Annotated in this window: 69 protein-coding genes, 1 tRNA gene and 1 pseudogene (1 of these 71 running past the window's edge); 18 read left to right on the top strand and 53 right to left on the bottom strand. The window is 39.2% G+C overall.

All coding sequences use genetic code 11. The annotated features are described in order from the left end of the window. The 6 genes from AN34_RS12405 to AN34_RS12380 form a co-directional block, all read right to left on the bottom strand. Positions 1-347, bottom strand: the 5' end (the start) of a protein-coding gene (locus tag AN34_RS12405) for a hypothetical protein (protein ID WP_029285868.1). Its footprint begins 1582 nt before the window's first position; 347 of the gene's 1929 nt are visible here — the first part of the coding sequence; the start codon lies at positions 345-347; its stop codon lies beyond the left edge, outside the window. Between the two features lie 191 nt (positions 348-538). Beyond that, positions 539-949: a hypothetical protein gene (locus AN34_RS12400; protein ID WP_029285866.1), complete on the bottom strand. Its 411-nt coding sequence runs from the start codon at positions 947-949 to the stop codon at positions 539-541. Positions 950-965: 16 nt separating this feature from the next. Further along, positions 966-1343, bottom strand: a complete 378-nt coding sequence (locus AN34_RS12395) for a hypothetical protein (protein WP_029285864.1) — start codon at positions 1341-1343, stop codon at positions 966-968. Further along, positions 1340-4519 carry a fibronectin type III domain-containing protein gene (locus AN34_RS12390; protein ID WP_157263297.1) on the bottom strand — a complete coding sequence of 1060 codons (3180 nt, stop codon included), beginning with the start codon at positions 4517-4519 and terminating at the stop codon, positions 1340-1342. Before AN34_RS12390 ends, AN34_RS12395 begins: the two co-directional genes overlap by 4 nt. A gap of 12 nt (positions 4520-4531) precedes the next feature. After that, positions 4532-9058: a hypothetical protein gene (locus AN34_RS12385; protein WP_051666501.1), complete on the bottom strand. Its 4527-nt coding sequence runs from the start codon at positions 9056-9058 to the stop codon at positions 4532-4534. Positions 9059-9604: 546 nt separating this feature from the next. Beyond that, positions 9605-10039 (bottom strand): RidA family protein, encoded by a 435-nt coding sequence (locus tag AN34_RS12380; RefSeq protein ID WP_029285858.1) that lies wholly within the window; start codon positions 10037-10039, stop codon positions 9605-9607. Between the two features lie 254 nt (positions 10040-10293). Between AN34_RS12380 and AN34_RS12370 the strand changes: the two genes are divergently transcribed. Then, positions 10294-10782 (top strand): hypothetical protein, encoded by a 489-nt coding sequence (locus AN34_RS12370; RefSeq protein WP_051666499.1) that lies wholly within the window; start codon positions 10294-10296, stop codon positions 10780-10782. Between the two features lie 128 nt (positions 10783-10910). Beyond that, positions 10911-11480, top strand: coding sequence for a hypothetical protein (locus AN34_RS12365; RefSeq protein ID WP_029285851.1), 570 nt, complete (start codon positions 10911-10913; stop codon positions 11478-11480). A 1030-nt stretch (positions 11481-12510) separates the two neighbouring features. On the opposite strand, the gene AN34_RS12360 is transcribed toward AN34_RS12365, so the two are convergent. Both AN34_RS12360 and AN34_RS12355 read right to left on the bottom strand, forming a co-directional pair. Continuing rightward, on the bottom strand, positions 12511-14136 hold the full coding sequence (locus AN34_RS12360; protein WP_029285849.1) for a RagB/SusD family nutrient uptake outer membrane protein: 1626 nt from the start codon (positions 14134-14136) through the stop codon (positions 12511-12513). A gap of 10 nt (positions 14137-14146) precedes the next feature. Then, positions 14147-17173: a TonB-dependent receptor gene (locus AN34_RS12355; protein ID WP_082468390.1), complete on the bottom strand. Its 3027-nt coding sequence runs from the start codon at positions 17171-17173 to the stop codon at positions 14147-14149. Positions 17174-17598: 425 nt separating this feature from the next. On the opposite strand from AN34_RS12355, the gene AN34_RS12350 reads away from it, so the two are divergent. From AN34_RS12350 to araA, 4 genes are all read left to right on the top strand, one after another. Further along, entirely contained in the window at positions 17599-17823 is a 225-nt protein-coding gene (locus AN34_RS12350; RefSeq protein WP_029285844.1) for a CDGSH iron-sulfur domain-containing protein, read from the top strand. Between the two features lie 437 nt (positions 17824-18260). Further along, entirely contained in the window at positions 18261-19961 is a 1701-nt protein-coding gene (locus AN34_RS12345; protein ID WP_029285842.1) for a ribulokinase, read from the top strand. Beyond that, positions 19958-20659 (top strand): L-ribulose-5-phosphate 4-epimerase, encoded by a 702-nt coding sequence (locus AN34_RS12340; protein WP_029285840.1) that lies wholly within the window; start codon positions 19958-19960, stop codon positions 20657-20659. The genes AN34_RS12345 and AN34_RS12340 overlap by 4 nt, the downstream gene beginning before the upstream one ends. Positions 20660-20973: 314 nt before the next feature. Next, entirely contained in the window at positions 20974-22464 is a 1491-nt protein-coding gene (gene araA / locus AN34_RS12335; RefSeq protein ID WP_029285838.1) for an L-arabinose isomerase, read from the top strand. 431 nt (positions 22465-22895) lie between these two features. Here the strand turns inward: araA and AN34_RS12330 are convergent, their stop codons facing one another. From AN34_RS12330 to AN34_RS12255, 16 genes are all read right to left on the bottom strand, one after another. Further along, positions 22896-23915, bottom strand: coding sequence for a zinc-binding alcohol dehydrogenase family protein (locus AN34_RS12330; RefSeq protein WP_029285836.1), 1020 nt, complete (start codon positions 23913-23915; stop codon positions 22896-22898). Between the two features lie 126 nt (positions 23916-24041). Then, positions 24042-24830, bottom strand: a complete 789-nt coding sequence (locus tag AN34_RS12325; RefSeq protein ID WP_029285834.1) for an SDR family oxidoreductase — start codon at positions 24828-24830, stop codon at positions 24042-24044. A 124-nt stretch (positions 24831-24954) separates the two neighbouring features. Further along, positions 24955-27189, bottom strand: a complete 2235-nt coding sequence (locus AN34_RS12320; RefSeq protein WP_231625546.1) for a DUF5703 domain-containing protein — start codon at positions 27187-27189, stop codon at positions 24955-24957. A 170-nt stretch (positions 27190-27359) separates the two neighbouring features. Then, on the bottom strand, positions 27360-28787 hold the full coding sequence (locus AN34_RS12315; protein WP_029285829.1) for a sialate O-acetylesterase: 1428 nt from the start codon (positions 28785-28787) through the stop codon (positions 27360-27362). 220 nt (positions 28788-29007) lie between these two features. Continuing rightward, positions 29008-29598 carry a hypothetical protein gene (locus AN34_RS12310; RefSeq protein WP_029285827.1) on the bottom strand — a complete coding sequence of 197 codons (591 nt, stop codon included), beginning with the start codon at positions 29596-29598 and terminating at the stop codon, positions 29008-29010. 24 nt (positions 29599-29622) lie between these two features. Next, positions 29623-33039, bottom strand: coding sequence for a glycosyl hydrolase (locus AN34_RS12305; RefSeq protein ID WP_029285824.1), 3417 nt, complete (start codon positions 33037-33039; stop codon positions 29623-29625). 71 nt (positions 33040-33110) lie between these two features. After that, on the bottom strand, positions 33111-34403 hold the full coding sequence (fucP, locus tag AN34_RS12300) for an L-fucose:H+ symporter permease (protein ID WP_029285822.1): 1293 nt from the start codon (positions 34401-34403) through the stop codon (positions 33111-33113). 350 nt (positions 34404-34753) lie between these two features. After that, the gene (locus AN34_RS12295; RefSeq protein WP_029285820.1) at positions 34754-35200 is read right to left on the bottom strand and encodes a MaoC/PaaZ C-terminal domain-containing protein; all 447 of its coding nucleotides are present in this window, start codon (positions 35198-35200) and stop codon (positions 34754-34756) included. Between the two features lie 102 nt (positions 35201-35302). Beyond that, on the bottom strand, positions 35303-36376 hold the full coding sequence (locus tag AN34_RS12290) for a Gfo/Idh/MocA family protein (RefSeq protein WP_036677127.1): 1074 nt from the start codon (positions 36374-36376) through the stop codon (positions 35303-35305). Beyond that, positions 36377-37612, bottom strand: coding sequence for an extracellular solute-binding protein (locus AN34_RS12285; protein WP_029285815.1), 1236 nt, complete (start codon positions 37610-37612; stop codon positions 36377-36379). It lies immediately after the preceding gene. Next, complete coding sequence (locus tag AN34_RS12280; RefSeq protein ID WP_029285813.1) at positions 37605-38768, bottom strand: CaiB/BaiF CoA-transferase family protein; 1164 nt, start codon at positions 38766-38768, stop codon at positions 37605-37607. The genes AN34_RS12285 and AN34_RS12280 overlap by 8 nt, the downstream gene beginning before the upstream one ends. Before the next feature lie 112 nt (positions 38769-38880). Continuing rightward, complete coding sequence (locus tag AN34_RS12275) at positions 38881-40032, bottom strand: CaiB/BaiF CoA-transferase family protein (RefSeq protein ID WP_029285811.1); 1152 nt, start codon at positions 40030-40032, stop codon at positions 38881-38883. Beyond that, complete coding sequence (locus AN34_RS12270) at positions 40029-41189, bottom strand: ABC transporter substrate-binding protein (protein WP_029285808.1); 1161 nt, start codon at positions 41187-41189, stop codon at positions 40029-40031. Before AN34_RS12270 ends, AN34_RS12275 begins: the two co-directional genes overlap by 4 nt. Positions 41190-41479: 290 nt before the next feature. Further along, a complete protein-coding gene (locus AN34_RS12265; protein ID WP_231625545.1) occupies positions 41480-43936 on the bottom strand; it encodes a sugar-binding domain-containing protein in 2457 nt (818 codons plus the stop codon). A 50-nt stretch (positions 43937-43986) separates the two neighbouring features. After that, complete coding sequence (locus AN34_RS12260) at positions 43987-45102, bottom strand: glycosylase (RefSeq protein WP_029285804.1); 1116 nt, start codon at positions 45100-45102, stop codon at positions 43987-43989. Position 45103: 1 nt separating this feature from the next. Further along, on the bottom strand, positions 45104-47857 hold the full coding sequence (locus tag AN34_RS12255; RefSeq protein ID WP_029285802.1) for a family 78 glycoside hydrolase catalytic domain: 2754 nt from the start codon (positions 47855-47857) through the stop codon (positions 45104-45106). A gap of 261 nt (positions 47858-48118) precedes the next feature. On the opposite strand from AN34_RS12255, the gene AN34_RS12250 reads away from it, so the two are divergent. After that, positions 48119-48892, top strand: a complete 774-nt coding sequence (locus tag AN34_RS12250; RefSeq protein WP_029285800.1) for an IclR family transcriptional regulator — start codon at positions 48119-48121, stop codon at positions 48890-48892. A gap of 339 nt (positions 48893-49231) precedes the next feature. On the opposite strand, the gene AN34_RS12245 is transcribed toward AN34_RS12250, so the two are convergent. The 25 genes from AN34_RS12245 to AN34_RS12120 form a co-directional block, all read right to left on the bottom strand. Further along, positions 49232-51406 carry an amylo-alpha-1,6-glucosidase gene (locus AN34_RS12245; RefSeq protein WP_029285797.1) on the bottom strand — a complete coding sequence of 725 codons (2175 nt, stop codon included), beginning with the start codon at positions 51404-51406 and terminating at the stop codon, positions 49232-49234. Between the two features lie 62 nt (positions 51407-51468). After that, positions 51469-53058, bottom strand: a complete 1590-nt coding sequence (locus AN34_RS12240; RefSeq protein ID WP_029285795.1) for an SLC5 family protein — start codon at positions 53056-53058, stop codon at positions 51469-51471. Positions 53059-53419: 361 nt separating this feature from the next. Continuing rightward, positions 53420-54505, bottom strand: a complete 1086-nt coding sequence (locus AN34_RS12235; RefSeq protein WP_029285793.1) for a Gfo/Idh/MocA family protein — start codon at positions 54503-54505, stop codon at positions 53420-53422. Between the two features lie 106 nt (positions 54506-54611). Then, entirely contained in the window at positions 54612-57122 is a 2511-nt protein-coding gene (locus AN34_RS12230; RefSeq protein ID WP_029285791.1) for an L-rhamnose mutarotase, read from the bottom strand. Between the two features lie 3 nt (positions 57123-57125). Next, positions 57126-58022 carry a sugar phosphate isomerase/epimerase gene (locus tag AN34_RS12225; protein WP_029285789.1) on the bottom strand — a complete coding sequence of 299 codons (897 nt, stop codon included), beginning with the start codon at positions 58020-58022 and terminating at the stop codon, positions 57126-57128. Between the two features lie 6 nt (positions 58023-58028). Continuing rightward, positions 58029-59441 carry a hypothetical protein gene (locus AN34_RS12220; RefSeq protein ID WP_036677124.1) on the bottom strand — a complete coding sequence of 471 codons (1413 nt, stop codon included), beginning with the start codon at positions 59439-59441 and terminating at the stop codon, positions 58029-58031. Positions 59442-59820: 379 nt separating this feature from the next. Continuing rightward, a complete protein-coding gene (locus AN34_RS12210; protein WP_029285783.1) occupies positions 59821-60114 on the bottom strand; it encodes a GIY-YIG nuclease family protein in 294 nt (97 codons plus the stop codon). A 104-nt stretch (positions 60115-60218) separates the two neighbouring features. Next, positions 60219-61355: an exo-alpha-sialidase gene (locus AN34_RS12205; RefSeq protein WP_029285781.1), complete on the bottom strand. Its 1137-nt coding sequence runs from the start codon at positions 61353-61355 to the stop codon at positions 60219-60221. A gap of 93 nt (positions 61356-61448) precedes the next feature. Beyond that, entirely contained in the window at positions 61449-62114 is a 666-nt protein-coding gene (locus AN34_RS12200) for a DUF3826 domain-containing protein (RefSeq protein ID WP_029285779.1), read from the bottom strand. A gap of 104 nt (positions 62115-62218) precedes the next feature. Continuing rightward, positions 62219-64864 carry an alpha-L-rhamnosidase gene (locus AN34_RS12195; protein WP_231625544.1) on the bottom strand — a complete coding sequence of 882 codons (2646 nt, stop codon included), beginning with the start codon at positions 64862-64864 and terminating at the stop codon, positions 62219-62221. 254 nt (positions 64865-65118) lie between these two features. Beyond that, the gene (locus AN34_RS12190) at positions 65119-67920 is read right to left on the bottom strand and encodes a glycoside hydrolase family 2 (RefSeq protein WP_051666493.1); all 2802 of its coding nucleotides are present in this window, start codon (positions 67918-67920) and stop codon (positions 65119-65121) included. Then, complete coding sequence (locus AN34_RS12185) at positions 67920-69323, bottom strand: sialate O-acetylesterase (RefSeq protein WP_029285773.1); 1404 nt, start codon at positions 69321-69323, stop codon at positions 67920-67922. Before AN34_RS12185 ends, AN34_RS12190 begins: the two co-directional genes overlap by 1 nt. A 118-nt stretch (positions 69324-69441) precedes the next feature. Next, positions 69442-71274: a hypothetical protein gene (locus AN34_RS12180; RefSeq protein ID WP_029285771.1), complete on the bottom strand. Its 1833-nt coding sequence runs from the start codon at positions 71272-71274 to the stop codon at positions 69442-69444. 155 nt (positions 71275-71429) lie between these two features. Then, positions 71430-72371 carry a glycoside hydrolase family 43 protein gene (locus AN34_RS12175; protein ID WP_036677121.1) on the bottom strand — a complete coding sequence of 314 codons (942 nt, stop codon included), beginning with the start codon at positions 72369-72371 and terminating at the stop codon, positions 71430-71432. Between the two features lie 160 nt (positions 72372-72531). Next, positions 72532-73932, bottom strand: a complete 1401-nt coding sequence (locus AN34_RS12170) for a glycoside hydrolase family 140 protein (protein WP_029285767.1) — start codon at positions 73930-73932, stop codon at positions 72532-72534. 3 nt (positions 73933-73935) lie between these two features. Continuing rightward, the gene (locus tag AN34_RS12165; RefSeq protein WP_231625543.1) at positions 73936-77115 is read right to left on the bottom strand and encodes a DUF6298 domain-containing protein; all 3180 of its coding nucleotides are present in this window, start codon (positions 77113-77115) and stop codon (positions 73936-73938) included. Between the two features lie 319 nt (positions 77116-77434). Continuing rightward, positions 77435-79090 (bottom strand): polysaccharide lyase family 1 protein, encoded by a 1656-nt coding sequence (locus tag AN34_RS12160; RefSeq protein ID WP_029285762.1) that lies wholly within the window; start codon positions 79088-79090, stop codon positions 77435-77437. 378 nt (positions 79091-79468) lie between these two features. Beyond that, positions 79469-81481 carry a RagB/SusD family nutrient uptake outer membrane protein gene (locus AN34_RS12155; protein ID WP_029285760.1) on the bottom strand — a complete coding sequence of 671 codons (2013 nt, stop codon included), beginning with the start codon at positions 81479-81481 and terminating at the stop codon, positions 79469-79471. A 39-nt stretch (positions 81482-81520) separates the two neighbouring features. Beyond that, on the bottom strand, positions 81521-84718 hold the full coding sequence (locus tag AN34_RS12150; RefSeq protein WP_029285758.1) for a SusC/RagA family TonB-linked outer membrane protein: 3198 nt from the start codon (positions 84716-84718) through the stop codon (positions 81521-81523). Between the two features lie 427 nt (positions 84719-85145). Further along, the gene (locus AN34_RS12145; protein WP_029285756.1) at positions 85146-85817 is read right to left on the bottom strand and encodes a DUF3826 domain-containing protein; all 672 of its coding nucleotides are present in this window, start codon (positions 85815-85817) and stop codon (positions 85146-85148) included. Between the two features lie 166 nt (positions 85818-85983). After that, positions 85984-89649: a malectin domain-containing carbohydrate-binding protein gene (locus tag AN34_RS12140; protein WP_231625542.1), complete on the bottom strand. Its 3666-nt coding sequence runs from the start codon at positions 89647-89649 to the stop codon at positions 85984-85986. Further along, positions 89646-92396, bottom strand: a complete 2751-nt coding sequence (locus AN34_RS12135) for a glycoside hydrolase N-terminal domain-containing protein (protein ID WP_231625541.1) — start codon at positions 92394-92396, stop codon at positions 89646-89648. Before AN34_RS12135 ends, AN34_RS12140 begins: the two co-directional genes overlap by 4 nt. A 66-nt stretch (positions 92397-92462) precedes the next feature. Continuing rightward, positions 92463-94040, bottom strand: coding sequence for a glycoside hydrolase family 28 protein (locus AN34_RS12130; RefSeq protein ID WP_036677118.1), 1578 nt, complete (start codon positions 94038-94040; stop codon positions 92463-92465). Between the two features lie 254 nt (positions 94041-94294). After that, the gene (locus AN34_RS12125; protein ID WP_029285747.1) at positions 94295-95842 is read right to left on the bottom strand and encodes a glycosyl hydrolase family 65 protein; all 1548 of its coding nucleotides are present in this window, start codon (positions 95840-95842) and stop codon (positions 94295-94297) included. Then, positions 95839-98571 (bottom strand): hypothetical protein, encoded by a 2733-nt coding sequence (locus AN34_RS12120; protein WP_029285745.1) that lies wholly within the window; start codon positions 98569-98571, stop codon positions 95839-95841. Before AN34_RS12120 ends, AN34_RS12125 begins: the two co-directional genes overlap by 4 nt. Before the next feature lie 365 nt (positions 98572-98936). Here AN34_RS12120 and AN34_RS12115 point away from each other — a divergent pair, with 365 nt between their 5' ends. The 5 genes from AN34_RS12115 to AN34_RS12095 all read left to right on the top strand — a co-directional run bounded on the left by AN34_RS12115 (position 98937) and on the right by AN34_RS12095 (position 103229). Next, a complete protein-coding gene (locus tag AN34_RS12115; RefSeq protein WP_029285743.1) occupies positions 98937-99701 on the top strand; it encodes an SDR family NAD(P)-dependent oxidoreductase in 765 nt (254 codons plus the stop codon). Positions 99702-99808: 107 nt separating this feature from the next. Next, positions 99809-100657, top strand: coding sequence for a fumarylacetoacetate hydrolase family protein (locus tag AN34_RS12110; RefSeq protein ID WP_029285741.1), 849 nt, complete (start codon positions 99809-99811; stop codon positions 100655-100657). 7 nt (positions 100658-100664) lie between these two features. Beyond that, positions 100665-100994 carry an L-rhamnose mutarotase gene (locus AN34_RS12105; RefSeq protein WP_029285739.1) on the top strand — a complete coding sequence of 110 codons (330 nt, stop codon included), beginning with the start codon at positions 100665-100667 and terminating at the stop codon, positions 100992-100994. Between the two features lie 10 nt (positions 100995-101004). Further along, positions 101005-101826 carry an amidohydrolase gene (locus tag AN34_RS12100; protein WP_029285737.1) on the top strand — a complete coding sequence of 274 codons (822 nt, stop codon included), beginning with the start codon at positions 101005-101007 and terminating at the stop codon, positions 101824-101826. A 233-nt stretch (positions 101827-102059) separates the two neighbouring features. Next, the gene (locus AN34_RS12095) at positions 102060-103229 is read left to right on the top strand and encodes an alpha-hydroxy acid oxidase (protein WP_029285735.1); all 1170 of its coding nucleotides are present in this window, start codon (positions 102060-102062) and stop codon (positions 103227-103229) included. Between the two features lie 318 nt (positions 103230-103547). Here the strand turns inward: AN34_RS12095 and AN34_RS12090 are convergent, their stop codons facing one another. Then, positions 103548-104699 carry an aldose epimerase family protein gene (locus tag AN34_RS12090; protein ID WP_029285733.1) on the bottom strand — a complete coding sequence of 384 codons (1152 nt, stop codon included), beginning with the start codon at positions 104697-104699 and terminating at the stop codon, positions 103548-103550. Positions 104700-104831: 132 nt separating this feature from the next. Between AN34_RS12090 and AN34_RS12085 the strand changes: the two genes are divergently transcribed. The 3 genes from AN34_RS12085 (at position 104832) to AN34_RS12075 (ending at position 106428) form a co-directional block, all read left to right on the top strand. Then, positions 104832-105503, top strand: a complete 672-nt coding sequence (locus AN34_RS12085; protein WP_029285731.1) for an HAD family phosphatase — start codon at positions 104832-104834, stop codon at positions 105501-105503. Between the two features lies 1 nt (position 105504). Then, entirely contained in the window at positions 105505-106203 is a 699-nt protein-coding gene (locus AN34_RS12080; RefSeq protein WP_029285729.1) for an NUDIX domain-containing protein, read from the top strand. Between the two features lie 152 nt (positions 106204-106355). Beyond that, positions 106356-106428 (top strand) — tRNA-Lys (locus AN34_RS12075). A 523-nt stretch (positions 106429-106951) separates the two neighbouring features. Here the strand turns inward: AN34_RS12075 and AN34_RS22115 are convergent. Genes AN34_RS22115 through AN34_RS12065 form a run of 3 tightly spaced genes read right to left on the bottom strand, consistent with a single transcriptional unit; the run spans position 106952 to position 110932 of the window. Next, positions 106952-107062 (bottom strand): AbiH family protein, encoded by a 111-nt coding sequence (locus tag AN34_RS22115; protein ID WP_082468387.1) that lies wholly within the window; start codon positions 107060-107062, stop codon positions 106952-106954. A gap of 37 nt (positions 107063-107099) precedes the next feature. Then, entirely contained in the window at positions 107100-108848 is a 1749-nt protein-coding gene (locus tag AN34_RS12070) for a UvrD-helicase domain-containing protein (protein WP_029285727.1), read from the bottom strand. Continuing rightward, positions 108839-110932 (bottom strand): ATP-dependent endonuclease, encoded by a 2094-nt coding sequence (locus AN34_RS12065; RefSeq protein WP_029285725.1) that lies wholly within the window; start codon positions 110930-110932, stop codon positions 108839-108841. The genes AN34_RS12070 and AN34_RS12065 overlap by 10 nt, the downstream gene beginning before the upstream one ends. Positions 110933-111174: 242 nt before the next feature. Between AN34_RS12065 and AN34_RS12060 the strand changes: the two genes are divergently transcribed. The 3 genes and pseudogenes from AN34_RS12060 to AN34_RS21655 form a co-directional block, all read left to right on the top strand. Further along, positions 111175-113094, top strand: a complete 1920-nt coding sequence (locus AN34_RS12060) for a hypothetical protein (RefSeq protein WP_029285723.1) — start codon at positions 111175-111177, stop codon at positions 113092-113094. After that, positions 113075-114769: a hypothetical protein gene (locus tag AN34_RS12055; protein WP_029285721.1), complete on the top strand. Its 1695-nt coding sequence runs from the start codon at positions 113075-113077 to the stop codon at positions 114767-114769. The genes AN34_RS12060 and AN34_RS12055 overlap by 20 nt, the downstream gene beginning before the upstream one ends. 445 nt (positions 114770-115214) lie before the next feature. Next, positions 115215-115343, top strand: a pseudogene (locus tag AN34_RS21655) (IS3 family transposase); the annotation flags it as partial.

Genomic DNA, 115343 nt, shown 5'->3' with positions numbered 1-115343 from the left:
CTTGTAGTGTATGATTTATCTATTGGAATTAGGGTTACTATGCCTAAACTAGAGGTAGAGGAAATGGATTCCTTGCTTATAAAATTGGTATAATCATAAGCCGCAACTTTTCCTTTGTTATCAATTAACCATTTAACCAGCTTATCGTAGTCTACTGCTTCAGCAAGTTTTTTACTCTCTGTTTCCCTTTCCTTGGCCTTATCTGCGTATTCCTTGATTTTTGTAGCCTTGGCCAGTATTTCCTTACATTTCGAATAATCATCAAAATTCAGAAAATCCCCCTCTGGTTTAAGTGTTCCAAAGGACCACTTAAATCCCTCTTGAAAACCCAGGTCTCCAGACCACAATAGCTTTCTGCATTAAATATATTTCAAAGAACGACCACTCGTTAGTGGTTCTATTTTATGGCTTTGTCAATGCTTTATTCACAGACATATTCCTCGGTTTCAATCTGGGTTTAAGTGACCGCTGAAAGAGCGAACACTTAAACCACTTGGGGTAATCATCTAATATATTTTTCTCTGTTTTCATTTCTGAATTATCCAATTTGGTTACAAATGATTTGACAATCAGATTTTATAATTTGATAAATTTCACCAAGATAAAAACTGAAATCAGTAGTATTAGTATAGGATATTTTTTTCCTGCTAATTGAAATTAGCATCATAATTTCTTGCTTTGATGGCATAAAATGGAATAAACATCCTTCACCTCCTTTTTTATTAAAAATGATAATACCAGTTATATTATTTGTTTCAAATCTAATTTTCAACATCTTTTTTATCGCATTAAGATTATTGCTTTCACAAATTTCCCATTCAAAATCATCATTGATTAGAAATGAAATTTTCCCAGAATCATCTATATATTGCCAACCCAACTTTTCTAAAACACTTAATACATCTAAATCTTCATTAAAAGAAATTTCGATACTTGCTTGGACACTCATATTTTTATACTAATTCTTATAAGAAGTGGTTGTTTTTCACGAATCTAATTGCTTCATCTAAATCAATTTCACTAGGTAATCGATTATTACTATTTATATTTTCTATAAAATCTTCTGATATTTCAATATCAAAAAACTCTAAGTAATAGCTTAGATAATTTGGCCATATCCATACTCCATCTGTGTAATATACTAAACCACCAATTGTTGTGTCATTATTTAATTCTAAAGATTTGATTATTTGCATAGTTGTTGCAAAAGCTATCCCTCTGTGTTTTAGATATTCTAATATCATTGGCTTTGAATCATTTAGAATGTTTTTTTTATAATCTTTATAGGCGATTGAAAAATTATTCTCGTTATTATACTCCCTTATTAATCCTATTATTTTCATAGTCCTGGTTTAAAAATTGTCCAACCTGCATTATTTGTTATCTCATAGCTACCATCCTTAAAAACTGTAATTAATCCTTTTGGTGCTTTCACATTTAAACCAAGTTTATTTGCTAGATTTTTACCAATAGCATCAGGAAAAATACCAGTATTGCAAGAAATTAACCTAATTGGAATCTTACCGTTATATCCTTTAGACATCAAGTACTTCAATAAATCTCTATGAGTTATGCTTACCCACTTATCCCCCGCATATACCATAAAATTATCAGCAGTGCCATGCACAACTACGTCGTACCAACCTATTTCAGGTTTTATCCATTTTGCCGCGGCTAATGTTGCATCATCCATACCTAATTTTGTAGCATCAAGTACAACTTTAGTTATTGTTTCCTTACCCTCATTTATTAACCGATCTCCGATATCATCATAAATTCCCCTATTTCTTGTTCCCCAATACTCTAATATTTCTGCACTACTCGTTGCTGCTTTTCCTTCGCCAGTACCAATTAATAATGTTGCTAAGTTAGATACTAACTTACCATGTTCGTAGCGTTGGGTATTACTCGTGCCATTTAATTTTACAATATATTTAACAAGTTGTTTAGTTATAGAATTAAAAGCTTTTTCAATCTTATCTTGATTACTAATAATATCGTAAAGGTTGTTTATGGTTTTCGCTGTTTCATTTCTAATCTCTTCGTAGCCCTGACATTCTTTTATAGTGGCTAATTTATTTGGTATTCTAATTTCATCTAACCAAGCACTAAAGCCACTGTCATTTTTTGCTTTTTTTAGTTGAGCATTTAATTTCTCTACTGTTTTTTTGTCTATCTTAATTCCTTTACAATCTGCATATCCAAATGTAAAGGCATATCTTATTTCATCTATTTTTTCTCTTAAATCGTAGATGCTTTTGCCTTGTCCATAAATGCCATCAAAAACACCGGCAGAGTATGGCTTATCTAAAAACGTATAATATTCTATATATTCTGTTTGACTGTTTTTCCAAAAGCAGTAAGGAATAATGCCTTCATTATTATATGGCTTCCAGTTCTCATCTGAACATTTATTATAAAATTTATAAATTTGATATAATCTGTAAGAGAGTTCATTGTACCCAACAACATTATATAATTTCATGAAAGAATCGAACTGTTTTTCTTCCATTGCAACAGCATCTGCTTTCAAAGCCTCTGATGTTTTTGAGAGCGCATCTTTGAGTGGTGTATTATCCTTAACACTTGCACCACCAGCTGAATTTAAATAGGTAGGCAAGCTTTCATTCAACTTAGTTACCATTTCAGCAGATGTTGTAAGACTATCTTTCTGTAATGTTAGCGCCGTCAATTCTTGTTGTAGGTATTTAAATTCTGATGCTGATACTGCATCTTTTGCTAAGAGTTTATCTATTTTATCACTCGCATTTATTAGTTTCTTCAATACATCAGCTAGTGCTTTAACTGTTTCTTCAATCTCTTTAGCATCCACTATCTGTTTCTCATTCGGATCATAAGTCGTCTCAATCACCCCGCCAAATAGCTGTCTTTCGGTGTTTACCTGTATGCCGCTAAAACGAACTTTCACATTCACCTGCCCCAGCATGGGGATGGTTACATAACCTTCACCACTGAAACTTCCACCACCAATCACTTTGGTCAGCTTTACTGGAAAACCACCAGCCATAATTAAATCACCCTGGTTTAACGCCTGTATGGGTGTTCGATTGGTAATTGAAATCTCCGGACTGATCATCCCACAGTTTACCGTAGCTGTATCTTTCGGGTTGCCGTTGATTTCAAGTGTAAGCATATCTGAATATGTTGCCTGATCTATTCCGATGCCGATGTTACCCGCTACGCAACTACTGCCCACGCGGTATTCGTAAGTGCTTCCCGGCTTAAGATCGTAGAGCATGGCCCTGTTTTCAAGCGTATTTACGCTGTACCATTTCGAGCCGCTTAAACTGCGTTCACGGTATTGCAGGGTATAACCGCCTGCAGGAATGCCTCCGTTTGATGGATCGGCTGTCCAATTAATAGTCGCCCGGCCACTGCTTACACTTGAGTTGATGGCCAATGGTGGCTTACAATCGCTTTGGTAGGTAAACCAGTAGATTTCGCTGAAACCATTGTTTCTATAACTGTCGGCCTGCTCGCCCGTTGGCGAAGTGCTTACCGCCCTTACCCGCCAGGCATAACGCTTGCCCGGAATCAGCTGTGGTTCGGCTGGTCCCATCAATAAGGTGGTTGGTCTAACCGTAACCTGGTAAAGCGGTTGTGTACTCTCAAAGGCGGCTTCGGGTGCAATGCCTGTATCCCAAAGCTCTTTTAATGTAAATTCATATTCGGTGTTAAAAGCGCCGTTCGGGCTACCCAAATTCCTTGGCGTCCACTGGAAAACGATATTTTGGACTGCTCTGCTGGCTATGCTTTCACCTTTTAAAGGCAGGTTTAACAGTGGCGGGTCTGATAGTGTAATGTAGGCCATGCTACAGCTTTTACGGCTTAACACCTTACCTGTATTAACCTCTATCACCTCGAAACAGAAGGAATAGAACCCCTCCGGCAGCTTGCCATTCTGGGCGTACATGGCCCGGGTTATGCCTGAGAAGTTGAGGTTATCGATATTGAAATAGGGAGCCAAATCACCGAGGCTGATGCGCTGTGGAATTCCCGCATCCAGTGTGATGGTTGGATAATAAACTCCGTCTCTGCTCTGCAGTTTGGTATTTTGCCCTTCTATGTACATCCGCAGTCGCACATTTAATACGGGTTTCTGCAAATCGGTATTGGTGAGCACAACAGCCAGGCGTTCCGAAGTACCGTTATAGTAATCGCTGGTATTTAAAGAGTATGGTGGCACCAGCACGGGCATCACCTGTACCGGATAAATTTGGGCTTTTGAGCTGAAAGCGAAAAGCAGAAAGAATAAAGCAAGATGTAGCGCTTTTAGGCGGAAGGTAGAGGGTGTAAGGTTTAAGGTAAATAGAAGATTCTCCCACCAAGACAGATTGATTTTCCGGTTTAAAACCGGCACAAGCTGGCTCGCTTTTGCCAAGGCTTCGCATCCAATACCTGTCAGATAAAGATTTATTGACTGGTTTCGGCGTTCCGGACTAAAGACTTCTGAGTCCCGACCTCCTACCCCTGATTTATTTAATTTTTTTCTAATCATTTCCAATTCCACTTATTTAATCGGATTATTATAAATTACCGTTGCGCTTGTTCCCACGCTTCCATCTGGCAGGATAAACCTATACTGTACCTTATAGTTCCCCTCCCGCATGAAAGGGAAATGCCCATTGATTAACCATTCATACTGCTTTTGTACTGGTGTACCCAAGAAACGATTCACTACCTGGCTTTGCAGTTCTTGAAAATCTGATTTATAAATGCGGGGTAAATCATAGATATAAGGCATCCGCTGGTTTACAAACTGAGTATTGAAATTGCCCTGTTCAACATTGGTTTGGTAGCTGAGTAGTATAGGCAATGCCTTTGTGGGTGCCAGCCCTAGTTCTGTCGTATCCCTACTTAATGTGATATCACCTGCGACAGGATATTTCTCATAGTTAAGTGGATGGATATCCTGTATATAATAAGCGTTATCTAACAGGGCTACTGGTTGTAATAAAGGCTTGCTATTCGTATAAGCCGTTCCAGAAATCTCAGCTAAATCAAACGCCTCATATTGTGCAACCGTTTTTCTAAGATCAATTACATCAGATGAAACTTTGCCGAAAAGATCCTGCACGCCATTTATGCCATCTACCTTTTCTTTAAAGGTGCCAAATGCACTGCTATGGAAATTATAGCCGAGTAATACCTTGCCCCCGTCTGCACGGATGATGTCTTGTGCCTGCCTGTTGGTGATTTCGGTTACATCTCCCTCTGCAGTAGTCTTTGTTTGTGTATTTGATGTGGTACCGCTAGTTGTACCCTGAGATTTGCTAACCAGCTCAAAGCTATAGTTACTGTTTCCGTCTACCTGCGGAATATCAAATTTAAGTTGCTGGTTCTCTGAAATATATTGATAGGTTACAGGCACCGTAGTACCATTTTCCTTTTTGAAGGTCATATCCTGTTTAAAACCAGGCACGTTAAACAAATACGTCTGTCCACGTTTCAATTGCACATAGCCTGTATTGCTCTCTGATTTATAAAAATTCCGTTGGTCTACCACAGGCCAGCTGTAATTTATGTTGGTAAGCGGAATACTTTCTGGTGCGGCACCGGTTTTAAAATCAATACTTTTTTCTTCCTCTGCTTTTTTGCCATCCATATAAACGGTTTGCCAGCTGCCGCCCACCAATTGTACAAAACTTACTTTGGAATAAGCTTTTATGGCGGTGTTTGGTGGCAATATTTCTGTAGATAGAAAAGATACCGCATCCTTCCCTGCATTCCATTCGAGTTTACCAGAAATTGGTTTTCCATTTTCGGTCAGTTCAAATTTTTCGAGTTTAATACGGAAAGTTTTACTCCCGCTTTCATCTGTAATAGGTATATCACGTTCAACAGGAAAATTGAGCGCAACTTGTGGTGCGGCAAAAACATCTACACCATCTGGTGTTTTTGGAGACATATCGGCAATTACGTTTATGCCAACAGGATTTTCCTGCCCCCCATTTACAATTTTACATTCATCGCCAAGCTGTACCTTGAAGTTTGCTCTTCCTTTAATTAAACCACCCAGTACATTATACTGCACGCCAATGTACCCTCTAAACCATGATGGATTAGGAAGTTTTGCCTGCAATAAGGCTGCTACCCCCGCTTTGATGATTGGAATCCGGGTTTTAAGAAACCAGAGGTTTACCTTAACCCCTAACTCTCCCTGCAAATAAGCATAGGCCTGCGCATTGGCATACCAGCCATGTATACCGATCGGTTCAGAATTGCCTTCACAATGTGCATCGGGATATTCTTTTAGCATTAAATCAAAACCTACACCTGCCTTGAAATTGGCATATAAAATAAGGAAGGAAATATCGCCAGTACTTATTGATAGTCTGGAGCCAAGGGCAAACCCCTTTCCATCTCCCAGTGCATTAACATCTCTCATATAATCGAGCTGTCGCATATCCACTCCTAAAATATCCGCTACCTCGTGTGGAGGTGCCGGCGAGCCTGGTATCTTGGTGCCAATCATAAAATAACTTTCAGTTTTCAGGCTAAAACTGCCAAGTCCAAACTGGATTCCTACGGGATCGGTTGGTGTACCCATATAGATATACCAATCTTTTGGAGCAAAATGCATCACTGCATAGCCCGCACGATTATTCGCTCCAACTCCCCTTAAAAGTCCTTTTGCGGCGTTAATATAAATGTCAAAATTGGCATGGAAAGTTCTGGCTTGAAAATCATAGCTTATCCCCAGGTAGGCTGCAAATCCTTCAGAAAAATCTACTTTATTTGTTACAGCCCGTGCTGCCTGCTGTGGATCGCTAATTTTTAAGGTTTGTAAATTGGCTAACTTTTCAATTTTTAAATCATCCGATAGTCCTTCCAACTGCGCAACAATATCATCCTGAACACCTTTTAATACCCCTGCAGCCTTGTTCAGGGCATCATCAACCACAGGTATTTTACCCATAAATTTTGCGCTTCCAAACAACCCGATATAATTTAACCCTCCATTACGGTTGAAGGCCATTTCAAATTCAACCATACCATCCACAACCATATCATTAGCCACGTTGAATAATAAACCTGCTTTCACACCCAATCCCATTGCTTTATCAGGTTTATATTCGGGCATTAAGCTTTTTGAATCTGAACTGGCGTTCTGGCTAATTTTACTCATGCGGTAATAAATCCCGCCAACAAATCCTTTAATATTAAATGGAACTGGTGGAAGTACAGGAACACCAGTTCCAAAACTCGCTTTTCCATCCACAAACCAATATCTGAAATCCTTTCTTCCAAAAATAGCCCTAACCTGAACCTCAAGTGCTAATGACTCAAATTTTGCTCTTATCCCTCCCCCAAAACCGTCTCCATAAACCGGATCATTATCTAGTAGATTAAGTTCTCCATCTAAACTGGCCCCACCAATGTTTACGTGGTTGAGCTTAATAGCGCTCAATCCAAGTTTTTTGAACTTCCATTTCTGCAATCCATCCTGCTGCTCAAATGATGAGGTAAAGTTTAATCGGGTGTCTGCTTTAAAGCCCGCATCCATCAAAGTAACCTTAAGCCCAAATGAAAGGCTGGTTTCCATCTGGGTAGAAGTAAGCGCAATACTATCAACAGAAACTGGAAAATTGGCTACACTCAATTCCCCATCATATCCAAAATATTCTACCGTTAAATAAGGAGAAACTGTTTTTAAGCGCAGGCCCTTAAATTCAATTCCCTTAAAGTTGGCAAGAGGCTTGGTGGTTGAATCCCCAGGCTTGGTTCTCGCCATGATATCTAATCTTCCATAAAGATTTGCTTCTGGTAAGAATTTATCATCTTCTACCAATAGCTTTACATATGAATTTTTCTCCAGCGTAACCTTTGCCTGCCATAGGTTAAAATCCAATTTATCTTTTGGCGCAACCGTAAGCCAGTATTTATTATCTCCTGTTATTACGGCTTCATATCTCAAGGCATCGGTATCCTTTTCACCTACGGGTAAGCCAATATTTCCTTTAAAGCCTGCACCAACCAATTTATTGGCTTCCAGATCGATATTGAATTCATCTACCGAAAACTTCCATCCAGAGGCAGAACCTTCATTATAGGGCAGTATATTTTTGCCATAAAAACTTCCGCTTACCCCATTGTTATCTATAATCAGGTTGTTTGAGCCAAAGCTGATGCGTTCTTTGCTGTTCTTTTTGGCAAAAGCCTTCGGCAGCATCACATCCAGATTCTGGATATAGATTCCCCGCCACATTCCAGGGCTTGGATAACTCATGTATTGCGCTTCATAGCCAGCTGGAAACAAAACATTCGGGCTGTTTCGCTTATCGCTAAAATCAAAAGTGGCGTTTGCAACGGTGAAAACCACATCCTTTAATTTGGCAATCTGGAATTTAGGCAGGTTGATGTTGACCAATATATCGTTCCAATCGGAAACAACGGTTTTGAACGAACCAGTAACCTTTTTATTTATATCTGTTAGCTGGTCGCCATTTTCAGCACAGGGAATAAGCAGACTTCTTGGGAACACCACATCTGCGGCAAGCCCCATTTCCTTAAAGCCCTTACAGTCCATGGTCATATAGGTGAGTCCATCTAAAGCCTGCCCATTGGTCAGATCAAGGCCACCTTTCAATATAACCTTGCCGTTACCTCCATTAAAATCTATGGGAATATCACCTATTAAAGTTAATTTTGCATCTCCAACTATTCCTCCTTCGTATGAAAGTTTCAGTCCACTGATACCAAAAAACAGCACACCAGGGCTTTGTGGAATTTCTACTTTCGCAAAAACAGTTAATTCTGCATAGGTTGGATGAAACACGGCACTGCTGATGGCGATTTTATAAGTGATGTTGTTAATTGTATGCTTTAAACCAACTGGTAATTCATTTAAATCATTTGGTGTTAGAAAATCCGTATAGTGATTATTTTTATCAAGTGCTGCTACCGCATTGATTGCAAAGTTCCTGACGGCTGCACTATCAGTATTATTGGCGGCCTGTGCATAAGACGATGAAACATATAAAAAAGATATAATGAAAGATAATAATCTTACACAATGTGTAGAATTTGAAAGCATAGGTGTAGTTAATTTAAATTAAGCTTATATCAATTATTCGTTTTCCGCTTTTGACCGCTTCCTCAAGCTTAAATCCGAAACGGTTTAATATTTATTCAATCATGCGCTTATCAAATTGGATACTCATGTGCATTTTTATTGAGCACATAAAAAATAAACTTCCTTCTGCTCCCAAACGAGGGGCAAAAAAAAGATTATAGCCATACTATAGCCGTAACCAACAATAAAAAATTCGGGATGAGTAAGGGATTTATCCGTAGTGGGATTGTAACGGATTTGTTGCCACGAATGTAGGAATATATATGATTAATATGAAATAAAATATTCTTTATAAGAGTAAAAATTATCTACAAAAGCAAACATGTTTGTAAGAAGACTAATAAGACATACATATTTATTAATTAATGTATATTACCTTCTAGAAACTTTAAAATATTAGGAATATTTGAAGCTCCTCAGCGGAATCATTCATATAAGCAGCTAAAAGTCTGCTGAACAGCAATGTAAGCATACGATATAAACTCAGCCTATTATCCATTTACTAACTTATTTTGGCAAGTGTGCAATCAACTCAATTTCTAATTTTGCTTGCGGCATATACAATCGCTGTATCTGCACCCAGGTAGCCGCGGGAAAGTCATTTTTGTAATACCCTTTCCTAACATAGTTGAACTTTTTCATCGCTTCAATATCCGTTGTATATAAATTTTCTTTAACCACATTTTCAAATGTGGCACCATAACTGGCTAGTGAAGCTTTTAAATTATTGTAAACAGATGTAATTCCTTCTGGGGTGATATCGTTTGTTACCACACCTGAAATGTAAAGAATGTTATCAACCTTTAAAACCTGAGCGTAGCCAGCAGCTGTATCTTGTTTTGATGCTTTGTTCCAATGCCATTTTTCTTTTTTGATTTTGGTTTCTTGCGAAAAAGCCTTACTGAAAACGAAAAGGAAAGAAAGTAGGATGAGATATCGCATTGTTATTTAATTTAAATAAGTTGTTTGTTATCGGGTTCAACTAAAGCCTAAATTTATGTAAATTGTCGATTATTAATTTAAAAACAATGCAATGGATTAAAAATAAATGTTTTTCGTTTTTAAAAAAATATTTATTCATACGTATTGACTTTGATTGAGATTTTCTTTCTTTTTTATACCCAGTGAAGAAAATAAGCTGATCAATCCTGGCCTTTACCCTAATTATTGAAAAAAGAAACATACAAAATCCAATCATGAACCGCATTAAAAAACACAGAGGCCTTCGGCGATATTATAAAAATCTGGAGCTAAAGAATGAAGACTGGAGTGAATTAAAGTTTACAGATTCAAATGATGCATGGTTTGATCGTTGGCATAAACATTTCGATTGGTATGGTTATGGAAATGATAGCTTTAAACGCCGTAAGCCTCACCTTGATAAATTGTTCAGGCATTTTGATCATTTGAGTGATCGAGCTAAATCTTTAACAGTTGATTATCAAATCTGGATTACCATTTTAGATAACGACAGCGCTAGTGATGCCTTATTTTTACACACGCCCAACCCAAATCAAAATAACTTTCCATGGAAGATATCAGGATTAACTGAAACCTCTACCCTTACTAATCAGCGGTTAATAGAATACATTAATAACTTAGTTGGTTACGAGAAACGATATGGTAACGCGGACGAAGCATTTTGTGTGCTTTATAAAAAGGGTATTGGGATAACGGTTGCATAGCCTTTATTAAATCCAAAAAATAGCGCTGCAATTATTTAAAATTAATTTTGCTTTCAAGTATTAAATTTGCATTTTATTACCAGCAGTTCAGGAAAAATCAGTTATTAAAAATTTCAAAAAATTAGAAGATGACCACACGAAACGCATTTTACGATTTCTTTAACCGGATAGGTTTATCAATGATGATCATTTGTATGCTGGCCATGAGTTGCAACAATACAAAGAAAAAGACCTTAAAAACCAGGCTTCCTGATTCAAGTAAAACTGACAGCATTACCAAAACACAACCGACTAAGCGCATCATTACCACGAAAGTAGATAAGCCTGATACCATTAGAAATATCGAAGCTACGCAGATGAGTGAAGATGCTTTTCAAAAGGCAATCATTAGCCTTCAGGATAGTTCATTAGTAGTATATGGAAATATCAGGGAAGATTACCGGATTTTCGGATATGAAAAACCAGATACGAACTCCAGAAAATTAATCTTTTTCTCCGTATTTACCACAGATGTTAAAGGGAATCCATACCGTTGTCCTTATGGTGCTTATTATGCTTCTACGGATATGATTAATTCAGAAATCAAATATCTTTCAAATGCTGGAAATTTTATAAAAGCTAATTTCATTAAAGATAAAACGGTATTATCTCCCATTTACATCCTGAAAGATTGGGTTAAATTTGAAGAGAAAAATTAATTTAGAAGAAAATAGATTTTCCTGATTCGATTGTTGTTAGTTAGTCAGTAGCTAAGGTTGGTATCAGTGTCAATAGGTTGGGGATTCTTCGCTTCGCTCTGAATGACAGTGCGTTTAGGGTGCTGATTACATTAAGAGGATTTATCTAGTCCTAGCCGGACGGGCTTATTTTCTTTTGACAGCAAAAGAAACAAAACTGCCGGCTCGCAATTTTTCTGTTTAAGTCAGTAGGCAGACTTGGTCTGTGCAATCCCGAAAAATTGACCATGCCGGTCTAAGCGCAGAACGGAGAAACAGTGGTTTGGCTTTATAGGGTGGCTATAGCGATTGCTACTTGCTTTTTTATATCAAACGATAATCTAGACATCTCATCATTGAGGAACGAAGCCCCATTTACTTCCTGAAAGATTGGGTTAAATTTGAAGAGAAAAATTAATTTAGAAGAAAATAGATTTTTCTGATTCGATTGTTGTTAGTTAGTCAGTAGCTAAGGTTGGTATCAGTGTCAATAGGTTGGGGATTCTTCGCTTCGCTCTGAATGACAGTGCGTTTAGGGTGCTGATTACATTAAGAGGATTTATCTAGTCCTAGCCGGACGGGCTTATTTTCTTTTGACAGCAAAAGAAACAAAACTGCCGGCTCGCAATTTTTCTGTTTAAGTCAGTAGGCAGACTTGGTCTGTGCAATCCCGAAAAATTGACCATGCCGGTCTAAGCGCAGAACGGAGAAACAGTGGTTTGGCTTTATAGGGTGGCTATAGCGATCGCTACTCGCTTTTTTATATCAAACGATAATCTAGACATCTCATCATGTAGGTGCAAGGCAATCTTAATTCAATGCTATACAAGATGAGTCATAGCGAGACACTTCAACCAGATTTTTAAAAGATACATTCGAAACATCTTGATTTCCAGAAATGGTTTTTCTCCATTTCCTGGTTACCTCATTCGTGATATAAAGAGATTGTATTTAAGGGAATTAATAATCGGGCCATCCGAAGACGACCCGAAAAACTAACCAACTTTTCTTTTTAATAACCAGGATTTTGTGTTAAAACAGCGTCCTTGTTCAACTGAATTTCGTTTAAAGGAATTGGTAACAATAGTGCTTTTGTAGTTAAACCAGTAATCGGTTTAGAAGCATCGTTTGAATTAAGGCGAAGTGCCCGTTCTACCAATGTCCCTGTTCTCATCAAAGTCATTCTTCTGTTTTCTTCACCAATCAGTTCTCTTGCCCGTTCATCCAGGATAAAATCTTTAGTCATCTCAGCTGCCGTTACCTGGGCGGCATTTGCCCTTGTTCTCAAAACATTAATACTGGTAGCAGCTTCTGCAGTTTTGCCCTGAGCAACCTGTGCTTCAGCCAGTAACAGGTATGTTTCGCCCAGGCGCATTAAAATAAAATCTTTAACCATGGCGTAACCAAAAGTATCATTAGGATCAAAAGCGCCCCATTTGGTGGTGCTCGGACAAATATTAATTAAAGTATCAGGGCCGCTAAAAGGAACCTGTTTGCCATATCTTGAAGCGTAAATAGGATTAGGATCATTATAATAATATTTCCGGCGGATGTTGTACTGTGAATTGCGGATATCATTTCCTTTATATAAACGGTACAGCACCCAGTTACTTAAACGCAAACGGCCAATAGAACGGCCACCCAATGAATCGGCCACTGTCATCCCTGCGATGTTGTAATACGCAGCGCCCCAAACTCTTCTTTGCTGCGGGCTATCAGTAATACCACCAACTACAGTATTCGGATTTTCTTGTTCCAAAACCCAGATGGCTTCGGTATTGCCTTGCGATCTTCTCTCATTGCCATACTGGAACATATCAGAATAATAATCGCCTGGCTGACTGGTTTTTACGCCATAACGGTTTTTAATCAGGCTAAACCTGCCACTATTGATAATTGCTTGTGCCTGTTGCTCAGCCAAGTCTGGCTTACCTATCCTTAAATAAACCTCAGCTAAAAGCTGCATGGCCATAAACTTATTGGCCCTGCCATACATTTTGCCCTTGGTATTGGTTTTTACCGATTCAATATCCGGAAGATTTGCCGCGGCGAACACTAAATCTGCCACAATAAAATTATTAACATCTGCAATAGGTGCACGAACGAAATCAATTTTCGGACCAGATAAGGCATGCGTAATTAATGGCACGCCTCCAAATAGTGTAGCCAGGTTGTTATAGGCATATGCTCTGAAGAATTTAGCTTCGGCACTGATCTGGTTTTTGCCTTTCGCACTGATGGTGGTCGTAGCAGGATTTTCAATTCCATCTACAATGATGTTGGTTAAATTCACCATAATGTAGTTCCTGTTCCAGGTACGGGCCGCTCCATTATCCGTAGGCGTTAACGTTTCATAATTGTAATATGGTATTTCTACCCCCTGCTGGTTATTGGTGGCATTGGCCACATCGGTTCCAACCTGCCAAACACTTGGCCATCCTTGTTGATCGCTCCATGAAAATATGGTACTGGTATGGTTATATAATCCAATTAACGAAGCTTCAAAACCCAATGAATCCGTAAGCGTTAAGGGCGTATAGGCCGAAAACGGTTTCTCATCCAGGAAAGCTTTTTTGCAAGAGGAAAAGGCAAAAAACAATATGGATAAGGAAGTAAGTATGATAATATTTTTTTTCATGATGATAAGATTAACGTAATGACACATTTAAACCCAAAACAAATGTTCTTGTAACCGGATAGTTATTGGTCCAATCGGCTGAAAATGCCTGTTGGTTTGCACCTGAATTGCCTGATCCTCTCGTGTAAAAGGTTTGCTCAGGGTCCCAACCTACCCATTTGGTAAAGGTATGCAGGTTACGGCCACTGGCATAAACGGTTAAACCTCCCAAATGTAGCTTATCCAGCAGGTTTTGAGGGAAAACATAGCTCAAGGTAACATCCTTAATTCTGGTGTAACTCGCATCAGAAGCATAGCCATAACCTAAAGTATTGTTATAGGATAATGCCGGACGGGTTTGACTTTGATTTTCGGGTGTCCAGTAGCCAATTTCAGCCGGCGTATTTCTGCGGCCTGTTTCATCGCCATAGGTTAAATCAGGATTGTTCTTTGTCATACCCTGTGCCGTTTGGATAAACACACTTAAATTGATGTTTTTATAGTGAAAAGTATTGGTAATACCACCTGTCCATTTTGGAGCTGTTTGCCCTAAAATCGTTCTGTCATCAGCGGTAATTTTACCATCGCCATTTAAATCAGCAAATTTTAGGCTACCTGGTTTTGCCGTTGGATCTTGCTTGGAAACATCTTCCCCAGTTTGCCAGACACCCGTCATTTTATAATCGTAAACTACATTAATAGGTTTACCAATGAACCACCTGTTGCCTAAATCATCTTTTCCATCGCCATATAAATCGGTAATTTTATTTTTATTGGTGGCAAAAACAACCATGGTTTCCCAACGGAAGTTTTTTCCGGTAAAGTTTTGTGTAGTTAATGTTAGCTCTAAACCATTATTGGTGGTTTTTCCGATATTTTCTAATACTCTTGAATAACCTGTAATGATAGGAAGGCTTCTGTTTAATAATAAACCACTTGTTTTATTCTGATAAGCTTCTATACTACCCGTGATCCTGTTTTTGAATAAACCAAAATCTAAACCAAGGTTGGCTGTTTTAGTCGTTTCCCATTGCAATAAAATATTACCCAGGTTACTTGGAACCACACCAATGGTGCTGATTCCATTAAATGGAGAACGCACAGATGTTTCTGTAGTAATGGTGTTATAAACCCCAACGGCTTCATTACCTGTTTTACCATATGAAAGCCTTAACTTTAAATTGCTGATGGCTTTAATGTCTTTCATGAAGCTTTCATTGGTAACATTCCAGCCAATAGCTGCTGATGGGAAAACACCATATTTGGTAGTATTGGCTCCAAATACAGAAGAACCATCTCTACGTGCCGTTAAGGTTAATAAATAGCGGCTATCATATGAATAAAATAAACGCCCCATCTGAGAGTTTAATCCATATCTATCACGGTATGAGCTACTGGTTTGTGTTGCTCCTGCACCAATGTTATCTAAGCCTAATTCATCATTGATAAAACCTACGGCACCTGCTGTAGTTGAATTGTATTTACGTTCCTGCGCACTGTATAGTGCTGTAAAATCAAAATGGTGTTTTTTGCTATCCTTTGAATACGTTAAGATATTTTCAATAGTATAACTGTTGGTTGAAGCGTTGAAACTGCTGGCGGTACCATTATTATCATTAGCTAAACGCCCAACATAACTTCCTCTTCTTTCGGGGAAATACGTGTAGCCTGCATTTAACCTGAATTTTAATCCGGTTAAGGCTCCTGGAAATTTAATCTCCGCATATCCATTACCATTTACATTGGTTGTTCTACTGATTTGGGTGGTTTTTAAGCCCAACAATGGATTTGTGTACAGCAATTCGGGTTCCATCGGGAAAATCTTGTAAGTGCCGTTTGCGTTATACTCCTGCCCATATGGACTCATAGCGGTGGCTAATAATAAATTAGCCCTACCACCATCAAAATTATTGCTGGTTAAAAATAGAGAAGTACCAACTGTTAGGAAACTGGTAACGTTTACATCCAAATTGGAACGCAAACCAATCCGGTTAAACTGGTAACCTTTAATCACACCTTTTTGATCTAGATAATCTCCTGAAATGAAATACCTTACATCAGGTGTTCCGCCAGAAACACTAACGTTATGGTCTTGAATAACACCTTGTTGTGTCGCTTCATCAACCCAATCAGTTGTTGTACCTGCATTATAGGCTGCTAATTCACCAACATTTGGAACAGGTCTGGTTTGCGTTTGATTGGTTTGTTTTAGGAAATCGGCATATTTTTGGGCATACTCGGCGCCACTGCGAGGCTCTAAAATATGTGCAATGTTATCAATACCTGCATACCCATTATAACGAATAACCGGTTTACCTGTTGTACCTCTTTTAGTCGTAATTAAAATTACCCCATTTGAACCATTCGTACCATAAATAGCCGTAGCACTGGCATCTTTTAGGATCTCTACTGATGCAATATCATTCGGATTGATGTCATTTAATGAGCCGCCTGTTTTGGTTAAAGGTACCCCATCCACCACCACATAAGGACCAGCGCTGGCAGAGATGGAATTTTGCCCCCTGATAAGCGCGTTTGGCTGGCTACCTGGAACAGATGAAGAAGAGGTAATGTTTACGCCGGCTACAGCACCCTGGATCGATTGAAGGATATTGGTTACGGGAAGTTGCGATAACCTGGACTTTGGCACAGACACCACCGAACCCGTAACGTCAGATCTTTTCTGTGTACCGTAACCCACCACAACCACTTCATTAAGTGTCTTATCAGAAGCTTCGGTTAAAGTAACATTTAATGAATTCTGATTATCCAATACAATGGTTTTAGATGCATAACCTATAAATGTATAGGTTAGTGTTTCCCCTTTGGTGGCTGCAATTTTGTACCGTCCGTTTCCATCAGAGATGGCCACTTTAGCCGTTTTTTCATTTTTAATGGTTGCTCCCGGAATGGGTTGTCCTTTTACATCAAGGATAACTCCAGAGATTTCTGCGCCAGGCGTTTGCGCATACAAATGATTACCGCCTACATTCAGAAATAGAATTACAGTAAATAGCAGCGGTATACACCTTAAAGAGAATAGTAGTTTTTTTAGCATAATTAATTTGGTTAGTATATTTATTAGAAGAATACAATCTTTTAAAGATCGGATTGTGCTTGATTCATTAGGAAAAAAGCGTTTTTTCGGGCACCTGGGATACGGCGCTTAAGCGTGGTTTTTTCAGATCATAAACATTTATATTTGATTATGTCAAAGTAACTACAAATATTGCGGATAACGTGAGGGGTAATACGATAATTAATAGGGGGTAAATTAATATTTTTAGCTTAAATGAGCTTCCTGACTATATACAATAGCTTTAATTATACACGCTCAATATATTCAGGAATCCCGCATTTTTTGGAGTTAATATATGTAACTTTTGATACCTTCAGGTATTAAAACGGAATGTTTCTAAACTACAGTATCTCCAGCCAAATCATTAAAATTATTTTAGTTTTGCCTTACACAAACAAAACATCATGTCTAAAACAAAACTTACAATTAATAACAATGGATCAGTTAAAATTGAAGGCGACTTCGAAATTGTTGATAAAAATGGAAATGCCTATGGTTTACAAGGCAGAGAAGTTTTATCCATTTGCCGTTGCGGTCTTTCTCAAAACAAACCTTTTTGCGATGGTGCACATAAAGGCCATTTCGAACACGATGCAATAGCTTTTGATTTGCCTCCAAAAAAAGTATAAATAATTATTTTTTACAGGAAGCCTTACAGAAATGTAGGGCTTTTCTTTTGAACCATTGGTTGGTGACTTTTAACCACAGAGGCCAAAGAGAAAAAATCACAGATAAGGCGAAGATTGGGTAATTACTTCCACCAACCAGTCTAAGTTTATTCCCTTAATCTGTTCATACCATTGAAGTAATAGATAAGATTGAAGGTTACTAATTCTGATGATTATTCTACCCGCAGAGTTAGTAACTTATTGGAGAAAAGATTCTCAATCTGCTAAACCATCAATTTATAGGCATAAGCTTTTCGGTTGGTGAGACACCATCAGATAGATGGAAATGAATTCTGCTTAATTTAAATTACTCGCCTATCGAAAATTTCTTTTAACAAATTTTCATAAAATTTTATAATCCGAATAAATAAACGTTAATTAGACGATTATTTATTGTTATGAGCGCAGCAAACTATGTAATTGGTGTAGATTACGGGACGGACTCTGTACGTTCGGTTCTGGTCGATACCTCAAACGGAAAAGAAATTTCAGCCTCTGTTTTTCTTTATCCCCGATGGCAAAAAGGTTTATATTGTAAACCATCAGCCAATCAATTCAGACAGCATCCATTAGATTATATTGAGGGTTTATCACACACCATTAAAGCTTGTATTGAAAAAGCTGGTGGTGCAGAAATTGCTCAGTTGGTTAAAGGAATCTCTATTGATACCACAGGCTCCAGCCCGGTTGCTGTTGATGCCACAGGCACTCCCCTAGCACTTACCCCAGGTTATGAGGAAAATCCAAATGCCATGTTTGTGCTTTGGAAAGACCATACTGCCGTAAAAGAAGCTGCTGAAATTAATGAGCATGCCACAAAATTCCCTGTGAACTACCTTAAATACGTAGGTGGGATCTATTCTTCTGAATGGTTTTGGGCAAAATTATTGCGCACTTTAAGGGTTGATTCGTCTATAGTAAAAGGTGCTGCATCATGGGTTGAACATTGCGATTGGATTCCATTCCTATTAAGTGGTGGAACAGATGTAACCACCATGAAACGCAGTCGTTGTGCGGCCGGACATAAAGCATTGTGGGCCGAAGAATTTAATGGCTTACCACCTGAAGATTTCTTTAGCAACCTTGATCCGCTTTTAGCCGGATTAAGAGATAAATTATTTACAGATACTTATACTTCAGATGTTTCTGCAGGAACATTAAGTGAGGAATGGGCGAATAAGTTAGGTTTAAATGCTGATGTAGTGATTGGTGTTGGTGCTTTTGATGCGCACATGGGCGCCGTTGGCGGTCAGATTGAGCCTTATTATTTAAGTAAAGTAATGGGAACCAGTACCTGTGATATATTGGTTGCTCCTAATCAGGATTTAGACGGTAAATTAATCGGTGGTATTTGCGGACAAGTGAATGGTTCTGTCATTCCAGGTATGGCTGGTTTAGAAGCCGGTCAATCTGCCTTTGGCGATGTTTATGCCTGGTTTAAAAACTTAATCAGCTGGCCTTTAAACCACTTATTGACTGAATCAGATTTAATAGACGAAGCTACGGCAATTGCTTTAAAAGATGAATTGGAAGGAAAAATCATTGCCAATTTAAGCAAACAAGCTGAAGCACTTGATGATGATGATTATGCTGAATTAGCCATTGACTGGTTAAATGGTAGAAGAACGCCAGATGCCAATCAGGAACTTAAGGGTGCCATTACTGGTTTAGGTTTAGGTACAGATGCCCCAAGATTTTTCCGTGCACTAGCTGCCGCAACCTGCTTTGGTGCTAAAGCTATTGTAGATCGTTTTAAAGAACAAGGTGTTCCGGTAAAGGGAATTATCGGTATTGGTGGTGTAGCAAAAAAATCTTCATACATTATGCAAATGATGGCTGATGTGTTGGAAATGCCCATCAGAATTCACCGCTTTGAGCATACCTGTGCTTTAGGTGCAGCCATGTTTGCAGCAGTTGCTGCTGGTATTTATCCAGATGTTGAGGCAGCGATGGCAGCTATGGGAACTGGTTTCGAAAAAGAATACACTCCAAATATTAAAAAACAAAAACTGTATCGCCAACATTACCAAACCTATTTAGGTTTAGGCAGATACCTGGAAAAATATAACAAGAAAGAAGCTAAACCTTATTTATCATGAGCAATTACCAGGATATAAAAGAACAGGCTTATCAGGCCAATATGCAGTTGCCAAAACTGGGTCTGGTCCTTTTTACTTTCGGAAACGTAAGTGCAGCCGATCGCGCCAAAGGTGTTTTTGCCATTAAACCTAGTGGGGTGCCTTATGAGGATTTATCTCCAGATAAAATGGTAATCGTAGATTTTGATGGAAATACGGTTGAAGGAAGTTTGCGCCCATCTTCAGATACTAAAACTCACGCTGTTTTATATAAACACTGGGAAGATATTGGCGGAGTAGTGCATACCCACTCTACCTATGGAACAGCCTGGGCACAGGCTCAAAAAGCCATTCCGATTTTTGGGACTACTCATGCGGATCATTTAACAGTTGATATTCCTTGTGCACCGCCAATGGATGATAATATGATTAAAGGTAACTACGAGTATGAAACCGGCTTTCAGATTATGAATCACTTTCAAAGTCTGGAATTAAGCTACAAGGAAGTGGAAATGATCCTGGTAGGTAACCATGCGCCTTTTACCTGGGGGAAAACCGCTGAAAAAGCAGTTTATAATAGTGCTGTTTTAGAAGCTGTAGCGCAAATGGCCTTGCTAACTCAGCAGATTAATCCGCAGGCACCGAAACTTAAAAACTCTCTGATTCAAAAGCATTATAAGCGTAAGCATGGCGCAGGTGCTTATTACGGACAGGTTTAGGGAGTCTTTAGTCTGGAGTCTTAAGTCATTAGTCCTCGGTGCATAAGAAAGTTGGGAGTTGAGAGTAATGAGTTTGGAGTCTCAACCCATCATTGCGAGGATGAACGACGAAGCAACCTCATTTAGTAAATGCTATTTGAAGAGCAATGATGGAGTTGGGAGTTAAAAGTCTCCACCCATCGTCATTGCGAGGAGGAACGACGAAGCAATCTCTTTCGATCAAATAATCTTTCAAATGAGATTGCTTCAACCGATGAAAAATCGATTTCGCAATGACGGAAAATAAAAATATTAGCATTTAAATAAAGTAAATAATGATTGATTTAAAGAAATTACAAGTTTGGTTTATCACAGGTACACAACATTTGTACGGTGAGGAAACCTTAAAACAAGTGGCAGATCATGCACAGGAAGTAGCAGATTCGCTAAACCAAAATGGAAACATCTCCGTTTCGGTGGTTTACAAACCTATTGTAAAAACGACTGAAGAGATTTTTGAAACACTACAACAAGCCAACATTGATGAAAATTGTATTGGCGTAATTACCTGGATGCATACTTTCTCTCCTGCTAAAATGTGGATCAGGGGTTTAAATGTTCTGCAGAAACCGTTGCTTCATTTACACACGCAATTTAACCGCGATATTCCCTGGAATACCATTGATATGGATTTCATGAACTTAAACCAAAGTGCCCACGGTGACCGTGAATTTGGTTTCATGGTGACCCGCATGCGCAAAGATCGTAAGGTAGTAGTTGGACACTGGCAAGATGAAGAAGTAGCAAAACAAATCGATACCTGGTGCAGAGCTGCTGCCGGATGGAACGATTGGCAAGGTGCTAAATTTGCTCGTTTTGGTGATAATATGCGTTATGTTGCTGTAACCGATGGTGATAAAGTGGAGGCGGAAATGAAATTTGGCTTTGCTGTAAATACTTATGGAATAGGTGATTTAGTGGCTATAATTAATGCGATAGATGAAGATGCGATTCAGGGTTTATTAAAAGAATACAAAGAAACTTACCACATGGCCGATGATTTGAAAGCTGGTGGTGCCAGACATCAATCTGTTTATGATGCTGCAAAAATCGAACTGGGTTTAAGAAAATTCCTGGTAGATGGTGGTTTCAAAGGCTTCTCTGATACTTTTGAGGATTTACACGGCATGATTCAGTTACCGGGGATTGCTGCACAACGTTTAATGGCAGATGGTTATGGTTTCGCCGGCGAAGGTGACTGGAAAACAGCTGCCTTGGTTCGCGCTTGTAAAGTAATGGGTGCTGGTTTACCTGGTGGAAATGCTTTTATGGAAGATTATACTTATCATTTCGATCCATCAAATTCAATGGTGTTAGGTTCGCATATGCTTGAAGTGGATGCAAGTTTAGCATCAGGCAAGCCAAGTTTAGAGGTTCATCCATTAGGAATTGGTGGCAAAGCTGATCCTGCACGCTTGGTTTTTAATGTAGGTGGTGGTAATGCTTTAAATGCATCTTTAATTGACATGGGCAATCGTTTCCGTTTGTTAGTGAACGAAGTAACTGCTGTTGAAGCGAAACATGACTTACCAAACTTACCTGTTGCACGTGTACTTTGGAAACCGCTTCCTGATATGAAAACTGGTTGTGCGGCATGGATTTATGCTGGTGGTGCACACCATACGGCTTATAGTCAGAATTTAACAACAGAACATTTATCAGACTTCGCTAATATTGCTGGTTTGGAATACATCAACATTGGTGCTGATACTAAAATTAATCAATTTAGAAGTGAATTGCATTGGAATGAGGTTGCGTATAAATAATTCAAAATAAGTTCTAGAATTGAAAGCCGATAGTTTTATAAATTATCGGCTTTTATTTTTTAAAAAGTGGCCGCAGATTCGCAGATTATAATTTGGTTGGTGAGACACCAACCAATAGAGAATTGATTTAAGTTGCGAAGTTTCAAAGGCTGAGCGCAGAAAGAACTTCAAAAGTTTTCAAAATGATCTTCAGACTGACGAAGTTTTGCCATCTTACTAAACCACCTAAACTTCGTAAGTCTTTATGATTTGGTTGGTGAGACACCAACCAATAGAGAATTGATTTAAGTTGCGAAGTTTCAAAGGCTGAGCGCAGGAAGAACTTCAAAAGTTTTATGATTTGGTTGGTGAGACACCAACCAATAGAGAAGTGTTTAATAGATGCTGAAATGAATTCAGCATGACGCCAACGGTAAAAGTATGGCTAAAGTTTAATTTCCCATCCTGACCATCGCTTTAATCACACCATTTTTTGGATCCAGCCAGCTTTCAAATTCATCCTTTACCTCATCAAACGTAACCTGGTGCGTGATGTAAGTAGTGGGTTTCACTAAACCTGCTCTCATCGATTTAATCACATGTTCAAAATCTTCCATGTTTGCATTTCTACTGCTCATTAAGGTAGCTTCTCTTTTATGGAATTCCGGATGATTAAAAATCAGATCACCTTTTTGCAAGCCAATCAATACAAACCTGGCCCCATGCGCCATGTAATTGATGGCATTGTTAATTGCTTTTTGATTCCCCGTAGCATCGATGACGACGGTAGGCATATCGCCATTGGTGATCTGACTTAACTGCTCGGTTACATCTGTTGATCTCGCATTAACGGCATGAATAACACCAAGTTTATCTTTGCAAAAAGCCAAACGATCATCATTAATATCCAGCGCAATTACTTTTCCTCCTGCAATTCTTGCAAACTCCATTGTCCCCAAACCAATCGGACCAGCGCCAATGACTAAAACAAATTCGCCAGGTTGAACATCCGCCCTTCTGACGCCATGAGCGCCAATAGCTAATGGTTCAACTAAAGCCAATTCATCATAACTCAATCCTTCGCCATGTAAAAGTGTAGGCGATGGAACTTGTAAGTATTCACGCATTCCACCATCTACATGCACACCACAAACCTGCATTTTTACGCAACAATTGGGTTTGCTCATTCTGCAGGCAATGCATTCGCCACAGTTGAAGTAAGGAATGAATGTTACGGCCTCTCCTATCTGGAAACCTTCTGCGCCATCAACTTCAACCAATTCTCCGGAAAGCTCGTGACCTAAAACCCGTGGATAATTGAAGAAAGGCTGAGTACCTTCAAAGGCATGTAAATCGGTTCCGCAGATCCCGATTCGTTTAATTTTTATAATGGCGTGATCCTTTTTAAGTTCAGGTTTTTCAGTTTCTGAATATTGGAAGGTTCCGGGTGTGGTGCAGGTAAGGGTTTTCATTTGTTTTGAATGAGAGAATTTTGAATGAAAGAATGATTGAGTTTTGAATGATAGGATGAATGAATGTTTAATAGCGATTGGTAAATCTATTCTATCAGTCTCTCATTCTATAATTCTATAATTTATTTATGCGTTTGCCAAAGCCCTGTCTAAATGTACATAACCACCATCAACATGAATAATTTGTCCGGTAGTATGGCTTGATTTATCTGATAATAAAAAAGCCGTCATGTTGGCGATCTCTTCTGCTGTAGTCATTCGGTTTTCTAATGGAATTTTAGCTGTTATTTCATCGAGTTTCGCTTGAGCATCTGGTAAGGTTTCGATCCAGGTTTCATACGCTGGTGTCCAGCATTCTGCTACAACCACTGCATTTACACGGATGCCATATTTTAATAATTCAACTGCCCATTCGCGGGTTAAGGCATTTCTTCCACCATTTGCAGCCGCATAAGCCGACGTGTTGCCTTGTCCGGTTTCGGCAGTTTTAGAAGTGATGTTTACGATTGCACCCTTGCTTTTAATTAATTCTGGCAAAGCATGATGTGCCATCAAATAGTAGTGAACCACATTTTTGTGCAACGATGCCATGAAATCTTCATAATTACCTTTTTCTAATCCTACGCCGTCGTTCACACCAGCATTATTAACTAATCCATCAATTCGACCAAACTTTTCAATGATGGCCGCGATTACATTTTTACAATCTTCAGGGTTTGATAATTCAGCAACAAACTGAGCTGCTTGTCCGCCATTTTCTTTAATCGCTGCAACAACCTTGTCATTGTCTTCAGCTTTTCGACCCACAATAACCGCAATTGCATGTTCCTTCGCAAATACCTCTGCAATACTCCGGCCAATGCCTTTTGCAGCGCCGGTAATTACAATAACTTTTTCTTTTAAATTTAAATCCATGTCTTTTTTTTTTAGTGAGTGAATTTTAAATGAATGAATTTTGAATTAATGAATGAGTGAACGTTCTATCAAATCTCTATTCTATCAATGTCCCATTCTATCATTCAACCAATCTCTCATTCCATTAATCTATCATTACTTTTACATCTACTTTTCTCGCTTCTGGCAATACTTTCAAATCAATTAATTTCCCATCTTTTAATGTTCCTTCAACTGTGGTTTGGTATGGTGCATAAAGTTTGAAATGGACATCCCAATCTTTCGGCCATGCAGGGAATAGATAAATCTTTTTCCCATCTACCTGCATTAACATTTCCTGCAAACCAATCATTCCTGAGCCACCCCAGTTGTGATCAGGCGTCCAGTCGAATCCAGGTCCCCAGAATGCCGGAAATCTTCTTCCCGAATCCTTAAGTTTTAAGGTGGTGAGCCTGGCAGCTTCTTCGGTTAAACCTAACCTGGCTGCGAAAATATTATCTTGTTTCCACCCTACATAACTTCTGAATTTAAGCACATCGGCATCATATTTAAATGTATTGATAGCCGTATCTAGTCCGGGTTTGCCGATGCCGTAAATCCCCCAGGGATAAACCGGGTATAACTGCGGACTTTCGGTATTGTTAATCCGTTCCCAAACTTTTGCAGGAGATATGGCGACATGTCCGTCGAATTGCCTAAAGCTAATCGGAGGAATGGTCTCAAGCATTTCAGTCCATTCCTTCCATTTATCTTTGGTCAAAGCTGGATATTCGATCAACCGCTCTAACACTGTTTTTAAAGCCGCAATGGTGGAAGTAGAATTATATGCCATTTTATAGGTTTCTGCGCCAGAGCCAGGATATAAAACCAAATGACCGTTTTCATCAAGCGCTTTTGCTCCTCTTTGCTTGGCTAAATGGGTATAATGTTCCTTAAAAAAAGTAAGCGAGCTTTCAATTAATGGAAGATATTGATCAATGTTTCGATGATCATATCGCTCGGTTTCCAGGATCATCATACAAAACTCTAAAACGGTATCCCATTCGTATTCCAGCCAGGCATTGTATTCCATGCCTTTATTATAGTCTGCCGGACGTTTCCATCCATATTCTGCAGGATTTGGCAGGCCAAAATTCTCTAACTGTTCGGTAAAACTAGCGCCTTTATGCCCCCAGGCTGCTTCTGTTCTAATTTCTGCATTTTTGAGCAGGTTAAGGTAAAAATCGAACTGTGGTTTCATCAGTTCAAAATCGCCACTTTTTAACATTGGCCAATATACCAAACGCTGGTTTTGAGCAGTGTGCGTCCCTCCGCCCCAGTTTCTGAAATCGGGTGTATATTTTAATGTAGAATCTGTAAGTTGAGGATCGTAAGTAAATAATCCACCGTTAAACTTGGTTGGATATTTACCAAAAGTATTGCAGCCCAGCATATACCTGAAAAGCTGGTAATTTTTTGATGATTGATTAGCTGTTTCATCTTTCGAAGTAATATAAATGAAACTTTTTTTCCAGTAATCGTTCCACCATTTAATACTCGCCTTTTGACTTGAAGGTTTAATCGAATTAATTTCCTTTTCCCAGGCCTGAACAGATGTCGCTTTACTGGTATTTAAACGAATGGTAATTTGCTCAAACTTGGTTGGCGATTTACTCTTTAACGTCCAGCCTTGAAATGGCGTTTTCAAATAGGTTCCCTTATAATTTCCTTCCGGAATCATGTTATTGCCCTGTAACGAACCACCAAAAATTAAGTTTTTTAAGGGATTAAATAATTCTGCTTTTCTATCTTCTAATCCCTGCTGTTTTACGGCAACATCAAATACGGATTCCCGTTTATTTTGATGATAGAATTGAATCGTATTTCCTTTGAAGCCAATTTCATCTTTAAAAGTTTTTACTACACCTTGTGGTGCCCATTTGTAGGAGTTTTGATTGTTCTCTTTCCCTTTTGTAATCCGATCTTCAAAACGCCAGCTTTCATAACTTACTTCAGTTGCTATCTTTTCTGTTGATTTAATATCAAGATGAATAATTGGATTAAAAACATCCGCCCAAATCTTAATTTGAGTGTTTAGTTTGCCATTTGAACCTGAAATTTGCGCATAACCGTTGTTTAAAATCAGTTCCTGTTTAAAGGTTTTACCTTTAAAGGGGTTTGGACTTAACTTTAGTTTTACACGACCAAGTTTAAGCAAGGTATTATTTTCATCAAAGGTGCCACTTCTCGATAAATACAGGTAAACCTCGCCTTTTTCCACCCAAAGGTTAAGGCCAATATCACCACCACCCACTGGCATTGATTCTGATGAGTTACTGCTTTGTTTAGTCCAGATGACATTACTTTGCGCACATGTTTTTTGGATAAGGCAAAAAGACATGAAGCATAACGGGATTAAATTTAACCACCTTAGACAACTTAGTGAAACTAAGAATGAATTTAAAAATTTTGAGCATATAGGACATATAAGAACATATAGATTCTTAGCAAAATTGCCAGGTGTTTCATGTGCCTTTGTGGCCATGTATGTCTTTCTGGTTACATTCATTATCAATTATCCCAATTATCGGTGCGGAAGGAAGAAACTGGCAAACCATCGTTTCCAAATAAATCACCATTTACAAAATCTTTAAAAGCATAGCGAACAGCCACCGGAACTTTTACTTCTACAGCTGATACCCTTACACTACTTCCTTTTATAACTGCTTTTGCAGGATAAAATTTCTGATCTGCGCCAGCGACTTCAAATAACGAAAGCGTTTTGCCGTAAGAGGTAATGCCATTCGGAACGTCCTGAAATTTGACAATAGCTTCATTCTTATCGATCGTAACCGATTCATAAGCTGGACTTATGCCGCCAAATCCTTTTATTCCATAGGTTTTTGCCAGTGCCAAATAGGCTAACCGTTCACCGCCCTGTTTCTTATTGGCCGGGTGGATGGAGTTTTCTTCGCCAATATCCAGTAGCACTGCCATACCAGTATTAGGGATTTTTGATAAAGACTTTCGTTGTGCATCTCTGATGAAAGCAGAATTATTAATTTTTGTTCCTTTACCAACAGTTGAATAATTGTAACTAAAAGGTGCAATCTGCGCATAGTAGAAAGGAAATTCTCCAATAGCCCAATGTTGCCTCCAGCTGGAAACCATTGCCGGGAAAAATTCTTCGTATTGGTCTGGTCTTTCAAAATTGGATTCGCCCTGGTACCAGATAACTCCCTTTATGCCATAACCCATTACCGGATAAAGCATACCATTGTATAAAGTGGTTGGCGTACGACTCACTTCTTTAATTGAATCTCCTTTTGAAGGGATTTTGATCTCAGGAAAAGGTTTTAAGTCTTCAGGTGACATCCAGGCTTCGATTGTTGAGCCACCATAACTATCATTGATGATCCCGATAGGAACGGTTAATACTTCGCTGAGCAGCTTACCGAAAAAATAACCTGTCGCGCTGAAATTTGACACGGCTTCGGGTTCAGCTAATTTCCACTGAGAAGCTTTGCTATTATCTTGTTTTTCTGTGATAGATGAACGTGGAACAGTATAAAGTCTGATGTTTTCGTTTGTAGATTTCAAAATCGCTTCAGCCGAACCTATAACTGGTTGACTCTTAAAACCTTTCATTGGCATTTCCATGTTGGATTGCCCACCACAAAACCAAACTTCACCGATCAGAATATCTTTTAAAACCAACTCTTCGCCATCATTAAATTCCATCTCATAAGGGCCGCCTGCTTTCGGAGTAGGTATTTTAACCCGCCACTTTCCATCCTGATTGCTTGTAACCTTATACGTTTTTCTATTCCATGAAGTTTCTATTCTTACAGTGGAAGAAGGTTTTGCCCAACCCCAAACAGCCACTTCCGTTTGCTGCTGCAGCACCATATGGTCGGTAAAAATAGATGCGGGTTTAACCGTTGCCGATGCAATAATGCAGCAGATAAGGTTTAAAAATAGGAATAAGTTTAATTTCATTTTTTTTGTTTAATTAACCACCTTAGAAACCTAAGGACAGTCTCATTTTTTATTCTTTTTACGTCCTGTTAATCGCAATGATGATTATCTATTTACCTAATGATCAGGAGCGCATGCCTCACACCGTAAAGCCTGAGGGATAAAATCTACTGTAGAATGAGGTTAGTTTATTTATCATTACTTTAGGTTTTAATTCGGAAATGTTTTTTTATTCATGCTACTAATCTAATTTATCGCCAAAAGATCTTAAATTCTGAAGTGTGGGTAATGGCCTGATCATCATTTTCTTTACATTTTTCTTTAGAATTTTTTCTGAATCTAATGATTTTAAAATTTCAGTTCTCACTCCTGTTAAAAGATCAAACACAGTTTCTGTTGTTGAATTTTTTCCATCATAAACTACACTAGAGATTTTAACTAATTGGAAAATTCCATTTTTATAGATGAATTTGTGTTCATACCGAATATCATTTTTTTCAGAACTCATTAATAAAAATCCGTTTTCAATAAAAAAATAAGGGATTTGATTTTTGGTATGAATACCGTTTACATATTGCGGTTCAATTACATTTGTTGAAGAGAAAACCATTTTAAATTTCTTATTGGGTTGTAAAAAAAATATCTGCAACCTTAGTGGAACGGATGCATCAACTGTATCCATCGTAATTACGGTTTTGTCTGGTAAGCCATCTTTATTCAAATCGCCCTTTTCTAACCTGATCGGAACAGTAAAATTATCCCTCACTTTCTTTTGTTGAGCGTAGACCATAGTTTGAACTAAAGCCAGTATTAATACAATTATCTTTTTCATTTATTTGAAATAATAAATTCTGATTTACTCTTCAACCTGTATCACTATGGGTCCCAATAATCCGGCAGGATTTAAAGGTTTACCTTCCAAACGAAACGGCGCTGTAGTTTTGGTAAGTCTTTTATTTTCTGGCAATTTACTATCTCCAATTAAACGATTAGCCCAGGTATTGGTCACTTCTATTATAATTTCATTTTCACCTTTTTTAATGGCTTTACTAATTTCAAGGCGATGCGGAGGTGTCCATAAGGTACCGCACATTACACCATTGATTTTCACTTCTGCAATACTGGAAAATTCGCCTAAATCAATCCAAATTTTATCACTTGTATTTCCTTTGAAAACAAATTTCCTGTTGTAAACTGCTGTCCCAGAATAGTATTTTACTAAGGTATCTGCATTTTTTGTCCAATCGGTTAATTCTTTAAAAATTATCGGCTTTGACGGGCCGGCATAAGCCGTATCGAATTTAGCCTGCCAATTTTTAGAAATATCCAAAACATGCTTAAATGCAGTTGAATTTGAGCCTTGGTTTAATTGAGTTGAATTTGTCTTTTCTTTAAATATCACGAATATTGAACCGTTTGATGGTAATATTAAATTAAAATTGGTTCTGCCATCTTGAATAGACCAACTTTTAAGCGCTAAAGTATCGTTGGTTATTGCATTATAGATTTGAGGAATTCTACCACTAATTCTAAAGGAAAAATTAAATTCCCGATTCTGGTTCGCTTGATTTGATATAAAGTAGATATCCGAAGCCATATCCTTTCTATGTGCGAAAGTTATTTGCTTAGCCGATAATATGGTAGAACTTTGCTCTGATTGGATTTCAACAATATCTAAATCCTTTTCCAAACCTAAACTGGTAAAATCATTTCCTTCAAATGGCGCCTTGAATACCTGCCCTAAACCCAGTTTCTTGAGATAAATAGGTTTACCGCCATTTTTAAATGATTCGAAGTATCCACCCCAAATCTCTTCCACCAATTTAATAAATACGGTTTGATCAACCTGTTTTAAACCAGACTGATACAAAGGCTTATCTGCTATGATTACTTTAGCTCCGGATTTAATTAAATCAGCAAGTTTTTTCAGTGTCGCATAGCTAATGTATTGATGGTTTGGATTTAACTTTAATGCACCAGTAAAAACCAAAATCTTATAAGTGGCACCGCTTTCAAAAACCACATCACCATCTTTTACAATGGCTGTGCTCAACACATCCGGATTGAAACTGTCATAAGCATATCCCCGAAGTGGATTCACCCAATTTTCCGGATCAGCCATGTTTGCCGAGTGCGTTACACCGGTTGGAATCTGCATTAATGGCTCACCAACATTTGCCAAACGTTTCCGTTCAGATTCGACTACGTCTTGTCCAAAAATACCTGGCAAGGTTTCTACCAAACGATCAGGCAGCACCGAACGACGAGGTAATTCTTCGCCCGTGAAAACGGCAATATCGATTACTGGTTTTCCTCGTTGCAAGAGATTTTGGGTGCGTGTTGCATAGTCTATCCAAGCCTTCCCTTGTTTCCACCAGGTTTGATCACGCTGAAAATACAAGCCTACGCCATCTAATGTCATCCCAGGCTTTTGATCAATCCATGGATTATGTGTAAAAACATGATAAACCAGTTTATTAATGCCAAGTGCATAATTCCGATCCTGTAAGGTTTTCATATTCCCCGGACTTTCATTCCAATCCATCCGAACCGTGGTAAAAGCCTCTGCCTGAATGATATTTTTACCGTAGATGTGTGCACCAGATATGGCATCGAGCATATCATTTGGTTTATCATGTGTTGGGCTATTTAACCAGAATTCGCCCATTGGTACATCAACGGTTTTGTAATGCATCAAACCGTCGCTCATCATTGTTGGGGCAATGCTTTCCGCAGTGAAGATTACCCCCTTTGCTTTCGCCAGTTTAGCAACTGTTTTGTAAAACTGATCAACCACCAATTCGGAGATCGTTTTTCTTATATCATATAAAAAATCTTCAGATACCTTTACGCTCTCCAAAGGCAAGCCTGTCATGATGGGCAAATACGGTGTTGGGTCATATCCCCTCCGTTTTAAAAACTCGGACTTAAATACTGGCGACCAATTCTGGCTGCCACATTCCCAGCTATCAACATGAAAAACACTTAATACTTTCTGAGCAATTTCTGGCCCACCATGCTTCAATGCTTCGCCGTACCAGCTATCAAACTGCAATTTTACCGCTTCAGGATTAAATTTATCACATTCTAAACCCATTCCACCACCAGCTGTTGTATTGGTATGCCCGGTGGAAGTATGTCCGATCCTTAAAATCGTCCAGTTTCCTTTTGGTGCTTTCCAATTTACTGTTCCGTCAGAATTTAATTTATCTGTTAGGTTAATGACTTTATTCAGCGGCACACATAATTCCTTAGCGATTTGCTGTTCGGTGCTTCTTTTGCTTACCCGCCAAACAGAGCCATTTTTGCCTTCAAATTGATTGATTTTTACTTCGGAGGACAGTTCCAGATTTACTAATTTTAAAGAGGGTTTCCACTTTGCTGCGTCTAAATCTTCTGCACCAGGCTCGGAGCCTTTTTTATCATAAATAAACCTGAAGAATCTGGCACTTGTTGGCTCGATGGAATGTGTGACATCTTCATCCGTATCTTGCCAGCCGTGGCGTGGCACTTCCAAACGTCCAATTGAGCGATAAGTTTTTCCATCATTACTTACCTCGATGGCTAAACGTTGGGCCTGATAATTATTTCCGCTAACCTTTATCGTTACTGTTCTGCAAGTAAAGGGCTTTTCAAATTCGTATTGAACGTAACATGGCTCACTCGAACCAAAGTTTTTCTTGTTTCCTGTTTGTATCAAACCAGTTGCATCAACACCATTGCTTGCCGTGATTTTTGGAATTACGGTACGCGTAGTGATGCTTTCGCCTGTTGGCGACGGAAAGGCATAAACGGCGATATCCTGATAATAACTCTCCTTACTTTCTGGTTGAGGTAGAATAATTTTAGATGTTTTATTAGTGACACTTATCCTTGACCAAACTACCTTTTGCATAGACAGCTCTGGCGTAATCCAGGGCCCGCCAGCAAGCGCAAAACCATCGCTTACATGCATGCCGAGTTTCAGATTTAAGCGCTTGGCTTCATTCATCGCAAACTCCACCATTTGCCACCATTCAGGTGTAAGCTGAATTGCGGGAGGTGTGAAAACCGGTGTTTGATCAGGTCCTTGAATACTCATCAAATATGCTCCGCCAATTCCGTTGGTTTTCATTGCTTCTAAATCTGCTGTAATGCCCGCTTTAGAAACCGCACCCTTTACCCAATACCAGAATACCCAAGGTTTTGCATTTTCATTTAGTTGCGCATTAAGCTTAAAGCTAAAAGCGCAAAGCAGAAAGATTAAGAAGATTTTACTAAACGTTGGTTTCATTCTGATTTTTTTTCATTGCAAGAATTAATTTTATCCTCCGAAAAATGGGAACTGGCTCTCGCTATGATTGTTTATTTATGAGTAACTTTGTATCCTCTTAATGCGAAGTAAAGCACGATGACGAAACATACCAAAGGGATGCTATATCCGATCTGAATATTATCGCCATAATGATCAATCATTGTTCCCATGCCAAATGGTAAAATAGCCCCGCCAACAATCGACATGATTAACCAGGAGGAACCAGGTTTGGTATCATCGCCAATTCCTTCAATTCCTAATGCAAAAATGGTTGGAAACATAATGGACATGAAGAAACCGATAGCTCCTAAAGCATAAACCACGTAAGAACCCTGCCCCAGAATTGCCACCAAGCAAAGCAGAACAGAAATAACTGCATAAATGGCTAGCAGCTTATTTGAAGCTATAAACTGAAGTAAGGCCGTTCCTGCGAAACGTCCGGCGGTGAATAAAAATCCATAGATGGCGAGATAGGATGCCGCCGTTTTTTCATCAAATCCGCCACCTTGCTGCGCCATTCTGATAAAAAAGCTCGTTACACAAACCTGTGCACCAACGTAGAAAAACTGTGCAACTACCGCCCATCTTAAATGTTTATGGTGTAAGGCACCAAAAAAACTACCTTTTGCCTCGCCATCTACGCTCTTCGTTTTAATCTCTGGAAGGTGAATAAAGTAAAAGATCACTGCAATAACCAATAAAATAATGCCCAAGGTGATGTAAGGCGTTTTTACTGATGCGGCTTCTTCCAGGAAATAACTGTTTCTGCTCGATGCTGTCATTGCGGCCAGTTCTTCTTTAGTATGCGACTTGCCAGAAAGAATGAATAAGCCACCAATTAAAGGCGCAACCATTGCGGCCAATCCATTAAATGAGGCAGCTAAATTTAACCTGCTTGTAGCTTTCGCCGGATCACCAAGGATTGCAGCATAGGGGTTTGCAGAAGTTTCGAGCATGGTTAAACCACAACCAATAATAAAAAGCGCAACTAAAAATGTAGCATACGATAGGTTATTTGCAGCAGGAACGAATAGAAATGCGCCAAAAGCGAAGGCCAATAAACCTGCAATCATTGTGGCTTTGTAGCCCCATTTCTTTAATATAATTCCAGCTGGAATCGCCATGATGAAGTAGGCGAAGAACACGGAGGTATCAATCAACGTAGATTGTTGGTTGTTTAAATTACAGGCTTTCTTTAAATGCGGAATTAAAATCGAATCGAGGTTGTGCGCCATTCCCCAAAGAAAAAACAAACTCACTACGAGAATAAATGGGATTAAATACTTTTTTCCGGATGAGGGATCGCCCTCTGTTATGATTTCTGGCTGTGTGTTGTGGTTCATTATATTTGGTTTTTATTAGTTCATTTGTCAGTGGTTCATTTCTCATTAGTCCAGTCCAATTGCGTAGACGTTCATTAGTCATTGGTTCACTGGTCATTAGTTCGGTCCAATTGCGTACCGTTCATTAGTCATTGGATCACATGCTATTAGTTCAGTTCAATTGCATACCGTTCATTAGTCATTGGTTCATTGGTCATTAGTTAGTAATCATTGGTCCTATTCCATTGGTTAGTTGTATGTTAAGTATAACAATTATTTTATTAAAACTATTATTACAGTCTCCCAACCAATGAAATTATTAAACCTGCACCTGCTATAGCCATCCAGACCAATCAACTATTGACAAATGACTAATGAACCTTCTTCTTCACTACCAGGAGATGGTCGCAGACTAATACAACTTCTCCATGCTGGTTAATCATTTCTACATGTTCAGTTACAGTTCCGTATTCTGGTCTTTTGCTCTCTCCTTTTTCTGATATTGTAATTTCCGAATGAATGGTATCGCCTATAAAAACAGGTTTTACAAAACGCAATTTATCATAACCTTTAGACATCGCTTCAGGATTAATTTCTGATGCGGTTAGTCCAATGCCGATGCTGAAAATCATCGTTCCATGAGCAATCCGCTGTTTGAAAGGTTGGGTAGTACACCATTCTGCATCCATATGGTGCGGAAAGAAATCACCGGTATGACCAGCATGAACCACAAAATCGGTTTCTGTAATCGTGCGACCTAAGGTTACCCGTTTTTCTTCCAATTGATAATCTTCAAAAAATATTGATTTGAAATACATTTTAATGTTTTTAAATTATAAATCCGTCATTGCGAGTTTTCGATTCTTCATCGAAACGAAGCAATCTCTCTTATAAACAGATTGCTTAGTAATGACGATTTTCTATATAGAATTAACCTTAACTCCCCCAATATTACTCGATTGATAAGCACTCTCTACAACTGCCATCGTTTGAATTACATCATCTACACTGGTATACAAAATATCAGTCGAGCCTTCATTATATCGCATTAAATTTGCCATTGTGCCAATAAAAGCTTCCGGGAACCATGAACCCTCTAATTTTACCGTTTGCCATTCCGGTAATTTTCCCTCCTCCAAAATACAATATTCGAAAACATCAGGCACGCCGTGAGGATATTCCATTAATAAGCCAATTTTAGCTACGATTGCACCTTTTGTTCCCTCCCATTTGATATAACTTTCCTGGTGATCAGGACCAAAATCATGATCGTGATTGGTGTTGATCATAGCATGCATCGTGTCGCCATAATCCATCAAAATGGTAGACCGGGATGAAGATAGCGCCTTTGCAGGATGCTTCAAGGTTTTTGCCAATACGGTTTGCGGATTGCCTAAAAATGAACGAATCAAATCAACATAATGGATGCTATGGTATTGAATTTCCAAACGCGGATGAATCATCACATGCGGAAAAATTTCCCAGGGTGTTTTAATGGTGACCCGAACTTCCAGATCATATAACTCTCCTATCGAGCCACGTTCGATCAGAAATCTTGCAGCACTTACAAAGGGTGCAAATCGCAATTGAAAGTTAATTGCAGCTTTTAAATTCTTTATTCTGCATAGCTCCAGAATTTCATTTGCCTGCGCAAAATCATCGCCCATTGGCTTTTGAATCAACACAGCGCTTCCATCGGGCAACTGTTTTAAGGTTTCCAGGTATTGCTCTGGCATGATGGTCAAATCATATACCGTATTTTCTGGTGCTGCTGCTACGGCTTCTGCAACAGTATTAAACACATTTGGAATGCCAAAAGCATCGGCCAGTTTTTGTGCCCGCTCTTTGGTTCTGTTTACAATTCCAAAAACTTCAAAACCAGCGATTTTATAAGCCGGAAGATGGGCATCAGCTACGATTCCACCTGCCCCAATGATGATGATAGGCTGTTTGGTTTCGGGTAATGCTGGTTGATATTTAATTTCAATACTCATTTAATTCAATTTATTAATCTGGTTTTGCGTCTGTTCAATTAAGACCGAAGATTTCTCGTCGGTATTGATCGCTTTTAAAACCATTTCATCAATTACTTTAGCAATTAAAGTCCAGTTTTTATGTTGAGGAAGCATATTAGCTACCTCGTGTAATTGTTCTAACTTGTGGTAATAAGGAATAATTTCATTCACTTCAGCATCCTTCCAGGTGGAGATCCGGCACCCGATTCCGCCTTCGAGGGTAAGCTGTTTATCTTGTTCCACATCGGTAACGAACCTCAAAAAATCGTAAGCCAGGTTTTTATTTCTACTGCCTTTGGCAATGGTATAAAGCCAATAAACATTTAAAGATGCTGATGCTTTTCCAATAGCTGCAGGCAATAATTCTACACCGATATTACCTTTAACTTTAGAATTTGCATCCACCTCACACATTGCAGCAAAACCAAACCAGTTAATCATCATGGCGGCTTCTCCGTTTGAAAACGCAATTCCTGCTGCAACAGATTCAAATTCTGCAGATTTTGGGTGAACAGCAGTTTCATCATTTACCATTTTCCGGTAAAAATCTAATCCATCTACAGCGGCTTGCGAATGAATCTGAATATTCCCTGATTGATCAACCAGGGTCGCTCCTCGGGTCCAAAGTTGCAGACAAAAATCAAAAACAGCATTATGTCCATCTGGATAACAGGCAAAAATACTTCCGTACAACTGATCTGCGGGCCGATTAAAAAAACGCGCCACCTGATGGAAATCTTCCCATGTTTTGGGTACTTCCAGGGCTTTTCCAAATTGCTTTAAATAATTGGCTTGTTCAGTTTCGCTTTCGAACAAATCTGTTCTATAGATCAAACATTCTGGTCCATCATGAAATGGCAAGCCCACTACTTCCCAGCCGAATCGCTGTAGCGACAAAAGGGATTTACTCCATCCGTTCGGAAAATCTACAGGTTTTTTAGTATTGATATAGGGATTGAGTAATTCGAAAGCATTGTTCAAATATCCTTCGTAAACCCAATCGGTATTGATATGAGCAATGTCAAAATCGCCATTGGCTAAACCTTTTTGAATAATGGTGCTCTCGTAAAGCTCATGCAAATCCAAAATGACCATTTCTAATTTCAAATCACAACCGGAAATTGCACAGTATTGATCCCAGAATTTCTGCATAGCCGTTTCAAAAGGACCGAATTTACGTACAGCTATTCTAAAAGTATCGGCTTGGTTAGACATTTGCAATGGTTTTCTGTGTAATAAATTCTTTTACAATGCGATCGTTATCCTGACCTAATTTTGGAGAACCTTTTGTCGAAGTTAATAATTCTCCATCAATCCGGATAGGACATCTGGTGGTTTTATATCGATAACCATCAACCATCTCCACTTCCTGAATCATATTTAATACCTTGAAGCCATCATGATCCAATAATGCATTCCAGTTTAACACATCTGCACACCAGATATCTGCAGGTTCTAGCTTTGAAAGCCATGTTTCTGTTGTTTCTGTACTTAAGTGACTCGCTAAAATGGCTTTAATTTCATCACGTTTATCAAATGCTTCTTCAACCGCTTCATAAGCTAAAAGTTTATCACATCCCAGTAAATCACCGAGTTGTGGGATAGAGCCCATTGCTAATGCCAGGTAGCCATTTTCGGTTTGATAAATCCCATAAGGTGCACCCAGATAAGCATTTGCATTATTCTTTTCAGACCGTTGCGGCAATTCTCCCCCATCATTCATAAAGGTTGTGATCGTTTCAAACTGGAAATCGTAAGCAGATTCCATCATGCTGACCTGTATAAAACCACCTTCGTTTTTGATTGCTTTGCGGTAAAGACAGGCCAATAAACCTTGCGCTAAATGCGCACCGGCTAGCATATCTACAATTGATAATCCCATGGCCACCGGTCCGCTGTTGGCATTTCCAGTGAGTGAAGTTAAACCAGTAACCGATTGCAAAAGCAAATCCTGACCAGGTTTGTTCCGCCATTCGCCTTCCGTTCCATAGCCTGATATTTCGCCATAAATTATGGTTGGATTTAGTGCCGTTACGGATTGATAATCAAAACCTAAGCGCTCCATCACACCCGGACGAAAATTATGGATCATTATATCTGCCTTTTTAAGCAACTCGCGAACCATTTCGCAATCTACCTCGTTCTTTAAATCGACTTCAAAGCTTTCTTTATTTCTATTAATGGCATGAAAAACCGACGATTCGCCATTCATGATCAGGTTGGAGGTGTAAAGTGTTCGACAAATATCGCCAACACCTGAACGCTCAATTTTAATTACACGCGCACCCATATCAGCTAAACGCAAGCTCGCAGACGGTCCGGAAAGGAACTGACTGAAATCGATAACTAAATAATCTTCAAGCGGTTTCATAATTTTATTTTTTTAGTTGGTCAGGAAATATTTTCCTGACCTTATTAACTGAGGATTTAAAATGCTCAGAACGAAAAGTCCGGATTATAGATCCCGACTAACAAGAAACGGGTTAGTCTAGTTTAAATTCCTTATTGATATCTGCGGTATTCAAACCTAATTTTGGCGCACCTTTCGATGCAGTTAACTTTTGATGATCTAAACGAATCGGACTTACCGTCGTCTTCATTTTTTTGCCATCACCTAAATTCAACTCCTGCTCTATTTCTAATTTTTTATAGGTACTTAGGTTTGTTGCGGTTTGATAATTTAATACTTCAGCACACCAAATCCCATGACTTTCTAAAAGATCAACCCATTTTTTTGTGTTTTGCTTCTTAAAGGTCTCTGCTAAACGCACGATTAATTTATCACGATTTTCGAATGCTGAACCTGCTTCCACATACAAATCGGAAATATTACAATTGATGATCGCGCAAATGTTGGGCAGATTTCCCATCGCCATTGCTATATAACCATCTTTAGTTTCGTACATGCCATAAGGTGCACTTAAGTACGCATGCGCACTGCCTTTTGCACTGCTCCGATCGGGTAGTTTCCCACCATCATTTAAGTAAGTGGTAAGCACTTCAAATTGCACATCGAGGATAGATTCGAGTAAACTGACTTCTACCAAAACACCTTTACCCATTTTCGCTCTTTTGATTAAAGCAGCCATAATGCCTTGTACCAAATGGTTCCCACACATGATATCAGAAACGGACAGACCAAAAGGAACAGGTCCATCTGTATCCACTCCGGATAAGAATGTTAAACCAGAAACAGCTTGTACCAATAAATCCTGGCCGGGTTTATTTTTCCAAGGGCCTTCCTTACCGTAACCCGTAACCATTCCATAGATAATTTTTGGGTTGATATTTTGAACGCTTGCATAATCAAGGCCGATTTTTTCCATTACACCAGGGCGGAAATTATGTGTCATCACATCTGCCTTGCCAATGAGCTTCTTTAACTTTTCTAAATCTTCCGGATTTTTTAAATCTGCAGCATAACTTTCTTTGTTTCGGTTAATGGTATGGAAAAGCAAGCTATCCTCATCCACAAAAAGGTTTTTGATGGATAATTGTCGACAAGCATCTCCTGTATTTGGACGTTCAATTTTGATTACACGTGCGCCTAAATCGGCCAGTTTTAAGCCAGCGGATGGCCCTGCCAGAAACTGGCAAAACTCTAAAACTAAAAGTCCTTCTAATGGCCTGTTCATGATAACACTAAACTTTTAGATTTCTGATATAATTCGTTCAGGTCAGATAAAACCTGTTTCTCCTCGCCACCGTTCATTAAATAATTCCTTACCACATCGCCGGCATGGTCTTGAAAATACATGGAACCATGGTACCGCGGGCGGAGGAATGCCCGCTGTAAAGCTGGCAAAGTATTTAAGAAATAGTTCTTGCTCTGGCGGTTTACCTCATCGTTTTTCCAGGCGGCTAAATGCCCTGGCTGACCGCCACTTTCAAAAAACAAAGTAGATTGACACACCGGAGAACCAACGAACTCCACATATTTAGCTGCAATATCTATTTCTTCACATTTTGAAGAAATGGCTAACCCAGTTCCACCTAGCGTACTTCTCAAATTGGTTTGCCAATCGAGTGAAATCATATCATGGAAATGCAGCACCTTACGTGCATAGCCGGTTCTTGAATAATTTGAATAGCCGTAAGCAAAGGGACAATAAGCAATTTCATCAGTTAATGTCATGGCTTCATAAACCTGAATCGGATTTCTATTGAAATTTGCAGGGTCTATTTTTGAAGCCAGTTCGCGATACATTTTTAATGCTTCGACACCAGTTTTTGTTGAAATCACTTCGTGATCATTTTGGCAAGGATCTTCGCCTAATGAGCAGCAGAGCGTGTAGAAGTTCATTAAGACATCAATCGGAATACCAGCGAAAGCAACCAAACCGCTGTCTGCAAGTACTAACAGTTCTTCAAAAGATTGGGGTAATTGTAAGTCTTTTTCAGTGAATAAATCTGGTCTTGATGCTGCCACAGGCGTTGCGGCATCAATTGGCAAGGCCCACAAATGTTCATCATAAAAATAACTCTCATAAGATTGACCGACCGAATTTCGTTCCTGGTCTTTCAAATAATCATCAGAAAGATAGAAATCCAAGGGCACTATCGAGTTTGTTTTGGCTGCAAAACCTGCCCAGGGATGGTCGATTACTAATAAATCAAATCGTTCTGCCAGTTCCTGAATGGAAAAATCTGCGAATTGCTGCAAACTTCTTTTCTCCCAGGTGATTTGAACATTGGGGTAAAGTTCAGAAAATCGCTGCGCTGTTGCCACCATCGGTAAAAGTCCGCGACTGTGGTTCCAGGTTATTCCTCTTAAATTAATTATCTTCTCCACTTTATTATTTTTTCTAATGGTTGGTGTTTCCACCGGCCATGTTTTTATTTCGGTTGGTGAGACACCAACCGATAAACTATCCTAATGGTTGGTGTCTCACCAACCATATTGCTCATCCGATTTACCGAATGAGATTGCTTCCCCGAAAGGTCGGGGCAGGCTGTTGTTCCTTCTCGCAAGGACGAAAACTTAACCAATCCTAATGTCGGTGTCTCTTCCGACTATGCTTTATTTCGGTTGGTGAGACACCAACCGATAGACGCAAGGTGTAAGTCGCATGTATGACATCATCATTTAAAAGTATTAATAGTAATTGATGAGGAAGCCAAACCAGCTGAACTTGCTGTTAGCTTAATCATACCTACTTTTTCTGTTGACTGCAATATGGCAAGGCATAAACCGTGGAATGCCTTTCGGTAATTGGCTTTAAAGGGTTCCAAACTTGCCTGAAAGCCATTATCTACACCGGCTATAAATCCATTTCCTTCCACTTTAAAATCGACTAAATTATCTGCATTTGGTACTACATTTCCTGCTGCATCTAAAACCCTAACGGTAATAAAGGATAAATCTTTGCCATCAGCTTTGATCTTGCTTCTATCTGCTACCAGCTCAATTTTTGCAGGTGCTCCGGCAGTTTTTACTTCCGTCGTCAAAACATCTTTTCCCTTTTTACGGGATATAGCCTTCAATGTTCCTGACTCGAAATTTACCTTCCAAAGCACATGTAAATCATCATTTTGCTTCGATTTTTTACCGAGAGACTTTCCATTTAAGTAAAGTTCCACTTCATCGGCATTGTTATAATAGGCCCAAACCTCAACTGATTTTCCCTGTTCCCAATTCCAATGTGGTAAAATATGAAGCACTGGCTGATCTGTCCATTCGCTTTGGTACATGTAATAAGCGTCTTTCGGAAAACCCGCTAGATCAACGATTCCGAAATAAGAACTTCTTGCCGGCCATGGATAAGGCAATGGTTCGCCAAGGTAATCAAATCCTGTCCAGACAAATAAACCTGAAACATGATCATATTTCTTCGCTTCCTTCCAGGTTTCCTCATGTGTAGAACCCCAATAAGCAGAAACATTATCATAAGCAGATGCTGACCACTCCTTATTTCCTTCGGTAAACTTTGTTTTACCATCTCTGGGCCAGCGCCGAATCGTATCAGCGGTATCATAAAAACCTCTGGTTTGCAATGCTGATGTGGTTTCGGTAGCTAAAAACTTAACACCTGGATAATTTTTAGGAAAATCTTTATACTTTTTATGATTGTAATTTAAACCATAAATATCAAGTACTTTTGCCTGATAGATGAAGTTTTTAGTTGAATCAGTTTCGGTTAATGCTGAAATTACCGGGCGGGTTTTATCCAAAATTTTAACCATAGAAACGAGTTCTTTTGTAATGGCGATCCCACTGCTGTCAAACTGTTCGCGGATTTCATTGCCAATGCTCCAGAGGATGATGGATGGATGATTCCGATCTCGAACAACCATATCTTCCAAATCTCTTTTATGACATTCTGCAAAGTTTAAATGGTAATCATTTTTGTTTTTCTTTTTCGCCCACATGTCAAAAGCTTCGTCCATTACCAGGAAACCCATTTGATCACAAAGATCCAGAAACTCGGTTGCGGGCGGATTGTGTGCCGTACGAATCGCGTTTACGCCCATCGCCTTCATGATTTCCAACTGTCGCTCCATGGCACGAACGTTTACCGCAGCACCAAGTGCACCCAAATCATGATGCAGGCAAACACCTAATATTTTCATTGATTTACCGTTTATTGAGAAACCTTTTTCTGCATCAAACCGGAAAGAACGAACGCCAAATTTAGTTTCGTAAGCGTCTATAAGTTTATTGTTTTGAAAAATTTGAGTAACCAGCTTGTATTGCTTCGGATTGGCAACCGACCAAAGTGTAGGATTTTTAATCTGATCTTCACTGGTGATCAAGTTGCCTGAAGTATCTATTTTAACAGGTGTAGGCCTAGTTTTTAAAACCAATTTTCCACTGGCATCATAAATGGCATGAATTAAAGCAACTGACTGAGGTTTTAATGTTTTATTCTGGATCTGCGTTTCAATCTGAACTTGGCCAGATTGATCAGCCGTTACAAATGTACCCCATCTTGCAACAGAAACTTTTGCAGACGAGGTTAACCACACATTCCGGTAAATGCCGGAGCCAGAATACCAACGTGAATCTGGCTGGGCAGCATTATCAACCTTTACGGCAATGAGGTTTTTTCCGGGTTTTAAATATTTACTGATCTCGTAAGCGAATGAACTATACCCATATGGGCGTTTACCTAAATATTTTCCATTGATCCAAACTTCACTGTTTTTATAAACACCATCAAATTCTATCGTAATTAATTTGTTAGCAAAGTTTGTAGGTGCATTAAATTCTTTTCTGTACCAGCCGATGCCAGTAGGTAAACCACCACCCTCGGGTTTTGCAGGATTTTTCTCATTAAATTTCCCTTCAATGCTCCAATCGTGTGGCAAAGTTAATTTCCGCCATTTTGAATCGGTATATGCAGGAGATTTGGCGCCTGGTTCATCGCCTAAAAAGAATTTCCATTCTTTGTTGAAGCTGGTTCTGGTATGGGGTTCTTTAGAGGTAGATTGCTTCCCCGAAAGGTCGGGGCAAGCTGTCGTTCCTCCTCGCAATGACGATAAAGGGGAGAACGTCGTTGCGATACCTGATGCCTTGCAATAACTTAATGCAATAAACACTAAGAATATTAACCCAAAAATCCTATATGTAAACTGAGGCCTCTTCATTTCTAATTCTGATTTTCACTTACAAAATTCACTTTACTTTTCCCAAGATCTTTCGAGGTTGCCACTGCAATTCCATGTTGATTTTGCTTGTTCACTGCACAATAAAAGTGATAAACAATACCTTTATGTTTCAATACAAAAGATTTATGTGCATATAATTCATCGTATTTTTCTGAGGATTGTATCAGGTTGTCACCCGTCCAATCGGTCCAGTTGATTAAATCTTTGGAGACTGCAAAACGATTGAAAGATCCTTTTCTGTCTTGCCAGAAAGCACCGAAATAAAACATGACGTAATTACTTCCAATCTGCTGAATCACAGCATCGCCCGTAATCCCAACAGGATGATGAACTACGGGATTCTTCTGGAAACGCTTCCAATGGATCATATTGTCAGAAACGGCCATACCAATTCTCTCATACCACCGCGTTTTTTTATTATTCGCTAAAGAATCGCCAACGGCATTGTAATACATCACAAAACGATGACCTGTTAACCTCTTTTTATCTTCAATAACCGTGCTTTTAAAAAGCTTATTGCGGTTTTCCCACCAGCGCACATCAGCATCCAATGAACTTAGAACTGGCTGATCCAATCGCCTCCACTCCTGAACAACTGACGGATGTTTAGTCGTGTAAGCCATCCCGATGGATAATGGTTCTACTTCGTAGCCTTTTTCTTTGCCACCGAAATACGACATCCAGTATTTGCCATCAAACTGATTGACTTCATAATTTCCGCCCCATTTTATATTTAACAAGGCATTGTACCCGGCCTTTTGGTTATCATCCCATTTGCCTGCATTGCCAAAAGACATGATTTTTCCGAGGTTCTCCCAATGCAATAAATCATTACTTTTTGATAACCAGGTCTCATAACCACGACCACTAAAAATTAAATAGGTCATGTACCAATCTTTTCCTTTTTTAAAGATGGTCGGACAATCCATTTTATGTTCTTTATCTTCAGGAACCATCACCAAACCATACTTGTAAGGCGTTTTTACTTCATTATAAATTTTTTGCATCTCTGCAGCCGAAACTGCGCCTGAAGTTTTCTGTGCAGCAACCGAAAGTGCGGATAAGACAAAAATGATATAGATCCAGATTGCTTTCATCCTACTTCACTTTAAATTTATAATTCCCCGAGCCAATGGCTACTATTGCTTTTCCATTTTTATAACCAAGTGATTTGAAAACTGAATTATTCACTTCGGATACAGTCTGATTATTAGAAGCGGGAAGGTAAACTACAGCTGTGGTGTTGACCGGAATATTAACGTCCAGTTCAAATCCATTAGCCGATTTTTTCCAATCGGTTGTAATTTTACCATAAGCAGAATCGTATTCCGTTTTAGCAAAAGTTAAATCGCCCACTACCTCGGGTTCAATCCTTATCTTATTAAATGCCATCGAATTTTCATCCTGACGGATCCCGCCCACACCGCTATAAAACCATTCCATTAAATGCCCAAGCATAAAATGATTGTTTGAAACAGTTGGCAATGCCGCCCAACTCTCTGTTAATGCAGTTGCACCTTTGGCGATTTGCATGCCATAGCCGGGTACATCAGAACGGCTGTTCATATCATAAATTACATCCGATCTTCCTGCCTCTTCCAGTACGCGTAAAACATACCGATAGCCTATATCACCAGCTGTTAATCCGTTATTTTTAGCCCTAATATCTTTTACCAGATTTTCAATCACAGCATATTTATCTAGATCTTCAACCAATTTCATATAAATGGCCATTGCATTTGCAGCCTGACTGCCAGAGCCATATTGTTTGGTTTTATTATCGAAGAATTTATGATTAAATGCCTTTTTTACCACTGTAGCCAGATTAGCATATTGACGAGCATCGGTTGATTTTCCTAATAACTCAGCGATTTTTTTCATGATTTGCAAATCATAATAATAGATCGCGGTAGCCGTGATGCCCATAGGTGTGAGCTGGGAAACGCCTAGTGGCTTTGGCCCAAGATCGTACCAATCTCCTAATCCCTGAGATAAAATATGTTGATTAGCTTTTGTGCCTAAATATTTAAGGTAACGCTGCATTACGGGATAATTATCAATTAATACTTGCCGATCGCCATAATATTGATATAAATCCCATGGCACTAAAATACAGCTGCTTCCCCACTCTGGCGAATCGCGAAACATGTCTCCACCCCATTCAAATTTTACATATTCGGGTGCGATTTCAGGTACGAGTCCGTTAGCAAGCTGTGAATTTTGAATATCAACAATTGCCTTTTTAAATAAGGGTGCCGCGGCATAATTATAATTTACCGATTTACCCATTAAATGCAATTGCTCCAGCCAACCCAGCTTTTCGCGGTGCGGACAATCGGTAAACACACTAACCATGTTGCTTTTAATCGACCAATCGATTAAGGTGAAAGTCTTATTAAACAATTCGTTTGATGATGAAAATTTCCCCACTATTTCTGCTGCATTGCGAATATGAAGCGCTGTTAAATCCTCTATTACAGCTTGTTTTGAAGGATTTTTCTTTCCAACAGGAATGCCACCTTTAACCTGCAAATAACGGAAACCCGTGTAGAAAAATTTAGGCCGCCAGGTTTCTAAGCCATCGCCTTTTAAAATATAAGTGAAATATGATGGTCCGCCGATGTTTTTTTGAGTAATCGTACCGTCTTCCTTCAATAACTCTGCAGGTGCAACGCGAATGGTATCTCCCTTACCGCCCCGAACTTTCAATTCGATAATGGCAGAGGAATTCTGACCTAAATCGTAAACCCATTCCTGATTGCCAGTCTGTGTAATGCTTTTAGCGCTAAAGTGATCAAACACTTTTACAGGCGCTTCTTTCTGTGCATTTAACTTCGGACCATCAACCAGCAACGCTGATTTCCAGTGAGCATCCTTAAATCCGGCAGTATTCCAACCCTTTTGTTCCAGATTTGCATCATAATCTTCGCCACCATAAATACTAGAAAAAATGATGGGTGATGGAGCCGTCTTCCAATCTTCGTTACTCACTATATTGGTTGATGTTCCATCAGTATATTCAATTTGCAGGCAGCAGATCATTTTTGGATAACCAAAAGCTGACTTCAATTTCCTGTATCTTCCTTTAACCGGAGGGACATAATAAAAGCCATTACCAAGCATCACGCCCACAGCATTGGAACCTTTTTTGAGCTGTTTGGTAATATCATAGGTGATGTAAAGGGCTTCTTTATCGTATTTCGTCCATCCGGGAGCAAGAAAATCATCTCCTACTTTGGTTCCGTTTAAGCTCAATTCAAAATGCCCCAAACCAGAAATAAAGGCGGTTGCACTTTTTATTGATTTTGTCAGAACAAAATCTCTGCGAAACATGGGCAACACATTGTTTGCATTAAATTTATCTTTTTTGCCGTCAGTTGGCAGCACATTTACATTTGAATCGGCCAACTTTTCGTAAGCGATCCATTTCGCAGCTTTCCAGTCAGCTATATCTAGTAAACCCATTTGAAAAAAAGCAGGTTTACTCCAATCAGAAACCTTTCCCTTATTATCCCAGACTTTGACTTTCCAATAATATTTTTTTGTGGAGAGTAGTTTCGAACCTTTATACTGCACCTGGATAGATTGATCGGAACTTACTTTCTTCGTATCCCAAACATCGCCAATGTTTTTACCAAGATTACTAATGCTGCTTGCAACTAGAATCTGATAAGCGGTTTGGATGATGTTATGTTGAGAAGATTGCAGTTTCCAACTTAAATTCGGGGTAACAAGGTCAATCCCAATTGGATTATTTAAGTAAGCACAGGATAATTGAGCAACCTGAAGATCTTGCGCAGACAGCGAAATGCTGATCGAAAATAGCCAGGAAAAAAACAAAATTCTGCTCATTATTTTATATTTAACTCTGCGTTACCAATTTTACGCAGAGCAATAATTATTTGGGTTTATAAATGGTTATTAATACCTTGAAGCAAAAAAGAAATCGATCTGTAACGCTACACTGCATCAATTCAAATATAAATGTTTTTTTTAAATATGAAAACATATCTTCGTATTTAAATTAATACAAAATGTTGTAAGCGATAAATATGAATGCATTTTGTATGTTTGGGATTGTAAAAAAATTGCTACAGCCAAATTTAGACCCGTATGAACGAAAAAGAATCGAAATATCAGGCACCAGCTTTAGATAAGGGGCTAGATATATTGGAATATTTATCAGCGCAATCTATTCCGCTTTCTCAAACAGAAATTGCGGTAGGCATTGAGAAAACACCGAACGAAATTTATCGGATGTTGATGAGTTTAGAGAGTCGTGGTTATATTCTGCGTGATGAAGTTTCTGGAAAATACCGTTTATCGCTTAAGCTGTTTTATCTTTCTCATCGCCACTCACCTATTGATGAGTTGCGTAAAGCGGCGCAGTTTCCGTTGGAAGAGTTGGCAAACAGCATTCGCCAATCTTGCCATCTGAGTATTTTATACATGAACCAGGTAATGGTGATTATTCATGCGAAAAGTCCGGGGCCAATTGCGCTTTCTATTGAAGAAGGAAATCTGTTTCCTTTACCACTTACCGCATCAGGAAAGGTTTTACTTGCCTATATGCCTGAAGATGAGCGATCGGCAACTTTAAAAAGTAATGCGATCTATAAAAAATATGCAAAACCTCAACAGGAAGATTTTTTAATCTCCCTGAAAGATATTCAGCAAAATGGTTCTTATCTAAAAAATAGTGATTCAGTTTCTGGCGTAACCGATATTTCAGTTCCGGTGGGTTTGACAAGCAACAATGGCATCATTGCCTGTTTAACCATCTCTATGTTAAATGCATTAAATACAGATAAAGCAATTGAAAATGAAGTGATCCTTGCTGAGGCTTATAAATGTGTTAAAAAGATAGAGCAAAGGATTGGGGTTTAGACCCCTCCGCCCCTAAAGGGGAACTTGGTTTCACGATGTTTTCTCTGCATCCGCCAGGTATTTTCACCATGCTTTTCACTCCCCCTTTAAGAGCTATGGAACTTATGCCCGATCGCCCCAAAAAAGAGAACTTGGTTTTATGCTATCCTTTCTGCATCCGCCCTAAATTTCCATCCTCTATTTCCACCATGCTTTTCGCTCCTCATTTAAGGTTGTGGAACTTATGTATGATCGCCCACTAAAGGGGGACTTGGTTTCACGATGTTTTCTCTGCATCCGCCCGGTATTTCTGCTTTACATTTCCACTATGCTTTTCACAACATGCTTTTCACTCCCCCTTTAGGGGGCTGGGGGGTTATATCCGATCGCATAATTCATATTCTTTTCAATTCTCACTTCATAAACACCTTTCGAAACTTTTTTAACTTCTGCTCCTTTTGCTATCGGTTTTGATTTACTTTTAACAATTAGCTTTCCTGTACCTACAGCAGCATTCACCCTGATTTCTTTTTTGTTCATGTAAACATAAATATTGCCATTAGCAGTTGGTACTTTGCCTTCCATCCATTCCAGCCCACCTAAATTTGGCTGAATGGTATAGGTTTCATATCCTGGAAGATCAGGACTAACGCCCAAATAGTATTTCCCTAATAAGTATATCGGACTGGCGCCCCAGGCATGGCAAAGGCTTTTTCCGAATGGTCTGCCGTACATTTCCAAGTGCTCCACTCCTTTTTTATCCGGATTATACTCTTCCCAGAAAGAGGTAGCGCCCAATTTGAGCATCCCGCCCCAATAGCTTTTCATTTCTTTTAACACATAAGGTTGCTCTCCCATTGCACACAAGGCTTCCAGTTCGTAAAAGCGCATATATGGCGTGGTGATTTTGGCAATTTTATCATTCAGAAGCACGTTTTCTTTTACGGCCAACTTTTGTTCTGGTGTGAAATAATTGAAGAATATGCCGAACATATTGGCATAACGCGTAACGTTATCCGTTGGTTGATCTGCAATTCTGCTATGCACCAAAGCATGCTTACTTTGGTTCCAGTATAGTTCGAAGATTTTTGTTTTTAATGCTTTTGCTGCGCTATCGTATTTTGATGCATTTTCGGTATCATTGGCTAGTTTAGCGCATAATGCCATGGTTTCTAAACTTCTGGCATAGAGTAATTGCTCAAAACTTACTTCTCCATCTTTACTCAATTTATCTGCCCAATCGATAAAGATCCAGTCGCCAGGCATCCATTCCAATAAACCATTTTTGTTCTTTCTTCCATCAATATAAGTCATTAATGATTGCATTCTTGGATAAATATCCTGCACAAACTTTTTATCGCCAGTAAATTGATAATAATCGTAAACCCCTATAAACCAGTAAAAAGAATAATCCATAATGGTATTAATGTGTGCCGTAACCGGATCTTTTCCACGCTGTGCCAAAAGTGTTCTTTTAACTGTTTGTGCATCAAAGAATGAATAATAATTCATCAGATAACTCTGGTAAGCATCACCACTCCACACCCATCGATCGCGTTTAATCCCATCGATAAAAAACTCTCTGGTGTTCAAATGAAAGGTATATTTTGCCACATCATAAATTTTATTCAACTCTGCATCAGACGACTTAAAACTCCCCCGTTCCGTTACTGGTGCATATTCGTAAAGCATCGAAATGGAATCGGCAGTCACTCCATTTTCAGCCTGAAAATTCACATACCTGAACGCTTTTGAAAGTGGCATCACTGAATCTTTCTTACTGGCTAGATGGAGATCCAGGTGATCCAGCGTTTCGCATTGATCAGTTGATAAAGCCTCTTCTTTGGATTCTCCATAATAAATATCCAGTTTTCCATTTCCTTTTAAACCATGGATTTTGATGAAGCCAAATGTTTCCTTCCCGAAATCTGCTACATAACCATTGCCTGCTTTTTCTTTGTTTACAGCATAGTGTTCAATTACAGGCAACTTAAATTTCGAGGGCAGCATGTTTGGATCTGTTAAATTCCAGGAGCCCGCGGAAACAAATGTAGTTCCCGATTTATCCGAAACCTTTCCACTTTGATCAATCCATTCTTTGTCTTCGAAAGTGGTTAACCAGGTTTCATCAGAAACGATGGTTTTACCCTGCACAAAAATAGCGGGAACCGTACCCTGGCTATATACCTTTAAACTCAACTTATGCTTTCCTACCGGGATTTGAATGCTTTTTGGAAAACCAGTGATGGCTTGCCCATCGATTTTAACATTGTAGGTTCCTTCCACAAAAAGTTTAACTTCTTCCGGTTGGCTTAAAGTAAATTCTTTGTGAAAATCTACTAAAACATAATGGCTATCCATTTTCCAGAATACCGGAAAAAACGAGCCGCGTTCTGTTCTCCGGTTCTGCATCACATTGCTCATGTAAATATCGAAATCGCCAGGGTACCAGATCCAGGATGCTTTTTGGGCAAAAGTTGGAATGACCAGGAAGCTAAGAAAAAAGAGTAATAGTATTTTTTTAAGGTTTTTCATGATTGTATAAGTAATGAATTTTGAAAAAATGAGATTGCTTCGTACCTCGCAATGACGTAAATTTAATGTCCATTAAAGAAGATATAAAGTACAACCATCACTACCGCAAGTGCTGTCCACGAAATCCAGACTATCTGACTAGGCTTTTCGATGTTCGCCTGATGTTCATCATTAATTTTGTAAATACTCGGGCTTCGGTCTAAAAGTGAAATAAGGATAGCTATAATAAGTAACCCTGCGAAAATATAGAACGAGAGCATCAGATAGTGTGGCCAAAAAGTGTATTTATCGGGTGGTAAAATCCAGAGGTATGTAATTCCTGTACCCAAACTCAAAACAGAGCCCATGGATAGAGTAAAATTCACCGCTTTTCTTGTGGTTTTTTTCCAGAACACCGTTAACAGGAACACCACTGAAAGCGGCGGCGCGATGAAGCCTAAAACTGATTGGAAAACATCAAACAGATTTAAGCCTTTAATATTGTCAATGGCCAGAACCACAATTACCGCAAAAATACAGCCTGCAACTACTGTTAAGCGACCGATGTTTATGATTTGCTTATTAGTAGCCTGCGGATTAATTTTCTTGACATACACATCCATTGTAAAAACGGTACTCAAAGAGTTTAAGGAAGAACCAATCGTCCCCACTAAAACTGCAATTAAAACCACAATTACCAAACCATTCATCCCTGCAGGAAAAAGGTTGGTCACCATCGTCATGTAAGCTTCATTAGGATCTTTAAGATTTGGAAATAAAACATAGCACAAAATTCCTGTGATAATAAACAGTGGTAAAGACAGCAATTTTAACCATCCAATAAAGCTCACGCCCAATTGCCCTTGCTTCAAATTCTTTGCGCCTAAAACGGATTGCACCATCGACTGGTCGGTACAAAAGAAGGCAATAGCTGCTACCGGATAACCCAACAGAATGGCATACCATGGGTATTTTGGGTCGCTGGCAGGTTGAATGAGGTTCCAGAAATGACCAGGGGTTTTAGCATACAAAGCAGAAATTCCACCCACTTTATGCAAGCCTAAAAGCGTAAGAGATAATGACACGGCAATCAATAAAATCATTTGAAAAACATTCACTTTTGCAATGGCTTTTAATCCCCCGAAAAAGGTAAATAATCCTGCAAAAGCCACTAAAACCGTAACCGATTGCCACATGGGGATGCCCAGAATTTGTCGGACTAAAAATCCTCCGGCAAATAAGCCTAATGATAACCAGGAGATTAAAATCTTTACTAAGGCATACCAGGCCAATATATTTTGGGTAGAATCGCCATAACGGTTCCCCATAAATTCTGGCATGGTGCTTACTTTTGCTGACAGGTATTTCGGAGCGAAAACAATGGCCAGTAAAAACAAAAAGATAAAGGCATACCAATCGAAGTTTACCGCAACGATGCCTGTGGTGTAACCTATACTGGCAAAGGCCAGCAACATTGATGGACCGACATTTGTGCCCCACATATTAAAGCCAATACTTGCCCAGCCTAAAGATTTATTGGCCAGGAATAGCGTTTCATCTTTGTTCTTATCTTTTGAAAAGCTTGCCCGGTACCCGATGATGACCAAAATAATAAGGTAGGCGATGACGATGAGGTAATCTAAGCTGGTTAAACGTTCTACAATGTTTCCCATTGGTTTATTTGGTTAGGTTTGGTTGCTATTTATTATACGCTCTGCATTGTGAGAGACGAAGTAATCTTAATGCGTTCGCTATTTTAACCCATAGTTGTAGGATTGCTTCGTGCCTCGCAATGACGATTCTACTCGAAGAATCGTCTTCCTGAACTTGATTCAGGATCTTTCTTAAATAGGTGCTGAACTAAATTTACTACGTAGCTTTCCGCTGCGCTACAGGTCAGCATGACGATTAGGTTGATGATCCTTATAAAATCCGTCTTTGCGAAACAAATCCTTCATCTGCTGAAACAATCCTCCTTAAGAGTCTACAAAATAGATTGCTTCGTCGTCCCTCCTCGCAATGACGACCTATCTTTTACAAGCCTATCGATTCCCTTGTAATATGATTTGCTTTCAAGATCTCATCAATTTTTACTGGCAAACCCGTTTCAATTGATTGATCCATCGCTTGTAAAAGTGCCACCGTTCCGATTCCCTCTTTCAAATCAGGATAGGCAGTAAATTTATTGTTGATGCTATCTGCAAAGTAATCCAGGTAGTTTTGGTATTCACCTGCATGGTGACTTTGCCCTTCGAAGCGGAAATAGTGTTTTAAGGTAGAGTCGCCCCAGGTAATAATCTTTTCTTCGCCAGTTTTTGTGGTTACTGAATAACGTAGTTCATGATAATCGGCCTGACTAGCACCTTCCGTGCCACGTAAAATGCAACTCATTCCACTATCACGACTTGCTGGCTGGGTTGGCCCGGTATAAGCACCACTCACTCGTGCAATCCTGCCATCTTTTGCCTTAAAAATGAAGTGCATCGTATCCTGATTTTTCAATCCGGCTTTTAATCCATTGCTACTCAACATGCCGTAGCCCATTACCTCTTCAATGTCTGGCATATACCAACGGATAAAATCAACCGGATGACTTAAACCGCCGTACAACCATTTAAATGATTGTTTGAGTGACCAGCCTTTCTCTAAAAACCAGCGGTGATCTGCATGATAATAACTTTCTATTGTAATTAATTCGCCGATTAAACCTTTATCGAAATCTTTTTTCTGGCGCATAGCAGGCTCAAAAAAGCGTGAACTCTGACCTACAAAAATCTTCTTCCGTGATTTTTTACTCAATTCTAAAAGTTCATTAGCCTGCGATAAATCATCAATAAAAGGCTTGGTACAAACCACATGCTTACCATGCTGCAGCGCCAGTTTAATATGTTCAACATGCAAGTGGTCTGGCGTGTAAATCGCAATCATATCAATTTTATCACTGGTTAACATATCTTCGTAACTGGTTGTCCAGTTGTGGAAATCGAATTCTAAAGCACGTTCTTCGCAAAGTTTCCTGTTGACATCGCATATTTGAATGAGCTTAAATTTCTTGCTCGCCAATGAAGCAGAAATGGTACTTCTGCCCTCTCCTAATCCTAAAATCCCTAATCTTAACATGATCTTATTTTTTGTTTATTCATAAGTCGTCATTGCGAGGAGGAACGACGTGGCAATCTTCTCCTAATAAGATTGCTTCGTGTCTCGCAATGACGAGTATTTTAATTTAATCTATTGGTTTAAAGAAAACCCAAACCTCACCAGGTTTTGCACCCTCAATTCCTTCCTGGTATTTTTTCATTATTGCATTCCATTCTTCTACTCTTGGATTGTTTTCCGTGGTTTTAGGATTTAAATCATCCAATTTTTTTCCTTTCGGAATACTGATGATAAGCATGAGTTGTCTTTCATTTTTAAAAATCGCTAACCGCTGAAATTCAGCATTACAGAATCCTTTTGAAATCTCCGGCCATTTTTCAAACTGTGTTTGATGATAGGCCAGGTATTCTTTTTGCATTTTTTCATCCTTTACCAAATTGGCCGATAAAATAATATGATCCCATTCTTTTACAGGTTGATCACCACAGTTCTTTTCTCTGTTGAAATCATAAAAAAGATTATCATAAAGTTTAATTTCAGATGCGTTTAGGCGCTTTAAAGTCTGCTGTAAACTTTCCACTTTTAGGCTTGAAGTATAAATCACCAGGCGATTATTCCACTTGTAAAATGATGAAGGCAAAAGGTTGTTTTCTTTAGCAAATTCATTTAGAGTATTATTTCCTGGTAAGTCATTTAGTTTAAATATTAACTCAAACACGACAGATTTATCTTCTGCGGTGTTGATTCCCCTATTTGAATAGACAGATTTTTCTTTTAATAAATATTGAAACGGTTCCTCTAATCCAGCATTTTGCTTGATGTGATCTGCAACTTTAGGTCCGTTGTTTTCCCAAAGATTATCTGGTCCGTTGGCATTTTGCAAATACTTTTCAGTTGGTGTCCAATTGTCTTTTATGGTAAAGTGTGATGAACCCTCATCAGTATATAAGTAAAACCAATGGTCAGGAAGATGGGCATAAGGCGCCTTATAAATGCTATCTATAACATTCTCATTAATAACAGACTCTGGCTGTGCAGATAAAGTATATATTCCTGCAACATCATATAGATGTTTGCCATAATGATGGATGCTGTTTGCGCTGATGATGTTGTTCTTCATCGCATTTTGCGACTTCGTCCATCCCCAACCCATACTAACGCCAGAGTAGGAAACATCACAGATTTCATTATGAATAATTTTGATTCCACGAACGTAACCCGCACCAATTCCAACCGCTCCCCAATCTTCATTGGTTACATCGATAATCAGGTTATTTTCTATTCTGTCATCCATAGAAATTTCTCTTTTGTCGAAAGGATTATATGGCAAATGCACCTCAGTTGCCTCATCAGAAAAGGTTCCGATTAAAATGGCAGCGCCACCAATATCTTTAAATAAATTACCTGCTATTTTATTATCTGATGTCCCGTTTTTGAAGTCTAAGCCTGTAGATGCAAGATGTTCAAACCGACATGACTCAAACGAAGTATTGTTCACGTAATTCACTTTAACCGCTGCTGCTGGCCGGCCAACCCAGGCTTGATTTTCCAAAGCAGCTTTATCTGGCGTTCCTGGAATTTTTAGTTTATAAGCATCGAGCATGTACATCCCTGCCTGGTGCGGCACGTGGCCTTGTTGTGATGGTCTTAACCAGGTTGAATGTTCGAAAGAGATATTTTTGAAGCTCACATAGGAAATCGGGTGATCAATTGTTCCCTCAATTTTAACCAGATTTTCAAGCATTGGTGCCACTACATCTGCTTTAAGCATATTTTCTGATGCACGCGGCCAGTAATAAAGCTTGTGATGTTGAAGATCTTCAAACCATTCGCCAGGCTCATCTAAAAACTGAATGGCGTTTGAAAGGTAAAAAGCAGAATTTCCGGTTTTTTCAGAAATCCATGGTGCGGGCCAGGGATGTTCTGACTGAATTCTGCTTTCAGGCTGCATAAAAGAAAGTTCTGCAGTATCTCCAGCTACTTTGATCGATTTTACACGAAGATTTGCAATTGCCCACCATTGGTGAATCAGCATTTCCATACCTTTAATATTCTCTAAATTAATATTTTTTGAAATGGGAATTTTACAAGTCTGATTCTTTTTATCCCAGGATAAAATCCTGCCCATCTCTTCACCGTTATAGTTTTTTGCCCTGATGGCTTTATGTTCATTCACCCACAACTGTCTGAATTGTAAATCAAGCCCACCGAAATTAGGCAAATCTGCCACCCAGACTTTCCCTAAAGATGCTTTTGGTAATCCAGGAACAATTTTATTCAGTTTACTCCATCCATTAATTTTTACACCACCACTTAAAATGGCTTTTTCTCCTTGCAAAGCGATGATTTCTGTAGGACTATCTGGCGTACCTGAATCTTCTGGTCGCAGCACGATGGATTCATCCAACTGATATATACCTTTCCCCATGATAATTTTGATTCCATCTTTAATTGATGGATCTTTCAAACGGCGCAATTCTCTTGCTTTTCTAATTGCAGCATGCAGTGTTGCCAGCGGTTTTTCTTTGGTACCCAAGTTAGTATCGAAGCCATTTATGGAAACATAAATATCTACAGCTGCTGCGTTGAAGTGCAATAAACTGAATATCAATAAAAAGGTTATACTAATCTGTTTCATAAATTATTCAGCTTGAAAAACAGACTTTAAATAGCTTGTATTGGCACTAAAATTATATTTCACGTTTGTGGGTTGCGCAGCATCTCTACTTCTTTCTACCACTAACCAACCGCTCCAGCCCAAGTCATCGAGCGTTTCTTTCACTTTATAAAGGTTTATTTTAGGATCATTTTGCAACCAAACACCATCTTCATTGGTTGCATGAATTTGAATGATATTTTTTCTGCCCAAAATTCTTAGCTCATCATGCAAGTTTCTGCCATTTTTGATCGCATTAGAAAAATTGAAATAGCTTTTTACATTTATGGAACCAACCTCTTTCAGCAATTTCAATTCACCAGTTGCATCCAGGGCCGATTCTATTCCGATAACAATGCCTGCTTTTGAAGCCATTTTCCCGGCAACTTTTAATCTATCGATGATGGGTTGACGCAATTCAGGATTTTTAACCAGATCACTTTGTACGCCTAGAGGCAAAAACACCACTTTAATCCCCATGGATTTTGCGGTGTCCAGGCAATCTTGAATCATCTTTTGATAAGTTGGACGTGTAGCAAAAGACTGTGCATAAAAACCCGTCATTGCCAAAGAACAAATCTCCAAATTCAAATCTTTGGCTTTATCCAAATATTCTTGCCTTACTTTAGGGTCGGCCAATTTATTATCAAAAGTTTCTCTGTTGCCCAAACCACCCATATCAATCTCTAAACCATCAGCACCAATCTCTTTAGTTAGTGGTAATGCGCTCAATTTCTGGCGTTTTAAAATCATCAAATCGATTACAGCAACTTTATATCTTAATTTCTTTTCATTAGCCATAAGCCATTGATTTGAAATCATTAAAGATCCGGTAAGCAAAGAAATACTACCGATAAAAGCTCTTCTATTTTGATTCTCCATCTCTATCTATTTCGTTCCGTAAAAGGGAAACAGTTTTTCTAAATTTTCAAATCCTATTATTGCATTTTTCGGCAACTTTTCGCCTTTGTCTCCAAAAACATAAAGCGCATTTTCTTTTTCGATAGTCACCTTGCTTTCATCATATTTACCTGTTTTATCTTTCACAGCAGCACCATTCAGCTTAAAGTTTTTGATCAGGAAATCATAAAGTGCAATGCGTTTATTGATACCGAAATCATGCTTCTCAGTGGGCAAGTGAACATTTTCTACCTTATCTTCTGCAACATAATAACTGTATATTTTTTGCAGGTAAGGAAAATCGTGTTCGGGTGTATGCGCAGTCCAATCGCCTCCATCTGACACTAATAATTGCGGTCGCGGGGCGGCCATTGCAGCCAATTCTACATTATCTGTTCCTCCGCCACACTGGTGAATGGGCATCCCGCTTTCGCAGGGGCAACCACCATAAAAATAGGATGACATCGCCACCACCGGCGCACTCAATTTAATTCTGGCATCTATTGCGGTCATTAAAATGGAATGACTTCCAGCGCCTGAACCGCCGCTGATCCCTACTCTGTTGGTATCAATTTCTTTTAAGGAGCTGAAATAATCCAGGATTCTGATTCCACCTAAAGTTTGTACAGTTTGCGCTAAACTTCGGCGATGGTCTTCATATTTGAATTGAAGCATCGATTCACCCCAGGCAAACAGATCATAACTGAAAGCCATGGCACCCATCCTTGCAATTGTTGCACAACGAATCTGGCAATCTGCACGATAGCGTTGTTTCTCCCAATGCCCATCAGGACTTAACACAAGCGGTATTTTTCCTTTGATATTCAATGGTTTATAGAGTGACCCATTGATCCAAACACCCGGTAAAATCTCTAAAGCAATATTCTCCACAGCATAACCATCGAAGACTCTTTTTGAAGTAATAATAGCTTTTGAATTGGGTTTTTCCGGGAGCGGAGATAATTGTAATGCCTGATAAAGTTGAGGTTTTATGGAATCCTTTCTTTTTTCCCAACTCGTTTTATCATGGTATTTTGATGCTAAATTATCCAGGTAGGCCCATCCATCCCGCACTTCCCAACGATAATATTCATATTCTTTGAGCTTATAAACACCGGGCTTTTCTTTGTTTACTTTCATATCCAAAGGTGTAAGTACATTTACCAGGGTCTGATCCACATCTGCACGAAAACGCCAGTCGGCATAGTTTACCCACTTGTCTTTTACTTGTGGCGCTGAATATTTTATCTGGACTTTGAAGCGAGTTTGAATATCTTGTAAAACATCAATCAGTGGTTTTTTGTAAAGGTTATCGGTGTTTTGCGTTTGGGCTGAGAGGTTGCTTACATATAATAAAGAGGCAATTAAAAATATAACTAAATATTTAAAGCACCTGCTCATTATTGCAAAGTTTGGTGTAAGCGGGAAGAAGAAATCTGACTGCACTGAATGAGATTGCTTTCCCGATATCTCGGGGCAGGCTGTTGTGCCTTCTCGCAATGACGATGAGGTGATAGATTGCCTCGATAACCCCAAACAAGTTGTCGTCATCGCGAGGCTTGATTTTTCATCAACCGAAGCAATCTCCCTCGAAAGATTAGATTGCTTCCCTGAAAAGTCGGGGCAAGCTGTTGTGCCTCCTCGCAATGAAGATAAGCTGAGAGAGTGCATTGATAAATCCAAACAAGTTGTCGTCATTGCGAAGCCTGGCCTGTGCGAGCTGAAGCAATCCGACTTTGTTGAATGAGATTGCTTCGTGCCTCGCAATGACGAAAACATACTACTCCAATGTTTCAAATAAGTCATTCCAATTCGGATTAAATTCATTTATTAATTTAAGCTTGGCAAGTCTGTTACCGCCCTTGATTCTTTTTTCTTCGTTAATTGCTTCTTCAATATCCCAGAAGAAATTGTAGTAAACCAATTTATAACATTTGTATTTCGAGGTAAAGCTTTTAGGATATTGATTATTTATATGCTCATATACCCTATTCCTCAAATCAGAGGTAACACCTGTATATAAAACCATATGATTTTTATTAGTCATGATGTAAACAAATCCACCTCTTTCCATTATTTCTTATTTATTTTAAAAAAAAAGAGATTGCTTCCCCGAAAAGTCTGGGCAGGCTGTTGTGCTTCCCAGCAAGGACAAATTCTGTAAATGACGTGCTAATCTCATGACTCCTCGCTTTTAGTTTCCGTGATTACTGGGGCAGTATAACCTTTCAATTTAGGCCAGATCCCATTTTTTATCTTCCTTAATTTCATCTTGGATGGATCTACCACTACATGTTTAATCTTCTGTCTCCGCCAGGTATAAATAAAATGCAGCATGCCATCTGCGGTTTGAATCACTGCCGGATAAGAATACTGACTAATTGGTGAATCTTCTAAAATTAAAGCAGCCGACCATTCTTTACCATCTTTTGAAATGGACACATTTAATGGTGTTCTGGCACCTTTAGCTAAATCGCCAGGAGGCAAAACATGATTATAAACCAAAACATGTCGACCATCTTTCATCGTCATAGCATCTGTTCCTGAATTGTTGTTTGGCAAAGTCGTTTTAGTCATCGGCGTCCAGGTTTCGCCATTATCTTCCGACGATGACTCTGCAATAGCCCTGTTTGCTGTTCGGGCTAAAATTTGTAGTTTACCATTGCCATGTTGCAAAATACTCGGCTGGATTGCTTTAAGTCCGTTTTCTGCTAGTGGGCCAATGGTTCGCCAGGTTTTTCCATGATCTGAGGTGACCTCAAAATGAATCTTCCAGCCATCCCCTTCGCGGCTGGAGGGTGCAAAAAGATTTCCATTGCTTAATAGTACAGGCTTATTTTTAACCGGACCGATATAGCCATCGGGCAATTTGGTAGCATCAGACCATGTAATACCGCCATCTTTAGAAGTTTTCATCAACCCCCACCATTCAGATGGCTTTGGTCCAATTTTATAGAACAAAATCAAATCACCCCCAGGCACCTGATAAAGCACAGGGTTCCAGGTCGGTAATCGTTTCCCATCAGGCAGAATGCCATTCGCCACCGAAACTGGCGCTAACCATTTCCCATCAATAAAGCGGCTGATATAAATTTCCACATCAGGATTTCTTTCTTTAGTTCCGCCAAAAAACGAAGCAACCAAACCAGTTGGTGTTTCGGCAATAGTAGCAGAATGACACGATGGAAATGGTGCTCGATCGTATAAAAACTCTTGTTTTATAATACCTGCTTGCCACTTTTCTACTTGTGCGTTGGCGGTAATTGATAATGCGAAAACAAGTCCTATTGTGGTGTATATTTTTCTTAGTTTCATAATTCTTTCGCTTCGCGGATGATTACACTGATTAATTGATTTCACAGATTTGTTTTATACATTCAAAACTGCGAACTCCAAACTGAAAACTTTTTACTGCTTTGCCTTACTCGCTTTCTCTTCCTTTATTTTCTTAGTATAAGCACTGTAAAGCGCCCTCCAACTTCTGCCATTGTTATTTAACATTTGTTCTGATTTCGTTTTATAGATTTCGAAAATTGCCGAGATCTGTTTCATATTTTTATAGTCCACGGCCTGTTCTCGGGCTTGTTTGAGAAAGGATAAAATCTTCGCTTCTTCATCTACAGTTAAATCCGGAACGATCGCTTTGTAACCCTTCATAGTGAACTCCACTTTCCCAATGGTGTATTTATCCAAGATAGTTTCCACTTGTTCTGGAGATAAGTTTTTATTGAGGCTTTCCATTAATGCCTGATGTACGGTTGATGGAATGGCCGAATCAGCAATAATTTGTTTATCCAGATCACTTAATTTAGTTCCGGTAACAGGATTTATTCCATCTGGAACAGTAGATGAGGGGTGTTCGTTATGCCAGTTTCTTATGGTGGTTAAATGAACTGCTATTGCATTTTCGGCAGCCTGTTTTTTAGTGGCATCGGTTAAATTTAATGCTGAAATCCATTCTTTTGCTTTGGAAAGCATTTCTTCAGGTATAATCAAGTCTTTGGTCTGACTGAATGCATTTACCGTGGTTAGCAGTAAAATCAATAATATGAATGGCTTTAAAAACTTTCTCATAATTGTATTTTTTTTCTTGTCATTGCGAGACTGATTTTTCATCAGTCGAAGCAATCTCTAATAGGAAAGATTGCTTCGTGCCTCGCAATGACGATTTATTAATATTATTTCCGTTGCACCACTACAAAAGCATAATCGCCGGAGCCTACCTCGTAAATCGCTCTACCATTTTCCATTTTTATATATTTTAAATCCTTTGCGGATGCCAATTGCTCCGAAACTTCATTTTTATTCCTTGCAGGAATATAAATCATTGCCGTCGTGTTTGGTGGAATGGTAACATTCCATTTCAACTGAGTTGCCGTTTTAGTGTAGTTGCTTTTAATCAAACCATAGATGGAATGATAGCTGGCATTTACAGAGTTGAGTCCGTTAATCATTTCTGGCTTCATGGTGATGGTTTTAAAAGCGCCGCTTGCTGATTTAATTCCTGCCAGGTTTTCATAATACCAGATCAGTAAATCGCCGAGCATCATCACGTGATTTTGAGAATTCATTTTCGGATCGGCAGTATTGCCATTCCATAGTTCCCAAATCGTTGTTGCCCCATTTTCAACCATGTAACCCCAGCCAGGATAGGTTTTTTGTGTGGCAACGGTGTAAGCTAAATCCGGCCTGCCATAATCGTTCAAACAACGCATCAACCATTGAATCCCGACTAAACCATTACTAAGGTGGCCTTTGTTGGTCACTTCAACTGTGTAAGTGATATTTTTGAAAACCTGCTCAACCTTATCTTTTGGCACCATCCCGAAGTAAAGTGGAATAACATTATCTGTTAGGGCGTTAGTTACATAATATCCCTTATCGTTATAATATTTTTGATTAAAGGCATCCTTAATTTTATCGCCCAAAAGCTGATAAATTGCAACATCTTCATCCTTACCGATTGCTTTTGCAAATTGTATCATCAGCTGTGTGAAATGATAATAATAGGCCGTAGAAATCAGTTCTGATGGGTATTTTTTATCTGCGCTTTTGCCTCTTCCAAACTCAATGGTAATCGGCGGCATACACCAGTCACCATAACTATCTTTGGTTAAAACATAGTCTTTCATGTAGCGATCCTGCATGTAAGCCAACCACTTTTTCATTGCCGGATAATTATCCCGAACTGCAGAAACATCGCCGGTTTGCTTATAGAGCATTTCCGTAACTAAAAGCATGGCACCAGGCCAAGTCATGTTGTCGCTGTAGTATCTCCAAAAAGCAGGTGCAACATCTGGAATGGCACCATCTTCTTTTTGCGAATTTCTAATATCCTGGAGCCATTTTGCGTAGAATCTTCCGTTATCAAAAACGAAACTTTCACCATAAGCAACTGCACCTCTATCTCCCAACCAAGGCATTCGTTCGTTTCGTTGTGGACAGTCAATCGGAATTCCTTTGTAATTTCCGGCGATTCCCCACCAGGCATTTTTAAAAATTTGATTGGTTAATGCATCCGAAGTTTCAAATGTTCCAACGGTTTTGATATTGTCATAGATCATTTTTCCGATAAAATCGTTAGTTGAGGGTTGGTAAGCATATCCCGAAAGTTCTACATACCTGAAACCACGATAAACAAATGTCGGCTCCCAGGTTTCTATTTCCCCACCTTTCGCCGTATATAAATCGGTACACTTCGCATTGCGAAGATTGGTGGTGAACAATTCGCCATTCGGCTGTAAGGATTCAGCAAAACGCAATTTAATCTGTTTTCCTTTTTGGGACTTCACTTTGATTTGCAACCAGCCTACCATGTTTTGCCCCATGTCTAAAATATACCGCTCGCCAGGAAGTTTTTTTATTGATATTGGCTTCAAGGTGTTCATTACCTTGATATTTTCGTTCATTTGTGCCTCAATCGTACCATTTGGTTCTTGTACAAACTCGGCTTTTAACCATTTGCTATCATCGAAACCAACTTTGTTCCATCCGGCAGCTTCTTTCGTAGCATCGTATTCTTCACCATCATATTCATTATTTGCTCTGATTGGTCCATCTGCAGTTCCTTTCCAGCTGCCATCTGTATCTATATTTGCTGTGCTTCCGTCGCTATAAACAATGTTGAGGTTCATCAGCAGTTTCGGGAAACCGAATGTTTTGATTTTATATGGCTTTTCATTCTGACGCATAGCGAAGAAACGGCCATTGCCTAAAATAGCACCAACAGCATTTTTACCATTTTGAAGATAGCTCGTAACATCGTATGTGTTATACTTTACGTTTTTAGTGTAATCTGTTGGAGAGGGCGCCATAACATCTTCTCCTACTTTTTTCCCGTTGATATACAGTTCATATAAACCCAGGCCAATGATAGATGCCGTTGCATATTTAACCGTTTTTGTGCTTTGAAATTCCTTTCTGAAATACCTGGCGGATAAACGGGAATCGGTTTTAATATTATCCCAGGAAAAAGCCCTATCGAAGCCAATCCAACCTTTTGGCCAGTCTTTATAGTAAAGTAAACCCATTGTCCACGATTGAGTTGCAGACCATTTGCTTTCTCCGGCGGTTGTCCAGATTTTAACTTTCCAGAAACAGCGAATTCTACTGTTAAGTTTACTGCCGCTATATTTAACATGCACGGATGCTGAAGAATTTACTTTCTCAGAGTCCCACAGATCGCCATTGTTTTGGGCGAGTTTTTCTGCGGAAGATGCCACTAAAATTTGATAGGCTTTTTGTCCTACATTTCGATTTTTTGATACCATCTCCCAACTTAAGCGCGGTTGCGTGACATCAATACCTAGGGGATTGATTAACATTTCGCATTTTAGATTTTGCACACCGACTTGTGCAACCACTCTCGAAAACGGAAGCAACCAAATGCTGAAAATTGTTATGTAAAATTTAATATTCATTTCATCTTATATATTGACCATATAGTCATAGAGATCATATAGTATTTATTTTAATTGATATTTGATCTCTCCAAAAGTGTTCATCTTTTGCAAAGCCAGGTTTGAATGAGCTGAAGCAATCTTTTACGTTACATATATCATTTACTATCATAATTCCTCTAATTAGATTGCTTCGTCGTGCCTCCTCGCAATGACGAAGTATCGATAGAAAAATCAAAATACAATGTCATGTCTAGCGCCCTACTAGGTTCTTTATCAAAATCATAAAATACATGCTTCATTCCCATTGGCCCTGTGGTTTCTGGCTTTTGCGTTTTCGTACCAATCGCCGAGATGCCATTCATAAAAGAAATATCGCCAGTTGGGAAAGTCGGGCTCATGTTATCATATTCCGTATCTTTCGACTTTTTGGGTGTAAATAACCGCAGGAAAACATCTTCTCTATCGGTAACCACTTTAAAGTCTTGGGTTTTCCCGATAAATTCGCACCAGTACATATTCGAGTAATAGCCTTTAAATTCAGGGTATTGCCAGGCCGGTTCTCCGGTTGCCGAGTCGTTATAATCCTTTTCCCAGATCCCAAATTCTGTCCCTTTCATCCGATTTTTCCAAACGCGATAAGGGCCATTCCCTTTATATCTTACTGATTTGATTTCCGTTTCGGGATAAGAGAAATTTAATCCCACGAAAGTAGTGAAGTACGCAGATGGAAAATATTTAACCTGCATTTTCAACCAACCCGATGGATAGATCGTCCACTCTAAAGTATTATAGCTTTCTTTTTTATCAAATTTGGATGAAATAACCAGGTTATCGCCATCTACCTTAGTGGTGAAATTTTTGAAATTATTCACACCCTCTTGCAAAACCGGGCCATTTGAAAATGGAATTATTCCTTTAACATTTTTAGCCTGTTGAAGTAATCCGGTTGTTTTATCAAAAGTTAAATCGATACCATTTGCCGAAACCTGATAAGTGGCAGCAGACTCTTTTAAGCTTACTTTTGAAGAACCAGTTTTAACCACAATTTTATCCGCATCAGCTGCAGGCAAAGCAATCGGGAAACTCCAGGTAAACAATTCCTTGTCATAAAAATCTTTAGCAGTTAGATAAAAAGCGTCGAAAGTCCGCCAATCTGTAGGTAGGTTAACTAGTAATTTTCCTTTTTCTAAAGGTTTAATGTTTGGTGCATCTGCCTTCCCTGCTATGAATGCCGCACTTGCATGTAATTTTTTTAGTTTCCATTCGAAAGTACATTGATTGAGGTTAGTGAAAGCATATCTGTTTTCCACCAAAAATGAGCCATTAAAGCCAGTGGTCATCTCTTGCTTCTCTACAAAAACTGGACTCCAAACTTCTTTAATAGTGTAGAAACTGCCTTCTTTTTCATGGTAAGGACCTACAATTCCATCGGGACCATGATTTCCATCTGTATCCAGTTCCCCATTTCTATCCGTTCTAACTACAGCCTGATCGGCAAAGTCCCACAGGAAACCACCTGCTGAAAGCGGGTTGTTCCACATGGCATTCCAATAATCTTCTATGCCCGCACCATGACCTCCATCCCACATGCCATGAAGAAATTCGGTTGGCATCAGAATGTTATGCCCATGGTCATAATTTCCAATTCCATAATTAAATTCACGGTAATGGGTGGTTTCAAATCCGTTAAAAACTTCCCATGGATGGATTAAAGGGCGCTTCTGAAGATCGTTATCAGTGAAAAGATGGTCGAGTTCGCGGTTGTGACCGCCTTCATTTCCATTGGCCCAAAATACAATCGATGGATGATTTTCATCATTGACCATCATTTCCTGATACAATTTTGTTCCGGTTGGCGTATCGTAAGTTCCATGCCAGCCCGCCAACTCATCCATCACAAATAAACCTAGGGAATCGCAAACATCCAGGAAATGTCCATCTGGCGGATAATGCGACATCCGAACAGCATTCATGTTCATTTCTTTCATCAACGTAACATCAGTAATGCTAATTTTTTTACTGGTTGTTCTACCGGATGAAGGATAAAAAGAATGGCGATTAACCCCTTTGAATTTCATTTTAACCCCATTTACGTAAACGCCGTCACGTTCTTTCACTTCAACTGTTCTAAATCCAATTTTCTTGGTGAGTTGATGAATGGCTTTTCCATTTTTAATCAGCGTAAAAGTTGCCGTATAGAGATTTGGAAATTCAGATGACCACAAGGCCGGGGTTTTAAATTCCCGATTAACCTGCGTTAAATTCGACGCGATTTTAGTCGAAAATTCATTTCCAAGTTTTTTTCCTTTTGCATCAGTTAGCTGAATATTAATTTTATCAGCCCAGCCAGATGTAAAAACGTTTGCGGTAAAAACACCATTTGCTTTAGCATCAATCTGAACCCGATCTATATGAGTTTTCGGCAATACCTCCAGGTAAACCGGCCGAAAAATACCGCCGAAAATCCAGAAATCGGCCTTACGTTCTGCCTCATTAACTGATTGATTGGCTGAGTGTTTAGAAACTTTTACTTCAAGTAAATTATCACTTTCTAGTTTGATCAGGTTTGTAATATCATATTTAAAGACATAAAATGAACCCTGGTGTGTTTCTCCTGCAGATTTCCCGTTAATCTTAACCTCCGTATCAGTCATCGAACCTTCAAAAACGATGTTTATTTTCTTGTCTTTCCAGGCTGTTGGTATCTGGAAATTGTACTTATAAAGTCCTTGTTCTTTCCCCTTATTTATTTCTTTATTAAAACCGTAATTGTATTTTCCAAACCCTTGCAATTCCCAGTTAGCAGGCACTGGTATAGTTGTCCATTTCCCTGAATTCATTCCTTCTGTACAGAAAAAATCCCACTTTACAGTGTCATCGTTTCCAGTTCCGGATAGATATAGTTTCTCCTTTTGCTGTGCCCGGAGGGAGAAAAACATCATTACTAAACAAAAGAAAGGTAAAATGCTGTACTTCATTAATTGGTCTTAAATTGGTTCACTAATGGATTATCCGTTCTAAAAGGCAATGCAGGTAATTCATTACTATAAAAATTTCCAGTTGGATTTTCTGTCCAGTTATAACGCACGGCAACAGGTTGAGCAACTTCATTTGAAGAGACCACCACTTTACCAGTTTCAACTAAAGCATCGGCCTTTACAAATTTGCCATCTTTACCAGCAATGATAAATCCGGTGATTTGATTTGCAGAAGTCAGATGTTTAAAGCTCAGCACAGCTTTTCTACCCTTAAAGGCAACAGATTTATAAACCGGCCCGGAATAGTCGATTTTTTTATCGTAAGTTTTAGCCAAAGCCAGAAGCGCTAACCTTCTGCCTACCTCCCATTTATATGTTGGATGTAGATCTTCATTCGAATCAGTTAAGTCATTTGTAGATATCATTCCCGTGTACGGAAGCCTCAAAACCTGCATTTGTGCTTCCCAAAATCCAGGTTCAGTATCAGCATCTAAAGCGATTTTACCTTTGGTTTTTGAGTAATTGAATGGGGCAATCTGAACATAATAAAAAGGAAGATCTTTCTCGCCCCAGGCTTTGCGCCATAAATTGATCAGGGTTTTCATTTTATAAGCATAGCTGATCTTTTCATTTAAAAAACAATTGGTTTCCCCCTGATACCATAAAAAACCACGGATTTTAAATGGCGAAAGTGGTTCTATCATTGGCGTATAAAATTTACCAGGATCATTGCCTACTTTTTGATTTTTAAAATAGGATTCCTGAGCGAAAGCCGCTGATGAAATCCATGGTTCGATGGCACTTCCTGAAACTGCAGAAGATATTATTCCTACCGGGATGCCCAATTTCGCCTGAACTTCTTTAGCAAAGAAATATCCAACTGCAGAAAAAGCCCTTAAAGCTGAATCCTGCGCTACAGCCCAACTTTTATGTAATGAATCTGGTTTATTTAACTGTTTACGATTGACCAGAAAAATTCTGATTTGTGTATTTTTTGCTTTTGCCACTTCATCTGAAGGAAAGCCTAATTTTTCATTTTTTGGTTTAGGAATCTTCGCCAGCTTACGCATTTGGTATTCCATATTTGATTGACCGGAGCAAACCCAAACTTCACCGACGAGGATATTGGTTAGTTCAATCTGGTTGGAACCAGAAATGATCATGGTTTGAGGAGTGGATGAAGTTTTTAAAGGCGATAAAATCACCTTCCAATTCCCATTTTTATCGGTTATAGTTTGCTTATGCTGTCCGGAGAAGGCGACTTCTACTTTTTCATTTGGCGAAGCAAAGCCCCAGATGTTAATGGGTTTATTGCGTTGCAAAACCATATCGTTAGATAGGATTTGAGGTAAAAGGATTTTGGCTTTGGCAGAGATGGAAAATATCAAAAAGAGTAGTAGCATAAGAGATTGCTTCGTACCTCGCAATGACGAGTTAATGAAACGCAGCGAAGATTTGCTCAAACGCAATGAGGGGGAAACTCCAAACTCCAAGCCCTTAACTCCAAACTTAACCCTCATCCTAAAATCCCTCCGTTTTTAAATACTTAATCAAATAAACAGCTTCGTTTTTTTCTGATTCGCCTGCATTTTTTAAGTCGTAAGTTTGATCTGCTGGTGTATCGACATCAGGAAAGCGACGAACAGAACCAGTGCGAAAAATAATCCTCGATACTTCGGCAACTGGCTGAAAAGCCAGACTTGTTAATACATCTTTTCCATTAACTGTTACCGTGTAAAACCGGGTATGCGCATCCAATTTCAATTTGATATCGTAATTTTTACCTGCTTCGTACTTCATGAAGTTCTTGTAACGCGCTCCTGCCTTTGCACTCAATACACCAACAGTATCGAAAGTCAACCGAACAGTCGCTAAGCCTTTTGCATCTTGTAACTCAATTTCCAATAAGCCAAAGTCATTCTGTTTCGGCGTTACAGCAAACGAGGTAATGATTTTTGCTGATGCTGGAAACGCCCTTTCTACCTTTGCATAATCAAAGGGGTCTTTATCTTTTAGCACAAGGGCACCATTTTCTACTTTCACTGGTGCCCATAAAGGACTATAAATATTCCATTTTTCCAGTGCTTTGTTTCCTGGTAATTTTGAAAAATCCTCATTCACCTGTTCATCTACTCGATCGGTAATGGGCAAGGGAACCGAAGAAACCCAAATATCTTCTTTATTCATGCTGTATGTAACCCACAGCTTACCATCGGCAGGTTTTCCATTGCCTTCAATAATTCCACGAACATATTGTGGACCGTAAGATTTATAATTACCACCATAACGCATGGGTGATATTTCTCCGGTTACCAAAAGCAGATTGGTATAATCTAAACCATTTTTGCTGGTCGAAATGGCGAGTGGCCATCTGTATTCTGAGGGATTGTAAACAGTCGCATAACTTCCATCAGCGGTTCTTTGCCCCCAGATTTTGGCATTGCTGTTTACAAAACCCGGTGCCCGGGAAGCGTTTTCCGGCCAGCTTTTACCATTATTAGAGCTGATTGCCGTTAACGCATTTTTCCATAAGCCAACTACTCTTCCATCTGATAAGTGATAATAACTGAAGGCTTTATATTGTTTCTGTAAAGTAATTAAAGGGTCTTTTCGATCCGCTTCTTCATTCCATTGTTGTGTCATTAATTTATTTACCAGCAACTCTTTACATGCCGCAACGAACGCTTTATTTTTACTTTTTTCGAAGTAAGGATATTTCGTGTTTTTTTCTGAATAGCCTGGGTTGTAGTGAATGAAATAAATTGGTCCGTATTTTCCATCTTCCTGAATTTCTCTTACGGCTCTACCTATCCCATGCCCATCATTCGGGTCGTCTTTTGCACCAAAACTGATGGCATAAAAGCCTAAAACCAGGAATACATTTTTGGTGGATACAAAAAAACCCATTCGCTGGTGCATTACTGCATCTAGATCTTTTGATACATCTGTTCTTCCTTCTTTGGTGGTGCCATCGGGAATTCTGTAAATGGGAAAGATCACATCTGGTTTGCTCCATTTATAGCCATCTGACGAAGATTGAAGCAGTGTTTGCCCTGGCGGGATGCTTTCTCCCACCTTGTCGCTTAAATATTCTACATAAAACTTATTATTCCAATAGGCCAACATTGGGGCGTGGTTGTAGGTCCAGCCAAAGTTTTCTGCCAATTCCGGGTGTTCTCTATTCGCCCTGAACGTTTGAATGCTATGCACACCAACCACAGGAGTTAATTGCCCGTGATGATAGTCAGCATTTACGAGGGTTTTACCTATATAACGCACGGTATCCTGTGCTTGCGAAGTTAATAACGCGAGTACAAATGATAAGGTTAAACCAAGTGCTTTAAATATTTTCATGTTATAATTTTAACCGCTGTCATTCTGACGAAGGAAGGATCTGTAACCTATTAACGCTGCCTGAATTTACCCCACGACTTCTGATTAAGTTGGTTTATCAGGCGGCAGTTTTCAATCGCCTGGAGATCCTTCGTACCTCAGGATGACAGCAAATGTTAATGTCTCTTTTCTATATCCTTCAATCCCTCAATTACTTTCCTTTTAACTTTTATAATCGTTCCGTGTTTATGTCCTTCGGGGATGGAAATCTCTGTAGTTACATCCTTAAAAGACTTAAAATCTGCTGTTTTATAAGCAGAATAAATCTTTTGTCCATATGCATCGAAATAAATCAGCCAGTCGTTTTTTACTTTTACTACCGTTGGGCCTTCCGTTAACTTCGGACTAAAAGTTTCTGACACATGCTCATAAGGACCTAAAGCATTTTCAGCAAAAGCCACTTTTAAATTTCTATTTGGACGTGTGTTGTCTTTTAAAACCAATACATAATCTTTCACAGCTCTTTTCACAATCACGGCATCAATCACACTGAAACCCGGGTCTAAAAACAATTTAGGTTTTGAAAAATTCACAAAATCTTTTGTTGTAATGGCGTACATCCGGTGGTTATTATCTTCATCCTCTATACCTTTGGCAAACCGAAAAGGAATGGTTGAGGCCCAAATGATGATGTATTCTTTTTGCTCATCATCATAGAAAATTTCTGGTGCCCATACATTAACGGTTTCCGGCTCACTTTCCATCACGGGAAGAAATTTTTGTTCCGACCAGCTGATTAAATCTTTAGAACTGGCGTAACCGAATCCTTTATCACCTTTCCAGCTGCAGGTCCAAACTAAATGGAAGGTGCCATCGGGTCCCTGAACAATGGATGGGTCACGCATTACTTTCTGCGTACCGATTTTCGGCTTTAGGAAGGTTTTGTTCAAGTCCGTCCAATGGTAAGCGTCGTAGCTATATAAAAGTCTTAAACCTGCTGTGGCAGGCTCGTGGAATGAGGTAAAAAGATAAGCTTGTTTTGAGCAAGATGTTAATCCACACAAAGCCAAACCAATAATGGTTAAGCGGAATGATGATATGAACTTTGCTTTAAACATTTTTTATTTTTCTTATTCCAATTCAGAGATTGCTTCATCGTAGCTCCCCGCAATGACGTTTATGGCGGTCGTCATTGCGAAGCCGGGCTGGTGTGAGCTGAAGCAATCTCACTCGATGAATGAGATTACTTCAGTTTGCCTCTTCGCAACGACGACTTGACTATATTTTCTCCAACACCAACACCCAATCATTACCGCTTTTAGGTTCTCCTGGTGGATTAAATTCCTTAATTCCCTTATTTTCAAATGTGGCAATAGCGCTCGTTTTTCCTGTTCTCGGGTCGAACCATGAAGCCTTAACTTCATCGCCATCTATCTTACCCATTTGAACATTGAAATTCTTTCCCGTATAAGTGTACAACATGGCGAATTCTTCACCCCTGGTTCCAATCACACGCTCATATTGATCTCCGTTTTTACCAGCGATTAAGGTTTGATCTGGCACACGGTCAAAATAAGAGCGTGACAACATCAAATCTTTTAAATGTTTCATTTGGGTTGCGCCTGCAGCATTTATCTCCGTAGTCCATGGCGCTTTCGGACCATAAGCTGGTTTTTTATCTGTCAATTTGTACATCTGCATCACGGCATTATTTCCATAGGTGTAACCAAAAGCACCAGCAAAAACCGACCAATATCCATATCTCCTCACATCGGCATCAGTCCAGCGGGGTTCGATGGTATCATGTAAGCCTTGCGGAATTCCTTCATACGAAGGCTCACCATCAATAGTTGGTTTGGTCGGCTTCAGCTTATAATCTGTTTCAATGTATTTCCAGTTGTCTTCACCGTAATGCAACGTTTCTTTTGCAGAAGTGTCCTGATCATAACGTCGATGCCCTGATTGAATCATATCAAAATCATTCCAGCTGGCCTTGTGAAACCAGGTAGACGACCCTGTTCTGCCTCTTGGATGGAAAGTAATTAGGTGGTTAGGATCATTCGCCCGTAAAGTCTGACCAATTGTATTCCATACTTCCAGGCCATCACTTCCTTTAATATCTCCTCCGTTTAACCAGATGATGTTACTTTTATCGCGGTATCTTTTGGCTAGGAATTCAGCATAAATTTTTGCCTGCGGTACGTTGACTTTTTTCTCTTTTACGTTCGTTCCCCAAACTGGAACGAGTGCCATATAAATTCCTTTTTTTTCGGCAAGATCAATGATGTAATCTACATGATCCCAAAAATCATAAGCTTTGCTGTCTTTAAAATCATTCCCTTTGGTAATGGCAGGTTTTGACACATCTTTGTTAATGATCAATGAGTCGCCATAAATATTCACAGATGGCACTTCATGCAAAACCATTACCTGGATCACATTAAAACCTTTCTGCTTGCGATCTTCCAGATAGGTATTGGCCTCTTCGCGGTTAAGCTTGCTAAACAACAACCAACCCGTATCGCCCAACCAAAAAAAAGGTTCGCCATTGCCTGTTGTCAAATACCTTCCATTTTCAGAAATGAGCAAACTCTTATCTCCAAAATGTGGCTTCTCCTTGCAAGCAAATGTCATTAAACAAGCCATCGAAAGAAAAAATATTTTAGCCTTAATGGTCATATCTTAAATTTTATTGATGAGGATTATTTCATCTCCATTTCCAACTTTATCAATTTTAGAAATGGCATTTCCACTTATTTTTGCTTCTTTCAAAACTTTTCCATCTTTACCCTCTATTATTTTCACACTAAATTTCCCGCTGAACTTCGTTAAATCTATAGTGCTGGCTATTGAAGCAGCGTTGTATAAAACGTACGCTTTACCTGGATTTTCTAAGCCATATTGTTTGGTGTTTTTATCTACCAGAAGAAAAGGTTTCATTTGTGAAATTGCTGTCAGCGTTGATTGATCTACATGATTGGCATTAGACATTGAACCGCCAGCCATTAAAATCGCCCAGCCGAAACTATCGAAGTTGTCGCCAGAATACATCACAGCTTTGCCAGGGAATCTATTTCGATACTCCGAAACGGCATGGTAAACTTCTTCGAATGAGGTTTTCTTAGGTTTAAGCAGACGTGCATGCTGGCGGGGAGCTAAATTTTGTCCACCTTGTGGCGCATAAGGCGTTCCATCAGCCTGGTAATGCCAATATCTAATGTCGATTAAATCTACTACATCCGCTCTTTGTTTATCCGCTAAAATAGCATCCTGAACATCTTTCGTAACACTTAAACCAATGATTGGGTGCTTGCCCGTTTCCTGCTCCCATTCTTTAATGGTATCAAGCCAGAATTGCACAAAGTGTAGCGGACCCGTAAATTCTGCACCGATTAACTGAATTACACCTGTATTTCCATCAAAATTTTCAAGACATTTACGAATATAGGCTTTGTGGATAGCCTTGCGGTTCTCATTGCTGAGATCGTAAAACTGCTCGGCCATAAAAATACGTTTATCGCCGGCATAAGGAACAGGTTCTGGAAAGCCAGTATTGTTGATGTTATTGGTCGTGCGCCATGGAAAATCTGCATAATGCGCACCAGCCTCGATAATATTATGTTGAAAATAGTCCTCATGAATCAAGACCAAACCTTTCTGATCAGCAAGGTTAGCGAAGGTTTTCAGCCTGTCCCAATACCAGAGGTTGTATTTAGTGATGTCGTATTTACTCAAACCATCCCATGCTTTTTCCTGCCCACTCCGGGCGAAGGGCAATTCATAAAAAGGTGCCCAAACTTCACCATCCATCCGGCGGATGCGTTCGTGATCATCTCTTCTTCTATCGTACCAAAGGCCGTAATTGTGATCTAGTATTTTAACTGAACCATTTTTCATAGCATCGGTAATGGCATCTAAATCATCGGTTAAGCCGTTACCGGAACGGCCAGGCACAAATCGGGTAATATGAAATTTAGTGTTTTTTAATCCATGTGGACGGGCACTTCCATTCCACCAGGGCACATCCTGACGGTTGCCTAAAATGATTTCATTTCCACGAACCAGCCAACCGTTTTTAATCGTCATTGCATCGGCTTTAGCTGGTTGAGCAATTTTATCTAAACCAATTTGATCAATGCTTTTTGCCTGTTTGGCATCAAGTAAAATTTTATTTCGATCTGGAGCCGCATCAATATACGCTGATACGGTTAAGGCAGGTTTATCAGCAAGTTTAGTAAGCTTTTGCGCAATATCAACTGGCGGAGAACTTGAAGCTTCAGTTTCAACAGGGAGTACGAAAGCCCGGTCATCAATAGCGTTTCCTAATCTATCTTTTAGCTGAGCATAATATAAACTTCTTGGCTGGATTTGCTCATTAGACATATCCCAATAGCCATTGCCTGAAAATTGTGCCCAGGTTCCAAAAGCCCAGTTTTGAGCAGTTGGTGGCTGATAATTATCTACCCTTGCAGCACTGCATTGCCAAAAAACACTGTTTGCTGCACTCCAGCCTGCACCTTGTCCATCCTGACCACGGTTTAAATAACTTAATGCCTGTCCGTCTATGTTTACGATATCAAATAAAACACCGGATGCCCAGCTATCAATAGTACCACTAAAACTGAAAGGCAAATAAGACTGGCATTGAACAAAAACATTAGGTCCGGGGGCACAGAAACCTACCGCAAAATCATGGTAACCATATTCTGAATACAACCTTTGGAAAAGGGTTTGTTGCCCGGTGGTTAAAAAAGTATAGCGACGTTCGCCACCAATTTCTGAGATGGGCGCAAGCGATTTACAATCTTCTACCGTGATTCTCTTTGCAGTTTCGAGCACATTAACTGCAGAACCTGCGAAATGCTCAAATACAACCTGCCTAACCCAGGCATCTTCCGCATTTTCTAAAGAAATAGCATTCCAGCGGTGGTATTCATCCTTAATATTTTCTTTGTGATAATCTGATTCGAGCTTTAAATTCTCTACACCAGCATTTGAAATCCGACCATCCCATTTATATTTCGTTACGGTCGCACCACCAAATTTCGAATCCAAAGCTGTTGTTATTGGCACATCTAAACTGAGGATTGAACCATTGATTGCCGTAATTTCCCGATCAAAATGCAGATCTCTGGTGCCGGGTTTCCAGCCCAAAGCACTTTCACCTCCACCAAATTCAACCATTTTAAGGGTTTCAATCCATTCTTTGGTTGATGGACGATGAATAATTATTTTATCGCCCACTTTAAAGCCAGTGGCATTTGCTAGTGTAATTTTTTGTGCATTTACCGGAACATAACCATCTGTAATGGCTATCGGCGATTCTTCTATCTTATCTTTTTTACCTAAAATTCTGATCACACCAATCCGATCCAAACCTTTTGCAAAAATTTTAGTTCCATCATCGCCCATTCCACTGCCCCGAAGCACCACGCCTGAAGCTGAGATTTTTAACGTTCCGGCGACTTCGTATGTGCCTTTTTCTAGTAGAACTGCACCACGCAAACCGTCTTTTCCAATAGGTAATTTAGCTACAGCATTTAAGGCCGATTGAATTCTTAAAGTAGCATCACCAGCTTTCATAGGCACCACAACTTTTACCATCGCTGATGGAATGGCCTTTTCGCCTGCCATATAACCCGCATAAGAAAAATCAGGTATCCTATTTCCCTGCTCATCAGGCGTGTAAGCCATTTTACCATCCTTACCTTTGAAAATTGGTTTTGGTGGCTCGATGGGTTTTGGTTTTTGCGCAAATGAAAAGTTCATCACCAAAAGTGCCACGACTAATAGCGGTAAGGCTTTTAATGGTATTACTTTTAATATGTGGTTAGTTTTTGGCATTTTTTTTATTGTTGTCATGCTGAAGCATGAAGCATCTGCAACCTATTATTTACTGTCTTTGCCCAAGCGCTTACATTGGAGCCAGTGGGTGATGTTAATACTTTACTTTCATCGCCTACAGATTCTTCACTGCGCTCTGAATGACAAACCCTTGATCCCATTCACACTGTTTATTATCTTCATCTGTTCAGTTCCATATTTGCGCAGTAGGGTATTAAAGTCTTGCTTCTATCGCCTGGAGATGCTTCGTACCTCAGCATGACAATAAGCGTAACAAACTTTCCGCCTTAGCCTTTCCGCTTTAATCTTTTAGCTTTAGCCTTTCAGCTCTCCACCCTTAATTCGGTTTTACCGTTGAAACAGGAACCACGCTATTTAAATAAACTTCGATATTCGAATAACCGCTTTTTGAAATTTTAGCGGCATCACTTGCATCTTTAGGGTTTAAACCGTTTTTCAATTCATAAGCATCAGGCATACCATCATCATCGGAGTCTTTGTAAGGTGTGCCTTTATACTCCGGATAACCTCCAACCTGACTAATATCGGTAATGATTCCCTGTTTGTATGAATCTTTTGGTAAACGACGGTGTTCAAAATCCTTTTCAGGTAATTTTACGCCTTCAATGAAATCGATTTTCCCAGTTTTTACTTGTTTAATTACTCGGGTATCAACCGGATCTCTCTTTGGAAGGTTTGCCCCCACATGAGTTAATACGTACTCTTTAGCTGCTAAAGTAGGCAGAATAGTGATCTTTGGCATTGGAAATGGCTTTTTCACCCGCATGGCTGCAAAATATGGAGAGGCCTGTTCGAAAGTCATTAATTCACCTTTCTTATTCTCCAGCTGCACGCCACCATCCCAGTTATTTTTAGTTACTTTCTCATTTCCTTCGATAATATTTCCTTCCACATAAGCACGACCGAAAACCACATAAGGCAATTTACTCCGGCCAGATTCTGGCTTTAATATCCTGTAGCTGATTGGCTCTTTTAAATTCGTAACCGGACCTGGTTTATAATAGTTATTTACGATATTAAATAATGCAGTATAATCTCCACCATCCGTAGACCTGTTGTTCCAGTTGAATACTACGTTGTTGGCGAAGTTGAAAATACCATTCCAGCCAATAGATGGGTTCCGGGCACCATTATCTGCCCACAGGTTCCGCATAAAAGTACAGTTTTCACCGCCCAATGTGCTACCAAAAGCATGGTTCCAGGTATCTAACGCTTCAGAAAAAATAGAGTTTTGAATAGTGATATTTACCGTTGCCAGTTTATCTTCAATTTTACCGGTGCTATCGTTATACATGTGGCGATACATCGACATATTTTCATCTAGTCCCCAGCTTGCCGAAACGTGATCGATCATGATATTTCCTACCGGATTACCGCCAATCGCATCATCGCGACGTCCTACAAAGGTTTCGCCTCTTCTGAAACGCATGAAACGAACAATCACATCATGTGTGTTTAACCAAACCGATTCGCCAGCCACACAAACACCATCACCTGGTGCCGTTTGACCTTCAATGGTAATATATGGTGCCCGAATAATTAGCGGTGTTTTGATTCTGATGATCCCGGAAACATTAAAAACCACTATTCTTGCCCCACCCTGTTCACAGGCATCACGCAAAGAACCCGGACCACTGTCATTTAAATTTTTTACGACAATGACTCTTCCGCCGCGACCACCGAAACTATAAGCTCCACCACCTTCCGCACCTGGAAAAGCCAATAGTTCTGATTGTGGCAAATCTGTTGGCCGGCCAGCCCATGGAATATAAGGCTTGCCTTCTTTCTCTTCTTTCAGCACGATGGGTTTTGCTTTTTCCCAGGCAATATCTGATTGATGATAAGCTTCCTTCATCATTGAATCTGATGATTTCTTCACATCTTCGGGAATTGTAGGATATTGGGCAAAAGCTGAACCAGCTGAGAGTATTAATGCTGCTGAAAACAGCAGATTTAAAAAGTTCTTTTTCATTTGTGTTTTGCTCGTTGGAAAAACAAAAAGCTAAGTCGATAATGCTTCGCTAAAATAGCACAATATTAAGGTTTATTTTTCGACTCAATCTTTGGTCAATCCTGGTTTATTAATTTTGGTTAGAAAATACATTATCCTTTAAATTAGCACTTAATCTAAAGATTTTAGCTTAACTTCTTACGAATATCAATCCGTTTTTCGGGTCTGAAAATGCCTAAAACATCGGCTGCTAAGCTGAGTTACAAGATAGATATAATATTCATATATAAATGTAACATTCTTGAATAAAAAAAGAGGATCGCACTCGCTGCTCCCCTCTTCCAAACCAAATATATAAATCGAGATGGCGCTAACTTATCTCAATGTTGTAAATCAATCTTATTTCAACGGATCAAATGTACCTGCTCCCTTTAAACTATTCCATCCTGTAGTTTGCTCCAAGTATGGTGACGAACTTAAAATATTTTCGTTCAAGCCAAAGAAATAATATTCGGGGTACCATTTAAATTTCCAGTCGGCGGGATTGGTCTTATCCAAATCATCCTTCACGGTAATTACAAATATGTTATCATATAAATAATCTAAATATGCATTGTAATTTGCACTTCCATTTGGTGTTGGATAAGTAGCCGGATCACGGTCTATGATTGGTGCATTTCCGGTAGTAGGCTTAATTAATGGATCATTTGTACCAACGTATTTAGCACCAGCAGCTGATTTTACCGTGATGAAATACCCTGTTCTGCGGGTTCCGTTTAATGGTTTAATGCCTAATCTGGCAGCTGTAGGAGAGTTTTCATCAAATAACATCCAGCGCCTTAGATCGAAAAACCTTTTTCCCTCGTAAGCAAATTCGATATTCCGTTCTTTTAATACAGCGCCAAAAAGCTGATCTCTGCTGGTTGCACCAGCCAATCCATAAGCTCCATCTAAATTCTCTACCCCGGCACGTTCTCTAATTGCCTTTATTCCATCTAAACCTTCACCTAATTTATTGGCGCCAATGGCAGATTCGGCCAAATTTAATACGACTTCGGCGAAACGCATTTCCATAAAATCCATACCGTTTTGCTGAAAATTTCCATTGGTGTTTGATGCTCCCGGATCTGTGGCTTTGCTGATGTAAATGGCACTGGAATTGGCACCTTTCGCTTCCGTTGTTAAACTGGGTACTGTTTCAGCAGCGGTTTTGTACCATTTATAAGTCCATTGTTTAAAGGTTGTATTACCTGCATATGGCCAGATGGCACCATTATAAACAAAAGTTTTGTAAAAACGCGGATCTCTGTTTTTATAGAATTTCTTCGCATCATAAGCATAAGTGGTTGAGGCACCCGGCATTTTACCATCTTTCATTGGGAAAGCATCAACAATTTCTTTTGTTGGGGAAAGCGAGCCTGCGCCATTAAGTTCTTTTGACCTTGCGGCCTGCTCCCAGCCATTATTTTTTGTAGTTGTTCCGCCGATGGCGAGGTTATTAAAACCATAAACAATAACGGCTTCCGGATTATTCACTTCAGAGAACCACATGTTACCCCAAGCCACACCATTTGCAGTGCCGCCGGTTTTAAATAAACCACCACCATTTGCTTCCAGTAGTGTTTTTGCAGCCAGGTTTGCCTGATAAGCTGATTCCCAACGGGTAATATCATCCGTCCGGTTAAATAATGGACTCGCCCAGGTTAACAGCACTTTGCCTTTCATCGCGGCACAAGCGCCACTGGTAATGCGACCCCAATCTGAATTTCCCCATTTACCTGGTAATAACGATTGGGCCATATCAAGATCTGCGATGATTTGTTTAATACATTCAGAGCTTGAACTTCTAGGGATTTGCAACGATGTTCCATCTTCTGAAATGGGATCTTGTGGTACCAACGCCAATGGCACGCCACCGTATAATCTTACCAAATCGAAGTATTGCCAAGCTCTCCAGAAATACATCTGACCTTTCAGTCGTTTTCTTACATCTTCTGGCAGACCATATTTATCGATCTCGGCAATAAAAATGTTAATCTGTTTTAATCTCGTATACGGATTATTAACAATACTGGTGGTTAATCTCGCCCCAAAATAATTTAAGGCATGGCTGTTGGTATAACTGATCGTTGCCCATACTTTGTTAAAATCTGTTTCACCAGCAAATTCATCTGTCGTCCTGGCGAAATTATCATTACCGGTAGCTAAATTCCAGGATAGCGATTGTGCATTGTTTGCAGGCAAAAACAAGCCGTAAACATAATCTACGTAACCCTGGGCCAATGCTGCATCTTTAAAAACTTCTTCATTATATCCGGCCAAGTCACGCTTTTCTTCAAGAAAAGAATCTTTGCAACTGGCGGAAAGCAAAACCGCAACTGCGATTAAACTTAATATCTTATTTCTTTTCATCTCTATTATTAGATTATTGAATTTATAAATCATCGCCTTTTACAAGGTTAAGTTAAGTCCGAAGGAAAGTGTTCTTAAATTTGGATAAGCATCCCAGGCGCCATCCGGACCTTTATAAGTATAGGGATTGTAAAGGTTTGCCGGGTTTAAGGCTGAAACAAAAACCCTAGCATTGTTTATTTTTAATTTCTCTACAAATGTTTTAGGTAAGGTATAATTGACGTTGAAACTCGGAATGCGAAGCCTAAAAGCACTTACCTTATAGAAATTAGAGGTTGGTGTTAGGTTGATATCCGGAAAATTTGGATTGGGCATGGTACCTTCAGGATTAATAACCGGATCGTAAATATTACCCCAGATATTAGGCAGGCTGGTGAAATTTCTGGCGATTGAAACATTCAATGCTTTTCTTTCGTCGATTTCTGACCATCCCCCAAATGAACCTGCAAGTACAGCATCAACACTAAATCCTTTATAACCAGCCTTTAAGGTAATACCGAAACCGTAGTGATTATTGGCTTTTCTGGAAAGCTGAACCTGGTCATTTTCATCAATAATTCCATCTGGTCCTGCAAAGGTACCGTCAGACTGCAACTGCCCTCTCACATCCCTGTAGTAAAGTGTTCCTGGTCTTAATTGCGCTACTGGCGTGCCAAATACCTGGGTGATTTTATATTGATTAATGTAGTTGGTCACTTCATCCTGTGTTTTAAACATTCCTAAATAATCATATCCCCACTTACCATTATCTGATGATGCGTTTGGTTTGGCTAACCAGGGTTTTAAATTGTCATTTGCGTTAAAATTGCTCACTTTAACCTTATCATCACTCCATCCAAAACGGGCACTTACACCATAATTGAAATCAGAACCGATTTTATCATCCCATGAAATTCCCAATTCATAACCAAAATAATCTGCTGAACCAAAGTTTACCGATGCTACTGTACCACCAATGGTTACCGGAAGGCTCGCTGTCGGCTCAATTAAAATATTTCTGGCCATGTTATAATAGCCTTCTACATTTACGCTTAAACGATTTTTAAGGAATTTAGCGTCAATACCCACGTTGTTTTTGTATTCAGTACTCCAGGTTGCATCTCGGTTTGGCGCTGCTTCCATTTTGAAACCGGTTGTAGCAGCAGTATTTCCTCCAAAAACAGCTCCTTTGCCATCCTGGAAAGTATAGCGCTGACGCCACAGCCAGGGCTTAGTCTGGTCGTTACCTAAAACTCCAAATGCATATCTTAATTTTAAATAGTTAACGGCTGGCACTTTGAAAAAACTTTCTTCAGAGATTACCCATCCAACAGATCCTGAATAGAATTTACCCCAGTAGTTTTCGGGAGCAAATTTGGTAGAGGCATCTGTTCTGAATAAGAATTCTGCCAGGTATTTGTTGGCATAAGCATAGTTGGCTCTTCCAACATAAGATAAGGTTCCGGCTTCATTGGCAGATGTAGACCCATCAATGGCACCCGTGGCCGAATTAAATTGTCCGTTGGTTGCAGCAATAGGCCCAGCTTTATAAACTACCTGCTGGCTGTTTTCTGATTCTGATTTTTCTACCGTAAATAATCCACTTACGGAATGCTTGCCAAAATCTCTGGCATAGTTTAATACGAAATTGGTTTGTTCACTTTTTTGATTGCTATTGGCGTAATATAAGCGGTCTCCGTTGGTTACCTTTAAAGAACTGAGCACAGTTGCACCTTCATAAATATGTTTGTTTTCACCTAAACGGTTAAATTCATACAAGGTATAAAACGTACCAACCTGATCGCCAACCGAATTTCCGGTATTCCGTGCATAAGCCATTCTGGCTTTCAAACCTTTTACAAAAGGAAGTTCATATTCAGCATAGCCATTTACGGTAAATAAATTTGTTTTGGTAGTGGCTAAATTATTTAAGCGATCTATTTCTCCAAAATGATACCTGGATAAATCATTGGTTGTTCCCGGAAGTTTGACTGGTAAACCATCAATATAATCAGGCACATATCTTGGTGCTAGCAAGAGGTTTTTGTAATCGTCCTCTACCCCTTCGCCTGATACCTTGTTGAATGTTTTAACCAAATCGCCGTTATTACCTGAAACCTGGATACCTACCTTAAAATTTGAGGTAACGGCCACATCTGTTCCGGCCCTGAAATTCCAGCGGTTATAATCTAATGTAGCGAGGTTACCTGTTTGTTTATTATAAGAAACATTGGCAAAATAAGTTGCCCTATCAGCGCCTCCGCTTACACTTAAGGTATGGCGTAAATCGTAAGCCGATTTCCAGGCATCTTCCAGTCGGTCGTAATTGATATTTTTGAAGTGTGCCAATTCATCGGGTGTAAAAAAATTATCTACCCCAGGTTGTTTGTTACCTCCATTCGGACCATTCATAATGTTGAAGTATTGGCCAAACTCGTAGGCGCTCATCATTTTGGTTCGGTAGGCCTCATCATTTACGGCATAAGATCCGCTGTAACTGATGCGTGGTTTCCCTACTTTTCCACGTTTTGTGGTGACTAAAACTACGCCGTTACCACCACGTGTTCCGTAAATAGCTGCTGATGCATCTTTAAGAAAAGACATGCTTTCTATTTCTGAAGCATCCAGGTTGCCAAAGTTGGTGGCGTCGGGTTTACCCTGACCATCAATCTGGATTACACCATCAATAACATATAAGGGATCTGTGCTTCCGCCATCCTTTGAAAAGATATTATTGGGATTTCTGATGGTGATTTTTGCAGGCACACCCGGACGGGCAATACCACCACTCACACCAACGCCTAACAAACGACCACTTAAAGCGGCAGCCACATTGGTACCCGGTAAATCTTCAATTTCTGAAGCCTTAATATCCACAACAGATCCTGTTAAAGAGCTCCGCTTCTGACTTCCATAACCCACCACTACTACATCTTCCAAATTTTTATTATCAGATATCAGTTTTACATTAATGCTGGCTTGTGTACCTACAATGATTTGTTGCCGGGCGTATCCGATAAAAGAGAATACCAGTACATCTGTATTGTTCTTAACCTGGATGGTATATACGCCATCGCTGTTGGTGCTTACATTGCTCGGGAAACCTTTGAGACTTACATTAACGCCCGGAATTCCCTGCCCATCTGCCTGATCTATAACCTTACCGGTTATTCTTCGCTCCTGGGCAAAGAGGACAGCATTTGCCGACATCAACAGCAGCAAAACCATCGAAAATTTAAGTAAAAATTTTAAGTTCATTATATTTTGGTTAGTTTTTATTCACGTGATCATTCACTTCAGCAATCATTACGGAGGCTTATTCCAAATAAATTCTGTTGCTTATGAAAGGGTATTGTTTAGGCTTCTTTTGAAAAAGGGATGGTTATTAATCAGATTAAAAAATCTAATTATAGCATAGGTTTTCTCGGCTCATCTTGATTTTTGTTGGTTATTTTTTGGCTAGCATGTATTTTACAATTTTGTTCCTCAATAAGATTTAAATAGCAATGCAATCATGTAAACCCTCTAATACATTATCTCACCTTAATGTATATGTTACCGAAAGAAACCAGTTTGTAAATTGAGATACAAGGTATAAAAAATTATTCATATATAAATGTAACATTCTTAAATAAAAAAAATTAAAAATTTCGATTTAAGATATTAAATTATAATCATCACGAGATTAGTTGCCCTGAGCCTTTGCTTTTCGTCTTTTTTCCCATTCTATACCTTCTTTTTTAAGGTCGTAGCCTGCAGCAGACAGGTAGTTATTAATCCTTCCCTTATACTTTCCAAACCAGGCATGTTTTTTATCGGATGATTCTGCATCCATGGCATGTTCACGAGCTTCAGTTAACCAAACCATAATTTGCTTTTTTTGATCGGCTGTTAAAGTGAGAATTTCTTCCTGATAAGCTTTATAAGTGATGGGAAGTACATTATACGTCATGCCGTTTTTCACCTGATCTACCTGCTCATTAGTTAAATGGCGGGTTAATTTGGCTATGTATTTTTGATGGAGTTTATTCAAGGCGGCATCTGTACGCCTGTTTTCTTTGGCGAGTGCAGAATCTCTTTCTACCTTGTTATCTTGAAGCTGATCCTTTATCTGTTTTACTTTCTGGTCACGACTGGTGTGAATATCATTCAAATTGCTGTATTGATCTTTGATGAGATCTCTTACCTGATCTGATTTATGTTGATCGCTTATTTCCAAACCCGTAACAATTTTAGCTGCCCGCTCGGTAATGGCCTTTTCATATTTTGCTTTTTCTTCTGCACTCATTTGCTGTGCAAAGGTGTTCGCCACATTTGTAATGCATAACAATAAAGCTAAAATTGATAATCTCATCATCTGATTTTTATTTTTTTGGTTAGATTCTGAATACTAATTTGAATAGAAATTCATCCTTAAGTTTTCAATTGTTTAAGGTCACAATAAATTCATTAATAAACAAATAATTCATATAAAAATAAATACGAATTTATAGTTTAATCATTTAATGGCATAAATTAGTCGTTTATTGCACATCTAAAGCGTCCACTGTCAGGCTTTTGGCATCAGTAGCCACCAGGCGAAGCTGATAACTTCCTGCATTAATCATACTGCCGGTATTCGTATTTAAATAATTCCATTTACCTGCTTTAGTTGGCAAAAACTCCAGTTCTTCCGTTTTCATTAAGGTGCCATCGGCAGATAAAAATTCCATCCTGGCCTGTAAATTTTTCTCCAGTGGATTATGGTATTTAATGGTGAGGGAATAGGTGTCTGCCACTCCCACTGCAATATTCCATGTTAAAACTCCACCCTCTGCAGCAGTGAAAGTTATCCTTTGTTTTCCCATCAACTCTGCCTTTATCATACCAGCGCCCTTTAAGCTGGCAGCTCTTGCAGGGTAACTGGTTACCGTTTTCAAATCATAGGCGGGCGCTAAATCACTTGGCGGAATAACTGCCACCGTAGCCACATCGGCACCCAGCAGTACTTCCTGCCCTTTTTGAAATCTTTTGCGGTAAACAGTGAATTGCTCCTGGTCACTATTTTCTATTGATGTTTTGGTAGCTTCATAACCATCGGGCATTTTTGAATTTTGGTTCATCGCTACAAATACATCAGCTGTTTCATTGACTTTAAATTTTAGTGGCACTGTTCCATTGCCATTTCTTTTCTGAATCCACTCTGCACCATACCAATTTGGCGGGAGTTGGGTGAACAAGGTTTGAGCCGTTGAAAATTGTTGATCACCAATATCCAACCAGCTTTTGGCAACAAAAAGATGTTCGTCGCTTAGTGTTAAGATAGTATTAAGCTGTTTACCAACCTTTAATTTTTGATCTGCCGTGGCAATAGCAATGGCAGAAATAACAGCCTGACCAACCTTAATCTGAGGAAAGGAAATGACGAGCTGACCTGCCTTTACCTTTACTTTAACCGTTTTTTTTAAAACATGATTTGTTCCTACCTGTTTCCAGATATCAACATCTTTCAAAACAGTCTGATCGTTAACGGCAACATCGAATAGCCTCATTTTTGCTGCTTGCATTCCACCACCAACACCCAGCCATGGTTCGATAAAATAAAGTTCTACCAGGTATTCACCATTAGCAGGAACCGGAAAACTAAATTTCAACTGATCCCGACCGTATCTAAATGATTGAAAAAGTTTCCAGTCTGCTGCTCCTTTTATGGGTGAAAAAGTTCTTCGCTGACTGGCAAAAAACGAAGGAACGCCTGGAAAGGAAGCAGTCCATGAGGTTGATCCATAATTTTGGCTGTTGGCAGATAACTGTTGATCGGCCGACCATTTGTTACCTAAATGATCTTGATAGGATGGTCCGCCACAATTTAAGCGGTATAAATAATTATAATTTTCTTGAGGATTCAAGATGTTTGTATTGCTCACCAAACGATCAAAATTTGGAGATTTCGGAAGACTATTCAATACAATTTGATCTTTTGCAACAGCCTTTCCATTCACATAGCCTACTGCATAGAGTAAATTGTATTTAATGTTTGGCTTGTTCCACTGGAAATGCGTTCCGATAACACCGCGTTTCTGTTTCCCTAGTGATTCACCATCAATATCGTTAAAAAGTTCTACTTCATCGCAGTTTGAATACACAATGATGCTATCCTTCACGCCGGGCTTACTCCATCGGTTTGGCCAGGTATGCGATACGATATAAACCATTGGCTGCGTCTGCTTAGGCGCATAATTGGCCCTGAACATGTAAAAAACATCAGTCGGTTCTTCCCATGGAGTGAACATGCCTTTGTAATTCACCGGACCAATTCGATCCAGATCCCGCAAGCCTTCGCCGCCCTGCACCCGACCCGGATTATCGTGCGAGCTATACAACCAAAAGAAATGTCCAGCCGTTTTATCCTTCACCGTTTCTGCCAAACGCACTTTCGTTTCCATCAAATCGGTCATTTTGTTTTCCGTATATCCATTTCCGTTTGCATACACTTCATGCAAATCGAGCGTTCTCCAGGCACCATATTCGCCAACTAAAACCTGCCTTTTTAAATCCTCGCCATAAGTTAGGGGATTACCCCCATAAGTTCCTGTCCAGTTTTGTGGCACATCCCAATCGGTGCCTTTACCACCATTACAGGTTGTCACCTTCCTTTGCGAGGAGGCCGTTGGATCAAGTTTACGAATCAGTTCGGTACACTCTTTCGCAAAATCTTCTGGCAAGGTACTTTCATTTTCCAATCCCCATAAAACCACTGCCGGACTATTCCTCCGTTCCTTTACCCAATCGGTTAAAAGCTTTTTGAAGTTTGATCTGAATGCCGGCGTATCATACCAGATATGTGCCGCCAGCTGCGTCCAGCATAAAATCCCTTCCTTATCCCAATAATCGGAATACAATAAATTATGTGGCTGGTGTGCATCCCGAAAAGCATTAAAACCGGCTGCTTTGATCTGCCTTACCCTTGAGGAAATCTGTTCATTTGTAAAGGCATGGCTGTTACCAATCAGGTGTTCGTATTCGGCAATACCGTTAATAAAAACAGGCTTTCCGTTTAGTAGAAACACTTTCTGATTGGCCTGTTCGGCAATCGGCCAACTAATCCAGCGGATGCCATATGGTGTTTCTAATTCATCCACCAGTTTTCCATTTTCTACTATGGAAGTTTTTAAAGTGTATAAATATGGATTTTCTAACGACCAAAGTTTCGGATTAATGATTTCGTTAGTCTTTTGAGCCAATTCAATTTCCTTACCGGATTGAATGTTAATATTTTTCTTTAATTCCTTAATTACTTTCCCACTCACATCGATCAATTGATTCAAAACAGTAACGGTCTTGCTTTTCGCTGAATAATTTTTAACCGTTGTAGTAAAATTTAAAACAGCTGATTTTTCTGAAATCTTATTGTCATTCCAGATGTGAACGCCGAAGGGCTCAATTCTGATTTCATTGGTTAAGAGGAGATGAACAGGTCTGAAAATCCCCATAGGCTGCGAACCTTCAGAAAATCCACGTTCGGTTGAGCAACCCCCATCTACCCAGGGTAAATCCTGAATATTGGCCGGATGGTCTGCCCTAACGGCTAAAATGTTTTCCTGATTATTTAACCTGATCGCTGAAGTAATGTCAAGTGTAAAGGTTGTTCTGCCACCGGCATGATAGCCCACTTGTTTGCCATTTAGCCACACGGTAGCATATGAACCAACACCTTCAAAGTATAAGAAAAACCGTTTGCCTGTTTTAAGTTCACTGCTTTTAAAGCTTTTACGGTACCAGGCATAGCCATGTTTGTTGCCATGAAGCTTACGCTGATAGCCTTCATATTGGTCCCAGTTATGTGGAACGTTTACTTTTTTCCAGTTTGATAGTGGGTATATACCCGATTCAAAACCATTATAAGCACTTTTGTTTTTTTCATCAGCAATGGTTTTCCAATTGGTGTTAAGGGAAATGTCTTTTCTGATTTGTGCTAATACGTTTGATGAAAAAAGAGAAATTAATATCATAAATAAGGTGAAAACTGGCGAAATTTTACCCCTCTCTCCTCTTTGAAATTTCGCAAGTTGATCGTTTTGACTTACGGAGTTTCTAATGCCTGTATGATACCAAACTTTGTCAGTCGTAGCGTTATTTGCCATAGAAACTGACGAAATTCTTCTGCCCGCTGCCCATTGAAATTTCGTAAGTTGAATTAATATCTTCATTTCAATTCTCCATTCAGTTTATAGCTTTCTCCAGCTTTCGTATCCATTTCAATTTCCTTATTCAGATATTTCACTTTGCACTTGCCTCCAACATTTGATTTGATTACCAACGAAGTCAGCAGCCCCCTATCCCAGCTTAAATCCATTTCAAAACCACCACGGGCGCGTAAACCGCTAATCTTCCCATATGGTATTTCTTTTGGCAAGGCAGGCAAAACATCCAGGTAACCTTGGTGACTTTGCACAATCATTTCGGCAATTCCGGCAGCTCCACCAAAATTTCCATCAATTTGAAATGGTGGGTGTGCATCAAATAAGTTGACGTACGAACCTGCACCATTCACAGCGGGTTTCATTAACATTTTAACCAGCTTCATGGCATGATTTCCATCTTTAAACCTGGCCCAAAAATTAATTTTCCAGGCTAAACTCCATCCTGTAGCTTCATCCCCACGGTACATCAGCGATTGCCTGGCAGCGTTCATCATTTTTTCATTGCCTGTCCAGGTAATATCATTGCTCGGATAAACACCCCATAAGTGTGAAACATGCCGATGCTTACTGCTTGTATCATCTTTATCTTCCAGCCATTCCTGTAATTGCCCGTATTTTCCAATCTGGTTTGGCGCAATCTGTCTTATTTTTTCCTCAAGCGATTTTCTAAAATCCTGATCTACGTTTAAAACCTGAGCGGCTTCCACACAATTTTTAAACAGCGAACGGATGATTTGATGATCCATTGTTGGTCCGGCTACCAGACCACCATTTTCTGGCGAATTGGATGGTGTGCTAATCAACCACCCTGTTTTAGGATCTTTAATCAGGAAATCCTCAAAAAATAAGGCAGCCTGTTTCATTAAGGGATAAGCTTCCTTTCGTAAAAAATCACGATCCTGATTAAACTGATAATGTTCCCATAAATGCAGACTCAACCATGCACCTCCAGTTACCCAAATTCCGTGATTTGAGGCATTAATTGGTGCCGTTCCATTCCATAAATCGGTATTGTGATGTAATACCCAGCCGTTTGCATGGTAATATTCTTTCGCAGTTAATGTTCCGGCTTTTGCCAAACCCTTGATTTTTTGAAACAAAGGATCATTTAATGCAGAAAGATTAAGAATCTCAGCTGGCCAGTAATTCATCTCCAGGTTGATATTGGTGGTATACTTACTTCCCCAGGGTGGCGTTAACAAATCATTCCATATACCTTGTAGATTAGCAGGTTGTGTGCCCGGACGTGAGCTGGAAATTAATAAATATCGCCCGTACTGCATGTATAATGCAGCAAAAGCAGGATCATTGGAAGTAGAAAACTTTTCTAAACGCTGGTTGGTAGGTAAATTCTCATTAGCCGACGATCCAAAATCTACTTTAAAGGTATTATAGTAACCCTGATACTCTTTAATGTGCGTTTTCTTGATTAAACTGTAGGTTTTACCTTTCAATGAATTTAAGGCCTTTGTATTTGCTGATGCCGGATTCCCCGAAACATCATTAGCATTGATAAAGTTGGTTCCGGCAGTTAAATACAAGGTTACTTCATCAGCTCGGTTAATGCTGATCTTCTGATTAATAACCTGAATAGAGCCACTTTTTATGATTGCGGTTAATCGACTTTCGCCCTTTAAGATGCCATCTTTTACTTGTACAGAGAGCGAAATCGTATTATTTCCCAAGACTTTTATGCTCGATTTTTGATGCAAACTTGATAATGCTGCATTGAAACTGATTGATCCTTTTTTATCGGCAGTTAAATGAACCACAATGGCTTGATTGGGTTGACTGGCAAAATATTCGCGGGTATAATTTGTTCCATTCACCCTATAGCTGGTTGTTGCAATGGCGGTATTTAAATCTAAAGAACGCTTGTAATTGGAAACAGGGGCATTACCATAATGGAAGTTTAAATTGAAATCGCCAAAGGGCTGATAGCTCGCCTGATATTGCGCTATAGCTGGCGGGTTTTGATCCTGGACTTTATATTTCCATGCTTTAACCAGAGAAATACCTTTTTCTACATTTGTTCCTGCAGGATAAATGCCGATATGTTTTGAGGTATCCTTATATCCTCCAATGCCTCCACGATCGTAGTAATTAAGAACCTGAATAGCAATCGTGTTTTTACCTGGCTTAACCAATTTTGCAGGCACGGTATATTTCCGGGCTTCGGCACCTTCTGTATTTCCGACCAATACACCGTTAACATAGGTAAAATCCTGATTAAAGATTTTGTTAAGATCAAGTACTAAATCTTTTCCAGACCAATGCGCTGGTGCTTCAAAAGTAGTTCTAAACCAAACTGCACCATCAACATTGGCCAAACCAACTGTTTCCCAACCTTCATAAGATGGCACTTGCAGGCTTTTCCAAAGATGATCGTCATAAGTGGTCAGGGCAGGATTACCCAAAATTCCATTGCCTGCTTTAATGGCTTTTAACCAGGCATTTCGATTGCCAGTTTCGCTTTCTACTCCCATAAATTGAGCCTGAGCCAAGGCTTCGGCTTCTTTTTGCTTGCCCTCAAAAAGCAGCTTTCTAATTTCCGGGAGATACTGATACGCCCCCTCACGGTTATAATTTCTAGGTTTCCCCGTCCATAGGGTTTCTTCATTAAATTGAATATGATCGTTTAAAACGCCGGCATAAATCATAGCACCCAATCGTCCATTCCCAATCGGTAAAGCATCTGTCCATTTTTCTGCAGGCTTATTGTACCAAAGTTGCTGATGGTTTTGCTGAGCCAAAAGCGAAAGGGAATTAAAAAATATCAGAAGAGTGACTATGCAATATTTCGTTTTAGATCTCATTACCTATAATCCTTTATCTCCAGAAATCACATCAACATTTTCCAAAACATCTTTTTCTTTTTTAATTCCGTTTCTGGCATTTTTGAAATTATTGTTTCCGATTGAAATATTCTTGGTTCCGCTGCCACTTAATTTTAAATAATTAACCGTACCGATCACAGGAAAGGAATTATAAAGAAATAAATCGCTTACATTTTTTAAATCGATCACCGCGGCATTGTTATGAGGTGTATACGTTTTCAGTCCATCGATTATCAAATGATTTACGTTTGAAGCTTTTAATGATGGTCCCATCTGGGTATTTACCTGAACGTTATGGAATTCTATTTTATTAGCAAAACTGATATCAAAGCCTGTTTGAGCATCCATATTGATGTCATTGAAGGTGATGTTTTCAACTGGCATTTCTTCCAGGCCATTTAAATAACCAGCCTGGTTCACTTGCCCGGTAATGTTGCTAAAATGAATATTCCTAAACCTGGGCGTTCTTTGAGTAACGGGCTCTACACTGGTTTTTGCATATTGCATATCCAATACAATGGCCTGTTGTTTAATATTTTTCATGATGATGTTGCTTACACGAATTTCTTCTACCACTCCACCCCTTCCTCTGGCAGTTTTAATCCTGATGCCTCTATCCGTGCCGTCAAATACACAATTAGAAATCGTGATTTTGCGTACATCGCCACTCATTTCGCTGCCAATTACTACCCCTCCATGACCAGATAACATGGTGCAATTGGTAATCACATAATTTTCAGCGGGTGCGGCCATTTTCCTTCCGGGTTCATCCTTACCTGATTTAATGGTAATGCAATCATCACCAACACTAATGTGGCAATCTGAAATATGGACATTCTTACAAGATTCCGGGTTAATGCCATCAGTATTGGGCGAATGAGGGTTATTGATGGTAACTGCATGGATTTTTACATTTTCACAAAATTCCGGATTAACGGTCCAGAATGGAGAATTTCGGATGGTGATCCCATCAATTAGTACGTTTTTGCAAAACATGGTTTGAATAAATGGTGGACGGAGAAAGCCACGTTTCATTTGTTTGGGATCATCCGGCAATACAATATCCTTGTTCAATGCCTCAAATGTGTTTTGCCATTTTGATCGGGCTTGTCCTTCTTTGTATCCTTCTACAAAATCCCACCATTTTTTTCCATGCCCGTCTATCAAACCACGCCCAATGATTGAAATATTTTCAGCTTTATAAGCATAGAATAAAGGCGAAAAAGAAGTAACATCAACACCTTCATAGCGACTTTTTACCATAGGCAGAAAGTCATCAAAATTATCGCTAAAATGCAGTTCTGCTCCGGCATCAATAAAAATGGTGATGTTACTTTTTAATTGGATGGCGCCAGTTAAATATTTTCCTGCAGGGAAATAAACAGTTCCACCACCTGCCTTTGAAGCCGCATCAATCGCTTTCTTAATAGCGATGGTAGCCAGCTTACTGCTGTCATTTTTCGCACCGTATTTGGTTACGTTATAAAAAGATTGTGATTTTGCAGATAAGCAAATTACTGTTGCAAATAGGAAAATAATCGATTTCAAAATATTTTTCATTTGTTCTTTTTATACCCTGATCGGTGACACACCGAACAGTAAGTTTTAATTCAATTTGTTGGTGAGTCACTAACCATAGGTGCGTTAAAACGGTTGACTAGCCATCAACCATTGGGAATTGCTTAGATAAATCTCCAAAGGTCCTCATCATTGCGAAGCCGGACCTGAGCGAGCTGAAGCAATCTAATTCATCAAACTAATATTGCTGCTTTTTGCTTCCTCGTAATAAGGCATCCAATAATGAATAGTACAGTTTAATCAATTTTTACTTTCAACGCCTTCAGATCCTTTCCTTTGTAGATCTCTTTTCCATCTGCAAAAACCATCAAACCCTTTCCTCTATTATATTTTTTACCTGTTTTATCCCATAATACCGTAATGTTTTTTTCGTGATAAGATAAATTATCCAGTTTAAACCAGTCCCATTTGTTCTTGGGAATTAATGGAAAAACCTCCAACACTTTATCCTGGCGAGGTTTGATTCCAATCAAATCATTAATAATTAAATCGCAAAAAGTGGAGTGGTTATAGAAACTACTTCTTGGGTTATCCCCTTTCAACCACTCACCTGTTTTTTCATCCTGATATTCGCCAATATATGGTTTACCATTTTTTACATGAGATGCTGCATATTGATGGAGTTCATTATAAAATACATTTGCATTCATTTTCCCATGATTTTTATAGTTGCTGAGCAGATTAGCCAGGCCTTTTAGAGTTTGTGAAGTGGCAAAAGGCCAAATTGCACCATCCCATTCACAGCTGTGCCCCGAGCCTCTTGTTCTAAATGTTGGTTCTCTACGTTCAGCAGTGGTTAAACCCCAGGGCGCTTTGAAGCCAGCCGTGTCCAGGAGCTGAACCCAGGCTTTGGCATACTGAGGCTTATCATCCGGCAGATTAAAATCCCAGGGAATAAAACCAATGGCTTCTCTAACATCAGCCATACCACCTTTTGCTTTCCTCGTTTCAAAAAATATGTCTTTAGTGTTCCACAAGCTATCCTGAACAAGCTTTTTCAAAGTATTTGCTTTTAACTGATATTTTGCCGCCAGTTGCTGGTTACCAAGCAAAAGCGCAATTTTATTTAAGGCTACTGCATTCCCATACATATAACTGTTAATGGTTGGACGCTGATGCTGATCTTTTCTTGAACCACTAACAGATTCTTCCATCCCATCTTTTACATCGTTTTGCCAGAACAAACCATCCTTTCTTTGTCGCTGAGTTTCCCATTTAGTGTAATCTTCATCCAGGGCAGGTAAAATTTCAGTTAAAAACTGTTGGTCGGGATTTACCAGAAAATTTTGGTAAACGGCATCATCGATCCAACTGCTAAACTGATGAAAACGTTGTTTGCTCTGACCCACATCAGCTTTGTAAAGCCAGAATTTAATGTAATCCTTTAAATAGCCATTGTCTTTAAACCAGCGACCTTCGTAAATATGGTGCCCCAAAGCACAGCTGATGGAGTTGTATTTGCCTGCGTGTTTTACAGGCTCTATAAATTCGGTAAAAATAAATCCCTCCGGACTCTTAACCATGTGTTTCCGGAAAGTCCATAAACGGTAGTAATAATTCTGCTCTAAAACAGAATCCGGACATTCAAATAAGGGTGCCTGCTCTGCCAGAAACTCGAAAGCCTGTGCATTTGGAATATAATTTTTAACCGCTTCTGAATCGATTGAATTAAAATATTCTACATATTTCTTCAACGGATTGGTATTGGCCTTTTGTTGAGCAAAACCAGTTATGGCTATCAGCGATAAGCCTATTGCTGCAATTAAATTTCTCTTTTTTATCATTCAAATAACCAATCTATATCTTTTCCTTTACCATCCAAACCAGCGTTAAATATTCTTAATTCCTGTCGATCATCAATGAAACCTAGTACCAGGCATTCTCCTTTTCCCAAATTTAAAGTATGTGAGCCAGCAGGAAAGGCATAAGCATGAACATTGGCCGGTGGAAAGCCATCCAGTACCAAAGCATTGGAAATTTTAATTTCCGATTGGCCGTAGTTATTTGCACTGGCATCAGTTTCCAATTGTGGCGGAGCCAGGTATTTAGGGTTTTTCTGATTGAAAAACCCAATTAATAGTTTTACAGGCACTTTGGTGGTAAATTTAATTTCAGTACCCACTTTAATTTGTTTTTCTTTAGCTAATTTAATTCCCTTCAATCCGATTAACTGCTCAGCAACTTCTTTGATCCGAACGCTTGTATCCGCAAATACTTCCACATTCTGGTTGATGCTATAAGTTGCAGATTCATTTAAAACGTTAACATCGGCTGATTGGTAAGGGATAATTTTAGCGATAACTGCTCCATTTAAGGATTTTAAAGAATCGATACTTTTTTTGAAGTGATGGAGTTCTTTTGTAAAAACCGGCAACATTTCCTTCCAGTGGATAAAAGTCTTGTCAACGCCACGCATCGGGATTTTACGCTGCTTTGTTTGCATGCTGTTGGCATATAAATAGCTTCTTTCAGTTAACTTAACCAGCTTAGCATAGTGCTCTACACTTTTTTGCAAAAGCGGAAGTGCCTTTTCCAAATCAGTAACATCGTTAGAATATTTATACCTTAAAACCCAAAGGGCAGACTTTACCTTTTCTGCATAAAAATTTGCCATTTCATCATAACAGTACATATCATTTTTAAGGCGATTGAATTCTGCTATATCTTTAGTTGCCTTTACTTCATTGATTGATGCTACGGCTGTTTCCCCATGTTGAACTACTTCTTTAGCAACCTGAACGGGCGTTTCGCCAATATGCCCTTGTCTCTTCCATTCTTTTTCAGCGTACTCGATAATCATCTCGCCTTCAGGCGCTTCAGACTCATACATTAAAGTAAACAAACCGTAGCGAAAAGGATTGATAAGCTGTGTCATTAACATACCTAATGTAAGCGTCTGCCTGTTCCCATCGGTAATGCCATACCTGCGCAACAGTTTTGGCGAAATTTCTCCCGATGCTTCATATGCATTTAAGATTGATTTCCCTCCCGCTAAATTAGTACCATATCGATTAGCCAGTTGCTCAGCCCAATAGTTAATTTCCTGGATACGGTTTCTTTCTGATTTCCAGGCGTATCGCCCCCATTCTTTATACCAGATCCAATCACGATCTACCTCCAAGATCCTACCCTTTACTTTATCTGCCGCATAAGGCCAATCCCAATAACTGTGTTGAGGATACAAATGCAAGCCTTTGGCATGATAGATTTTATTCATGGCCTGAACCGATTTTTGAATAAAATCTGCCGACCCATACCGGAAAGGCTCCAGGTTGGCTAAAATATGTACGTTAGAAATATTTACCGTTCCAATATCAGCTAGCTTCCTGTTCAACTCGGCCCAGGCGCCACGGGGTTCGTATGTGGTTAAAGCCTCACCATTAAATTTATTTTCGGTATAGAGATTTTTGTAAAATGGCAAAGCTGCTTTCATTACAGCCGGTGCATCGGTATCATGGGCACGCAAAACGATGGGTGGTTCAGCTTTAATTCCTGCACTTTTTAAACCATCTTTCACGCCGGGAATAATTGTTTTGGTAAACCAATCGATATCATCCTGACCAACGCCTTCCATGGCCTCACCCAATGCCACCATTAAACCCACATTCGGATATTTGGCCACAAATGCTGCGATAGATTTACGGGTATAATCAGCAATCAACGGCACAATTGGGCGGTTGCGGTCTTGGGTTTTTAAGCCATGCTGATCTGCAAAGGGCTTGGGGATAATAATGTTGTAGAACATCTGAATTACCCAGATTCCACGTTTATCCGCTTCATGTGTTAAGAATTGAAAGATCTCCTCATTTTTTTTCAACGTTGCCTCATCCACTTCCACAGCATAAGGATAATCTTTTAACCGGATCAAAGATGAAAAAGGATGACCATTCCATAAATAAAGGGAATTGTAACGATTATCGACCATCATATCCAGGTATTTAATCCATAGGGCTTTATCATATAGCCATGAGAAAGTTTCTGGTGTGTATGGATACTCATAAACATCATGCCCGGGCAAGTAATCAGGTTTCTGTAAGCCAATACAAGTGCCGCGCAACACCATTTCTGGCTGATCGGCGATCATTATTTGTGCTGGGATTTTATGCTTTGATTTGATTTGATCTGCGAGTTCGAGGCAACCATATAAAGCACCTGATGCATCGGCGCCTAAAATGTATAAAACATTATCTTCACCATAAGCAATTGAAAAACCTTCTTTACCAGCATTAATTGCTTTGTTTTTGAAGGATAGCGGTAACTTTGAAAAAACCTGATCATTTCCAAGTCCGATCACAATGGCATCTTTAACAGCTGCGAACTTTTTTTGATTGACCAGACTGACCTGATAACCCACATTTTTTAAGGCAGAAGAAAGTCGTTCGGCTCCAAACCTGATCCTGGCGTAATCAGAGGAAATAATAATAATAGACTGTTTTTTTTGAGCATAAACCGAATTGGCAGCATTGATCAAAAAATATAGTATACAAAAAAACGGGAATAGGAATTTTCTCATTTTATGGAAGCTGTATTAAATCTCCTTGCTATAGAAATTTAATAGATATTTGGTTAAATATTATTTAAATATAAAAATATTATTCAAATATAAGTATTATAACCTTTTCGTTATGTAAAATTTCCGCAAGGTAAAAGGCCTTTATCCACCTTATAGGCATGGTAAAAACTTTTAAAGAAATTTAGATCTGCTGATAAATTATTTAATCAACATTATTTATTTTATTTGTATTCCTATTCTAATCAATCATAAATAAATGGAGTATTCAAATACCCTTAATCTTATTGAAATTGAACTTAATATTAACCGTACAATTAATTTTAATCCATATATTTCGATTATCAATTTTTATATAAACAATAAAGATGTTTTCATTAACGAATAAAAAAGCTGTAGTTACAGGTGGTGGAAGTGGCATTGGAAAAGCCATTGCTACTATTTTAGCCAAACAAGGTGCTGAGGTTCATATTTTAGAGCTGGGCACCGAGCAAGCGGAAGCTACATTGGCAGAAATCAGCAACCAGGGCGGTAAAGCTTTCAGTTATGCCTGTGATGTGGCTGATCATCAAAATGTTCAAAATATTTTCGATCAGATCGGAAAGATCAATATTCTGGTAAACAATGCAGGTATTGCACATATTGGTAAGGCAGATACCACAGAAGAATCTGATTTTGACCGGGTAATGCGGGTAAATGTGAAGGGTGTTTACAATTGTTTGTATGCGGCAATTCCTCAGTTGCGTGCTGCTGGTGGCGGGGTCATTATCAATATGGCCTCTATTGCTTCTTTAGTGGGTTTGCCTGATCGTTTTGCTTATAGCACGGCAAAAGGCGCTGTAAAAGCCATGACAATGAGTGTAGCAAAAGATTATATTGATGAAAACATCAGGTGCAATTCCATTTCGCCTGCCCGTGTACATACGCCATTTGTGGATGGATTTCTAAAAAATAACTATCCGGATCGCATTGAGGAGATGTTTGAGAAATTATCAAAAACACAACCCATTGGCAGAATGGCCAAACCGGAAGAAGTTGGTGCCCTTGCGCTTTATTTATGTAGCGATGAAGCTTCGTTTATTACGGGCTGTGACTACCCTATTGATGGCGGTTTTACTACTTTGAATAATTAGGCGGAAGCGAAAAGCCTAAAGCGGAATGAGGAATGCGGAATGCGAAAAGTTTTTGATAATTAATAATCTACATCTTTTATTTGACATTTAATACTAAATAAAACAACATGAAATTAATACGTTTTGGAGCTGCAGGCGCAGAAAAACCCGGAGTTATTATAGATGACAAATACTATGATGTTTCTGGTTTGGTACAGGATTACAATGAAGCGTTCTTTGGCGGCAATGGCCTCGAAAAATTAAAGCAAGATCTTAAAACAGCAAGCTTAACTGAAATAGATAAAGGTGTACGCCTTGGACCAGCATTGGCCCGCCCGTCTAAAATAGTTTGCGTGGGTTTAAATTATAGAGATCACGCTGCAGAAACCAATGCGCCCATCCCTGCAGAACCAATTTTATTTTTTAAAGCTACTTCGGCAATGGTTGGTCCTAATGATGACCTGATCATCCCTAAAAATAGTAAGAAAACAGATTGGGAGGTTGAATTGGCGATCGTTATTGGCAAAAAAGCCAGTTATGTTTCGGAAGAGGATGCCTTAAACCACGTAGCGGGTTATGCATTGCATAATGATTACAGTGAACGTGAATTTCAAATTGAGCGTAACGGACAATGGGTAAAGGGAAAAAGCTGTGATACCTTTGCACCAATAGGACCCTTCATTGCTACGCCAGATGAAATTGAAGATGTGCACCAACTTCGCTTATGGTTAACCGTAAATGGAAAAACATTGCAGGATGGCAATACATCTAACTTTATATTTAATGTTCCTTTTATGGTTTCCTACATCAGTCAATTTATGACACTCCTACCTGGAGATGTAATCTCAACAGGTACGCCTGCGGGTGTTGGATTGGGACAAAAGCCAGAGCCCTGGTATTTAAAGCCTGGTGATGTTGTAGAACTGGGAATTGATGGCTTAGGCACCAGTAAACAAGAAGTTAAAGCTTATAGCTAACAATAAGATGAAAAGATACTGTTTAACACTCGATTTAATAAATGATGAAAAGCTGATTAACGAATATAAGCAGTATCATCTTGCTGTATGGCCAGAAATTAAGGATAGCATTCGCCATGCTGGTGTGGATGACCTTGAGATCTATCTGCTCGGCAATCGACTGTTTATGATTATGGAGGTCGATGAAAGTTTTTCTTTTGACAAAAAGAATCAATCAGACTTAGCAGACCCTAAAGTACAGGAATGGGAAACCTTAATGTGGAATTATCAGCAAGCCTTGCCACAGGCTAAACCTGGTGAAAAATGGATTTTAATGGATCAGATTTTTAAATTGTAAATAGAGGATTATGATTGATACCCATGTTCATTTTTGGAATTTTGATCCGGTTAGAGATGAGTGGATAACAGCAGATATGGCCGTCATTCAAAATGATTTTACACCTAAAAATCTGATCCGTACTTTAAATGATCTAAAAATCTCTGGTTGCATTGCCGTTCAGGCCAATCAATCGGAACATGAAAATGAATTCCTACTAAATCTGGCTGATCAGCATGACCTCATCAAAGGTATTGTAGGATGGATAGATCTTAAAAATCCGGATTTAGATAACCGACTCGAATATTATAAAAACTTTAAAAAAATTAAGGGCTGGCGGCATGTTCTTCAGGCGGAAACAGCAGAATTTATGCTCGATCCTGCTTTCATCAATGGGATTAAACAACTGAAAAAAAATAGTTACACATACGATTTGTTGTGTTATCATAACCAGCTGAAAAGCATCATAAAAATGGTTGATCAAATTCCTGATCAGCCATTTGTACTTGATCATTGTGGTAAACCTGATGTCAAAAGTCAGGATTTAAAGACCTGGCGTGAAGACATTAAAACACTGGCTGAAAATTCAAATGTATCATGTAAAGTATCAGGTTTATTAACAGAAGCAGATTGGAAAAACTGGAAGGAAAAAGAACTTTTCAACTGTTTCGACGCAGTATTTGAAAATTTTGGCGTGGAGCGGGTGATGTTTGGCAGCGACTGGCCCGTGGTTTTGGTGAGTCGCCCGTATCAGGATTGGTTTAATTTAGTTCAAAAATATACGATGAGGTTCAGTGAAAATGAAAGGAAATTAATTTTTGGAGATAACGCAAAAGCTTTTTACAAGCTCTAATCAATGCAAAATATATTTTCGATTGCCCGTCATTTGTGATAATATTTAGTGTGTTTTCTATGAATGACTTATGTAAACATCATCTAAACTCATTACACCAATTGGATAAATTAACATCGGCTCAAATAAATGTTAAATCATAGAATAACAGATAGAGCAGGATGGAAAATATAATATAAAATATTAGTTTTCGGTTTTAAAAACAGGCATCTGACCAATACACTAAATTAAAAATGAGTAAAAAAATTACATTCCCATATCATTCTCAATATCCTTCTGTAGCCGACCTGAGAAAAAAGGCAAAAACAAGGGTTCCTAAATTTGCTTTTGACTACCTGGAGGGTGGTTGTAATGAGGGACTTAATTTAGCACGAAACGAAAGTGACTTCGATAATATTTACCTTAAACCTAATTATTTAAGGGTTGGTGGAGAGATCGATATGTCGGTAGAATTATTTGGCCGGCGTTACAGTGCGCCATTTGGAATATCACCAATAGGTTTACAGGGCTTAATGTGGCCTAATGCACCAGAAATTTTGGCAAAAGCTGCAGCCAAACATGATATACCTTATACCTTAAGTACAGTATCTACCAGCAGTATCGAACGCATTGCTGAGGTATCTGAAGGCAAAGCTTGGTTTCAATTGTATCATCCAACTGAAAATAGTTTAAGAGATGATATTTTAAAACGACTTCAATCAGTAGAATGCCCGGTTTTGGTGGTTTTAGTCGATGTTCCTGCATTTGGTTTAAGGTATAAGGAAATTAAAAGTGGCTTGTCCATCCCTCCAAAAATGTCAATTAATAATATATTGCAAGCATTTGCTCGTCCACTATGGGGGATCAAGACGCTTCAACATGGCATTCCTTCCTTCGCTACATTGAAGCCTTACATGGAAAAGGGATTGGATATGTCGCAATTGGGCCAGTTTATGAACCGAACATTTACGGGAAAAGTTGACATTGAAAAAGTTGCGGCTATACGTGATTTATGGAAAGGTCCATTGGTATTGAAAGGGATTACGACCGATGAAGATATGCAGGCTGCTATTCAGATTGGTGCAGATGGTGTGATTGTTTCCAACCATGGAGGAAGACAAATTGATGCGGGTGAATCATCAATCAATTCACTCATTAAATTGGCAGGCAATCCCTTGTATAAATCAAAGTTAAAGATTATGATGGATGGTGGTATTCGCTCTGGTGTTGACTTGGCGAGGGCGCATGCGGTTGGATCTGAGTTTAACTTTATGGGACGACCTTTTATGTATGGTGTTGGTGCATTAGGTGATGAAGGCGGCGAACATACCATCAACATGTTTAAAACGCATTTATACCAGATTATGCAACAATTAACCATTGAGGAGATTTCGCAATTTCCGGATAGGTTATTGGAGGTTTAGTTACAACAATCTGGTGTTATTTTTTACCACATAAGGAATTTAAGGGCATTGGTGGGATTGCTATTTTTTAGCTTAAGAGAAACTTTGCGCCTTTGAGGTTGAGAATATTCTAATTAGATAGGAAGAATTTAATTATAGCAGTTTCGTATTATTTTTTACTATATAAGAAATTTAAGGGCATTTAAGGGTTTGTTATTTTTATAATTTGCGAAAAACTTTGCGCCTTTATTTTAAAATTAGAAAGAGTGCAAATTATTATTTTGAGATGCTTGACTTTAAAAAAAGGGCTCCTATATGTTCAGGAGCCCTTTTTTTATCTTATTTAGAAAACTTATACGTAGTACTTGTTTTATAGGTTTGTCCGGGTTTAAGTTCTGTTGAGGCGAAATTTGGATGATTTGGGGCATCAGGAAAGTGCTGTGTTTCTAAACAAATGGCTGAACGGAATGGATATGCCTTTTTACCCTTCCCATCCTGATCGGCACCTGTTAAGAAATTACCACTGTAAAACTGCAAACCAGGCTCAGATGTAAATACTTCCATTTTAATTCCAGTTAAAGTACTTTTTACAGTAGCAACCGGTGTTTTAGCATCATGCTTGTTTAGGGCAAAATTATGATCGTATCCTTTCCCAAATTTCAGCTGCTCATTGGTTTCTTCGATAGATTTTCCAATGGTTTTGGCTTTCGTAAAATCAAAAGCAGTTCCAGCAACAGCTAACAATTTTCCTGTTGGGATTAATGTAGAATCAACTGGAGTGATGGAATCTGCGGCGATGGTTAATTCATGATCTAAAATACTCTTATTTCCCTCTCCGTTTAAGTTAAAATAAGCATGATTGGTTAGATTGACTACTGTAGCCTTATCGGTGGTAGCAGTGTAATCAATCTGCAAAGCATTATCATCAGTCAAAGTGTAAACCACCTTAACATCCAGTTTACCAGGATATCCTGCTTCGCCATCTTTAGAAACATAGGTTAATTCTAATTTTTGACCATCAAGCTGTTTTGCATCCCATACTTTCGAGTAGAAACCATCGGTTCCACCATGTAAAGTATTTGGTCCGTCGTTTAATTGCAACTGGTAATCTTTTCCCTCTAATTTAAATTTGCCTTTACCAATTCTGTTTCCATATCTTCCGATTAAGGCACCAAAAAACGGCTCGCCTTTTTTACGGTAGGCACCAATGCTGTCGTAACCTAAAACGACATCCGTTAATTTATCCTCTTTATTTGGCACTAAAAGCGATACAATGCGTCCGCCATAATTGGTAATGGTTACTGTAGCACCCTTTGCATTTTTCAAGGTGTAAAGGGTAACATTTTTGCCATCAATGGTGGTGTTATATTTTAAAGAATCTGTTTGCGCCGTGGCTTCTGTTCCTTTATCCGCTTTCGGATTACATGATGAAAGCGCAAGGACTAAACAAAATGTTGCTAATGGTACTGCGCTAAGCAATGTTTTTTTCATAAAGATCTATTTTGGTTAGGGCTAAATTAAGAAAATATATTATCGTTGCCATGACGATTATAATTATAATTGTAAGATTATTGATGTGTCTCGTGATACATCAACTAAAAAATCACATAATTTAGCGGCAATATGCATGATTTGAATTTCAAACCTAAGGCTTTTCTCTTCGATTTAAACGGTACTATGATCGATGATATGGAATATCATACTCAGGCGTGGTATGCCGTAATGAACGAAGATCTGGACGCTAAGCTGGATTATGAAACGGTAAAAAAAGAGATGTACGGCAAGAACCATGAGGTTTTAGCGCGTGTTTTCGGTAAAGATAGATTCAGTGATGAAGAAGTCAAAAAATTATCTATTGATAAAGAAAAACGTTATCAGCAGGGATATTTACCACATCTAGCATTAATTGACGGACTGGCCAATTTTTTAAAGCGGGCGAGAAACGAAAACATCAAAATGGCCATTGGTTCTGCGGCCATTCCCTTTAATATAGATTTCGTGGTGGATGGATTGAAGATTCGTGATTACCTCTCTGCAATTGTGAGTGCTGATGATGTGGAAATTAGCAAGCCACATCCTGAGACATTTCTAAAAGCCGCGGCAGCGCTTCAGGTTCATCCTAAAGATTGCCTGGTTTTTGAAGATGCTCCTAAAGGCGTAGAATCTGCCCTTCTTGCAGGGATGAAATGTGTTGTGTTAACGACTACGCATACCATGCCGGAATTTGAAGATTATTCCAATATCCTTACTTTTATTAGTGATTACAACGACCCTAAATTAAATACGCTTTTTTAAAATGGCAAAATATATTAATCAAAAACCTGTGCTGGTGGCGGTAGATTGCATCATCTTCGGTTATGATGGTGAACAACTTAAGTTGCTGGTGATTAAACGGGCTATTGAACCGGTTAAAGATCAATGGAGTTTAATGGGTGGTTTCATCGGCGAAGCCGAAGATCTTGATGGTGCCGCAAAACGGATTTTACTTGAACTAACTGGCTTACACGATGTTTACCTGGAACAACTTCATGCCTATGGTCGCCCTGATCGCGACCCTATTGAAAGGACGGTTTCCGTGGTTTATTTTGCTTTAATTGACATTAACAAGTATAGCACTCAAATCAATGATCAGTTTCATGCTGAATGGTTTAAAATTCAGGAAGTGCCTGCCTTAATCTTTGATCACGATGTAATGGTTCAGGCAGCAATGGATAAGATCCGTTATCAGGCTGCCCTACATCCTATCCTTTTTGAACTTCTACCTAAGAAATTCACGATTCCGCAACTTCAGGCATTGTATGAGCAGGTTTATGATGCCCCTATCGATAACCGAAACTTTATCCGGAAAATTACAGCCAGTGGTTTATTGATTAAGCAAACGGAAAAGGATAAATCAAACTCCAGACGTGGTGCATTTTATTTTAAACTGGATAAAAACAAACATAAGGCTCAATTTCAGTCTTTTTTAAACTTTATTCCGAAGGCTACAAAATAATTTATGGATAATATAATTGCTATAAAATTAACAATCAAGCAATTATCTTAACAATTTCTTAACGAGCATTCGTATCTAAAATTTATTTTAAAAAAATATTTGTGTGATTGATTTTAATCTCTATATTTGCACCTCCTTAAACAAAAGGAAATGATTCCGTAGCTCAGCTGGTAGAGCATTACACTTTTAATGTAGTGGTCCTGGGTTCGAATCCCAGCGGGATCACAAAAAGCCTTACAGAAATGTAAGGTTTTTTTGTTTAATTCAGGTTCCATTTTGTGGCTTATTTTGATGCATTTTAGTGAACTACTTTTAGACAGGTTTCACTGCCTTCTCAACCTTTTTATCATCTCTTTAAAAGGACTATCTATTGGAAGTAAATTGAGTTTATTTTTTCCACCCTTTTTCAACGAGGTTTAGTTTGTTTTTTTAATAAACGCCAACATGCCTTTAAGATGCAACTATCATGCCTTAGGGCAGCAATAGGATACGAGTAGGGACCGGGTCTAAATCTACGTTAGATTTAGTAGAAAAATAACTTGTAAATGGGAGCTGCGTGAAATGGAAAAAGATAGGTTTATAAACGACCTGAAATAAGCCGATAATTCAATGAAAACTGGAATAAAAATGAGGTGATTGAAGATTTGACGCTTTATGAAATTATAAGATATTAGTTGGCATTAAAAAGATCACACATATGACGCAGTGATAAATTATTTTTCTAATCAATTATAACTCTTTTGATAAGTTAATAATAAGAATGATAATTGCCAGTGACAAAACGATGGAAGTGGGAGTAGCTTGTCTTTAGTCCGTTGAACAGGTCGAAACCATTGCCGATGATATACAGTGCGGGCATTTATGATATTTTATTGTTGGTGAACCGGAGTTTACTACTATCGCTTTATATCAAACAACCCACTTAAACGCTGTTCGTCCGATGCCTCAAGAGCAGATACATTGATAAATAATCGTTGTCTAGCACGGCTGATTGCAACATATCTCACGCGTTGTTCCTCTATGTTAAGGTTCGGGGAGGTAAGATAGCCTATATCCTGTACGCCAGTCATCGTCACCAAAACGTTTTCAAACTCATCGCCTTTTGCTTTGTGAATCGTTTTGCATTCCAATACTTCATTGTCTGTATCCACGAATACAGCTAACTGCTGATAGCTGTGGTTATCATAAAAATCCCTAGCCCCACCTCTTGTCAAAGTCGGCATTCCTGGACAAATATTCGCCTTCACCAGCTCATAAAAATTAAAAAGAGGTTGTTGCGCAAACGTGCTTCTTTTGGATAGCAGCATCGAGAGTTGATGGAATGCTGTTTTTCTCCGCAGTCCCTTGTCGCTGATATGCGAGTAACTCTTTTCCATTTGCTTAATCGCTTCTTTGAAGTTTTTCTCGAACGCTAATTCCACAGACTTTATGGTTCGTACAATAATTTTGACACGGTCTGCATTGTCCTTTTCATATAATTTGTCCAAGAGGTTAACCGTCGGAATGGTAATATTATATAGTCTTTTCATTGCGTTCACAGTTACATTATCCCGTGAAAGGGTAATCAACATTTCCGCTCCGCAAATTGCCTGGGCCTGGGCAAAGGCTTGATCCTTCGTTCCTACGAATATGATCGGTTTTTCGCCCAGCTCACCTCTGAGAGGGTTCTGTGAGATGTCGTCCCTTAGATAGTTCAGGACATCGACAATCTTATTAGTGCTTCGTCTATTGTCCTCAATGACAAACTCCTGTTGCCCGGCAAGTGAAAATAGTTCAAAATCATTTACTGCTGTACCCTGGAAACCGTAGATAGCCTGCGCCTTATCTCCAATAACTCCAACTACTGTTTCCTTTTGAGCCAAAAGCCTTACTATTGCTGTTTGCACTGGACTAGTATCCTGAAATTCATCTATAAAGAAATAAGGGAATTTCGCTTGTAGTACTGAAATGATAAAAGGATATTTTCGGATAAGTTCGTATCCAAAAAACAACACATCCTCATGGTGAAGCCACCCCTTTTTCCAAAAAATCTTCTTGTAATCCATTAGCCCTGGCAGCAGGATATCGAGACAGTTCGGCTTGCTCAATCTTGTATTGGTGTCGGGATCGAATGCCTTAGTATTATCAATAGAAATCTTCAAGTCCTCGCCCACAAACTTATAGTCAATGGAATATAACCAGTTTTTCAATGCATTTAAGTTGCCTGGTAGCCTAAGGAGTTGGTTACGAGTCCAAGGATTTCGAAGCCTAGCAAGGTTTGGGTGATCATCAATCCATTCCTTAATATAAGCTCTGGACACGATGTGGTCATCATGCCCATCCATATATTTCACATTGATATCATATTCATGCGCAATGAAATGCATGTAAGGCCTAATAATATTCTGATAGATGAAACTGTGTATGGTTGAAATCTCCACCCTATCAATACTACTATCTAGCCTATTGGTTATGGTATCGACCGCCGTATTCGTGTAAGTAATACAGGCAATTTTACGATAGTTTCCCATTCGCTTGGAGGTCGATAATACCTTTTTGATATGGTTCACCAACCAATGTGTTTTTCCAGCGCCCGGACCTGCCTTGATCTTAAATGGCAGTTCTATATCGATGTTGTCGTTTGAGGTAATTGTTGTTACTGACATATCCAAAGAATTGCTTTCTTGATATAATATGGCACGTTAAAAGCTTGCTGAACGGGAGTAGTTACACCTACTGGGGCAGTAGTTGGAAGTCCTAAGTTGACCTCTAATAGGTTCGCAAGCTCTAATGCGTTTTCACCTTTACCCACCGAGTTTAGATAGCGGGTGGCAATGATAGCTTTTTTCTTATCTTCCTCAGACCAACTGGGATCTACGAGCGTGCTGATGGCATCTTTTAATTCCTTTTTTGGACCACTTTTCCCCAAACGTCCGAGCAAATCTGCAGTAGGTTTTGACAGCGCATACATGTTCAGTAAGTCTTCAAGCTCGTTTTTGTTGGATATGGATTTGGTGATCAGTATTTTTGAATCAACGTTGTTAAGGCTGAGCTCATATTCGAAAGTCTTCCCCTTGGGATGGTTCTGTCCAAAAAAGCGGATGTTGTTGTGGCGGATATATGTGGCAATCTTTGTTGCTAAATGGTCTCTATAAGTATAATTTGCTGTATCCTGCCCAAAATTATACGGATAGCAGCCCTCATAAAAACTTTCCGTGTTTTCTTTTTGCTCAGGGTCACGATCTTTGAGACACACCACTTTTTTAGGAATTGCATAGCGGTTGGTGGTATCGAAAAGAGCTAAAAAATTATCGAAGAAGCGGCCGCCTACTGGTACTACCGCTACATGGTGGTCCTCTAAATTCTTACCACAGTATTTCGCTAGAGTCGGAATTAGTATTTCCTCAGCAAGGCCCTCCACAAAGATGATCTTTTGCGCAAATAGCATATCTGACCGTGTGGCATCGAGAAAACGCTGAACATAGGCCTTAGAATCATGCCCACTAGGAGTATCGGGAAAAACTTTTCCCGGGTAACCCGCTGAAATGACACCTTTCTCATTATGCAAGCAGATGATTTCGTCAAGGGATACAGCGGATGTAATCTGTGTAGAATGAGTAGTTACAAAGATCTGACGAACCTTTCTCTTATTCTTGTTTTCCTTCAAGAATTTAAGGAATTTATACTGCATGGCAGGGTGCAGGTGGGCTTCTGGCTCTTCAATAGCTAATACCGGAAAAACTTTTGCGTTACTTCCTAGGTAGCTGCCATCTGAATTAACCTGCATTTTGGCAAGGAGAAGAGACATAAAGATCAGGTTATTGTAGCCAAGGCCATTGTGGCTTGCAGGAATTGTGATATCAAGTCCCGCATAGCCAATGATCAGCTTAATTGCGGAGTACATTTCCACATCGGAGATCGTCCCATCGAAATCAGGTAAAGCGTTGTTGAATGTAGCACCAGTTTGCGTAGCATAAGAGAGAATATGTTCCTTCCCTGCCTCCATTCGAGTTTGCAGGTCTTTGATCAAGCCTCCTGCCTTAGCCGTAAAATTAGTCTTGAGAGCCTTGATCTCTGCAAGCTTTGTAGCCTTGTTTTTGACAGCGTCATCAGCGGACTTAATCTCATAGTCCATGAAGAAGTCCAGGACATCTCTGAGCATGGTGTTTTTACCTGTAAACATGTCTCTTTCTACATCCCTGATGGCCGTAAGAAACTGGAAATCGAACTTTTGAAGCGCGGAACTGTCTGCAAGTACTCTCAAAGTGGGATCGCCACCGTAGATTTTGTTTTGATAAAATCTTAAAAACTCATGTTTAATCACCAGCCATGCATCTTGCTTAGTCGTGCATCCGGTGAGGGCGGTATGGTAATCCCCATGTTTTTCAAAGGGCAGAGAAAACCTATAGGTTAGTTTCGCTTGGTAAGGCTCTTCGAGCTTGATCAGCCAGTCCGCTACGGTGACAAGGTCGTCACTGGTTAAATCCTCACTCTTGCTCTGATCAATGTCTAGACTAATGACGATTTCAGGGGCATTGGCTTGTAAATCAGCAAGACTAATGTGTTTCGAGAAGTCATCTATTTCTAGCTTTTTAGGAACATTCTGGTCGATCATAAGTCCGATTGCTTTCAACAGGCTTGTTTTACCCGCATTGTTGTGACCAATGATAACGTTTACACCGTCGTTAAATTCAATGGTATTTTTGGGAAAGTTTCTAAATCCCTCAATAATAATTTTAGAAATGTACATAGAGCGTCGTTTTTGAGACCTGTGCAAAACCCTATATCTGCTATTGTTACATAAGGAAAGGTTTTATACTGGTTTATCCAAAACTATAAAACTATTGTGGGACTTGCAATAAGCGAACAGGTTCAATTTTCCCAGTGCAGGTTAGATGGGATAGTTTTGTTAAGGGTATATTGCTATCTTAGGTTTTTGAAACGCTCTATCTAAAAAAATCTATATCTGCTTTTCGGGTAAACAAAAATAATATGGGAAGTATTGAGTACAATGAACGGTTCAGTGAATTTGAACGGTTGAGAAAATCTAGTGGCTACCACAAAAGGGATATTATTATTGAAAATGCCACTTTTGAAATCTTAGATAAGTGGATCAAAAGTCCCGAACTTTTTGATTTTTTCACATCATGTGATGTATCAGGCAGCTACATGATGGACAGGGACGGGAATAAGATGGTGGATAAGGTTTTTTCACAGTTAATGCTTATCGAGCGCCTGGTCGATGGCGGTTTGGCTACCAACAGTTTGTCTTCGTTGGGCGCTTCGGTAAAGAAAGCGGCAGAGAAGTATAAGCCACTATTATATTGGAACGAATCGGGGATGGTTATAGCCTATCTCGACAAGATGGGCATCAAGAATTGGGCTAGATTTATAGAGGATGTTGAAATGGAATGGAACAGTTTCAATGCTTTACAAAAAGCATTTTCGGTTCTCGAAGTCAATTTTGAAGATGTTCTGAATTATTTACGAAAGTTACATTCTGCCACTGGACTTGCTGGAGCTGTTCACCAGGCTTCGCGGACATTGATTGAAAAGCTTTCCATCCAGCCTGCTCTTGCAGATAAATTCGATACGGAACTGGAGGTTCTGATTGGTGAAAAATATACAGAGGATTTTATGACCGCGATCATTATCGGATTGGTCGATAAAAAGACCGAAAATTTTGACCTGTTGTTGGACCGTTTAAAGGATCAATTTGGAAATGAAAAACTATACCTTTTGCTCTGGGCGTTCGGCAGATGTTGCCCTGATGAGAGACGAACGAATTTTAAAGGTTTGATAGAAGCTAAGTTCGATGCTGGAAAGCTTAATAAGGGACAATACCTGAGGCTTTGTGGGATGTGCAAATTTGTGGGAGACGAACTTTGTGCCCTTGCAAAAGAACCCATGAAAAGTGGGGATTTTGAAGGCGTATTTGACTATGTTTATGACCTAATTGCCCTCGAACATAATCAAGAGTGGTTTAGGCTTGCGTCAATCCAACTTTTTACGGTTGATGAACCCAGTTTTCTTGGGCAACTAAACCTCTTTTTATATTCACTTTGCGAACACAACCTAGACCTGGTCTATGAACTTTTGACCAAGCGTTTCGAGTCAATGGGCGAACACCAACTCTTGGATAGCAATCTTGACCATATCATCGATTTGGACCATGATCGTTTCCATGTCAACCTCACAAAATGGTTCAATTCTGAAAATCGAAATGTGCACAAGGCTATGTTGAGAATCTGCTCCGGGAGAAATTCCTCAGCGGTTTTTAAGGTTTCCAAGATCTACTTTGAGACGCTTTCGGCTGAGGAAAAGGTGTATATCTGTATAAAGATCGCCGGATTTGTCTATTCGATGGAACAGCTTCAAAGCCTGCTATTTTCAGTTCTAGATGCTGCCTTGCCCGACGACGAGGCACTGCTGACCAATCTCCAAGGAATATTTGTTGATTACCTGGTCTACAATTATAGGTCTACTTTGGATATGATAAAAGACCGATTGAAAGACACCAAGTGCCCTATTCATCAAAGGGATTTTTTGCAGCCAATTGATGATGATTATGAAAACTACTTTAAAAATCTTAATAAGGTAAGGGTATTTAAGGAGCTTCAGTCAGATTCAATGCTGGAAGAATTCACGCGGTTCTATAAAAACCAGCTCTTTGCTGCATCGATGAAGGAATCTAACACCAAGGGATTTCTATCGATGATGAAATCTGTTAATCTTTATGCGAAGAAATGGGCGATAAGAAGAAAAGAAGAGAAGGTGCACGAGGTTGCTGAACTGGCGTTGATACAGCACTCCTTTGAATTTCCATCGGGTGAGAAGCTTGATCCAACAAGGCAGGAAACGCTACGACGTAACTATCAAAGAATTCAAAAACATGAAATTAATTTTAGCTGAGTACATCAATTCCCTGAAAGAAGATGGGGAATTGGATAAGGTGATCCAGGATATCCTGAGGGCAAATGGAGTGGAGATGTTTTCGAAACCAGAAAGAGGCCGTCAGTATGGCGTTGACATTTATGCGGTTGGAAAAGACTTTACCGATGATGGGAAGAAGAAGGTTTTTCTAATCACCGTAAAGCAGGGCGATCTTGACAGGCAGAACTGGAATGGAGAAATAAATAGCGTGAGGCAGTCGCTTGATGATATCAGAGAGGTATTCATACCTAACAACCTCGCTCCACAACATAAAAAACTTCCAATAAAAATCGTCGTCGCTTATAATGGACTAATCAAGCAGAGCATGCAGCAGAATTGGAAAGGCTATACCAGTCAGTATACCAATCTGGATTTTGCACTATGGGAAGGCGATTTTTTGGTGGAACAGTTCCAGCATAACCTTCTGAACGAAAGTGGATTTTCCAATAAATTAAGATCGGCTGTTCGAAAAACCATCATCCATCTTGAAAATAGGGATTATCAATTCGGCGATTTTGTCCAGGTTCTTGATATGTTGGAGGAGGAGTTTAAGACGACTAAATTTAAGAAGACAAAGCTTCGAGTATTGAAGGAAATGAGGCTACTGGTTGCTGTAGTTATCAAATACTGTGATGAAGCCGATAACCTTTTGCACGCTGTGAAATGTTCAGAGAAGTATGTGCTTCGTCTTTGGTCGATGTTCATTTCTGGCAAACCGGAAAAAGAATTTAGTAAAGAGGTCGTGGAAGGTTTTTATCTGCATAGGGATACCTTAGAGAAGTACAACGCCAAATTCTCGTTTATCGTTGACATCAAAGACGGACTGGGCAGATCGGTAGGTGACGCACTATCGTATGGGACTGTAGTGTATGAACAGTTAGGGATTTGGTGTGAAACAGGATTGTTCTATCTGCAGATGTACGAGTTTTTGACAACTGGCGAAGCAGAAAATGCACAGCAAGCGGCAATGATATATAGAGAACGCGCAACCATTCTGGCCTATGAAGCGATCAGGTTGGTCAATAACAACCAAATTTTTTATACGCCAAGGTATGATGACCATTTAATAGAGATACATATGCTATTGATGCTTTTGTACAAGCTTGGTCTGAAACAACAGGCTATTGATATCCTGTTTGGTCTCCATAAACATATTGCCGAGGCATATTCCTTTTCAAGGATTTTTCCGGTCCACAGAGATCTGCGAACTGTTGCCGAACTAGAGGCTAATACCGACGTTCGGATAGGTTACGATTACAATTCGAGCTATCTCTTTACGGTACTTGTTGAATGGTCAATAGTGGTGAACTCCCCTAGGCTATATTCATCGCTATTGGGTGTTAAAGACAAGCTGTTAAAAGAGATTACCTTATTGCTTTGGTTCCCAGATAAAGAAACCGAAATCAAGATCTATACGGAAAATGCCAATAATGATTCTGGATACGCTCTTTCGGGTATCGAGCTTTGCAAATCGATGCCAGAATATAAGGAGCTAGTCGAAGAGGAGTATGACTATAACTGTTTTGAAAAAGAGTTTTCCTTTATCAAAGAAAGTTATTGGGCGATTGGACTTATCGCCTCTAGGCATTTCAGGACGCATGTATTTCCCCATTACTGGAGAAAATTTTTAAAGGATGAGGTACAAAATATTTAATCTTAGTGTTGGAAGAATATGCAGCCTATTGATGATACTATAACCATCAACCTTATTTCTAAACACTTTCTCAAATAACACTACCCCTTCACTATCTTTTTAAGTTAGACTTGTTGAAGCTTGACGATAACAAAGAAAAATTTAAACATTGGTAATTTTTGGGGTCTCGTAAACCGAAGGATATTATTTTAAGTTGACTTAATTTATTGGTTTTAAGAATAAAATCAATAAATTTACCCTATAGCAATTGTAACTAAAAAATACAGACAAAAAGGTAAGCGATTCGGTGAGTCACTTTTCAAAAACCTTCCAGATAGCTATTAAACGCTGAAAACTGAACGAAGTTCACATCCCAGCGGGATCACAAAAAACCTCATAGAAATGTAAGGCTTTTTTGTTTAGTTTGTCCCGTCCTGAAATAAGTTGACACACTAGTTGACTTATTATGCAAAAACAAAACAAGAACATCATCAGGCGCAGTCAGCGCGATTATAGTCTTGCCTTTAAATTACAAGTTGTGCAGCAGGTTGAAAAAGGCGAACTTACTTACAAAACAGCCCAGCGTTATTACGGG

This window comes from Pedobacter sp. R20-19 (assembly GCF_000708265.2).
Taxonomy (GTDB): domain Bacteria; phylum Bacteroidota; class Bacteroidia; order Sphingobacteriales; family Sphingobacteriaceae; genus Pedobacter.
The sequence above is the reverse complement of the archived record's forward strand: the minus strand, read 5'-3'. Positions and strand labels throughout refer to the sequence as shown.

Coding starts and splice junctions, on each gene's coding strand:
- AN34_RS12175 (WP_036677121.1), bottom strand. CDS start 72,371: ATGTTTAAAGCAAAGTTCATATCATCATTCCGCTTAACCATTATTGGT.
- AN34_RS12240 (WP_029285795.1), bottom strand. CDS start 53,058: ATGGGAAACATTGTAGAACGTTTAACCAGCTTAGATTACCTCATCGTC.
- AN34_RS12085 (WP_029285731.1), top strand. CDS start 104,832: ATGCATGATTTGAATTTCAAACCTAAGGCTTTTCTCTTCGATTTAAAC.
- AN34_RS12110 (WP_029285741.1), top strand. CDS start 99,809: ATGAAATTAATACGTTTTGGAGCTGCAGGCGCAGAAAAACCCGGAGTT.
- AN34_RS12090 (WP_029285733.1), bottom strand. CDS start 104,699: ATGAAAAAAACATTGCTTAGCGCAGTACCATTAGCAACATTTTGTTTA.
- AN34_RS12160 (WP_029285762.1), bottom strand. CDS start 79,090: ATGAAAAAGAACTTTTTAAATCTGCTGTTTTCAGCAGCATTAATACTC.
- AN34_RS12395 (WP_029285864.1), bottom strand. CDS start 1,343: ATGAAAATAATAGGATTAATAAGGGAGTATAATAACGAGAATAATTTT.
- AN34_RS12115 (WP_029285743.1), top strand. CDS start 98,937: ATGTTTTCATTAACGAATAAAAAAGCTGTAGTTACAGGTGGTGGAAGT.
- AN34_RS12140 (WP_231625542.1), bottom strand. CDS start 89,649: ATGAAGATATTAATTCAACTTACGAAATTTCAATGGGCAGCGGGCAGA.
- AN34_RS12205 (WP_029285781.1), bottom strand. CDS start 61,355: ATGAAACTAAGAAAAATATACACCACAATAGGACTTGTTTTCGCATTA.
- AN34_RS12235 (WP_029285793.1), bottom strand. CDS start 54,505: ATGTTAAGATTAGGGATTTTAGGATTAGGAGAGGGCAGAAGTACCATT.
- AN34_RS12105 (WP_029285739.1), top strand. CDS start 100,665: ATGAAAAGATACTGTTTAACACTCGATTTAATAAATGATGAAAAGCTG.
- AN34_RS12060 (WP_029285723.1), top strand. CDS start 111,175: ATGGGAAGTATTGAGTACAATGAACGGTTCAGTGAATTTGAACGGTTG.
- AN34_RS12275 (WP_029285811.1), bottom strand. CDS start 40,032: ATGAACAGGCCATTAGAAGGACTTTTAGTTTTAGAGTTTTGCCAGTTT.
- AN34_RS12150 (WP_029285758.1), bottom strand. CDS start 84,718: ATGAACTTAAAATTTTTACTTAAATTTTCGATGGTTTTGCTGCTGTTG.
- AN34_RS12125 (WP_029285747.1), bottom strand. CDS start 95,842: ATGATAAAAAAGAGAAATTTAATTGCAGCAATAGGCTTATCGCTGATA.
- AN34_RS12255 (WP_029285802.1), bottom strand. CDS start 47,857: ATGAGCAGAATTTTGTTTTTTTCCTGGCTATTTTCGATCAGCATTTCG.
- AN34_RS12065 (WP_029285725.1), bottom strand. CDS start 110,932: ATGTACATTTCTAAAATTATTATTGAGGGATTTAGAAACTTTCCCAAA.
- AN34_RS12055 (WP_029285721.1), top strand. CDS start 113,075: ATGAAATTAATTTTAGCTGAGTACATCAATTCCCTGAAAGAAGATGGG.
- AN34_RS12285 (WP_029285815.1), bottom strand. CDS start 37,612: ATGTCTAACCAAGCCGATACTTTTAGAATAGCTGTACGTAAATTCGGT.
- AN34_RS22115 (WP_082468387.1), bottom strand. CDS start 107,062: ATGCCCGCACTGTATATCATCGGCAATGGTTTCGACCTGTTCAACGGA.
- AN34_RS12250 (WP_029285800.1), top strand. CDS start 48,119: ATGAACGAAAAAGAATCGAAATATCAGGCACCAGCTTTAGATAAGGGG.
- AN34_RS12365 (WP_029285851.1), top strand. CDS start 10,911: ATGACCACACGAAACGCATTTTACGATTTCTTTAACCGGATAGGTTTA.
- AN34_RS12190 (WP_051666493.1), bottom strand. CDS start 67,920: ATGAAGTACAGCATTTTACCTTTCTTTTGTTTAGTAATGATGTTTTTC.
- AN34_RS12155 (WP_029285760.1), bottom strand. CDS start 81,481: ATGAAAAGAAATAAGATATTAAGTTTAATCGCAGTTGCGGTTTTGCTT.
- AN34_RS12225 (WP_029285789.1), bottom strand. CDS start 58,022: ATGGAGAATCAAAATAGAAGAGCTTTTATCGGTAGTATTTCTTTGCTT.
- AN34_RS12095 (WP_029285735.1), top strand. CDS start 102,060: ATGAGTAAAAAAATTACATTCCCATATCATTCTCAATATCCTTCTGTA.
- AN34_RS12100 (WP_029285737.1), top strand. CDS start 101,005: ATGATTGATACCCATGTTCATTTTTGGAATTTTGATCCGGTTAGAGAT.
- AN34_RS12370 (WP_051666499.1), top strand. CDS start 10,294: ATGAACCGCATTAAAAAACACAGAGGCCTTCGGCGATATTATAAAAAT.
- AN34_RS12390 (WP_157263297.1), bottom strand. CDS start 4,519: ATGATTAGAAAAAAATTAAATAAATCAGGGGTAGGAGGTCGGGACTCA.
- araA (WP_029285838.1), top strand. CDS start 20,974: ATGATTGATTTAAAGAAATTACAAGTTTGGTTTATCACAGGTACACAA.
- AN34_RS12350 (WP_029285844.1), top strand. CDS start 17,599: ATGTCTAAAACAAAACTTACAATTAATAACAATGGATCAGTTAAAATT.
- AN34_RS12145 (WP_029285756.1), bottom strand. CDS start 85,817: ATGATGAGATTATCAATTTTAGCTTTATTGTTATGCATTACAAATGTG.
- AN34_RS12360 (WP_029285849.1), bottom strand. CDS start 14,136: ATGAAAAAAAATATTATCATACTTACTTCCTTATCCATATTGTTTTTT.
- AN34_RS12165 (WP_231625543.1), bottom strand. CDS start 77,115: ATGACAACAATAAAAAAAATGCCAAAAACTAACCACATATTAAAAGTA.
- AN34_RS12210 (WP_029285783.1), bottom strand. CDS start 60,114: ATGGAAAGAGGTGGATTTGTTTACATCATGACTAATAAAAATCATATG.
- AN34_RS12380 (WP_029285858.1), bottom strand. CDS start 10,039: ATGCGATATCTCATCCTACTTTCTTTCCTTTTCGTTTTCAGTAAGGCT.
- AN34_RS12170 (WP_029285767.1), bottom strand. CDS start 73,932: ATGACCATTAAGGCTAAAATATTTTTTCTTTCGATGGCTTGTTTAATG.
- AN34_RS12340 (WP_029285840.1), top strand. CDS start 19,958: ATGAGCAATTACCAGGATATAAAAGAACAGGCTTATCAGGCCAATATG.
- fucP (WP_029285822.1), bottom strand. CDS start 34,403: ATGAACCACAACACACAGCCAGAAATCATAACAGAGGGCGATCCCTCA.
- AN34_RS12185 (WP_029285773.1), bottom strand. CDS start 69,323: ATGCTACTACTCTTTTTGATATTTTCCATCTCTGCCAAAGCCAAAATC.
- AN34_RS12195 (WP_231625544.1), bottom strand. CDS start 64,864: ATGTTAATCAATCCCCTAGGTATTGATGTCACGCAACCGCGCTTAAGT.
- AN34_RS12385 (WP_051666501.1), bottom strand. CDS start 9,058: ATGCTTTCAAATTCTACACATTGTGTAAGATTATTATCTTTCATTATA.
- AN34_RS12355 (WP_082468390.1), bottom strand. CDS start 17,173: ATGCTAAAAAAACTACTATTCTCTTTAAGGTGTATACCGCTGCTATTT.
- AN34_RS12180 (WP_029285771.1), bottom strand. CDS start 71,274: ATGAAAATATTTAAAGCACTTGGTTTAACCTTATCATTTGTACTCGCG.
- AN34_RS12260 (WP_029285804.1), bottom strand. CDS start 45,102: ATGAAAGCAATCTGGATCTATATCATTTTTGTCTTATCCGCACTTTCG.
- AN34_RS12080 (WP_029285729.1), top strand. CDS start 105,505: ATGGCAAAATATATTAATCAAAAACCTGTGCTGGTGGCGGTAGATTGC.
- AN34_RS12220 (WP_036677124.1), bottom strand. CDS start 59,441: ATGAGCAGGTGCTTTAAATATTTAGTTATATTTTTAATTGCCTCTTTA.
- AN34_RS12325 (WP_029285834.1), bottom strand. CDS start 24,830: ATGGATTTAAATTTAAAAGAAAAAGTTATTGTAATTACCGGCGCTGCA.
- AN34_RS12120 (WP_029285745.1), bottom strand. CDS start 98,571: ATGAGAAAATTCCTATTCCCGTTTTTTTGTATACTATATTTTTTGATC.
- AN34_RS12310 (WP_029285827.1), bottom strand. CDS start 29,598: ATGAAAAAGATAATTGTATTAATACTGGCTTTAGTTCAAACTATGGTC.
- AN34_RS12330 (WP_029285836.1), bottom strand. CDS start 23,915: ATGAAAACCCTTACCTGCACCACACCCGGAACCTTCCAATATTCAGAA.
- AN34_RS12290 (WP_036677127.1), bottom strand. CDS start 36,376: ATGAGTATTGAAATTAAATATCAACCAGCATTACCCGAAACCAAACAG.
- AN34_RS12200 (WP_029285779.1), bottom strand. CDS start 62,114: ATGAGAAAGTTTTTAAAGCCATTCATATTATTGATTTTACTGCTAACC.
- AN34_RS12315 (WP_029285829.1), bottom strand. CDS start 28,787: ATGAAATTAAACTTATTCCTATTTTTAAACCTTATCTGCTGCATTATT.
- AN34_RS12345 (WP_029285842.1), top strand. CDS start 18,261: ATGAGCGCAGCAAACTATGTAATTGGTGTAGATTACGGGACGGACTCT.
- AN34_RS12400 (WP_029285866.1), bottom strand. CDS start 949: ATGAGTGTCCAAGCAAGTATCGAAATTTCTTTTAATGAAGATTTAGAT.
- AN34_RS12320 (WP_231625546.1), bottom strand. CDS start 27,189: ATGTCTTTTTGCCTTATCCAAAAAACATGTGCGCAAAGTAATGTCATC.
- AN34_RS12245 (WP_029285797.1), bottom strand. CDS start 51,406: ATGAAAAACCTTAAAAAAATACTATTACTCTTTTTTCTTAGCTTCCTG.
- AN34_RS12305 (WP_029285824.1), bottom strand. CDS start 33,039: ATGAAACCAACGTTTAGTAAAATCTTCTTAATCTTTCTGCTTTGCGCT.
- AN34_RS12280 (WP_029285813.1), bottom strand. CDS start 38,768: ATGAAACCGCTTGAAGATTATTTAGTTATCGATTTCAGTCAGTTCCTT.
- AN34_RS12230 (WP_029285791.1), bottom strand. CDS start 57,122: ATGAAACAGATTAGTATAACCTTTTTATTGATATTCAGTTTATTGCAC.
- AN34_RS12295 (WP_029285820.1), bottom strand. CDS start 35,200: ATGTATTTCAAATCAATATTTTTTGAAGATTATCAATTGGAAGAAAAA.
- AN34_RS12130 (WP_036677118.1), bottom strand. CDS start 94,040: ATGAAAAATATTTTGAAATCGATTATTTTCCTATTTGCAACAGTAATT.
- AN34_RS12070 (WP_029285727.1), bottom strand. CDS start 108,848: ATGTCAGTAACAACAATTACCTCAAACGACAACATCGATATAGAACTG.